Raw genomic sequence first — 115,343 nt, forward strand, 5'->3', positions numbered from 1 at the left:
TTTATTTTGATGTGAACCTGCTTGTCCAGAACGAACAGTAAGTGTAGCGTTAAGAAGTAAAACCCCTTGCTTACTCCAATGTAATAAGTCGCCATGAAGTGGGGGAGCTGAATTAGTGTCATTCTCTAATTCTTTAAAAATATTTCTTAGTGATGGAGGAAATGAAATTCCCTCGTTCACAGCGAAGGCTAATCCATTAGCTTGGTGAGAACCATGATAAGGGTCTTGACCAATAATAACGACCTTTACTCGATTTGGAGCTGTTAAATTTAAAGCTCGGAAAATATTTTTACGTTCTGGATACACAATGTTTTGATCGTATTCAGTTGCGATAAAGGAAGACAAGTGTTTGAAATAAGACTTGTCAAATTCCTGAGCTAATGATTTTTGCCATTCTTGATTTAGTAAATGCTTCATACCAATACATTTAATGATTGCGGTTGAATGCGTACTTGATTGTTTTCCTGTATTTCTTCTTGAGGTTCACCGTCCAAGTGACACATTAATGTTTTTAATTGAATGTTAACTTCTTTAAATCGTTCAATGCTAACTTTTTTAGACCAATGCAATTTTCCAATAATAGATAGCACAAACAATGGTAAAAGTGTAAATATATGAGCTGATTTTATAACAATAAGTTCAAACTTACCGTCATTCACTTTAGCGTTGGGTGCAATTGTAAATCCATTTCCAAATTGAGAAGTATTAGCAATACAGCAAAGTAAAATGTTTTCTGTTGATTTACGTTGATTTATTTGGATATTTACCCCCTTAAAATATCTAATTTCTTTCAGAACTAATCGAACATAGCTCATTAAACCTCTATTGTGATACTGATCAAATTTTTCGGCAATTAACGCATCAAAACCAAATCCCGCAACACCAATAAAAGGCTGATTATTTAATAAAACCGTATCTATTTTTTTAACATTGAAATCATTAATCCTTTTGATGGCATGTTTTAAATTTAAAGGTAGTTTTAAATGTCTTGCAACTCCATTTCCAGATCCTGTGGCTAAAATGGCTAAAGCTGTTTTTTTATGAATGAGCGCTTTTCCTGCTTCATGAACAGAACCATCTCCACCAACTACACATACAACATCAATGTTTTTTTCTGCAGCTTGCGCACTAAGTTCCTCTGCATGACCTTTATGTTGGGTAAAAACAATTTCGTACTCAAAAAGTGATTGGTTGATATACTTTGCAATCAAATCGGGTAAAATGTTTTTTTTACCCACACCCGATATCGGATTGATAATAAAAAGTATATGTTTTTTCATGGAAGCCTCATTGTATTATGAATTAAATCGTGGTTATATCGTTGTATTATACCTTTTAACTCTTGTTCCATATCATCCTTTAATTGGGGGAAATAAGCAAGTGAATCATGATACATCAGCGTATCAGATTTATAATTATATAGACCTGTAGCTTCGTCTTTAACAAAATTCAACATATAATCACCTTTAAAGAATAAATGTGAATTTTCAATATAATTAACTGCAAATGGTTCATTATTTGAGAAATAGGAATTTCCAAACGAATATACAGGTTTATTATATCCAATTAAGTCTAAAACTGTTGGCATTATATCTATGTGGTTAAATAATTGATTTGCTGTCTTGGCCTGTAATTCTCCTTGAGGATCATAAAAAGCAATAGGAATTTGATACATACCAATTCTTTGCATATAACGCATAGAAGTTCCTGCTGGTGTGTGATCGGCACAAATAACAAATACAGTATTATCATACCAAGGCTCTTCTTTTGCAGCCTCAAAAAATAACTGTAAACTCATATCAGCATAAGCTATTGATTGTGCCATGGGATGTTCACCTTTTGGTAGCACTGATCGATGTTCCTCAGGGACAAAATATGGATGATGCGAGGATAAGGTGAATAAACCTGCCATGAAAGGTTCTTTTAAATCTTTGGTAATGGATTTGGCTGTCCATGGCATAAAATATTCATCTAAAACTCCCCAGGTTGCATCTGTGTGTTTTTCGTTATTATATTCTTTTCGTCCTATATACTGATCGAAGCCTAAATGTGCTGTAAATACATCAAATTTCATTGAGCCATTGGTTGCACCATGATAGAATGCCGAGCTATACCCAACTTCTCCAAGTAACTTAGGTAAGGCCTCAATAGAATTTGTTCCATAAGGTGAAGAAATATAGGGATTGTCCAAAAGGCTTGGAATGCTTGCAAAAATTGCAGGAACAGCTTCAATAGATTTTTTTCCATTCGCAAAAGCATTTTCAAAATATAAAGATTGATCTAACAATGAATCTAAAAAAGGAGTGTAAGGCTGTCCTGTTTTTTTTCCGATCCATTCATTTCCAAAACTTTCCATAATAATCACCATTACGTTAAGATTTTCTCGTAATTGATGTTTTTGTGAGCCCTTGTGTATTGGAGTATAAATTTTGTCGCTATTATCTGGGAAAAAATTTGCTTCTACCAATGATGCTTTTCCAATTGTTTTAATAATGCTTAAAGGAGTATTGGAAACCAATGAAGAATTTTGAGGTGAAGTGAGCTGTGAGGCAGTAAGCATATCTGCTGGTCGATAACCTAGACCGCCTCTTCCTAGTATAAATAATAGTCCAGCCATTATCACAAAGTTTGCTATATTAATAGGGTACCTCACTGACGTGCATGGTTTTACATTCGTTTTATTGTACAGAACGTGGCTGATAAATAGAAGAATTAAAAACAAGATAATTAACCACCAAAAATCTATGATAAAGGTCGTTAGAAGTTGGTTTATGTCATTACCAGTCGAGACTAAAGTAAAGAGATCTGCGGTACTTCGTTTACTGGTAAATTTGAAATATTCAACATCTATTAAATTAAAAGCTATAATTGTAGCATTGGTAATATGAAAGATAATTTTCAGGATTAATTGGTAAACTTTATGAGCAACAAAAGGAAAGGGGAGAAGAGATAAGGCATAAAATGGAATAAAATATATGCCAATTGTAATAATATCCATCCATATCCCAGCTATAAAGTCAGTAAACCCAACAAATTTAAAAGCTTCCGCATTGGCTATGTAAAAAATTATCCGTGTCAAGCTTAGCATTAATAAAGTAATGGCTAAACGCTTAATTAAGACTATATTTTTCTGAAGTAATGCGGAATACATCGTTATTTTTCGTTTTTTTACCCTTGATAAGATTCCCGAAAATAACAATTTTATTAGCGTCTCTACGCTTTTTAATTAAAAAATAAAGTAAAGGTTTTAGAAACGCTTAATTTTTTGAAAAATTACAGATGCTCCCGCAAATAATTTTCTAAATAAATCAAAATATAGGGTGATAATCAGTAAAACAGACATCATCCAGATTACTAAAATATTAGCGTAAAACGTAGGTATGTAGATTCCGAAAAGATTTTTTCCAGGTGCATAAAAATGGGTTTCAAAAAAGCTATCTCCTCTTGGAACTTTGTAAATAGGATCAGCTTTTTGAATAATTTGATTGTTAACGTATATAACTTTGTCTAAATTGTTTCTATTGGTTGCTAAATCTGATAATGATTCATTGAAGTAGTTGGTTCGTAGATGTTGATATTTTTCAACTCCAATCTGATTGATTCTTTTTGTTCGCCCTTCCATGGCCTCGTTTACTTCAGACATGTAAATATTTTTCAAAATTTTAAAGTAATCAGTCATATTCTTGCTAATCTCTTCATTCCACTCATCATTCTTTAGTGCATCCACACACCCAGAACAAGTGAAATCTAAACTTGGATCATAGAGTTTTTCTTCTTTTTGAATTTCATTAATTAATACCTTTTTGGCCTTTTCAACTTTATCTGAATTCGGTTTCTCATGATAGTTATTAATTAAAACACTTTGTTGATTCCTTAATTCTGGCAGCCAATAATCTCTCTTCCACGAAGCCTCACTCTTTTTTTGATCGATGGTATAAAAAGGAGCTTCATATTTATTCTTCTTATATTGAACTACTGCTAATCCTTCATAAGCCCAACGAGAGGCCATAATATTCCCAATCCAAGGTACACTATTTTCTTTGGATATGGTGGGATGTAACTTATCAAATTGTACAATTACACCACTAAAAAGTAATTGAGGTATAATCATAATGGGAATTAAAATGTAAATTACTTTTGCAGAATTGAAAGTAGAAGAAATATTTAGACCTAAAATATTGGCAAAACAAGAAGTGGAAAATAATATGAGCCAGTACTCAAGCCACATTCCTTTTATTTCGAGTATGTAATTCCCAATGAGAACAAACATTGCTGTTTGGAATGCGGAAATAATAAACATAATTGAAATTTTAGAAAAGATGTAACTCGCACGTGATAAGTTGAGGAATGATTCTCTTTTTAATATCTTTTGGTCTTTTATAATTTCTTCTGCGGCAACTGTTAAACCTAAGAATAAAGCAACAACAACTGCTATAAAAAGAAATTGAGGTAAATTCTCACTGTTTTCAAAGGTATAAGTAGAGTTAGAGTTGGTTGAACCGAAATATTTTACAAAAAATCCGAGAATTAATGCAAGAACAGGTGCCTCAATGGTGTTGAGTAAAACATATTGTTGATTGGTTAGCTTGGATAAAATATCTCTTTTAAAATAGACACTAAATTGCTTAAGTTTATTGGGTATTTTATTAAAAACATTCGGTTTTCCGATAACCCTGTCTGTTTCGTGTTCAATTCTAGCTTGAATATATCGACTATTCCATTCTTCAGGTGTAATCTTACGTTTAGCTGTTAGGTTTCCAAATTCGTCAACAACTTTAGCTTCTATTATGTTGAAAATTTGTTCTGGATTAACATTTCCACAGGTTGGACACTCTCTTTCATCACTATTGGCGTGTTCAATTTCTGTTTTAAAATATACAATACTATCCACAGAGTCACCATAAAATATTGGATATCCACCTTGGTCTAATATCATCAAACGATCAAACATTTTGAAAATATCAGATGAAGGTTGATGAATAACCACAAAGATTAGCTTTCCTTTTAGGGCTAATTCTTTTAGTAAATCCATTATGTTTTCTGAATCTCTTGAACTTAACCCGGAGGTGGGTTCATCAACAAATAAAACGGAAGGTTCACGAATGAGCTCTAAAGCAATATTCAATCTTTTTCTCTGTCCACCTGAAATCGTTTTCTCCAATGGACTTCCCACTTTTAAAGATTGAACCTCATAGAGTCCAATTGACTTTAACAAGGCGATTACTTTTTTAGTAATTTGTTGCTTGTTGAGTGTAGAAAAGCATAGCTGTGCATTGAAATAGAGATTTTCAAAAACTGTTAGTTCTTCAATTAACAAATCATCTTGAGATATAAAACCTATAATTCCTTCAATCTCACTTTTTTCTTTGTGTATGTCTATTCCATTTATTTTTACACTTCCAGAGTAGGGGGAAAGATTTCCATTTAAAACATTAAGCAAGGTAGACTTTCCTGCTCCAGATCCTCCCATAATTCCAACTAATGCTCCGTTGTTTTCAGAGAAATTTACATCATGTAAACCAATTTTATTGTTGGGAAAACGATATTCAACATGTTCGCACTCAAATAATAAATGTTCTTGATTGCCATCATCAAGAAAACGAGTGATGATATCTGAATAGTAAATCGGATTTGATTTTTCCGTTCTAATAGACGATCCAGGATTGAAAACTTGTTGTCGTGATCGGGATATGATTTGACCATTCAAAAAGATTTGTGAGTCACCTACATATTTTAAAAAATAAAGATTTACACTGTCGACTTTTATAAATGCAATTATACCTTCTACATCTTTTCGCTCAACTTGCTTTGCTTTATTAAGGTCGCTATTACTTTCTGGCGTTATATAAAGAATATTTGGATGGTCTTGAATATTGTTCGAATTTAAATCAATAAAATCGAACAATAGATCGTATTCCTCTTTGCTAACATTAAAAGATTCACCAACAGTGTTAACAAATTCAATCTCTTGACTTTCGACATTATCATTCGATTGTATAAACTCAATTATACGTACAAGAACAATAATTTTTTGCTTTTGCGTTAGTTCCTGATTGATTTCAGAGCAAATGCGAAGAATTTTCACAGAGTTTACAGAAGTTCGTTTTTTAACTCCATTTTTTCTCCGCTTAATTCCGTGATGCGTATTCAAATACTCATCAAAGATCTTTAAATATTCCTCTACGAGACTAGCATTTAATTCTTGACCCAAAAAGTTTTTAACCACTTTTCGTCCTCGCGAACTCGTGATCACTTCAACCTCTTCTAAATCAACGACCTCATCAACTCTTGCAATAATAGCAAAAAGCTGCATAAGCGCCCGTAGAATTTTTTCACTCATGTCTCAAAAGTAGTAGTAAATTATTATTTCAAAAACCCAATCATCATGACTATGCAACCAGTTATCTTTTTGTTAGTATCCAATTCAGTTTGCACTTTAACAGGCACTGTAGACTCAATTTTAAAATCCCAATAGGGGTTGTTTAAATGATCTTTGTTGGTAAATAAAATATTATCTTCCATATCGCGAATCGTAAATATTGCGTAATCATCTTTTGTCCCTGCTGAAGCAGCTATTCTGTATACTGTATTACCATAAAGCGTAGTGTTAAACTCAGCTCTCTCATTATCTAAAAATGCGGTGTAAACCTGTCCATCTGAAACAAAAGCTCTACCATCATCAGAATTAACAATGTAGTTTTCTGTTACTCTATAGATAGAGTCACAATCTTGTGCTTGTAGGTTGAATGTCCATATAATTGACAAGAATAATCCAAAAATAATTCCCTTTTTCATTGTTCTAAACGTTTAATTTGATTTTAATGACTTATTAAATTGCCTATGATGCGATTTCTCCTCTAACAGCAGCAATTTTTTCAATAATTTTATTTGCTAACTCTTCAGATATCTCAATGTTCATTTTACTTTTAATAGTAGTTAACTTCAGAGATTTATCTGTTTCTGGTTCTACATACTCATAAGAGGTTTTAATCTCCATAAACAATTCTTTCAAATCATTAAAATGAGTCAAATATTTATCATTTTCTCCATTTGCATTATATTTCTCTAATAATTCAATAATGGTTTCTAATGATTGTTTTTGTTCACCAATACGAGAAAGCAATTCATCGTTTTTACTTTCTTTATATAATTGTGTAGCAAAATACATGCTTTCAAGCCATCCACCAGTAAGAATTAAAGCAGAGGAATTCTTTTGATTATTCTCCTTTAAAAAATTATCGGCTTTTCTGAATCCATCTGTTAAAATAACCAACATACTATCTTCATCATTGCTATTACTTTCAAATCGATTGATGAATGATTTATCAAAAGCTCCAGCAATTCCAATTTTGTTTGCTAAATCTTCAACGACGCTCAAGTAATTAAGAGACTTTGCACTTTGGTCATAAAGTGTTACATATCCTAAATCAGCACCATAAATCCCTAAATTAATTGATTGATCTGTCAGTGAACTGTGATTTTGAGCACTATCTAGGTCGTTCAATAATGATTCGTTAAAAGGTATAGATAATGACTGAATCAATAATGCTGTTTGTATTGGTGATGGTACAGAAAACAGTTTGCCGTCGAAAGTAGTGTTGAAAGATCGATTCGGATCCAACAACGTTTTATCAACTTTTTTCTCTCCTTCCTTATTCACCTCGACCTCATTGTTCCCTTCTTTACAACTACTTAACAGTATGAGAGAGGATAAAATTCCACTAAAAATTATAAATCTTCCTTTATTCATTATATGTAATTAATTATTGCTCAGGCTAAAATACTAAAATAAGATGGTCAAAGCTGAAAAAAATCATTTTTTCCTCATTTTTTTTTAAAACATTCAAATTGTGATAGCTTTGTGAGCAATCAATTTTATTTGAAATTTTAGACATTATGTACAAACGTCCACGTAGAAATAGAAAATCTTCAGCTATCAGAAATATGGTTGAAGAAAACTTTATCGGTATTCAGCATCTCATATACCCACTATTTGTAACGCAAAAAGAAAATGAAGAATCAGCTATTAAATCTATGCCTGGTATCAAAAGATGGGGGAGTCAATCGGTTTTAAAAGAAGTTGAAAGCTGTATTGCTTTAGGGATTAGTAATTTTGTTCTCTTTCCTGTTATTCCGGAAGACAAAAAGTCTAAAAAGGGTGAATATAGCTATGCCGATGATAATTTTTATTTACACGTTGCTAAGGAATTAAAAAAAGAGTTCCCTGATATCAATCTCATGAGTGATGTAGCGCTTGATCCATACAGTACTGATGGACATGATGGAATTGTTGAAAATGGAATTATTCTTAATGATGAGACGCTTCCGGTTTTATCTAAAATGAGTTTGGCTCAAGCACAAGCAGGCTTCGATATAATTGGACCTTCTGATATGATGGATGGCCGAGTGGAAGCAATCAGACAGATCTTAGACAAAAATAATTATACCCAAACCAGTATAATGTCATACAGCGCTAAATATGCAAGTGCATTTTATGGACCTTTTAGAGACGCACTCGATTCCGCACCTAAAGCAGGAGATAAAAAAACGTATCAAATGAATCCCGCTAATAAAAAAGAAGCTTTAATAGAGGCTGAGCTAGACATTGAAGAGGGAGCAGATTTCCTAATGGTAAAACCAGCATTGTCGTATTTGGATGTTATTCAGACTTTAAATGATAACTTTAACTTACCCATCACAGCTTACAATGTGTCAGGGGAGTACGCTATGGTTAAATCTGCAGCTTTACAAGGTTGGTTAGATTATGAATCGACAATGCATGAAGTTCTTTTAAGTATGAGAAGGGCAGGTGCAAGTTCTATACTTACTTATTTTGCAAAAGATTATGCCCAAGTTTTAAAGAAATAAAAAGCTATTTATCAATAACTATTTATATTTACCTAAACTTTATAGGCTGAATTTTGTATTGATTATATAAAAAAATATTCATGAAACTATTAAAACCTCTTATTGTCTTACTGCCATTTTTTTGTGTTCTAAATATTAATGCCCAAAAAGTAACGATTAGTGGAAATATAACTGACAGCGCCAACGGTGAAGATCTTTTTGGCGCTGCTGTTGTTGTTGCTGATATGGAAAACACAGGAGCAAGAACGAATGTTTACGGTTTTTATTCCCTAACCATTCCAGCAGGTCAACATACACTCATCTATCGTTCTTCTGGATATGAGAATAAAACGTTTGAATTAAATTTATCTAAAGATACTTTGATCAACCTTGAACTTACTTTAACTAAAGAAGTACAAGAAATTGAAGAGGTAGAAATAACTTCCAAGCGAACCAACAATAATATTACCTCTGCTCAAATGGAGGTTACCCGGTTAGACCCTCAATCCATTAAAACTATTCCTATCTTGTTTGGTGAACAAGATGTGATGAAAACCTTACAGTTAACACCAGGAATTAAAGGTGGAGGCGAAGGAAGTGCTGGTTTTTATGTGCGTGGTGGTGGTGCAGATCAAAACCTTATTTTATTAGATGAATCTACTGTTTATAACGCCTCTCATTTATTAGGTTTCTTTTCCGTTTTTAATTCAGATGCAATTAAGGATGTTGCATTGTATAAGTCAGGTATTCCTGCTGAGTATGGAGGTAGAGCTTCCTCGGTAATGGATGTAAGAATGAGGGATGGAAATAACAAAAAGTTTGGAGCTTCTGGTGGTATAGGACTTATTTCATCTCGTTTAACCGTTGAAGGTCCAATTGTGAAAGACAAAGGTTCTTTTATTGTATCGGGAAGAAGAAGTTATGCTGATTTATTTTTAGTCTTTGCTGAAGATGAAACTTTAAATAATACGACACTTTTCTTTTATGATTTAAATGCTAAAGCTAATTATAAAATTAACGATAGAAATAGAGTTTACCTTTCTGGTTATTTCGGAAGAGATAAGTTTTCATTGGATGATCAGTTTGGATTTGATTGGGGAAATGCAACAGGAACATTACGGTGGAATCATTTGTTTAATGATAAGCTGTTTGTGAATACCTCCCTTATTTATAGTGCATTTGATTATCGATTTAAAGTGAGTGATGGAAACAATGGTTTTGGAATATTATCACAGATTAGAGATGTTAATCTTAAACAAGATTATAACTATTACTTGAATAATAACAATAGTTTAAAGTTTGGATTTAATGCCATTCACCATACTTTTGAACCCGGAAAACTAGAAGCAGAAGGTGATTTTGGATTTAACGAAATTGATTTAGATAATAAGTATGCAATTGAAATAGGTGCTTATGTACAAAACGAACAAAAAATTGGAGATCGTTGGGCGTTAATGTATGGTTTACGATACTCTGGATTCAATTACATGGGGGAAGGAACTGCTTATGATTTTGATGAAGCTGGTAATGTTCTGAGTACAGAAGCTTACGAATCATGGGAGTCTATTGCTTACTACCAAGGATTTGAACCTCGTTTTTCTGCCAGTTTTATCATCAATGAAAGAAATTCAATAAAAGCAGGATACAACAGAATATTTCAATACATTCATCAGCTATCTAATACTACAACAAGCAGTCCTACTGATGTTTGGGTACCAACATCTAACAATGTAAAACCTCAGATTGGAGATCAAGTTGCGGTGGGATATTACAGAAATTTTAAAAATGATGAATATCAAGTTTCAGTTGAAACATATTATAAATGGTTACAAAATCAAATCGATTACCGACCAAATGCAAATTTACTTTTGAATGGCGAAATTGAGAAGGAATTAGTCTATGGTAAAGGAAGATCTTTTGGGGTTGAGTTTCAGATAAAGAAAACTAAGGGAGATTTTACAGGATGGTTTAATTATACCTTATCACGTGCTTTACGAACTTTTGAAGACATAGATAATGGAGCAGAGTTTTCAGCAAGGCAAGATAGAATTCATGATTTGAATCTCGTGTTGACCTATAATATCAATAAACAATTTGTGGTGAGTACAAGTTTTGTTTATTATACTGGCGATGCTGTTACTTTCCCTAGTTCAATTTATGAAATGGATGGTTATGAAGTGCCTTATGTAGGGAAAAGAAACGGAAACCGTTTTCCTGATTACCATCGTTTAGATCTTGGTTTAACTTATTATATGAAGGAAAGGAAACATTTTGAGCATAACATAAGTTTTTCTATTTACAACGTTTACAATAGGGAAAACGCTTTTTCTGTGAGATTTACAGATAGCTTTGAAGGTAACACGACAGGACAAACACAAGCAGTTCAAACGGCTTTGTTTAAATTAATTCCGTCCATTACTTATAATTTTAAAATTAAATAAAATGAGAAAATTAATTTTTGGGTTAATGGTTTTCCATATCATCTTTTTTACTGCTTGTCAGAAAGTTGTTGATTTACCCGTTACGGATGCTGAACCACAGTTGGTAATTAATGCAAAATACGACGCAATAAAAGAAGAAGTGTGGGTTAAACTCTCAAAGTCTGTTGGTGTATTTTCAACTAGTGACTTTCCTGAAATTACAGGAGCTTCAATTACTATAACGGATGTAAATGGCACAATTACTCCTTTGGTTGATCAAGGAGATGGTACTTATTTATTAGAAAATTACACTCCTATTTATGATAGCGAATATCAGCTTAAAGTCTCAGTTGAAGGAGAGGTCTATGAAGCATCTGATGAACTTCAAAACGTGGTTGCCTTAGATTCGTTAGTTCCTGAATTTCAGGAACAATCTGCTTTTTTCGAATCTGGATATGTAGTTTTTATGCACATTGCAGATCCTGCGGGATCTAATTTTTATCGTGTGATTAGAAAAATCAATGGTGAATACCGCAATAAATCAAATGATCAGTTTCTCTTTGATGATAGTTTTACTGATGGAAATGAACAAAGAGTGCCAATTTTTTCAGAATTTTATCAGGTTGATGACACTGTTCAGGTTGAATTAATCTCTTACAGTGAAAAATCATTTACCTATTTCGACGAATTAGGTGCTATTGCTAACGGCGCTTCATCTTCTGCTGCACCTGCTAATCCAACTTCCTATTGGTCAAATGATTGTTTGGGACATTTTTCTGCCTTCGGCTATGATACCAAAACAATTGTGATTGAAGAATAAAAAAATAGTTTTGTTGATAACTATTAAACAATACTTAATACTATTTTAATGTTAAATGAATTACTTCACTTAATTTTGTAAAAAAAAACAAAAAGTTATGAAGAAATTTTATTTAATGATGCTGTTGTTCATTTCAACAACAGTAATGGGGCAAGCTCCAATAATTACCATGATCATGGATGGTGATTGTTCCGGAGGAAACCCAAAGGTAGTTGAGTTATACGCTCAAGGAACAGTTGACTTTTCAAATTTCAGCTTAGAAAAAAGCTCTAATGGAGGTGCATGGGGAAGCACATTAGATTTATCTCCTTTGGGAACAGTAACTAACGAATTTGTGTACATTCATGCAACTGACCCAACTTTTGCAACTGAGTTTCCAAACGTGACAACAAACATTCTCGCTTCTGGATCCCAAGCGGTTTCATTTAATGGAGATGATGCAATTCGTATTATTGCGACGATTCCAGGAACTGTAGTTGACCAATACGGAGCGGATAATACTGATGGTACAGGAGAACCATGGGAATACAAAGATGGATATGCAAAACGTATTGACAATACAACTCCTTCGGGAGGTTATGTAGTTGGAGATTGGGATTATTTCAACGGAGGATTAAATGGATTAGGTTTGTGTCAAGGTGGTTCAGATTCTTTTGAAACTATTTCAAATGCAGGATCTTATTCTTTAACATCTTCACCTACTTTAAATGCATCTCAAAACCCTGTAACAGGTTTTTTACAATTTACAGGAACTCCATCTCCTGAGCAATCAGTTGATATTTCAGGAATGAATTTAACTGCTGATGCTAATGTTACAGTAAATTCAGGAGATTATGAAATTTCCCTTACTTCAGGTGGAACTTTTGGTGCATCAGTGACGATCCCACAAAGCTCAGGAGTAATTGTACCTACTCCTGTTTATATTCGTTTGAACGGAACAGTAGCAGCTAATCCATCAAATGGAGATCTTTTAGTAACTTCTGCAGGAGCGACTGATTTAACAGTGAATTTGGAAGGTGAAATTTCAGCACCTTCGCCAACCATTACGGCTTCAGAAACAAGTATTTCAGGTTTTTCTCATTTTGTGGGGACACCATCAGATGCTGATTCAGTTAATGTAGAAGGTTTCAATCTGACAGGTGATATAACAGTTACTGCGCCAACTAGCTTTGAAGTAGCGACAGCATTGGCGGGTCCTTACAGCACTACAGTTACTTTAACAAATGTTTCAGGTACTGTTGCTTCTACTAAAGTTTATGTTCGTTTGGATGGTCCTACTTATAACTTGTCTCAATCTGGTAATTTAGTATTATCTACACCGTCAGCTACAGATGTCAATGTTGCATTGTCAGGAGAAACTTTAGATTATCTTACATCAACAATTGGTGCCGTTACAGGCGTAGATGCCAATGGTGTTGGGACATCTATCGGAGACTTTGTAGAAATTACAGGTGTTGTTCATTGTGGTAACTTTAGAAGTTCAGGTTATGAAGTAACTGTAATTGATGGTAGTGGTGATGGAATTACAATGTTCAATTTTGATAATGTAGATGGTTACACAGCAGCTGAAGGTGATGAATTAACGATCGAAGGAGAAGTTAAACAGTACAACGGGTTAATGCAGATTGAACCAGCTTCTATAACTGTGTCTTCTACTGGAAATACATTGCAAACAGCACTTGTGTCTACAGTTCTAGACGAGTCTATTGAAAATAAATACATTAAACTAGAAAATTTAACGTTACCCAACGGAGAAACAAGTTGGCCAAGTAATGGTAATATTGATGTTTTTGATGGAACAAATACTTATGCGGTAAGAGTCCCAAGTGCTTCTCCAATTGCAGGAACTACAACACCAATTGGACCATTCCATTTAACAGGTGTTGGGAAACAATACGACAACAATAGTCCATACGATTCTGGATATCAGTTATTCCCATGTGGAGTTGAAGATTTGTGTAACATTGATATCACTACAACATTGGTGGATGAAACCATTACAGCAAACCAAACAGGTGTTAATTACCAGTGGATTGACTGTGCTGATAACTCTTTCATAGTAGGTGAAACAAATGCTTCATTTACAGCAACTGAAACAGGTGATTATGCAGTGATTTTAACTGACGGACTTTGTGTTGACACATCAGCTTGCGTAAGTGTTTCAATTGTTGGATTGGGACAGGAAGATTTTTCAGGTGTTTCTGTTTATCCAAATCCAGTTAATGATCAGCTGAAGGTTACTAATCAAAACGGAAATATTGATTCAATAGAAATCGTTGCTGTAACAGGAAAAATTGTTTATAATTCAACAATTGCTTCAGATAATTACATTATAAACACTTCAAATTATAATGCAGGTGTTTATTTCGTTAATGTTCGTACAGAAAACAGTACAAAAACATATAAGATTATCAAATAATCTACATTCAAATTAATTTTAAAAGCCTCGACATAAAGTCGGGGCTTTTTTTTATCTATTATCTTTAATAAAACAGATATAGTTTCTATTTTTGAAAAACATGAAAAATAAATTTGAAGTTAGAGTTTTAGGTTCAGGAACATCACAAGGTGTGCCTGTTATTGGATGTAATTGTGAGGTTTGTCGTTCCAATAATCAAAAAGATAAGCGTTTAAGAAGTTCAATATTATTTTCATGGAACAACCAAAATTATGTTATTGATTCAGGTCCTGACTTCAGGCAGCAAATGTTGCGCGAAGACATAACCAGTTTAAGAGCTGTAATTTATACTCATGAACATAAAGACCATGTTGCTGGAATGGATGATGTGCGTGCTTTTAATTTCATAGAAAAAAGAGATATGGAGTTATTCTGCACAGAAGCCGTAGCGACCACGCTAAGGCGAGAGTTTCATTATGCATTTGGCGAAAACTTATATCCAGGTGTGCCGAGAGTAAAAATAAATTTAATAGATAACGCACCTTTTCAGTTACCAGACGGCCCCATTATTACACCCATTTTAGGATATCATTATAAAATGCCTGTTTTTGGATATCGAATAGGAGACTTTGCATATATGACAGACGTAAAAACCATTCCTATTGATGAATTGCGCAAGTTAGAGGGCGTAAAAACTTTAATCCTAGATTGTTTACGAGAAGAGCCTCATATTTCACATCTCAATTTAGAGGAAGCTCTGGATATCATTAATTATCTAAAACCAGATAAAACATATTTAACCCACATATCTCATTTTTTTGGAACTCATGAAGGTATATCAAAAAAATTACCAAATTCTGTTCGTCCTGCGTACGATGGATTAAGAATAGTAATAAGTTAATTGAGTTTCTTTTTGATTGATAGTAACATAATTAACAATTCGCCGTTAAAAAATTTTGCTGTTTTTTATTGAAAAGTCAAAAGACTTGTTAACTTTATCGAAAATATTAAAAATATAATTATGAAAAGAATTATTTTAACAGGATGTCTAGCAGTATCTGCTTTATTTGCAAGTAATGTTAATGCACAAACGTATGCAGAGGTTGAAAAAGCAACAGATGCTACTCCATTTTCAATTGAGACAGTTGTTACAACTGGACAAACAGGAATTAACTGGAATGCTCCAGCATTACGAGGGCGCTATTTTGTTAACGATAACATTGCAGTTCGTTTACAATTAGGTTTAGGTGATGGTTCTGGTAACCCAATGACTGAAAAAAATCGTTATTATGAATTCAATGACGGTACGAAAGGAGGGGAAGGACTCGAAACGATCAAGAGAAGTGCTTTAAATATCCAAATAGGAGGTGAATATCACTTCTTAGGAACGCAAAAATTAGACCCTTACGCATCTTTTGGTGTGAATATTAGTAATGGTAGCCAAAAAACAACTTGGGATAAATTCGATGGATCTACTTATAACGTAGCCTATGAAAGTGTGCAAGAAGGTGGTTACTTTGGAATTGGTGCGCAATTAGGACTAGGTATGGATTTCTACTTTGTAGAAAATGTATACTTAGGCGTTGAATTAGGAGTTGGAATACATTCATTTACACATGATGATAGTGTAGGAGAAACAACAGTTACAATGGGAGGTACTCAAACTACAATGGTTTCAGAAACAGCAGGTTTCAAAGAGTCATTTCTTTCAAACTTTGCATCTTTTCGTCTAGGTTGGAGATTCTAAGCTCGTAATTTTAGATTAATTATTAAGAGGCTGTTATTTTTAACAGCCTCTTTTTTTAATTTTGACGAAAAATATTTGAAATGAAAATTATACCATTTTTAATTTTAGGACTTTTACTTTTTTCAACAGCTTGCAAAAAGAAATTAAGTTCTGAAGAACAATTAAAAGCCGATATTGAAATTATAAAAGATTATTGCAAAGAAAATAATCTTGAGGCAACTGAAACAAAATCTGGTCTTCATTATATTATCGAAGAACAAGGCAATGGAAACCATCCTTTTGCTAATGATAATGTTAGGGTTAGATATAAAGGATACACTACTGATAATAAGGTTTTTGATGAAAGTGATTCAGAAGGAATAACATTCAATCTTCAAAATGTAATTAAAGGATGGACAGAAGGCATACCTAAATTTAAAGAAGGCGGAAAAGGTGTTTTATTGATTCCCTCGAAACTGGCTTATGGCGAGAAAGGAAATTCGTCAATTCCACCAAATACAGTACTTATATTTGATGTAGAACTGTTAACAATTGTTGAATAATTTGAATTTTACTTCATTTGTGTTTATATTGAAAACAAAAAAAGTACAATGAATTATACACCAGAATTATACGAACAAAAATTAGTTGAGTTTTTTGAACGACATGATGAATCTCAAAAGCATTTAGCACCCAAAATTGCGACAAAATTTCCAAAACGTCAAGAGGAGGTTTTTAAACACCTGACAGCAGTTTATGCCGAAAAAGAAGGGAATTTAGATGCTGTAATCAATGAGGAAAGTATAATGGCCGTTCCGCCAAGTCCACACACAGGTGTTGGATAAAAGTGCATTACATAATGTGGAACTTAGGTAGGAGTTAAGCTTCTACCTTTTTTTATTTTCTTTTTTCTAATGAAAAGATACCAAACGTACAAAACCATTGAAGGAAGATTTAGTTTTCGCATACGCATGCAGATAAAAATTGTATCTTAGCAATATGTTTGATGAAGAAAATAATGATGATTGGTTAAATTCAGATTTGAATAAACAATTAGCAGATTTCGAGAGAATGTATTCAACCAAAGAATACACCTTTTTAGATTCAAGTGAAGTTGAATATATTTTAGACCACTTGATGATTACCAATCAATTAAAAAAAGCAAAATGGGCAGCAGAACAGGCCCTTACCCATTTCCCGAATAACGGTTCACTTATAGCGCGCTACGCTCAAATCCTTTCATTTTCAGGTAATATTAACGCAGCGCTTAAACTATTGGTTAATTTAGAACGGTTAGAATCAAATAATATCGATGTTCTTTTATCGATTGCTACTTGTTACAGTCAGTTAAAAGATAACGAACTAGCCATAAAATACTTTGAAAAAGCATTCCAAGCTTCTACGGGTGAAGAGAAGTCTGATATTGCTATTGATTTAGCAATGGAATATGAAAATAAGGATGATTATAACGCGGCCATCAATGTGCTAAAAAAAGCCATAAATACGGGTAAGATTAATGATTTATTGATCTATGAATTAGCACATTGTTATGAAAAGATAAATGATTACGAAAATGCTACAAAGTGTTTTATTGACTATATTGATGAAGAACCATACTCCTATACGACTTGGTATAATTTGGGGAATATCTACGCCAAAATTAATGACGTAGAAAAAGCAATATGGGCGTATGAGTATGCTATTTTAATAAATGATGAATTTATTCCTGCAATATACAACCTTGCCAATGCACATTTAGATGCCAACAATATTGAAGAAGCAGTCAATCATTACAAAAAATGTTTAACCCTTGATAAAGATGATCCTATGGTTTATTGTTCTCTTGGTGAATGTTACGAAGAACTAGAGTCATTTGAAAAAGCCTACCAAATGTATGATAAAAGTACTTCATTACTTCCAAATCTTTCTGATGCTTGGCTGGGAAAAGGAATAATGAGTGATTTAATGGGATTTAAAAAACGTGCTATTGAGGAAATAAGAGTAGCGCTCAATTTATCCAACGATAAAGCAGATGGATGGTGTGCCTTGGGAAATGCTTATGAACATGATGATCAGGAAGAAGAAGCACTCAAGGCTTATGAAAAAGCAATTGAGCTGGCACCAAATGATAAGGAAATTATTATAGATTATCTGTCATTTTTAGCAGGGATTGAGATAAACATGGTTTTTAAGGCAATTGAAGAAAACCCCACATTGGCTGAAAGTTTGATTGCGAAAGTAGTGCTTAGTTACTGTCATTGGATGATTGGAAATCAATCGGAATCTATGATGTTTTTTAACGAAGTACTCGAAAATGATGCTAATTTAGCAAAAAGTTTATTTTTGCATTTTCCAGAAATGAACAAAGTATCATATTTTATTGATCGTTTAGAAGAATTTGAAGAAAATACAGATAATGAAGAATTTTGAATTACCATATATACCTGAACGTCCAGAAAAGCCACGTCAAAAAGGCTTAACGATGATGATGGACAAAGGATTAAGTTTACAACAAACAGAAGATTTTATAGAAGCTAATGGCGGCTTGACGGATGTAGTGAAATTTGGATTTGGGACTGCATTTGTAACGAATCAATTGAAAGAAAAAATTCAGTTGTATAAAAAACATAACATCAGACCTTATTTCGGCGGAACTCTTTTTGAAGCATTCTACGCGAGAGGTATGTTTGAGGATTACTTAAAGCTAATAGATCAATATGATTTAGATTTAGCAGAAATTTCTGATGGTTCAATTATTATACCGCACGATGAGAAATGTGAATTAATTCATCAAATGTCCAAAAAAACTACGGTACTATCTGAGGTTGGTTCAAAGGATTCTGGTATTATTATTTCTCCTAATAAGTGGATACGCATGATGAGCTCTGAGTTAGAAGCTGGATCATGGAAGGTTATTGCAGAGGGAAGAGAGAGTGGAAATGTTGGTGTTTTTAGACCAAACGGAACTGCACATACTTTTTTGATTAATAAAATCATTGCTAAAATTGATCCAAATGATATTTTATGGGAGGCACCAAAGAAGAATCAACAAGTGTGGTTTATTAAGCTATTTGGAGCAAACGTTAATTTAGGAAATATCGCTCCTAATGAAGTAATCCCACTAGAATGCTTAAGAATTGGTTTACGTGGTGACACATTTTTTGAAAATTTACCTGAAGATTTTGCTGAGCGCTTAAAACAAGTGGAATCAGATGAAGAAATAGACGAGGAAGAATAAAAATAAATAACATGGATAATAGTGATTCTCTGCAGCTTTTAAAAACTATAGAAGGACATAGTGGAGCTATTTATGACATTATTCATGCGGAAGGATTCTTGTTTTCAGCCAGTGCTGATCGTTTTGTAGCGCAATGGAACCCCTCCACAGGTGAACAAACTAACTTTGCTGTTCAACTCGAACGTGCATCTTACAATGTTGCATACGCTCCTGAAGATCAATTATTGGTGATTGGGACTAACAATGGTGGTATTCATGTGGTTGATATTAAAAGTCGGGAAGAAAAAAGGCTGCTCAGTCAACATAAATTTGCTGTTTTCTCATTAACTTATTGTCCACATAAAGAAATATTTTACTCAGGAGATAAGGAAGGATATTTATGCGTTTGGAAATCAAAAACTTTTGAATTACTGATTACACTTCCTTTTAATTGTGGAAAAATACGAGACATATCTATAAGCGAAAAGGGAGAATTTATCGCAATTTGTGGACAGGATGGTATTATTAGAATTTTAGAAACTGAATTTTTCAATGTAATCCATGAATTTAAGGCACATAAAGATGGTGTAAATTGTGCGATTTTCAATGAAGAAATTCTCTATACTGGAGGAAAGGATGCGCATATAAAAAAATGGAATTGGAGAAAGGAAGAACTTTTGTTAAATATTCCCGCCCATAACTACGCTGTTTATGACCTAGCTCTTTTGAATAATAAAGAGGTGCTAATTTCTGTAAGTTTCGATAAAAGCATTAAAGTTTGGAATGCAAATGATATTTCAATCAAAGAAAGAGTCGAGTTTAAAAATAAAGGACATCGACATACCGTAAATCGAATTGCCAAAATTGATGATCATAAATTTGCTACAGTTAGCGATGATAGAAAAATCAAAATTTGGTCTTTAATTAATTAGACTTAATGTTTATTCGGTAATTAGTACGCTAAAAATCAATACTATTTTATTGACAAGACCCTTTGGAAAACAACTAGAAATAAGTTTTGTGTTTGCGCATCAGGATGACAAACTCAGAAAAAAAGGGGGGAATGGGTGGATATTTAGATTTTTATTCAATCGGAATAACGAACTCAGCAACTAAATTCGTTATCCCGATTAGATTATTCAGTAGTTAAATCAATTATTCTGCATGTTTTTTAAACTTTTCATACAAATCGATTATAATTTCCCTACACCTTCACGAATCATCTCAGGTTGGTCTCCTGTACAATCAATTACAGTTGAAGCTTCTAGTTTACCAGGCCCGCCATCAATAATCGTATTTACTTTGTCGTCAAATTGTTCATATATTTTGTAAGGATCAATAAAATATTCGAGCATATCATCTTCTGTATTATGAAGCGAGGTCGTTACCAAAGGATTGCCCAAAGCCTCTACTATTTCCAAAACAATATTATTATCAGGTATTTTAATACCCAATTCTGTTCTGGAAGTATCAAAGAGTTTTGTGACTTCATTTGAAGCATTTAAAATATAGGTAAAAGGTCCTGGTAAGGTTCGTTTCATTACTTTAAAGGTAGGTTGTGGAAGATGTTTAACATATTCAGAAACCTGGCTTAAGTTTTTACAAATAATAGAAAATTTAGTTTGTTTTAATTTTTTCCCTTTGAATTTAGCTAACTTTTCAAGCGCTTTTTTATTTTTTAAATCACATCCAATTGCATAAACCGAATCCGTCGGATAAATAATAATTTCACCATTCTTTAAGGCTTTTACAACGTCTTCAATTAATCTTGAATCGATATTTTTTTCATTGATTTCTATTAACATATTTCAAGGTTTTAGAATTACTATTTGGTGTATTAAATTAGTCAAAATTATTGGTTAAAGTCCGTGCAAATTGATAAAAAAAGTAAATTATGCAATAAGGAACTTTAACCTAAAGGGTTTTAATCAAATAATTTTAGTTAGCGTTCAACTTTAAAATTGATTTCTACAGAATAAAAAGTTGTGAAGATTATTTTTAATAATGTCTAAGTCGAATTGTAGTAGCAACATTAGGAGAATTTACCTTTATTTTAGCTTCATTAAAAGAGGGCGGACCAAAAGCTCCCATAACGTTTTGACTCATTCCAACAGCTTCTTGCGGAATTCCAAATAAATTAGTTTCCAGCTTTCCATTATTATTTTCATCATGAATTACACTTATGGCATAATTTCCATATGGAACATCTTCAAGAGTGAATTGAGCTGATTGATTTTTTATTTTAGAAGATAGGAGGTAAGCGGCTTTTTCTGATTCATCAGGAAAACCATTATTATCTTTGAAAATGCTAAGTAGAACCTTTCCATCATTGTTTTTGAATTCTGTTATATTAATTGTAAAGTTTGATTTGGAGCTTTCTTGAGTAAAGGTAATAAATGAAATATTTAAAAAGCATAAAGTAACAAACACGGATAGAAAGACCGAAATTAATGATGGTTGAGAATTTACAGTATTTTTAGTTTTGTGCATTGTTTATTTTTAAGATAACTCTAAAACAGATTTATCAAGATATTGTTCTATCGTCACCTTAATTAATACCGTGTTGAAAATACAACTGCACGTTTGGATAAAAGTTTGGAGTTGTAAATTTCGACTTATAAATTTATTAACCTTGTGGTTTAAATACCTTTCAAGTCTTGATATAAAATGAAAGCATTACCAAAAAAAAAAATCGCTAAAGAAGAACTTTAGCGATTTAATTTATTTATTTCGAAAAACTATTTCTTTTTATTTTTCAGTTTTTCTTGTTGTGCTTTTTGCATTTCCTCTAGACGTTCTTGAAATTTAGATTTACCTTTCTTTTTATCGCCTTTCTTACTTGCGTCTTGCTTCTTCGCCATTTTAGCCTTCAGTTTCTCTTCATTAACGAAAACATTTTTAATTAAAATCATCGTTAGAATAGACATTAATGTGGATATAAAGTAATAGTAACTCAATCCAGAAGCATAATTGTTGAAGAAGAAAATCATCATAATAGGTAAAAAGTACATGATAATTTTCATGTTAGGCATTCCTGGTTGCGATGGTTGCTGCATATTACTACTGTTCAAAATTGTGTAGAACAAAGTTGTAGTTGCCATTAATAGCGTAAACAAACTTACGTGTGCACCATAAAATGGAATGTTAAAACTTAAATCTAAAATAGAATCGTAACTCGATAAGTCTTCAGCCCATAAAAAACCTTCTTGACGCAATGTAAAAGTACTCGGGAAAAACCTAAATACAGCAAATAGAATTGGCATTTGAATAAGCATAGGAATACACCCAGCTAATGGACTTGCACCAGATTCGCGATAAAGCGTCATCATTTCCATTTGCTTTTTCATCGCATCGTCTTTTTCTGGATACTTCTTGTTGATTTCCTCAACTTCCGGTTTTAGAATTCTCATTTTAGCAGATGAAGCATACATTTTCCATTGAATAGGAGTGAGTACCAACTTAACAATAACAGTTAACAACAAAATGGCAATTCCTAAGTTCATACCGAACCCTGCTAACCAAACAAAAAGTGGCTGAATAGCATAGATATTAATCCATCTAAACAATCCCCAACCGTAATTAATAATATCTTCAGTTCCATTTGCGTAAGATTCTAACAAGTCATAGTCATTTGGACCAAAAAACCAATTTATTTCAGCGCTACCGTTAGCTGTATTGGTCATGCCCAAATTAATGGTAGATGTATATGCTTTTATATGTGTAGAATCCTTTTTGGATCCTTCTTCGTAATTAGAAATTTCAAAATGCGTTCCCTCTTTCTTAAAACTTTGTTTGGGCATCATAATAGAGGAGAAGTAACTTTGTTTAAAAGCAACCCAGTCAACATCGGTTTTTGCCGCAAATTCATCATCAGAAAATTCAGATAAATAATCGTATGATCCATTTTTTTCCTTAAAGAAAACTGTAGATATTCTTCTTTGCTCAGATAATAAACGCTCTGTTTTTAAAAGCTCAACATGCCAATCTAAATAAACCTCGTTTGGATTTACCTCAGATTCAAAGCCGTTCATTTTCACTTCATAGTTGATGTGATATTGCTCTGGAGTTATGGTATAGATTTGTTCAATTGATTTTCCTTCTCCAAAACGAGCAATCATTGAAACATAATTTTCTGTTTGTTTTAATACTTCAAAAGCAATGTTAGAGGTATGGATTTCCCTTCCATCAATTTTGAATTTCAAGCCATTAGAGGCGATCTCTTCATCAAATAATTGAAGTGGAGTTATTTCTCCAGTTTCTTCATTTTTTCTAAAATCATCATAATCTTGATGCTCTTTAAGAAACACAGACTTTACACCTCCACCTTTATTGGTTAAAATCACATTTAACTTCTCATTCTCAAGATTAACTGTTTGTTCTTTAACCGATGATGCTTTTTGAATCCCTTCTTTCTTTACAACAGCGCGATTATTTTCCACTGAATTTACAGTATCTTTTTGATCGACAACATTTCCCAAGCTGTCCATTACTTGATTGTCCTCGTTATCTAACAAAGATTCTGGAGCTATCTCATCAGCATTGTTTGCAGTTTCTTCAGCAGCTTTTTTATTTTCTTCTGTCAATTGCTCTTGCTGAGCCATTCGCTCTTTTAACTCTTCTTCAGAAGGTTGATTGTAAAAGGTAAATAAAGCTAAAATAACACCTATTAAACCTAAACCTATTAATGTATTCTTATCCATTTCTTAAATTTTCTACTATTTATTCTTGTTTTCTATTATTGCTTTTACAAATCTTGTAAAAAGTGGGTGCGGATTATCAACTGTACTTTTATATTCAGGATGAAATTGAACTCCCACAAACCAAGGGTGGTCAATAACTTCAACAACCTCAACCAGTCCAGTGTCAGGATTGTATCCTGTTGCTTTCATTCCATTTTTTTCAAAATCATCTAAATAAGCATTATTGAATTCAAAACGATGACGATGGCGTTCTTTGATGACCTCGGTATTATAAGCCTCGTATATTTTTGTATTGGATTTTAATTCACATTTATATTGTCCTAACCTCATTGTACCGCCCAAATCTGAAACAGACTTTTGCTCTTCCATTAAACTAATTACAGGTCGCTTTGATTCAGGTGAAATTTCTGCTGTATGGGCATCATCCCATTCTAAAACATTGCGAGCAAACTCAATTACTGCACATTGCATTCCCAAACAAATTCCTAAAAAAGGAACTTTTTGTTCTCGCGCATAACGCACTGCATTTATTTTTCCGGTAATTCCTCGTGAACCAAAACCAGGTGCAACTAAAATTCCATCTAAATGAGATAAATGTTCTTTTGCATTTTCTGAGTTGATTTTCTCAGAGTGAATCCATTCTATATTTACTTTACATAAATTGGCTGTCCCTCCATGTATAAATGCTTCATTAATTGATTTGTAAGCGTCCTTAAGTTCAACATACTTTCCAACTAATCCAATGGTAACTTCTGTTGTTGGATTCTTAAGGTTATTAAGAAAATTGATCCATGAAGTTAAGTCAGGTTTTGATTTTCTGGAGAGTCCTATTTGTTTTAATACAATTTCGTCGAGTTCTTCCTTTTGCATTTTTAAGGGTACATCATAAATTGTATCTGCATCCATAGCTTCAATTACAGCTTCAGGAATAACGTTACAAAAACGTGCTATTTTCTTCCTTAAATCTAAGTCTAACTCATGTTCTGTTCGACAAACTAATACATCTGGCTGCACACCTAATTCTAACAACTGTTTTACTGCATGCTGTGTAGGTTTAGTTTTTAATTCTCCAGCGGCTTGTAAATAGGGTACAAGTGTTAAGTGAATAACCATGCAATCATCTGCAAATTCCCACCGCATTTGACGAAGTGCTTCTACATAAGGTAACGATTCAATATCTCCAACTGTTCCTCCAATCTCTGTAATGATAATATCGTAATCGCCATTTTTTCCTAAGCTTTGAATATTTTCTTTGATTTCGTTAGTGATATGAGGTATAACCTGAACGGTTTTCCCTAAATATACACCCTGCCGCTCTTTATTAATAACAGATTGATAAATTCTACCTGTAGTTACATTATTAGCTTGTGAAGTAGTTACATTTAAAAAACGCTCGTAATGACCTAGGTCTAAATCTGTTTCAGCACCATCATCGGTTACATAGCACTCTCCATGTTCATAAGGATTAAGCGTTCCCGGATCTATATTAATATATGGATCTAGTTTTTGAATGGTTGTTGAATAACCGCGTGCTTGTAATAATTTAGCCAAAGAAGCGGCTATGATTCCTTTTCCTAATGAGGAAGCAACCCCACCAGTTACAAAGATATATTTCGTTGAATTCGACATTTTAGTTTTGATTTGTAACTACGGGGGGCAAAGATACAACAATACTTAGGAGTAGAATCTTTTCTGAAATAAATTTTCTGGAAATTTTCAATTAAGATATAAGACTCGTCGAAAGAAATACTGAATGCATAGATTATTGAAATAAGTGATTTGAAAATTTAAGTTGTCATGAAAAAGATTAGGGCGATGTTTTCGTATACTGTGAGAATTAACGAAAAAACCCACTTTTAGGTAAAAAAAGTGGGGTAAGCTACTTGAATCGCACCGCTACAACCTCTTACCCTTGCTACGTTCCCGTCCTGGGGGATTCAGAGGGAGCTGGTCGTACAAGACTTACCCCAGCGCAAAAGTACGAATTAGATTTAATTTAACAAGCCCTATCTTAAAAAAAAAAATTATTTTTCAACTTCTAAACCTGCAATAACTTTATTAACATCTTTAGTATCATCGAAGTAGCTCAAAAGCTTGTGTAAAACACGATCTACAACAGCGTCCGGACAAGAAGCTCCAGAGGTGAGGACAATATCAACAGTGCTTTTCTTAGGCAGATAATTCTCGGATTCTTTGACTGTTTTTTCATGAATATCAAAATGCGAAACTGTGGTGTCGTTGAGTAAGTCATTTTCCGTATTAATAAAATAGGTAGGATATTGGTCTTCCAGCAATTCAACTAAATGTGTTGTATTCGAACTGTTGTAACCACCAACAACCACGGCTAAATCTGCGTTTGCTTTCATTAGTCCGTAAGTTGAATTCTGATTATCATTGGTTGCATAACATAAAGTATCACGTGTGTCTGCAAAATGAGATTTAATATTCTCTTCTCCGTATTTTTTTGTCATGGCTTTTTTAACGTAATCAGCTATTTCTTGTGTTTCCGTTGCCAACATTGTTGTTTGATTAACCACTCCAAGTTTTTGAAGGTCTTTCTTTACATCAAATCCTTCTGTATAGCGGTCTTTAAAATAAGTATAAAAAGAATCCTCTGGTTCATTACCCAAAACAATATCCATTAAAAATGCGGTATCCTCAATGTCCTTAACGATAACTGATGGAGCATTTGAAGCACTATGAGAAAACGTCGCACGGGTTTCTTCGTGTTTGTGTTTTCCGTGTATAATAATGCTGTGTTCTTTTTCTCCTAGTTTTTTAGATCTATTCCATACCTTTTCCACAAATGGACAAGTGGTATTATAAGATTGAATATCAACACCAATATTTTCTAATTTAGAAATGGTTTCGATAGGCGCTCCAAAAGCAGGTACAATAACGACGTCGCTGGGTTTTAATTTGCTAAAAGGTATTAATTCATTACCTTCTGTATCTTGTAAGAACTGAATACCATTATCTAATAAATCGGCATTTACATTTGGATTATGAATCATTTGACTCAATAGAAAAATGCGTTTTCCGCGGTTCTCTACAATAGCTTTGTAGGATATTTCAATTGCATTTTCAACACCATAACAAAACCCAAAATGTCGTGCGATGTAGAAACGAACAGGACCAAAGTCTAAAACGGTTGGAGAAAAATCTTTTTTTCTAGGGTCCAATACCTTTCGTATATTTTTTACTTTAGATATAATCGGGGAGCGGTAAAACTCAGGAATATCAAATTGCTTCATAATTTTCTAAACTCTATTAACGCATCAAAGATAGTGTATATTTAATGAAACACCATGTAAATATGCTTGTCATTACTTTGTTAAATATGAAGGTGTTTTTTTTAACTTAAATTGGGATGGATACTTGTGTTTATAGCAGCAGTTATTGTGAATAACAACTATTGAATTAAAAGTTAAGATGATATAGCATAAACAACTTGTAGTCAATCTATATGATTATTTTTGTTAAACTTATTGGTTAATATATATTATAGTGCAAAAACTGTACAATTATATTATCGGTGTCATTATTAAAAACAAGGTTAAATTGCTTGGGCGTTTCGAGTATTTTCGCATAATTCTTTTATGGGTCGAATTCCTACGCGTGTCAAGCCCCATTTATTAGGGTATTGTTTTAATAAATAAGCAATTTTAGTTTTGTTCTTTTTTACTGCGTCAGTTATAGCAGGGGGAGTTACTGGAGGATCCATCATTGCAGCGATATTTTTGCCATTCAACGCTTTACCGTTGCTTTTAACCTTTTCAGCAGCGCTTTCATAACGATCGAGCAATACAGATGTTTTTTGACGTGTATCGATAGATGGTTTTACGCTTACAGGTGTAATTGATTCCTGATTTAATTGAATATGTTCAGCGTTAACACGAATTTGCTGTTCAGAAAGATTAAGGTTATAAGCCAGGTAAATAGCATTATGCACTGTATTTTCAATCTCTATAATCGTCAAGCGCTCTTTGGCCAATTTATATATTACAGTTTCATCAAAAATAAATTCCTTGCCAAGTTCTTTTTCAAGTTTAGTTTTGAATTCCCCAACTATATTTCCAATAGCTGAACTATAAAGCAATTCAGTGGACCTGAGGTTTTCTTTTAATTCTTTGACTTTTTCTGCTTGCTGTTTATTAATGCGTTCAATTTGTTTAAGCAACTTCATTTCATCGTAAGCCCGTTTATATTCTGCTGATAAAATTGAAATTAAAACATGGCTTAAAATATGTTTTTCTTGTGCGTTAATTCCTTTGAATTCAGTGTTTAAACTTTTTAAAAATACATTAGGAGGGAATTCAATGACAAGTATGTCCTTTTTCTGGTCTACTGGAGAGGTGAAAAATAATTTAAGAACATTTAAACGATCTTCGTCTGCTAAGCTCAATTGATTCAAGTTCTGATTACTTGTAGAAAAAAGATCTGTTGTTGATGTCCATTCGCTGGTTACATTTGTTAATCTTAGTTGTTGTCCCTGAACTTTTAAGTAATCTCTTAACGGGTGAACATCATTTGAAGTGTATAATTCGCTATCGTACCCCATCCATAAAGCATTTGTTTCAGTAACACCAGGTAAATAGTGAGTGATTCGTTCCAACAAATAGGGAATGGGGTGATATGTTCCTGCGAGCCTCATTTTAACAAAAATAGAAAAACTTAACTTAATTCAATACTTAATCGTCAACTTAATTTACTAAATCAACTTAATTAAGTTTAATCCTACTACTTAATCTAAGTTTACTACTTAATAAACAAAAAGGTTACGTTAATCCTGATGATATTTGTAAAAAAGAAAAGATATGCAGATTACAATTTCACAAGAACAACACATTTTATTAAACGATTTAAAAAAAGAATTACTTAATATTAAGCAAAAATCAATCAGGTTAAGCTTTAAGCTATTATTCGAAATTAAATCCTTGCTCTGGCAATTTTTAATCAGTTATAAAGAGTATTCTTTAGCTAATATTAGGCAACGAGGATTAGCGGAGGTTTTAATGACAAGAGCATTGAGATTTTTCGGGTTAGAGGAGGAGCAGGATAAAACTAAAGCTAAGATTATACAACAGAAGTCTAATAAAAAGAACACTAAATTAAGTTTTCGTAAGCTTATAAGATTGATATTAACACCTTTATATTGGATAATTCTGGGATTGAAATTTATGTCAGGCGCACGAAAGTCTCAAAACAAAGTCCATAAATTTAAAAATGTATACAAAGAATAAACTACTGAAATATTGTTAGTTATAATTGCTTCAGTCAATAATAGGTTGAGGTAAAATTGAGAATTGTCAATTTAAATGTAACCATTTGAATCAATGGGCGTAAGTATGTTTTGAATATAATTTTTTTGAAGATGAAAAATAGATATGTAATCGCATTTAATCGTGGAATATTTAGAGACAAGCCTCTTCATAATAATAATGATGAGGAAATTTCTGAGGAAATGTACACGCCACAAGCATACGCCAAATTGATGGATGTTGTGCGTAAATTTCCGAAACATAAAATTAATCGTGATGATTTATTTACTTGTGGATTCATAAAAAATTAAATTGATCTTTTTATTCATTCTTCTCATTGTCTGAGATTACAATAACATTTGATCATTAGATAATGAATAATGCTTACACTGTATCAAGTATTTATTTCTGTGTGAATTGAATATAAATATGGATCACAAGACATTCAATAATCACGAGCCTATCTTCAGATGAACTTTTTTACTTAGTTGGTAATAATAGAAACTTCTAGCATGTGTCAATTTTTTCAATAGAAAACTTGTTCTACAGATCTAATCCAATACTTTATTCATGAAGATTTACCACGTACAGCAGAATTATTGGCGTTCATATCGATTCAACTATTAATCTTAATCCAGATTAATGTTGAATACACCCAAATTATATTTTTTTGTCAAACTAGATTTGGACTCATGGTTGGCCTTTCTTGACTATAGATTTACATTATCATTTAAGCAGGCAATTGTACATAGTATCTAATTCTAACAAAAAAACAACAGGATAAGATAGAGTAGTGGTATTTTTTTGAAAAAGGTTTTATTCTTATGTTTCTCATTACGTTATATGAATAAACTATATCTATGCTTGTTAGCCATACTGACTTTTATGAATAATAAAATATTAAGAAGTAAAAGACTTTATACACATGAGATATACTTATGTGGATTGTTGAATTTTATACTAATCTATATTTACGTTAAGCCGTTTACAATTGTTTATTTTTTCGAATTACTCCATTATCTAATCTTGTAATACATTTACATTTGTATAAATCTACACATCAAAATAGTATACATAAGTCAATTCAGATTAAAATTATTTAGTTACATTTGTATACGACAACATATAAAATAAAACTTATGTCTATTAACGAACGTTTACAAATGGTAATTAAAATGAATGACATGACCAATGCAGCATTTGCAGACAAGATAGGAGTGCAGCGATCAAGCATCTCCCATGTCCTCGCTGGTCGAAATAAACCAAGTGTTGACTTTATACAGAAAATACTGAAAAACTTTCCAAAGGTTGATCCAGGATGGTTGATAACGGGAGAACGTGTAGGTAAAACAAGTCAAGAACAAAATGCTAACGTAGATAAAGACCTAGTAGAATCTTTTTCCTCTAGCGACAAAGATTTAGACGGGCAGATAGTTGGTGAGCCTAGCGAGCTTAAGTCACAAACATTCGAAGACAAGGTTTCTGATGAAGGACCTTTAATTTATGGAGGTAAAATCATTGGGAAAGCTTGTAAAAACAACAATTCAGATCAGGAAGATAGAAAAATAGATCAAATAATTGTTTTTTATAATGACGGAACATACGAAACGTTATCGAGTTAAATAAACGAATAGTGACGCCAGTCAAAGATGTCTAATTAGATATTAATTAATAACACCAGATCCTAAAAGTTCATCATTATCATTATAAAATGCACAAAACTGACCAGGAGTAATACCTCGCTGTAACTCATCGAATAGGACGTAGGTTTGTTTGTCTTTAACAAGTACTTTAGCGTCTTGTAAAGATTGTCGATACCTTATTCTGGCCTTTACCTTTATAGGTTTATTTGGAGCGAACTGATTGTTTAAGTTGGCATATTTAATCGATTCATTATCTATACTTAAGGCGATTTTATTCAAACCTAAATGAGAATCAAGCTGACCACTAAAGACTAAATTATTTTCAGTATCAATTTGTAAAACAAAAGAAGGATTAGGTCTTCCACCAATTTGAAGTCCTTTACGTTGTCCGACTGTATAAAAGTGAGCGCCTTGATGTTCTGCAACTGGGGTTCCATCTTCTTCTTTAAAATTAAATGGAGCGATCAATGTTTCGATGTTCTCAAAGTTACGAGGTGTTTCATGATACTTAATAAGAGATGGTAAATCATTTGGAATTTCGATCACTTTACCTTTTTGAACACTTAGCTTTTGTTGTAAAAAAGTTGGTAAACTCACTTTTCCAATAAAACAGAGTCCTTGCGAATCTTTTTTATCTGCAGTTATTAAACCTTGCTCTTTTGCTATTCTTCTGACTTCTTCCTTTTGAAGATTACCAACCGGGAAAAGGGCTTTTTCAAGCTGGTTTTGTTCCAGTTGACATAGGAAATATGATTGGTCTTTGTTTCGGTCCAAGCCAGCGAGAAGACTCACCGATCCATCCTCATTATCTTTTCTTCGACAGTAATGACCAGTTGCAACAAAATCAGCCCCAAGCGCCAAAGCGTGCTTTAAAAAAACATCAAATTTAATTTCTCGATTACACAAAACATCTGGATTAGGGGTGCGACCATTAGCGTATTCATCAAACATATACTCAACAATGCGGTCACGATATTCCTCACTCAGATCAATAACTTGAAAAGGAATTCCTAACTTGTCGGCCACGAGAAGGGCATCGTTTGAGTCATCAATCCAAGGGCACTCATCTGAAAGCGTTACAGACTCGTCATGCCAATTTTTCATGAATAAACCAATTACTTCATAACCTTCTTCTTTTAAAAGATAGGCAGCAACACTCGAATCAACACCTCCAGAAAGTCCTACAACAACTCTTTTCATATCCTACATTAATTAGCCGACAAATTTAGTTCTATTTTAGTGCTTATCAAAATAATAATCTATTTACAAATGTGTATTAACGGAAATCTTAAAAACATATATGAAGTTACATTTGTAAGTAGTGCTGGGTTTTGTATTTTTATTAAAGTCTTCTCTTAATTACAAATGTAAATAACGTTATTTACCTTTAAATTTTCTATATTTACCTTTATGTATAAATATCTATGTGTTTTTATTTTTTTGGGACTTAATTTTTTAGTTCAGTCACAGTGTGAACAAGTTTACATAAAAGGAAAGGTGATTGATTCTTTAAATCAGCCTGGTTTTTACAACCTTATGGTGATCAACTTAACAACACAACAAGGAGTTTTTGGTCAGGCAAGTGGTGGATTCGCCGTTTACGCACGACCAGGAGATAGAATTGCATTTTCTGTTAAAGGTTATCGCAAAAAATATATTGAAGTTCCTGAACAAAATGAAAAGGAGTGTCATTTTGATACATTGATTTATATCACTAAAGATGTGCAGGAATTCGAGGCTGTGACTGTATATCCTATAAAATCTTTAGAGCAAATAAAAGAAGAACGAGAATCTCTAAGTATGCGAGAAACAAGAACTGTTACGGGAGTAAATGTGTTTGACAGTCCGATAACTGCTCTTTATGAACGATTCAGTAAAAAAGCACAATCAAAAAGGTTAGTAGCTCAAATGGAATATAGAGATAATAAAAACATGATTGTAAAAGAATTGTTGCGGGCTTATGTTTCCTATGATGTTGTTTACCTAGAAGAAGAACAGTTTACTGCTTTTATTAACTTTTTAAATATTGATGAAAGCTTCTTAAAAACTGCTTCTGACTATGATTTAATTATGTATATTCAAGACAAGCTTGAACACTATAAATCACTTCACCCAGAATTGTTTAATTTGAAGTAATTGACAATCAAATTAAATCTTAAATCACCTATTCTTTATTTCTTTTTCTTCTTGGTCGCATGACTCTGCGTTCGCTAGTTTTAACTTCCTTAACCCTCTTAGGTTCCCTTGGAGCACGAGGGGCACTTGCTTTGCGACCTTCTTTAACTTTGTTCATGTTTTGCGGACGCTTGTCTTTAGGGGTTGCCAATTTAACGTCCAAAACTCTTCCATTAACCTCCATTCCGTTTAAGGCTCCAATTGCAGCATTTGCTTGAGAAAGATCTTCCATCTCTACATACCCATATCCTTTAGACTTTTTGGTTTTGTTGTCATATACAACATGTGAATAAGATACTTCTCCGAATTGTGAAAAGGTGGCTTTTAAGTCTTCTGAGGTAATGCCAAAATCTAGGTTGGCGATAAAAATATTTGTCATAGTTTAATTATGTCGTCTCCAATTAGTGCAAATTTAATGTATAGATTTGGAATCTCACAATTTTAGGTGAATTATGAGTGAAATTTTAACAACAATTAATTTTCATTAGAAATACCGGTAAAAAAACGTGTCAAATAGATTCCATTTGTTTGGTTAGATTCCATCTGTAAATTGTTTTTATTCAATTTAAACAATGGTTTTTTGAAAAGAAATAATGCTAAAACGAGTTTTTGTTACCAAGGTAATTATCTTTGTTGAAGATTATGAAAAAAATAGAGGAAATAGTTTCGCCAAACTTCAAGAATGAAATTCATAAGGCGGTTATCAATATTAGATATACCTCTAACTATATTGGACTTTTATACAATAACCAACTCAATAAATTTGATTTAACCTTAGCTCAATTTAATATTTTAAGAATATTGAGGGGCTCTGATGAGAAATTAAGTATTAAGACCATCAAAAATCGAATGCTCGAGGTTTCTCCCAACACCACGCGTTTAATAGATAAATTAATTGCTAAAAATTGTGTTGAGCGTATCCGATCAGAAAAAGATAGAAGGATTGTCTATATTTCAATTACAGAAGATGGATTGGCGATTTTAAAAGAGTTAGATAAACAATTTGAAGAAGCTTATTTTGACCAGAATCTCACCAAAGAAGAGGCGCAAACACTGAATTACTTACTTGATAAGTTCAGAAATGAATAAACTTTTTCGGTCATGATTTGTTTTGAAATGTTAGTATTCGGTTAATTTTATGGTTGTTCTTTTTGAATATCTATTTTTGTGCTTTAAACTTATATTGTATGCGATTTATCATTTTATTTATTGCTTTATTTTTTTCACTTTATACTCAGGCTCAAGGTCAGTTATCTTTAAAAATTGTGGATGAAAATAAAAGTGCAATTGAATATGCAAATTTTCGTTTGTTTTCTGTTGTGGACTCTTCTGTTGTTGCAGGTGAATATTCCAATAGTAAGGGTAAGGTAATAATAAGTGATATTCCATTCGGTAAGTATTACGGTAAGATAACCTTTTTTGATTTTAAAGATAAAATTGTAAACGAAATTGTTTTTTCATCTGATCAAAAAAAAACAACTTAGGAGAGATAGAGTTGGTGAAAATTAAAAGTCAAAATCTCGAAGAGGTAGTAATTAGAGGTGAGTCGAGTCTTATGGAAACAAGTATTGACAAAAGAACCTATAATGTTGAAGAGGACATGACTGCCGTGGGAGGTGGTTTAACGGAAGTATTAAATAATATTCCTTCGGTTGAGGTCGATAATGACGGTAACGTTTCATTGAGAGGAAGTGGAAGCGTGACCATCCTAATCGACGGTCGACAAAGTGCGTTATCCAGTGGAGATGGAGCTTTAGACGGTATTCCTGCTAGCGCGATTGAACGCATTGAGTTGGTTACAAATCCTTCTGCTAAGTATAATCCTGAAGGGACAGCTGGAATAATTAACATCGTACTTAAAAAGAAAAAATTAAGAGGAATTAATACAAATGTCCAGCTTTCTGCAGCAAGTGAAAACCTTTTTAGTGGATCTTTAGGATTTAATATTAGAAATGAGAAGTTTAATTTTTACGTTAATTATTCATATCGCCACAGAGAAGGTTTCAGGAATAACTTTAATGAAAGAACTTCTTTTTATGATAATACCACTGAATTTCTTAAACAAGGCCGATTAGGAACTGATTTTCGTGAATCACATACGGGTAAAGTAGGTAGTGACTTTTTTATTAGCGAGAATCAAGTTTTAGGAATTTCTGTTTCTGGTACAAATACCGATAGAATTAGAAGAGGAAAACAAGAAAATGAACGCTACATTGATGATAATTTAACACAAATGTGGGACAGAAAAGTATATGACCCAAGAAATAGGAAATCTATCGATATTAATGCAAATTACAAACTTGATTTTAACGATAAAAAAGGAAATATCATTATCGCTGCGACGCAATCCATAGGGGATGAGGATGCTATCGGTGAATTTGAGGAGTTTTATCTTAATCCTAATGGTACAACGCCGAGTAATCCGTATCGTTTTCAGAATCAAATTCGTTCTGATTTCAGAAGTAAGTTTACATTCTCTGCAGATTTAGAACGCAGCATAAATGATAAAATGAAATATGATGCTGGGCTGCAAGCTATCATTAATCGACAAAATGAATCGAACTTTTTAGAATATTACGACACGCTAACAGGTCAAGTAGTGCCAGATCCTAATGTAAATAATGAGTTGGTTTTCAATGAGAATATTCTCTCTGCTTATGGAATTTTTGGACATCAAGTGTCAGAAAAATTCAAGTATCAAGCGGGTGTTAGATTAGAACAAGCTTTAACAGAGCCAAAGCTGCTGACTACAAACGAATCATTTGAAAACAATTATTTTAGTTTTTTCCCATCACTTCATTTGACCTATGGTAATGATAAACAGGGATCTTTCTTTGGTAGTTATAGCCGAAGAATCAATCGCCCTTCTACTTGGTCATTAAATCCATTCCCTGTTTATAGCGACCCTCTAAATTTAAGAAAAGGAAATCCGGAAATTCAACCTGAATACATAAATTCTTATGAACTTGGGTATGAAAAAATATGGAAATCTGCAAGTATAACTGGTACTGTGTATTTTAAAGAGACTGTTAATCGTATTCAACGTATCCGTCAGTTTTTTGATGACGGGGTAAGTGTTACCACCTTTGCAAATGTAGATGAAAGTTATGATTACGGAGTTGAAGTTGTTTCAACATATTCACCATTTTCTTGGTGGAAAAATATGCTTGCATTAAATGCCTATGAAAGTCGACTTTCTGCAAATATTGATGGGACAAGATTAAGCAATAAGGGGGTAAGTTGGGACGTAAAATTAAACTCGACATTCTCCTTCTTTGATAACACAACAGCTATTCAAATAAATGCACAATATATTGCTCCTCGATATACCGTTCAAGGATATTACCAAAGAAACCCGGGTATTGATATTGGTTTTACACGTACTTTACTTGATAAGAAGATGGTTCTCGGTGTGCGTGTTTCAGATGTGTTTAATCAAAAAGGATTCTATTTTGAGATCAACGATGGCGATGTAATCCAAGAAACCGATTATAAATGGACAACAAGAAGACTTTATCTAACACTTTCATATAAATTTGGTAATTTAACAACAAAAAACAAAGAATTGAGAGAGAAAATTAAAGACGCAGAGATTCCTAATTAAAAAAGATACCTTTATGATACAAGCTTTTAATTTGAAGAAGTAATATATTTCGCGCCTTCTTTTTTTTACATATCGTTTTATTCTTATATTTTTGTAAAAAATCATTAGAATGGGTATAAAAATTGGTGTTTTAAGAGAGGGGAAAGTTCCTCCAGATCAAAGAGTTCCGTTGTCTCCTGAACAATGTGTTCGCGTAATGGAAGAATATCCAAACGTTGAACTTGTTGTTCAGAGTAGTAAAATACGTGCTTTTAAAGATCAAGAATACGCCAATTTAGGAATTAAAATCGTTGAAGACCTTACAGATTGCGATATCATTTTTGGTGTTAAAGAGGTTAATATAGAGGATTTAATCCCTAATAAACAGTTTTTCTTTTTCTCACATACGTTTAAAGAACAACCCTACAATCGCGATTTATTGCAAGCAATTTTAGATCGCAAAATACAATTAACAGATTACGAAGTTTTAACCGATAAATTTGATAAACGTATTATTGGTTTTGGACGTTATGCTGGAATAGTTGGATGTTATAATGGATTTTTAACCTATGGTTTAAAACACAATTTATATGAATTAAAACCAGCTCACCGTTGCAAGGATAGAAAAGAAATGGAGAGCGAACTTTCAAAGGTTCAACTTCCTAATGATACTAAAATTGTGTTGACAGGTTTTGGTAGAGTTGGACATGGAGCACTAGAAATCATCAATCAATTGCCTATTACTGAAGTGAGTCCGGAGGAGTTTTTAAACGATTCTTTTGATACGCCAGTTTTTACACATCTCACCACTTCAGATTATGTTGCCCGTGATGATGGAAAAGATATAGATATTCATGCCTTTTATGAGGATGGTTCAGGTCATCATTCAACTTTTCCCCGTTTTTTGAAAAAATGTGATTTATACATTGCTTGTCACTATTGGGAGCAAGGTTCTCCTTATTTATTTACGAGAGAGGATTTAAAGGATAAAGAGGTGAGAACTTCAGTTGTAGCTGATATTTCATGCGATATAGATGGTCCGGTGGCTTCAACAATACGTCCAAGCACGATTGCCAATCCAATTTATGGATACGACCCAATTCGTGAAGAAGAGGTTGATTTTAAACAAGAAAACGCTATTGCAGTAATGGCTGTTGATAATTTGCCTTGTGAACTGCCTTTAGATGCATCTATTGACTTTGGAAACGAGTTAATAAAACATGTTCTACCTGCATTATTTGGTGAAGACCCTGATAAGGTTATAGCTAGGGGTTCAGAAACAACAAAAGAAGGCGAACTATCTGAATATTTTGAATATCTTACAGATTATTTAGAGGGTAAAGAAGCCCTCGATTCAGTTTAGTCAATAATTGCTCATTATGAACGGTTTCTACAGTGATATTCCCGTTTGGTCGCTTCTTATTTGGGGAGCTTTTGTAGTTTTGTTTTCTTTTATTTTCTATCGTAGAAAATCATGGGTGAAAGAGATTTCTAAATTTAATAGGGGGATTTTAATTGCCCTCAGAAGTTTAGGGTTATTTTTAATCGGTTTACTATTGCTGGGTTTATTAATAAAAGGTACGAGTACAGATGTTGACAAACCACTAATTATAACTTTGCTCGATGATTCAGAATCAATGCTTAACTATAGCGATAGTGCTAAGGTTAAAGAGAAGACTTTGAATTTTAAAAACGATCTCATTTCACAGTTTAAAGAAAAGTACAACTCTTTATTCTTTACTTTAGATAGTCAACTCGAAAATACTGATTCTATAAGTTTTAAGGGTAGTAAAACAAATTTAAGTAAAGGACTCAATTCTATTTATAATAATTATTACGGACGAAATATTGGTGCCCTTATTGTGCTTTCTGATGGTAATTTTAATGACGGAACTTCCCCTTTAATTTTTGCAGACCAATTTAAAAATACTCCTATTTATTCGCTTTCTGTTGGTGATACTATACAAAAAGTTGATCATCTCGTTAAGAATATAAATACAAATGAAATAGCTTTTTTAGGTAATCAATTTCCTGTAGAGGTCGTTATAGAAGGGAACCTTACGCAAGAAAAAACATTTAAAATTCAATTATTCAAAAATGATAAGCAAATTTTAGAAACACAATTAAAACACGAAGATGATGTTTATAGCTTGATAAAAGAAGAGTTTATTTTGGATGCAGATCAAATTGGGATGCACGAATATACAGTCCGAATAGCGTCTTTATCGAATGAGTATAATTTGGAGAATAATACTTATTCATTTTATGTTGAAGTATTAGACGACAGAAACAAGATTCTATTGGTGGGAGAGTCTTTAAATCCTGATATTGGTGCCATTCGGAGTGCATTAATTACCGAAAAAAACTTGGAAGTTAAAACGGCAACGATTGATGAACTTCCTGAAGATTTACAGGCGTTTGACTTAGTTATTTGGCATAATCCAGGAGTTGCGCGTAAAAATCAAGAGTTTAATAAAATTGCAGCTTTAAAGGTACCCAAATGGATGATTCTAAGTCCGCAAACTAAAAGTGGTTCTTTTTCAAAATTAAATTTGAAGGCAAGTATCAAAACTACAGGACAAAAAGATGATGTTGGTGCACGAATAAATACTAACTTTTCCCTTTTTAATTTATCCGAAAAGACTCAAAAGCTAATCAGTACTTTTCCTCCACTTCAAGCTCATTATGGGACTGTTAAATATGGTAATAATTCAAATATCTTAGCTTTTCAACAAGTAGGAAGTGTTACTAAAACAGATCCGCTAATGTATTTTGATAAGCATCAAGGGGTGAAATTTGGGGTCACCTTTGCTGGTGGATTATGGAGTTGGAGATTAGCAGATTATCAAATAAATAAAGTTCATGACCATTTTGATGAACTTGTTCGTAAAACTGTTCAGTATTTGGTCTTAAAGGAAAATACATCTCGATTACGTATTAGTTTACCTACAATTGCTTCGAGTGATCAAGATTTTTTGTTAAACGCTTCGTTTTATAATGAGAGTTATGAACCAATAACAGGACCAAATATCAGTTTATCACTTACTCATCCAAATGGTGACGATTTTGAATATGCTTTTCTGGGGTCAGGTGATGGGTATCAACTGAATTTAGGTCGGTTAACAGCTGGAAAGTACAAATGGAAAGCCGAAGCAACTTATGATGGTCGTACATTTGAAAAAGAAGGAACTTTCGCTATAAAATCATTGTCAATAGAAAAACGTGCAACAAAGTCTAATCATCAATTAATGCGACAATTGGCAGAAAATAGTGATGGGAATTTTGCCAAATTAATGGATTATCAAAAGGTGTTGGATGAAATTGATCAGCGCAAGGACATCGTTCCTGTTGCGTATGAATCGAGTACTTATCACAAATTGATTGATTATGTGTGGCTTTTGCTAATCATCGTTGGACTGTTCACCACTGAATGGACTTTTAGAAGGTATCTTGGAGGATATTAAGTAATGATGAATGATGAATTTTGGTGGGTTTTAATTCCTTATCCTAGAATCTCTCCCTCTCCCTGGAATCTCTCCCTAGAATCTCTCTCTATTTTTAAGTGCTTCCACCGCTTCTTCAATTCCACCAATGGTCAATGGGAACATTCTGTTTTTCATTATCTTTTGAATCATGCCGATGGATTGCGTGTATTTCCATTCGTTTTTATCAACGGGATTGAGCCAGGCAAAGTAGGGGAAGTGTTCAATCATGCGTTGTAGCCAAACTTGACCTGCTTCGTCGTTGTAATGTTCAACGCTTCCCATACGCGAAACAATTTCGTAGGGCGACATTGAAGCGTCTCCAACAAAAATCACACGGTAATCTTCATTAAATGTATTGAAAATCGTTTCTGTAGGTGTCTTTTCTTCCCAGCGGCGTTCATTGTTTTTCCACACATTTTCGTATAAACAGTTGTGGAAATAGTAAAACTCTAAATGCTTGAATTCATACTTCGCTGCTGAAAAGAGTTGAGAGCACAATTCAATATGATCGTCCATAGAACCACCGATATCAAAGAGCAGCAAGACTTTTACAACATTCTTTTTCGAAGGAACCATTTCCACTTCTAGCATTCCGCTGTTTTTAGCCGTACTTTTTATGGTTTTGTCTAAATCTATTTCTTCTGTTCGACCTTCCCGACTCAAAATGCGTAGCTTGCGAAGTGCCATTTTTATGTTTCTGGTTTCGAGTTCTTCATCCTGACTTAAATCTTTGAAATTACGCTTGTCCCACACTTTTATCGCGCTTCTGTGTCGGCTTTTGTCTTGACCAATGCGTATTCCCTCAGGATTATAACCATAAGCACCGAAAGGAGAAGTTCCTCCCGTTCCTATCCATTTGTTTCCGCCTTGGTGACGCTCTTTTTGCTCTTTTAACAATTCGGCCATTCTGTCGAGTAAACTTTCTAAATCGCCTTGACTTTTAATCTTTTCCAATTCTTCTTTTGAGAATAAGCGCTCGCCATTCTTTCGTAGCCATTCATCTGGAATATTGAGAATGTCAGATGACTGAATCTGCTCAATTCCTTTAAAATAAGCGCCAAAAACCTGATCATAAAGATCTAAATGTTCTTCACGTTTCACCAAAACAGTGCGTGACAGAAAATAGAAATCATCGATATTATATTCTGCGATATTTGCATCTAAAGCAGCTAAAAGATCAAGATATTCACGCAAAGTAACGGGAATTCCTTTTTCGCGAAGCAATAAGAAAAAATCTAAAAACATGAATTGTATATTTTATCTAATCAAGGCTTTGTCGTGCTCATTCTTAAGTAAAGCTCCAAGATATGGAGTGCCGCTATTTCCTGCCATAACTTCATCGAGTTCTTGCGCATTGATTTTTCCAACCATCAAAAGCTTAATCCAATCGATTAACTCACTTGTCGAAGGTTTTTTCTTTAAGTTACGCTGATTTCGGATCGCATAAAACAATTGCATTGCTTTTTCAACTAATTCATCTTCTAAATTAGGATAATGCACCGCCACGATTTCTTTTAAAATTTCTCTATCAGGAAAAGAAATGTAGTGGAAGAAGCAACGACGCAGAAAAGCATCGGGTAATTCCTTTTCATTGTTTGATGTGATGATAATGATTGGACGGTGTTTAGCGACAATTTCCTGACCCGTTTCATAACAGAAAAACTGCATTTTATCGAGTTCTAATAATAAGTCATTCGGAAATTCAATGTCTGCCTTGTCAATTTCATCAATTAACAAAATTACACGCTCATCCGCTTCAAAAGCTTGCCATAACTTTCCTTTATTGATATAATTTGCAATGTCATTCACCTTTTCGTCACCCAGTTGTGAATCACGCAAACGTGAAACAGCATCATATTCATACAAACCTTGCTGTGCAGTAGTTGTAGACTTAACATGCCAAGTATATAGCGGTTTATCTAAAGCTTTTGCAATTTCATGTGCCAACAAAGTTTTTCCCGTTCCAGGTTCTCCTTTAATTAACAAAGGTTTCTCTAATGTTATGGCAGCATTCACAGCTACTTTAAGATCATTTGAAGCGATATAATTCGAAGTTCCTTGAAATTTGTTCATTGTTCTAATTGAATTTGAATGCAAAAATAAGAAATGTTTGTTGGAATAGGGTTGAAGGTAGTGTTTATCATTGATTCGGTTTTAAAGATAGACACCGAAACATTTATGTATTTGATTTTTAGTAGTTCGAGATAATAATCATGCTAGCACTAGGTTTTTATATGTTTTTTTTTAAGTTTGTTTGTTATTCAATTTATTCAATTATGAAACGATTTTTATTTTTATCTTCCGCTATTGCTTTGACATTAATTTCCTGTAAAAAAGAATACACTTGTTCATGTGTACAGACCGTAACAACGTCTGCTTATGAACAGTATGGAACTTATCATCCTCAAGCCACAACGGCAAACACTTTTAGCAATACGATAAAAGCCAAACAAGATGAAGTGGAATCGAAGTGTAAAAAAGGTGAAAATTTAAACATTCAAACGTATGGCACCGGCGAGGCTCAGCGTACTGTAACAGAAACAGTAACCTGTGAGGTGTTATAAAACTTGTATAAGATATGTTCGGAATGTTTATTCCTTAAAAAACACCGACATTAAGTGTAACTATCAAGTGATTAATGAACTACCGAAATCTTTATTCTATCTACTTTAAAAGTTAAGTTATCTCCATCTTGATTTTCGAATTGTATTTCTCCAGATAAAGGTTGTTGTATGTTTTTGGGAATTTCTCTAATATTGTTTCTGTAAAGTAATTCGTTTTTACCTCCAAATGTATCGCTGTCGAATTTCGTGTACTTAATTCCGTTAATTTCAAAGGAGGTCAACCTCCAATTATTATCAAGGTTACCTGAATTTAAACGTAAACTAACGATTGCATACATGTACTTTCTAGGGGTTTGAGAAGGCATTCGATTATCAATTACTTCAATATTAAAGACATAATTTTCTTTCATTTTTTCAGATTCAATGGATGTTTTTTCTGAGCCCTCAACAACAGTGGATTTAGAATTACTGCACGAACATAAAATAGATGCGATCAAAAGAATTAAATATATTGTTTTCATGATTTCACTTTTACAGAAATTTCCATATCAAAAGTAGCAACCACCTCACCATCCGTGTTTTTGGCCTCAACTTTTACCCATTTGTTTACTCTTTCTTTGGTTTCCATGGCTTCGTCAAAAACTTGTTTTACGAGCTGACCTTCATCAGAGTTAAAATAAACATCTGTGGTTGCGCGTTTCACAAACTCAGCTTTAACGGCCTTAAAGGCAAATGAAACTTTTACACCCGATTCTTCGGCAAAATAAAAAGCATGTAAACCAGCGGCTATATCTGCTCCAACAGCCAAACTCCCGAAATACATGGATTTTAAATGATTTTTTGTCCTTCTCTTTAATTTGATGCGAACTTGCGAACAATTTTCGTCCAATAACATGAGTTTTGGTCGAACATAAGCAATCATGGGAATCTTAAAAACACCCATCATCCAAAGGAGTCGACGCATTTTTTTGAGTGAAATTTTACTTTTCTTCATGGTATTCTCTTACAAGTTGATCTATTATGTCTTTAATGGGTCGAATTGATTTTACATTTTCAATGGAAGGACCAGCGCACCAAAGCGTTTTGTATGTTGCACTAAATGCCGCTTTTTGTAAGGATTTCATTCCCCGCATAAAGGTAAATGCCTTAAACCATTTTTTTAGCTTTCTATTTTTATTGAGTAAACGTTCTAACCAATTTTGCTTAGTTCCAATTTTCTCCACATAAGGCGTTTTGATCACTGTGCAAGGCGTTCCCGAAAGCTTGGAGGTCATTACAATGTCATTTTCACCATAATCTACACACGCTTGCTTGTATTCTTCACTCACATCAGCTTCTTCAGTAGCAATGAATAAAGAACCCACCGAACACCCATCGGCGCCAAGCTCCAAGGCTTCTTTTAATTCGTATCCGTTTCCAACACCACCTGCCGAAATAACGGGAATTGAACAGTTTTTCTTTAACTCAGGAACTAAATCTTTAATGGAAATATTTCCGGCATGTCCACCAGCTTCTTTGTTTACCGCAATAATTGCATCAGCGCCTAAAGATTCTACTTTTTTGGCGTATTTTAAATTCGTCACATCACAAAAAACTTTTATTCCCGCTTTATGGGCTTCTTTTATGGTTTCTCCTGGCGAACCTAAACTTGTGATGATATAGTCTACTTTTTCCTCACAAATAATGGCCAATTGTTCCTTGTATGTGAAATTACTTTTATTGACAATGAGATTGATTCCAAAAGGACCATCAACAGCCGATTTAACTTCTTGAATCGCTGTTCTCAATTCTTCAGTCGTTCTATAATTCATTGCGGGAATCGCTCCTGTTGCTCCGGCTTTGATTCCTGCAATGATCATTTTTGTATTGGAAACCAAAAACATAGGAGCGATTATGATAGGGTAGCGGATGTTTAGAATCTGACTAAGTTCCGCATTAATTCTTTCTTGTGTCATGAAGCTAAATTAATCAAATTATTTATGTATGCATAGTAAAAGCTGTATAAATTTTAATTCCACAAATCAATTATTCCTGATACACCTACATATAGATTGTGGTTACTCGGTGAATCTTTTAATTCAAAAACTTGTTTTTTCGCCGAAAGTATTCTTCCTTCTACACGAATCATAAAAATTTCTCCTAAATGACAATCAACATTTAAGGAACCTCCAAAACTTTCTAACCCGTCAATATTCTGAAGTTGCGCGACACTATTGCTAGGATCTAAATAATATTCTCCACGAATTGTAGCAGACCAATTTTTATGAAATTGATACCTAAAAATACCCGCAATACCAACCCAGCTTCCTAAATCATTATTGTTTTCAACCAATTGATCTACTCCAAAATCAATTCCACCTATAATACCAATTTTATCTTTTTCATATTTCGCATAAAAGTTATGAAAAATACGGTATTCTTTTCTTGTTAGTAAGGGAACCGCTCCAGGTAGCTTAACTCTCCCCAAAAAAGAGCTACTATTAATAAGCCAATTTTCATTCGGTTTGTATTTAACCGTGTGTCCAAAGGAAGGATAACCATGTACCATTTGTTGCCACCCATTGGAAAATAAGAATTCAAATTCCCATTTGTTATTTTGAGTGAGATAGGATAGTTTAGCCGCATTCAGGTAAAATGGAGAGCTTTCAGCCAGCAAAGTTCGGGTCAGCGTATAACAATTGGCGCTCATCGCACTTTCAAACCCAAGGTTAGATTCCATAATCCCTACATCTAGCCAAAACTCATGTTTTTTGAGTAATTTTACACCTAAATTAGCCTCGTAGATATGATTGAAGACCTTCGGTTCACCAGATAAATTTTCTTGAGCATAAGAACCCAAAATAAATGAAAGATTACTTCTTATTCGTTTTCCTGAATAGTTTAATCCAATCATTCCTGTGTTTAATGAGAACTGATTATGGTCGGTAAAATTATAAAAAACAGCTGGTCTCTTTTGATTTTCTGGTTTTCCAAAATCATAACCGTAGTATGCTTCAAAATAAGCTTTTAGTTGTAGTTCTGAAGTAATCGATACATTTCTTTTTTCTTGACTAATAAGTTTATTAGCAAATAATAACAATACAATAATTAAAGTAGTGGTATAAGTGTTTTTTAACATGAAAAAGTTCTTTAAATAATTCATATAAATTTAGTATCTTCGTAAAGATTACAAAAATAACTTGGCTTTTAAAAGCTATTAACTATTCATCGTGAATAACCTTATAGCTGAATGCTAAATTACTAAGAAATAGATATTATATTTGTTAGGACACTCAAAAATCGCTTAAAAAATTATGGCTCAAGAGAATAATTATACAGAAGACAATATTCGTTCACTCGATTGGAAAGAGCATATTCGCTTACGTCCAGGAATGTACATCGGGAAACTCGGAGATGGTGCTTCTGCTGATGATGGAATTTATATTCTCATGAAAGAGGTCATTGATAACTGTATCGATGAATTCGTTATGGGAAATGGAAAGCGAATTGATATTAAAGCTAAAGACGGAAAAGTCTCTATTCGTGATTATGGTCGTGGGATTCCGCTTGGAAAAGTAGTAGATGTAGTTTCTAAAATCAACACGGGTGGAAAATATGACTCTAAGGCTTTTAAAAAGTCGGTAGGATTGAATGGAGTAGGTACAAAAGCGGTGAATGCTTTGAGTAGCTATTTTATGGTTTATGCAGTGCGAGACGGTGAAAAGAAAAGTGCTACTTTTGAACGTGGTGTACTAGTTGACGATCCGAAAATTGAAAAAACTGAGGAACGAAACGGTACTTATGTTGAGTTTTATCCCGACGAAGAAATATTTAAAAAATTCGCATTTAAAGTTCCCTATATCGAGAAGATGATATGGAATTATTGTTATTTGAATAGGGGATTGGCCATCTATTTTAATGGAGAGAAATATCAATCTAAAAATGGATTGAAAGACCTTTTGGAAAACAACCAAGATGGAGATCCATTGTATCCAATTATTCACTTAGAAGGCGATGATATTGAAGTTGCTTTTACGCATGGAAGAACTTACGGAGAAGATTATTATTCTTTCGTGAATGGTCAGCACACTACACAAGGAGGTACGCACCACAGTGCTTTTAGAGAATCTGTAGCACGTGTGATTAAAGATTTTTACAATAAAAATTACGAAGCTTCTGATATTCGTCAGTCTATCGTAGCTGCGGTTTCTGTTAAAGTAATGGAACCAATTTTTGAATCTCAAACCAAAACAAAACTTGGTTCTCAAGAGGTTGAACAAGGTGGGAAATCAATGCGTGCTTTTATCAATGATTTTCTAAAAACAAAGCTTGATAATTATTTACATAAAAATGTAGAAACGGCAGAAATTCTAGAAAAGAAGATTAAACAATCTGAAAAGGAAAGAAAAGAACTATCTGGAATTCGTAAAATTGCGCGTGATAGAGCTAAAAAGGCTAGTTTACACAATAAAAAATTGCGTGATTGTCGTGTGCACCTTACTGACTTAAAGAATGACCGACGCGATGAAACAACCTTATTCATTACCGAGGGAGATTCAGCTTCTGGTTCAATTACAAAATCGAGAGATGTAAATACGCAAGCTGTTTTTAGTTTACGTGGTAAACCTTTGAATACGCATGGATTGACCAAAAAGGTAGTCTATGAAAATGAGGAGTTTAACCTGATTCAAGCTGCTTTGGATATCGAGGATGATATGGATGATTTGCGTTACAACAAGATTGTCATTGCAACAGATGCCGATGTTGATGGAATGCACATTCGTATGTTATTATTGACCTTCTTTTTGCGTTTCTTCCCAGATTTAGTGAAAAGAAATCACGTGTATGTGCTGCAAACACCACTTTTCCGCGTGCGTAATAAAAAGAAAACGCGTTACTGTTATTCAGAGGAAGAAAGAAAAGAAGCCTTGGAAGAACTGGGTAAAACAGCAGAAATTACTCGATTTAAAGGATTGGGTGAGATTTCTCCAGATGAGTTTAAATATTTCATTGGTGAAGACATCCGTTTAGAACCTGTAATGCTAAGTAAAGGCGCCTCAATCGAAGAAGTACTTTCTTTCTACATGGGGAAAAACACACCGTCTCGACAAGAATTTATCATTGATAATTTACGTGTAGAGAAAGACATCGGTGAAGAGGTTAAAAAAGATAAAGAAGAAATAGAAAAAGCATCTTAAAAATATGGCAGAAGACAATACTCCTGAGGAAGAAGAAAACAACAACATTCCTGATAATGATGCTGAAAATGATGATCACAAAGACGTCAACGGCAAAAAGAAAGTGGATGAAAATATCATTTCACTAGATGGACTTTATGAAAATTGGTTTCTTGATTACGCCTCGTATGTAATTTTGGAACGTGCTGTTCCTGGATTAAATGATGGATTAAAACCCGTTCAGCGAAGAATTTTGCACTCCATGAGAGAAATGGAGGATGGAAGATATAATAAGGTAGCCAACATCATCGGTAACACCATGAAGTTTCACCCGCACGGAGATGCTTCTATTGGAGATGCTTTGGTGCAACTCGGACAAAAAGAGTTACTTATTGATATGCAAGGTAACTGGGGAAACACACTCACCGGCGATGGTGCAGCTGCTCCACGTTATATTGAGGCACGTTTATCTAAATTTGCGCTTCACGTTGCGTTTAATGCGAAAACCACAAAATGGCTGACCAGTTACGACGGAAGAAATAAGGAACCAGAGGATTTACCCATGAAGTTCCCGCTTTTATTAGCGCAAGGAGCAGAGGGAATTGCTGTTGGATTGGCTTGTAAAATCCTTCCACACAACTTTATCGAGTTAATTGATAATTCAATCAATCATTTACGTGGTAAAAAAGTGGAAATTCTACCAGACTTTTTAACTGGGGGAATGGCTGACTTCACCAACTACAATGACGGATTGCGTGGAGGAAAAGTTCGAGTAAGAGCAAAAATAAATAAGGTTGACAATAAAACCTTAAGCATAACAGAAATTCCTTTTGGTACGACAACAACTTCCTTAATCGACTCTATTCTTAGGGCCAACGATAAAGGAAAGATTAAAATCAAGAGGATTGATGACAATACAGCTGCTGAAGCGGAAATTTTAATTCATCTGGCGAGCAATGTTTCTCCCGATAAATTAATTGATGCTTTATATGCTTTTACTGATTGTGAAGTTTCTATTTCGCCAAACTCTACGGTAATTGACGATGAAACGCCACGTTTCTTAGGAATGAGCGAAATCCTTCGTCGCAATACTGATAAAACGGTCGGATTACTTAAAAAAGAACTGGAAATTCGCAAAGGAGAGCTGGAGGAACAATGGCATTTTAGTTCATTGGAGAAAATCTTTATCGAGAACAAAGTCTACAGTTTAATTGAAGAGGAAGAAACCTGGGAAGGTGTAATTTCTGCAATTGATAATGGTTTAAAACCGCATATTAAACATCTTAAAAGAGAAGTTACGCGCGATGACATTATTCGTTTAACGGAAATTAAAATTAAACGAATTTCTAAGTTCGATAAATTCAAAGCAGATGAAATAATCAAACGCATTGAAGAAGAATTGGCGGAAGTCATTCACAACATTGAAAATATTATCGATTTTGCTGTTGAGTACTTTAAGGATTTAAAAAAGAGATTCGGAAAAGGAAAAGAACGTAAAACAGAAATTCGTGTTTTTGATAATATTAATGCTTCCAAGGTAATTATTGCCAATGAAAAGCTTTATGTAGATTATAAAGAAGGATTTATTGGATACAAACTAAGAAAGGCTGAATATGTTCAAGATTGTTCTGAAATTGATGATGTAATCGTTTTTTTCAAAACAGGAAAAATGATGGTAACCAAAATTGCCGATAAAAAGTTTGTGGGTAAAGGAATTGTTCATGCTGCAATCTGGAAACGGGGCGATAAACGTACGATTTATCACTTTATTTATAAAGATGGCAAAACTGGACATACATTCATGAAGCGTTTCTTTGTGAAATCAATTACGAGAGACAAAGAATATGATTTAACGACAGGTAAAAAAGGATCAAAACTACTTTATTTTGCGGCTCATCCAAACGGAGAGCGTGAAGTAGTAAGCATTACGCTTAAAGCAAGAACACATCTTAAAAAGCTGAAATTTGATCTGGATTTAGGAGAGCAACTGATTAAAAGTCGCTCGGCTAAAGGAAATATCGTGAGTAAAGAAGATGTTTCTAAAATCGTTCAAAAAGAAGTCGGAGGTTCGACATTGGCTGCTCGTAAGATTTGGTATGATGAGATTGTTGGACGTTTAAATGATGATCAAAGAGGAACTTTCTTAGGTCGATTTAGAGGTGATGATAAGATTCTTACCTTATATAAAAACGGAGAATATCGTTTATCAAGTTTCGATTTAACAACGCATTTCGATGATGATATGTTCCATATTGAAAAGTGGAATCCAGAGCATGCGATTTCCGCTGTTTATTATGATGGAGAAAAAGAAATTCACTACGCAAAGAGATTTGTATGTGAAGTAACCACGGACAGAAGAGTTCCATTTATTCCAGAAACAGAAGGAACTGAGTTGGATGTAGCTACTACAGCTTATGAGCCAGAGGTAAGAATTATTTATAACAAACTACTCAAAGCAACAAAGCATCTACCTGATAGAATCGTAAGGATTGATGAATTCATCGATGTTAAGGGAATGAAGTCTATTGGAAATCAGTTGGAAAAGTTGCGTGTCAAGGAAATCGAGCTGACTCATCCAGTAAAAGGAGAAACGCCTTGGCCAGACGATGAGGAAGTCAACGAGGAAGAAGAAAATGAAAATGACAACTCCGATTCTCAAGGTAACAAGGGAAAGGATGATAACAACAAGGACAATGGAAGTGATGCTTCTGATGAATCGAATGATTCGGGAGATGACGATCCAGATGGCGAAGGGCCTAAAAAAGATGGACCAAAGTCGGGGAGTGGTGCTAGTAAAAAGGTAGATAAGAAAGAAACTAGCGATGCAAAAGAAGCAGACGATAAAAAGTCAGCTCCAAAATCGGAACATAAAAAGGAAGACGATGATAAACCAAAGCCAAAACCAAGAAAACGAAGTTTATCGCGACGACCAGTTAAAGATAAACCCGCAAAAACAGTAGAATGGGATTTGTTTAGTCAATCCGATTCCGATTAGAATGAATATAGATGTAAAAAAAGGTAATCAGAAAAGGTTACCTTTTTTTATTTAACAAAACTAAATGAAATATTCTAGAAAAAAACATTAAAAATCTACTGATTACCTAACTTTTAAAATGAAAAATAATAGTTATTGTGGTTCTTCATTTAGATAAGAAGCAACCTTAAGAAATGGAGTTACGTTATAGTAATAACACAAAAAAAAAACACTATATTATGAAAAATTTACTAGCAATATTTTTATTATTTACAATAACAGCACAAATCAATGCCCAACATTTCATCGATACTTATATTCATATTAAACCAGATTATTACGGTGGAATAGGGGAGTTATTAATCATGGATTGTCACGATCCTTTAGCAACAGTATCCAGAACTGTGACCTTTGAAGGCAATCCATTACCAGGAATGCAAGCAACTGGAATAATTGCCTCAGGCCCTAAAACCCTTCATTATCAAGCTAACGATGGAACAAACACATACGAGTTTGTAGCAGAAATAGACTTTAATGGTTTAAATCCAACAATTTCCTATACAACAAGTCCAACGATTGAACCTATGTCGGTAATTGAGAAATATAAGTCAGCATCTCCAGCTTGTGATGGTGAGATTGAACTAATTATTTCTGGAGGTAATGCTCCAATTTCAACCAAATGGTTTGACGAAAATGGGAGTGAAGTAGTATCAAATGCCAACCAACTACAATTCAGTGGATTATGCGCAAACACTTATGGATATAGTTTTGGAGATGCATCAACATTCACATGCTTAGGAGCAGGAAATGGTTTTAGTAATCCATTTAATGTTACCATCGATTTATTAGATTGTATAGTTCAAACAACGGATGTTAGTTGTGTTGGCACTTGCGATGGCTCTGCTGAATTAATTACAGTTGGAGGTCTTGGTATTATGAATTCATTTATAACCCATCAAAACGGAAATAATCACCCTCTTCAATTAACCAATGAATGTTCAGGAAATGTGCATGGTGAATTTATGGATTTCACAGGAGCAATAGCCCAATGCATGAATGACATAGGATCACCTGATTTAATCAATTTCACCTTAAATACCACTGATTTAACAGGTCCAGGAAGTAATGATGGAACAGCAGAGGTAAGTGTAACGCAAGGAGCTGCGCCAATTACTTATGAATGGACAGGACCAAATAGTTACAATTCAACGGGTACAAATCAAGTAAATGGATTAGAAGATGGAGCTTATGACTTAACAATGACTTACAACAACGGCCAGTGTGATACCACAACAAGTTTTCAAATTTATGATGCTTTGCAAATTATTATTTCTTCGGTAGAACCACATACTGTGAATCCACCAAACGGGGCTGTATATTTTTCAATTGCTGGAGGCAAAGAGCCTTATGACACAATTTTAGATGACGGGCAAAACCAAATAAGTGGAGGTCCATTCACAGGATTAAGCTTTGGACAATATACACTAATCGTTAATGATGCCAACGGAAATAGCGTTGATTCAACCTTTATGATTAACACATTTGTTTCCGTGAATAAAGAAGCTTTAAATGAATTTACCATTTATCCAAACCCAGCGACTAATAATATTAGTATTAAAGGTGATTATTTGATTTCAGCAACATTTTATGATCTAAATGGTCGTATTGTTTTAACGACTAATTTAAACGAAAATCAAACACAATCGATTAATGTTTCTAATTTAGAGGCTGGAATTTACACGGTAAGTCTGCGTTCAGAGAAAGGGGAACACATGGAAAAGGTGATAATTAAATAGTAAGTTATATTTCATAATAACAATAACAAAAAAGTGCTGTCGATAATAGACAGCACTTTTTATTTAACAACTCTATTTAACATAATATTAATTATAAGACAAAAGTAGTAAATCACGTATAGCTTGCTATTTAATATAAAATCAGATATAATGACTTTAGTCTTATATCGTTAGCGATTTTATGTTAAAGTGATTTACGTGTTAAAAAGAGAGATTCTTTTCCTTACAAAAATAGAATTCATGCATATATTACACGTATAGCTTGCTATTTAATATAAAATCAGATATAACGACTTTAGTCTTATATCGTTAGCGATTTTATGTTAAAGTGATTTACGGTGTTAAAAAGAGAGAGATTATTTTCCTTACAAAAATAGAATTCATGCATATATTACACGTATAGCTTGCTATTTAATATAAAATCAGATATAATGACTTTAGTCTTATATCGTTAGCGATTTTATGTTAAGTGATTTACGGTGTTAAAAAGAGAGAGATTATTTTCCTTACAAAAATAGAATTCATGCATATATTACACGTATAGCTTGCTATTTAATATAAAATCAGGTATAACGACTTTAGTCTTATATCGTTAGCGTTTTTATGTTAAAGTGATTTACGGTGTTAAAAAGAGAGAGATTATTTTCCTTACAAAATAGAATTCATGCATATATTACACGTATAGCTTGCTATTTAATATAAAATCAGATATAATGACTTTAGTCTTATATCGTTAGCGATTTTATGTTAAAGTGATTTGGGACTTATATTTGATCCGTTGTGGTCATAAAAACAAAATTCTAGGTTGAGACTTAAAATAACATTACCTACATCATTCTTTTGACCATAATTTACAACGATTCTGACATAGTCCGTTTTATTTCGATAATAAACCTATAAAAATAGATTACAGACTTTTATTGTCTGTATTTTTGCACAAAATTTATATATAATGAAGCGTATTAATCAATACAAAAAGCTTTTCAATATCGACGCTGACATTGAATTGAGTCACCTTAAAAAAACGTACCGAACGCTTGTTAAACTTTGGCATCCAGATAAATTCATTGAAGAAAATGAAAAATCTAAGGAAGCTGAGTTGATGAGTAGAGAAATTACACAAGGTTATGAATTTCTGGTAAGTATAGCGCCTGAAACGGCAAAGAAAAACTTGGATCAGTATAATGAAATGTTAAATAATTGTCCAATAGTTGATTACCAATGGTCGAAACAAGTGTTAGAAGTTGACTTTTCAAATGGAGCAACTTATGAATATTTTGGTGTTTCTAGAAAACTCTACCTTAAGTTTCTTAATGCAGATAATCAACATAGATTTGGAAAAAGAAACATCTTTAATAAAAATTTGTACCGAAAATCAAAGTCAGCTGCACTTGCAGTTTAAAATAGCTCCACTACTCTACTGTTCATATTAAAATGAAAAAAAAACCGTCTCATATATTTAATCTTATCGATCAAATAGCTGAGACGGTTTAACTTTTTTAAGTAAAAGAACTACGCTAATTCTACGTTAACTGCATCCATTCCTTTACGGCCACGTACAACATCGTAAGTTACTTTGTCGTTCTCTTGAATTTCAAAATTCACATTATTAATATGGAAGAAATATTTTTCTCCATTGTTATTGTCATTAATAAATCCAAATCCTTTGCTGGTGTCATAAAAAGCTACTGTTCCAATATTCACATCTGGTTCTCCAGAATCTTCTTTTGGCGGAACACCAATTACAATATCTTCAGCCTCAATCTCCTCTGGCTCTCGCTCTTGATCCTCTGGTGGCTTATCTGTTAGATTCCCGTAAGCATCAACATAAGCAATCATATCATCCAAGCTTCCGCCTTGATTATTCTCTTCCTGCCTCTGTTCTTTTTTAAGCTGTTTTTCTTTTTTCTTTTTTGCTTTTTTCTTTTCTTTCTCTCGTTTACTAAACGATTCTTGTGATCTACCCATTTATATTTTTAAAGAATTTTTGTGCTTTGGGTTATTCAAAGCGAATTAATTGTTTTCCTTTTCGGGAATTTGGTATAACCAATCCAATATCAACAAAATTAAGCAAATATTAGCTAAAAACACAAAGATTAACAAGTATTAGTTTTCAATCCATTGTATTATTGCTTCGTCTTGCGGATTTGTTTTTGAATAATATACTGATTCAAGCTTACCTTCTTCATTAACTAAATACTTCTGAAAGTTCCATTTCACATTGCTATCGCTATGTCCATTTAACTCTTTTCGTGTAAGAAATTGATAAAGTGGAATCTGTTTCTCGCCCTTTACGCTTACTTTAGACATCATTGGAAATGTTACGCCATAATTCTTTTCGCAAAAAGTAGCTATTTCTTGGTCTGTTCCGGGTTCTTGTTTCATAAAATCGTTGGATGGAAAACCTAAAATAACAAACCCCTTGTCTTTATAGGTCTCATATAAATTTTGCAAGTCTTCATATTGCGGAGTGAAACCACATTTTGACGCTGTGTTAACAATCATTATTTTTTTACCCCGAAACTTTGATAAACTTATGGATTTACCATCAATGGTTTCTACTTCATATTTATAAATATCTTGAGCATGCACGAATGAAAACAGGAATAATCCTATCAAAGTTATAAATGTATTTTTAATCATTTTAAAGTTTTTAAAAGTTGGAGAAAGAACAACAGAAGATGAAAATTGTTTAAAGATATGAAATTTCAATTGTGGTCGCTCCTTTTCCATAATCTTTGAAATCTGCATCATAATAATCTACATTTTCTTGATTATTTAAAAAATAACGTACCTCCGATTTTAAAACTCCTTGTCCTACTCCGTGAATTACTATTAGTTTTCGTATATTTTTGTCACAAGCCTTTCGAAAAAACCTCTTAAACTCAAGCATTTGACGATTTAATAATTCTCCATTAGAGTATCCACGTTCGGTGTCCATAAATGCATGTGTGTGTAAGTCAATTTCCCAAAAATTTCTATCTTCAAAAACCTCACCTAAATTTTTCTGATGATTAGCTGTTTCTTCAGCAATATCTTGAATATCAAAATCTTCTTGTAAAATATTACTTTGATCTCCATGAATCTTTGCCAAATCTGTTTCAATAAATTCACGATCAAAGCCTTCATCTTCAACAATTACAATTTGTTGGTTTTTATAAGCCTTTACTGTCCCACCTCCTACTTCATTTAAGAAGCTAACTTTTTCACCTATTTTGAAACGCATGAATTATTGTGTTAAAATCAATTGAAAATAGCGCATAAAAAGAAATAAAGATTCCTCCTGCCCACAGAATCATCATAAAAATTTTAAAAAATACGGAGGCATCTTTTGTCGTTGGAGGAAATAAAACACCATCCACCTGTTTTGCAACTATTTGATTGTATTTTTCTTCTTCATTATGAACCTCTATTTCTTTTAAAATGGGTGTAAACTCGATAATTATTTGTTTGATCTTCGAATAAGTTTTATTAGATAAGTCATCATAATTCGTTTCATAAAAGATTTCATCATCTTTCATTTCCTTTCGAATTAAATAAAGCTTGTGTTTATTTTTGATTCTAAATCCTAGTAACAACCCTAAAATTATTAATATCCAAGAATTGAAGTAAAGACCTAGTCCTGCAATAGCAAGTGAAGATAAGGCAGTAAAAATTAATTGGGTGAGTTCATAGTTATTGAAAAATAGTATACGCATCAACTGACCACCATCTAAGGGGTCTATTGGAATTAAATTCATGACATTTAAGGCGATTAGTAATACGCCAATTTGAATTGAAACAGCTGTAGGTTCGATCCAGCCAAACATAATTAAAGAGGCACCTAGTAAAATTCCGGGTAATGGACCTGCAATGACCATTAAGGCACTTTCAATTTGAGAATACCTTTCTTTTCTTCCCGAAACCATAGCCCCCATAAAAGGGATGAAAAGCATATTCAACTCCTCATATTTAAAGAGCTTCATCATTAAAAAATGTCCTAATTCATGAAACAATAAGACTCCCAACAATACAGCAATGAGGTAGTAATCATCGAGAATAAAAGAGAAAGTAATAGCAAAAATAACCATTGATAAAATCGTTATTGAAATATGTCCATTACTTTTTCGCTTAAGTAAAACTGGTTTTTGTGGGTATTGTGATTCAAATTCTTCCATCTCTTCAACAAAAATAACTTAATTCTACTTTATACACAAATTATATATTATTTTCGTCCATCTATGATTCAAGCAAAAAACATATCCAAGGCCTATGATAAGGTTGAAGTACTCAAGGGAATCGACCTCACAGTTAAAGAAAGTGAGTTAATTTCGATAGTAGGTGCTTCAGGAGCTGGAAAAACAACATTTCTTCAAATATTAGGTACATTAGAACGCCCGGACAGCGGCGAGTATCACGTAGATAACAAGCAACCTTTTAACTTGTCTCAAAAACAACTGGCACAATTTCGAAATGAGTCGATTGGATTTGTTTTTCAATTTCATCAATTATTACCTGAATTTTCTGCCATTGAGAATGCAATTTTACCTGCATTAATTCGAGGTGATCATAAACATACAGCAGAAAAAAGAGCGAAAGAGCTTTTCTCTTTTCTTAATCTTAAAAATAGAGACCACCATAAACCTTCGGCACTTTCTGGAGGAGAGCAACAAAGAGTTGCCGTTGCTCGAGCTTTAATGAATAATCCAAAAATGATTTTAGCGGATGAACCTTCTGGTAATCTCGACACCAAAAATTCAGAAGAATTGCATCAATTGTTTTTTAATTTACGAGAAAATTTTGGCCAAACATTTATTATCGTCACGCACAATACGCAACTTGCAGATATTTCTGATCGCAAATTAGAAATGGCTGACGGAAAGTTCTTATAAAATGGAAATTAAAGAGATAGAAGCCTTACTTAATGTAAAGGTTAATCAGTTTAATACGAAAGATTTCATAAAAGACGACCCGATACTTTTACCCCATCGCTTTCAACGTAAACAAGATATCGAAATCATAGGGTTTATCGTAGCCTTAATTGCTTGGGGAAAAAGAAAAATGATTATTGATAACGGAAATAAACTCATTCAAATCATGGGGAATGCTCCATTTGAATACGTTCAAGCCTATACAACTGGAATGCTCGACGATAAAAAATTTGTGCATAGAACGTTTAATACGATAGATCTTGATTTTATAATTCGCGCTTTACAAAAGTGTTACCGCAAACACGACTCCTTGGAGGCTTGGTTTTCATTAAAAAATAATGAAAAGGGAATAAAACAAAGGATTATTAACTTTCGAACTGCATTTATGGAAGTTGAACATGAAAAAAGAAGTGAAAAGCACATAGCCAATCCTGAAAAAGGCTCCGCTGCGAAAAGAATCAACATGTTCTTACGTTGGATGGTTAGAAAAGATGAGCAAGGTGTAGATTTTGGGATTTGGAAAAATATTGACATGAGCGAACTATATGTTCCATTGGATGTGCATACGGGAAATGTTGCTCGTAAATTGGGACTAATCACCAGGAAACAAAATGATTGGAGAGCTTTGGAAGAAATGATGCTCAGACTTCAAAAAATGAATGTGGAAGATCCTTGTAAATACGATTTTGCTCTTTTTGGACTTGGTGTTAGCGGTGAATTGGAAGAAAAATGAGGTTATGGCAATTACAATAGGTTCTTTAATTATTACCCTATCCGCTTTAATGGCAATAATTTTTCGTCAAAAGAATAAAAAATTAATGTTTGCAATTTTCAAACCGCTGACAACTATTTTAATCATTGGTTTGGCATTTTATATCCAAAACAATACGAATGAAGATTATTCTTATTACATGATCTTAGCCTTGGTCTTTGCGCTAATGGGTGATATTTTCCTTCTTGACAAAAAATTTTTTATTTATGGTCTCACTTCTTTTTTAATAGCACATATCATTTTTATTATTGGCTTTGTTACCTTATACGGACTAAGCTCTCCAATTTTACCGCTTTTAGGACTTTTAGTAATAGGGCTTTTATTTTTCAATTACATGCGTAAATCATTAGGAAATTTAGTTATTCCAGTGGTTGTTTATATCCTAGCTATCTTATTTATGAATTGGCAAGCCATCGGTCTACTGTATCATAATCAATCTTTAGTTTTTATTTTTTTAGGTATAGGCTCTCTATTGTTTACTTTTTCTGATGCAATTTTAGCGATAGATATGTTTAAAAAACCAATACAATATGCTGAAATTCTTATTCTTTCATCTTATTGGTCTGCTATATTTATATTTACTTTGGCTGGTAACTTTATTGCTATTTAAATAGGTAAAACTCTTAAAAATCTATTAAGTTTGACCGAAATAGATTTAACATATGAACATTACAATTTTTATTATCATTTGTGTACTGACCTTATCAATATTAGCTCCTTTCATTGCCATCTATGCGGTATCATTTATTAAAATGAAAAAGTATAAAACCCACATCAAGATACATAAATGGTTGTTTTGGGTTTGTATCGCTGCACTGCTTGTACTTGAGATACAAATCCGCGTAGCTGGCGGCTCTGGAAGTTTAGTGGAAGGCAGCGAATATATGGGAACGACAGCTTTTAAAGTGCTTTTAATTGCTCACATTATTGGTGCGGTGCTGACCTATATTCTTTGGGGAATCACGATTTTCTTGTCCAATAAAAAATGGAAAAAACGCAAAACTTTGCCTGGAGGTTTTTCAATCACCCATAAAAGAATGGGCATAATTGTAATTATTGGTTTGTTTTATATTGCTATTACTGCCTTTTTTGTGAGTTTATTTGCTTTCTTTTTGTGAAATGAATAGCTTTAGGTTATGACTAATCAAATACTTATTCTTCTTTATTTATTTGCATTTTGTAACTTCTTCTCTATTGGTCAAATCCATATCTCTGGTCATATCACCAACGCTCCGGATAGTGGGCGCTTTAGAATTGTATTCTACAATAATCATTTTGAATTTAAAGAGTTAACTGCGGTGGATCTACCATTGAATAATAAAGGAAAATATTCTGCTCGTTTTGAATGGGAAAAACCGCAGGAGGCAACCTTGAATGTCGGTGATGAATATTCAGATCTCTTTCTTTCTCCTGGTGATAGTCTACACATAACAGCAAATTACGAGGACTTTGATGCTACACTTCAATACAAGGGCAAAGGAGAAGAAAACAACAACTATTTAGCTGCGCAAATTCAACATTTTTTTGACAAGCGCGCATATCGACATTCCAAAAATCAAGACCCTTTTGAATATTTAGCATATGTGGATAGCATTAAAAATGCCAATATCGATTTTTATTACTCCTTTGATACGACTTTATTAACCCCTGGATTCAAACTTCATATGCAGCATTATCTTAATTACCGTTTTATTGATCCACGCTGGATGTTTAAAGTTGATTTCAGTCAATTTGATGAGAATGGAAATCCGTTTTACAAAAAACTTCCTGCAAAATACTATCAATTTATTTGGGAACTCGATTTGAATGATCAAAAAGCTTTTGATGACTCCCGCTACTCAAATGCTTTACAGCGTTATATATACGAAGCAATGCAAAAGGAAGACCTGCTTGATTCATTAAATTTAAATGAAGATCTCCCTTTTTATGCCAAAAGATATTACTTCATTAAATCGGCCTTTAGTGGTAAAATTTTAGATTTTCAATTGACCAAATTCATGCACCATTACATCCCGACTAAATACGAGAACAAGCACTGGGTTGCTTTGATGAAAGACTATAAAAGCACCTGTCAAAATCAAGATTATCTTGCTTTTATAGACAATAAGTTTAAACGTATAAAGCAACTTACCTATGGCAAAAAAGCTCCTGATTTTTTATTAGAAAGCCTCGATGGAGATACGGTTTCTTTGACTTCATTTAAAGGTAAAGTTGTTTTTATAGATTTTTGGGCTACTTGGTGTTCCCCCTGTATTAGCGCAATACCTAAAATGGAAGTCTTAGTTGAACAATTTAAACATGAAAAAGAAATAATTATCCTTTTCATTAATGTGGAGGATTCAAAATCCAAATGGAAGAAATATCTAGAAGAAAATGAAATCAAAGGTCTTCATTTGTATGCCAACAAACAAAAGTCGAAGGAATTATTTGAGAAATTTAGCTTTAGTGGAATTCCACATTACGTTTTAATCGGTAAAGATGGCAAAATCATTGATGCGAATGTTGAATTTAACGGCGCTTTGAAGAAAAGAATAAAGGCATTATATAGCAATTAAGTTACATCCGCATCCTGATAACCATTTATTTAACGCTTATTTAGAATAAGCATAATGATTTTTCCTTAAATTTATCTGTAATATTAAAAAATCCGAAAATGAAGAAGTTTATTGTAATAACCTTGTTGATTCTGATCACTTTGACAGTTGCAGTTTTGACCTTTATTATAGGAGCCATAAAAATGATTGTTGGTGGAATAGCATTAGGTGTCTTGGTGGTTTTACTGCTAATCGTTTGGTTGGTTTGGAAAATTAATGATTAAAAACTATAGAAATGGCAAAAGAACACGGAAAACAAATCAAAAATGACGAACAATACGAAGCTTTAAGAGATGAAGGCATGAGTAAAGAAAAAGCAGCTCGCATAGCCAACACTGAAAATGCAGGTGAAAAAGGCGGGAGAGCAACTAAATATGAAAACCGTACCAAAGAAGAGTTAGTAGAAAAAGCTAAAGAAATAGGGATTTCTGGTTATTCAAAAATGAACAAAGACGAACTTATAGATGCTTTGAGAGAAGACTAATTAAATGTGATCTTTGTTACGAATAAAATCATCAACTTCATTTATTTTTGAATTCTATAAAATATCATGAAAGAAAGAATTCTCAAAAATTGGTCATTTATTAGGATTGCCTATCTCCTACTCGGTTTATTAATTGTCATTCAGTCTGTAATGGCTCATGAATGGCTTCTGGTTGCTTTTGGTGGATATTTTGTCGCTATGGGTCTCTTTGCTTTTGGGTGTGCATCTGGGAATTGTAATGGTGGAAATTGTGATGTTGATTAAGGTTTAATGACTTTATCAAAAATTAACACTTGTTCGGATTATCTGTTCGTAAAACACTTGATATCTCTCTATTGTTTTAATATATTATTGGTAAATTATTTAATAACAAGGAGCAGCACGTTCCAAAAAATAACATAAATGATAAACAAATATAAAATCAATTTTTTTACACCACTTAGTTTAATTTTTCTTTTCAGTCTAACAGTCATCGGAAATGCCAAGGCGCAATTGCCAACCCCAATTGATGGGGTTATCGAACACAATGATAAAGAACGTCCATGTCTATTCGTTGCTAATTTAGATCCAGAACCTAAACCGCTTAAAAAAGCATGGAAATCATATTTAAAAGATAATTATGACTTTAAAATTAAAGGGATTGGTTTTTTAAGCAATAAGGATTTACTCTATGCAGAGGATGTTGTTATTGAAAAAGTCTCATCTAAACGCATGAACTTTTACACTTATATTGTTGAAGATGAAGTTGGTTCTCATATGAAGGTATTCGGTTCTTTTGGCTATGATATATATATCGATAAAAATGAAACTCCAGAAGAATACCGAGTGATGAGAAAAATGTTTTCTGATTTTTTAGATGAATATCTGACCGAATATTATCAAGGTGAATTAAAGGATACCGAAAAAAGGGTTAAGAAGTTAAGCAAGGAAGTAGAAGGCTTACAAAGTGATATCGAAGATAATAACGCGGATGTTAAAGATCTAAACGAGGATATAGAAGATGCTAAAAAAGAAATCGAGGATTTAAATAAAGATACTTCTGAAAAGGAAAAAGAACTAGAATCGGCAAGTTCCAAATTGGAAAACAGACAAGAAAAATTGAAACGTGTAAAAAGTAAACTAAAAAAGTAAAAAAGTAAAAAAAACTATGTTTATTTCAATCTAATAAGAACCATTGAAGTTAATCTCAGTCTTTCTTGAAATCAGGAGGGACTGAGATTTTTTTGTAATAGATAAACATTCATTTCATCATTTTCTACTGGCCTAATTCAAACTCTTGCTGATGCGAGATCACAATAGCAAACTAAACCTACAATGCTACTCCCACTCCAATCTTCTCCAATAAATACATATTGTGCTCCACCACCAACACATCATTTTCTTCACTCAATTCTTCTAACAAGGGAAACAGCAAATCAATATCTTTGTAATGCAATCCTGTACTCGGTTCGTCGAGAATAAATAATTCGTTTTTTGGATTTTCTTTGAGCCAGTTTAAAATCAATAAACGCTGTTTTTCTCCTGACGACAAGGATTGAACTGGCTGCGCTAATTGTAAATGCTGTAAGCCAACCTTATGAAGTTGCTCCAAAACTTCTTTGCTCTTTTTACCAATTTTATAGGCTGACAACCAAATACTCAATGCTTCAATCGACAGAGACAATACATCCGCAATTGATTTTCCGTCAATTTTATGTATTAAAATTTCCGATTGATAACGTTGTCCTTCACACATTTCACATACTTCTATGGCGTTGGAAGTAATGTCTAAACTCGTTTCTAAGGTTCCTTTTCCTTTACAATTCGGACATTGACTGCTTTTCGTTTTATAGGAAAAGTCTTTCGGTTTTAATGCTGTTTCTTTCCCAAATAGTTTTGTGAGTTCTTTCAGTAAACCTAAATAATCAATCAACAATGTGCTTTCGTAAGTGCGCAATGGCTTGATCTCAAAGTAATGGGCGTTTTCGTATTTTTTTGGAAAATCAATGGAAGCGCAATGCACCGGATTTCCACTTTTAACGCTTGGAATCAATATTTCCTTGACTAAAGTTGTTTTTCCTACACCCGATTTCCCTGTTAAAGCAGTGATTCCTCCAATGGGAATAGATAAATTACGTTTTTGTAATGAATATCTAGAAATGTCTGTGAATTCAATCTTTTGCTGACTCGATTTTAATTGGAAATCGCTTGTCTCTTCTTTAAAAAACGGATGACAATCGGCTTGTTGTATTAGTTCTTTTGGATTTCCTTCAAAAGTCACCTCTCCTCCATTTCTTCCTGCTTTTGGGCCTAACTCAACCAAGTATTCTGCTGCCATTAGAATTTCTTTGTTGTGTTCAATCACAATCACAGTATTTCCTTTGGCGATTAATTCCTGCAATATTTGAATTAAATCGGGAATATTGTCGTTGGATAGTCCCGCTGAAGGTTCGTCGAGTAAATAGGTAATGCCTTTAAGTGGACTATTAAGTTGCTGAATCAATTCTACCCGCTGATTTTCACCGCCAGAAAGTGTTGCTGCTTTTCGATTCAATTGCAAATGATTAATGTGTAATTGCTTTGCACGTTGTGTTGTTGCCGCTACCTTGCCTTGAATGCGTTGTTTTAATTTCTGATCAATTTCTACCGATGTCGATTTATTCAACCATTTTTCCATCTCTACAAAATCCATTGATTTGATGTCATCAATAGATTTTCCATCGACTAGAATCGATAAACGTTCGGGTAAAAGTCCGCTGCCATCGCATTCTTCACACTTTTCATAAGTCAATAATGCACGCAGATTTTTAATGTTTTTATTTTTTCGTGTTTTATAATATTCCACTTTCAAATAATTAAACACTCCTTTCCAAGGCATTTTTAAATCCTGTGTTCCTGTACGTGTCTTAGTTTGGTACCTCCAAGTTGTACTCCACTCCTTCTCTCCTGTTCCATTGAAAATCAAATCCTTTTGTTGGGAATTCATTTCAGAAAACGAGGTATTTAAATCAAACCCATTTTCTTTCCCAACTTCAGCGAGAATAGCCATGTATTGACTTCCAGCGTGTCCGTAATACGATAACGCTTTGTTGTGTTCAAAAACTCCTTCAGAGATGCTTAAAGCTGCATCTTTAACCAAAAGATTTTCTGTGGGCAATAACTCTTCTCCAACTCCTTCACAAATTGGACATCTTCCCAATTCATGTGCATTAGAAAAATGACTTGCAGAAAGTTCTTCGCCTTCGTACATTGCTTTTCGAGAAAATACAAAACGCAAGATTTTATCCATTCCCGTTTGCTTAGCGATGTCTGTTCGTAATGAATAACTCTTCTGTTTACGAGTTACGCAGATTGTTGGCGTTAACCCAGTGATATTATCTACTTCAAATTGAAAGTTTACGCCTACTCTTGACTGTTGGTAACTTGAAAATTGCTTTGACATTTCTTGCAGACCATAACCATGCAAAGTATCAATGACCAAAGAAGATTTTCCTGCGCCAGAAATCCCAGTTACTGCAGAAAACTGATTTTTGGGAAATGACAAATTCAAATCTTTTAAATGATGCGTCTTTGCTCCTGTAATTTCAATTTGATTTCTTTGTTGTTGCGGTTCTTGAACGAGATTTTCAGTAGTAACCACCTTTTCATTGTCCAACAAAGCATCGGCGTTTTGTTGAAACAATTCATGATTTTCAAAACAAACAATTCCCGCAGTATTTTCTTTTAATTGATGCAGGGCGTCAACTAATTGTTGCGCGTTTTGATAATGTAATCCAATGCTGGGTTCTTCCAATAATAAAACAGCATTTTTGGTTGGTTTAGCAAAGTGTTTGGTCAATTTTATTCGTTGTGCTTCACCACCCGACAAAGTATTGGAAGGCTGTCCTAATTTGATGTAACCTAAACCTAATTGCATCATCAAAGCCAATATTTTTGTGATTTTCTTTTCAGAAGCAAAAAACTCGTGTGCTTCGCGAATGCTTAAATCATAAATGGCAGCAATGTTTTTACCCTTCCACTCGACTTGTAAAACTTCAGGTTTAAAGCGCTGACCATTACACGTCGGACAAACTTGATTGACATTGCCCATTACGCTCATCGACAAAATGATAACGCCTGCACCTTCGCAAGCTGGACAACGACCTGTTTTATTGTTAAATGAAAATACACCTTTCTTTAGTTCTCGTTCTTTTGCCATTGGAGTTTTGGCCAATAAATCCCGAATTTTATCTGCTAATCCCACATAAGTTGAAGGATTACTCCGCGGAGTTTTCCCAATGGCTTGGTCGGTAACCGTAATATTTTTCAATTCATTTTGATGACAAAAATCCTCAATCTGATGAACAAGTTGTTCTGTTTTTTTGGTGATTACTGTTAACTTTTGCGGTACAATTGAAAAATTATTTTCTTTTAACTTATTAGGTTTAAAAACTTTATTTACAGTCTTTTGACTTAAAGCATCTAAAGTTGGACTTTCAATATTTTTAGCTTGTAAAAAGTCGGAAAGTTTTCCATTGAATATAACTTCTCCTCCATCAATTCCAGCTTTTGGACCTAACTCCACAATCCAATCGGCACTTTGGATAAACTCCAAATCATGTTCTACCACCATCACTGTATTTCCACGTCGAATTAGTCGCTGTAAAATGTGCAATAAATAAGCCTGATAATTAGCCGATAAACCAATAGAAGGTTCATCAAAAACATAAAGGATTCCTTGCAAATTACAATTCACCTGATTAATCAACTTGATGCGCTGTGCATCGCCCGATGAAATAGAAGTACTTGGAGAGTTGAGGTGATAGTCACCCATTCCTAAGCGGATCAAATCGTACAACTGTGTCTGCAATTGCTCAACCAAAGCCATTTCTCCTGTGGAAAAGCTTTTATCTTCCAAAGCAGCATACATTTCCTCCAAGGAAAGCGTCATCCATTCATCAAAATTTCGGCCTTGCCATTGAAACTTTAAATGCTCTGCTTTGATGCGTGCCCCTTTACAGCTGGGACATAAGCGGGAACTTACAAACTTTAGAATATTGGGGTTTCTATCGGTTTTAAGAATATAACTCATAATGGGCAAAACACCTTTGTAATAGCCTTCTTCTCGAGGTTTTGCTTTTAGTCCTTGCCAGCGCAACCGCGATTCAATGCTGTGTTTTCCATAATAAACTTTCGTGCGTTCACTTCCGTTTAAAACTACATTTTTTTGTTCCTCCGTGAGATCTTTCCATGGAATATCTACATTAAAATCGTGCGTTTTACAGAGTTTATTCAATTCTTCGACAGTAACTTGCGAATAAACGATATATCCATTCGGCAAAGTAGTTACGATTGCTCCTTCTCGTAAAGTCTTATGCTCATCGCCAATCAATTTGTCTAAATCAATATATTCCTCCTCCCCGATTCCATTGCAAACCTCACAAGCGCCTTTGGGATGATTAAAAGAAAATAAAGATTTACTCATTTTTTCCTCTCCAGCATACCGAGCAAATAAGATCCTAAAAATGGAACTCAATTCAGAAAGCGTCCCAAAAGTAGTATTCACCGATTGAAAGCGCTTGGTTTGTTCTACTTTTATGACCGGCGGCAAATCGTTAATTTCATCGACTTCAGCCGTAGGAATAGATTGCGAATTCTGTTGATAAGCCGGCAAACTCTCTAAAAAATATCGGTATCCTTCATTTCCAATTACATCCATCGCCAAAGAAGATTTCCCCGATCCCGAAAGTCCAGTCACTACAATTAATTGATGTTCAGGAAGCGATAAATCAATATGCTTTAAATTATTCTGATAAGCGTTTTGAATTTTCATGAAGGAAATATTGTTTGAGCTTTAAAGATAAAAAGAATGAGGTGTTGAGCAAGGTAGTGATCTATTCAAAGAATTACATATACAACTTATTCTGAAAGCAAATTTTTACAATATCCAAAATCCCAAGGAAACAAACGTTTTATTTCATTATTTAGATGATTCATTGTATAGTTTATTCTATTTTTGTCAGGATTGCAAAAAACGAATTAAAATTGGGAATTGTACAACGACAAAGTTTAAAAAACTCCATTGTAAACTATCTTGGAATTGGTATAGGCGGTTTAAGTACAATGTTTATTTATCCTTTAGACTGGGATTTATATGGAGAAATACAATTTATTTTATCGACCTCTATTTTACTTAGTTCTTTGTTTGCCATGGGCAGTCACACTCTTGTCAATAAATACTTCCCCTATTTCAAAGCAAACAAAATTAAAGGTTTTCTTTCTTTGCTCTTTATTTACAGTTCCGTCAATATTTTAATTGTTTCTATATTACTTTTTTTATTTAAAGAACCCTTCACAACTGCGATTTCCCTGGGAGGTTTTGATGTAAATAAAATTGAGCGTAATTTATTTGTCATTTTCCCTCTTGGAATCTTATTTGTTTATTTTGCAATTCTTCGAGCGCAAAGCTTTAACTATGCACGAATAGTTGTTCCTGATGTTATTTCTAATTTCAGTTTAAAATTACTTATTCCCATATTGGTAATATTAAGTTATTTTTCAATCATTAACGATCAACAAGTTGGTTGGATTCTAATCATATACAATTTTTTAATTATAGTTTTACTTCTTAAATACATTCATTCGTTAGGCGGACTAGATTTTAAATGGAATGTTATAAAAAAGGTAGCGTTTGGAAAACATGTAGAAATGATCCGTTATATGATATACGGTGCAATGAATCATGTAGGAAATATTTTAGTTTACAAGATAGATATTGTAATGATTGGTCTTTTACTTTCAACAACTAAAGTTGGTTACTACAGTATATTTCTTTTTCTCTCGGTTGTTATTGAAGTTCCAACAAAGGCCATTTTTCAGATTACGGGTCCCATAATCTCAAAATCATTTGAAACAAATCAACTTTTAGAGATTCGTAAGCTATACAAAAATTCATCCATCAATCTTTATTTAATAGGGGTAGTATTATTTTCTATTATTTGGTTAAACATCAATACGTTTTTTACAATTATGACCAATGGAGAAGATTTGATTATTTACAAAACAGTTTTTTTATTACTGGCTTTTACTAAGTTGGTTGACATGGTAACGAGTATTAATTTTCATATCATTTCCTATTCCAAATATTTTAGAGCAAATACACTCTTCATTGCTATTTTAGCGGTATCAAATATTCTTTTTAATTACTATTTAATCAATAAATACGATATTATTGGCGCTGCTTTAGCAACAGGCATATCCATGCTTTTATTTAATTTAATGAAAACAATCTTTGTCTTTATTCAGTTTAAAATGCATCCGTTTCGAAAAGAATTATTGCTTTTAACATTGTTTTTAATTGGCGCTACTTTACTACCAATTTTATTTGAAGGTATATTCAATTCAATATTTTTCTCTTTAATAATTTCTATAGGATTTGTAATACTGTTGATTTTTGTCGCCTTTAAACTTAATATTTCACTAGAATTAAATAATTTTATTAAAAAATACCGCGATAAGCTAATAAATAAAAAATAAAATGAAGATTCAAAGGATTGTTATTGTTGGAAATTCTGTTGCACTTCGTAATCGGCCACATAATAATTTAACGAGTAAAAATTATGGTCAACTCATTGAAGAAAGTTTAAATAAAGATTCAAAAAACAAAATTACTCTAGTTAAAAATCTTGCTTTTACACGTGCTACAATGTATGATTTACATAAAGTTTATCCTGAAATCATAAATAGTTACGGAGATATATATATTATCAACATAGGCACTTCAGATGCACCAAACAGAGAAATGCCACGTTGGTTTGCCGACTATTTATTTTCAAACAAACGTAATTTAGTAATAAAAGTTTTAAAAGGTTTCCATTACTACTTTATTAGACCCAACCGTTCATTCTTCGTTAAATTAAGAGGGAAAAGACCTTGGACTTCTCCAAAAGTATTTCGAGAAGAATATAAAAAGCTTATCTATCAAATACAACACAACACAAATGGTAAAGTAATATGTTTATCAATTAATTTGCCAAATGATCGTGTTGAAAAAGAAGTTCCTGGAAGTACAAGAAATTACATTAAATACAATCAAATTATAAAAGAAGTTTGTACTGAAAAGGAGGCACTTTTAATACCCATTGAAGACTTGAAACCAGATGTCCACTACCCTGATGGAACCCATTTTTCAGAAGAAGGAAATAAAGAAGTGGCAAATCGAATACTTCAAACAATTACAAATAATCAATTAATGAAGTAATACGCATGACAGAAACACAAAACAAAGTAATAGGTGTACTAGGGGGATATGGACCTTATGCAACAGCTGATTTTTATCGATTAATTTTAGACGCTACTCCGGCTGAGAAAGATTGGGATCATCCACATGTAGTTATTGATTCGAATCCAAAAATTCCAAGTCGAGCAAGAGCTTTTTTATATAATGAAGAATCACCGTTGAAGTATATGATTGAAGGAGTAAAACGATTAAAAAATGCAGGTGCTCATTTTTTTGTTTGTCCGTGTAACTCTGCGCATTATTTCATAAAGAAAGCCATAGACAAATTTGATCTTCCTTTTTTAGACATGACAGAAGTTGTTGTTAAAAAAGTTGTTGAATCAGGTAAAAAGAAAATAGGTGTCATTGGTTCGGAAGTAACAGTTGAAGGAAAGGTTTATGATCATATTTTAGCTAAAAATAAAATAGAAACAGTTCATGTAAATGATTTATCCAAGGTTAGAAAAATCATCGAACATGGTAAACATAACAAAGATCTAGAAGAAGGAAAAACTTTGCTGAGGGAGCTTATTGAAGAATTGAAAAACAAAGGAGCTGAAGGAATTATTTATGCATGTACAGAATTACCAATTGTTTTACCATCAGAAGAAGTAGATTTTCTTATTTTTGATACCAGTAAAATTTTAGCGCAAAGCGCAACCTATTATTAAATAATAATTAACAGTAATTAAATGTCAAATAGCGAGAAATATTGGGAGAGAATGTCTAAAAATATTAGAGATCAATCACAAACTTATAATAAGCATTCAGACATCTCGTCCAAAGATGCTTCTTTTGTAAAAAAATATCTTTCAAAAACGGATAACATTCTTGATATTGGCAGTGGTTCTGGTGCTGTTACAAATAAATTACTTGAACATGTTAATCATGTTACCGCAGTTGAAACTTTCAGAGGTTTAAGTGAATTTATCAACAAAGGAGAAAATATTATTGTAATTAATGCAAAAATTGAAGGATTTTATATTCACAAACAATTTGATGCAGTTATTTCAACCGGGGTGTTACAGTTCTTTAAAAAAATTGATGCCGAGGATATTTATACCAATATATACGAAATGGTCAAACCTGGAGGTCTTTTTATCATGCGATTACACTGCGGATTAAAAGAAACCGTTGTCATCAACCATTCTAAAGAATTAGACCAAGAGTACTTTGCTGAATTCAGACAAGTAGATGAGGAGAAAAAATTATTAGAACAAATTGGTTTTTCAGAGGTTCAAATAATTGATGAAGCTCCAGAGGAATTGAATGTGTACGACAACACCCGCCACTTTATGTTTGTTTGCAAAAAATAATTATTATGAAAACTGCATTTTGTTTTGACCTAGATGGAACAGTAACCAAACAAGAGATTTTACCTTTAATATCGAAAGAGGTTGAATTACATGAGGAAATAAGTTTACTCACACAACTTACACTTGATGGTTTAATAGCATTTCAAACATCTTTTAAATTAAGAGTTAAATTGCTTTCAACAATTCCAATAAGTAAAGTAGCAGAAGTTGTCGACAAGGTTATTCTCGATGAAAACATAGTGAAATTTATTCACGAGAATAAAGAAAATTGTTTTATCGTCACTGGAAATCTTGATGTTTGGGTCAAAAATATTATAGAAACAAAACTTCAATGTAAGTTCTACTCTTCTGTCGCTGAATTTCAAGGTGACCAATTAACAGGCATTACTAAAGTCTTAGATAAAGCACATGCGATTAAAGAAATACGTAAAGATTATGATCGAATTATAGCCATTGGAGATAGTATGAACGATTGTAGCATGTTTCAAAAAGCAGATATTGGAATAGCTTATGGAGGAACCCATAATCCGGTGAATTCACTTGTTAAACTATCCAACTTTGTTACATTTGATGCTCAATCATTGACTAGAACTTTACAAAACTATAAATAATGAAAATTAAAAATGCAGTGATCTGCGCCGCTGGATTAGGAAGTAGATTAGGTCTTGACACCCCAAAGTGTTTAGTGAAATTAGGAAAACATCGCCTTATTTATTATCTGCTAGATATATTAAAAGATGTAGAAAATGTTAGAATCGTTGTTGGATTTAAAGAAGAAGAGGTAATTGCATATGTCAAAAATATCCGAGAAGATGTTGTATTCGTAAGGAATCCAGATTATAGCACTACTTCAAACTCTTATAGTCTTTACTTAGGTTCTCATGATTTGGATGAACCATTTATTAGTATAGATGGAGATATGATTATTGATCATGATAATTTTAAAAATTTTGTTGATGCAATAGATGTAAATGAAGACTTAATTGCTGTCACAAAAGCTAAAACCGAAGACGCTGTTTTTGCAAAAGTCAATGAAACTAATTTTATTACAGAATTTAGTAGAAAACCAATCAGTAAATATGAGTGGTCGGGCGTTGCTTATTTTGCCAACTTTAAAGTTAGTAAAAATGGAAAGTATGTGTATCAAGAAATTGAACCAAACCTACCTGTAAAAGCAGTAGAAATGGAATGTTGGGAAATTGATACACCGGGTGACTTGGATTTAGTGATGAATGAAGTTTCTCATATATTTTAAGAAAAGAAGATGAATATTGAAGCTATTCAAAAATCCCAAAGCGCTCTCTTGTCGATGGCTATTGATATTGATAAGCTTTGTAGGAAACACGGTATAACCTACTGGATCGATGGAGGTACAACGTTAGGAGCTGTAAGGAATGGTGGTTTTATACCCTGGGATGATGACTTAGATTTTTGTTTTCTTGTTGATGATTTTCATCGATTAAGGAAAGCCATCAAAAAAGAATTGATTCCTAACAATCCAAAATATATTTTATACAATGACCACCGCCCATTTCCTCATTATTCGGAATATCTTGCAGATACTAGTATAGTTAAGAATAACTTTTATCCTGTAAAAATTGATTTACTAAAAGTCAAAGCCATTCCGAACACCCCGGAGGCCATACAGAAAGATAAAGATTGGGTAAATATGCTTTCTTTTCTATTTAATAAGATAGATGAATTAAAGGTTAAAGATCAAAACTTCATTCAAAAACACCTTTATTCAGGTAGTTTTCTATTTCGCAGAGAACGTTTTAATGAACAATTTATTAAATACATTGATAGCCTCAATGAAGTAAATGAGCATAAGCTATTCTGCTATCCTTACAACGATATGTATGTTGCAAAAACACGTGAATATTACACTTATGACGATATTTTCCCTGTTCAAGAAATTGAGTTTGAAGGAATAAAATTTTATGCGCCAAATAATACAAAGTCATATCTTACAAAACTGTACGGTAAAAACTATATGAGTCCCCCGCCAATTGAAAAACAAGTTTCTTTATCAAAATCACTTGGTAAATCACCATTTCCAAGGTGGTTGAGTAAATTTAATATTTGGCTCCTCTACTATTTAAAAGCGATTAAGAATAGCTTTACAATTATTGGGAAAATAAAAAGAAAAGTAACTAAGAAATAAGTCATAACATTTCAATTGCTTCTTTAACTATAGATCTCAGATCTTCAGAAAGCAACATAGATTCCTTTTCGATTGAAACATCCGTTTTGTAAAGCGACATTTCAACTGCCACGTGTGCTTTCATCGTCTTCAACGAAAATAATAAAGATTGCATTGCATATTTTCCTCTTGGCTCTTGCGGTGTAAAAGTAATTGGTAAAACAGGTTTGTGCTCAAATTCACCAGAATGTGTGCACCACTCTAACATGTTCTTGAGAACAGCAGGAATGTTATGGGTATATTCTGGTGTTGAAATAATGACAGCATCAGCTTCTGTAAGAAGATTTTTGAATTCTTTTACGGGTGATGGCACACCTTTGTCAAGTTTTTCTGGGGTAAATAACGGAAAATCGGCCAAATCATTAAAGTAGATAAAGTCGTGCTGATCTTCAAACATCTCCCCTATTGCGGAAAGTAACAATAAATTTGAACTCTTTTTACGGGCTGATCCCGAAATCATTAATATTTTCATTTTATTCTTTTTGAAGACTTGATCGAATGTAAAACGAATGAGGTAATTCACAAAATTTAAGCATGAAATTCTTCTTAGTTAAGTCTTTTTTGATCTACAAAGACATAAAATGCTATTAATTCTGCTCTCTACATTTTAAAACAATGTAATGAAATTAAAAAACTTTGTAAAGTGAAAATTGAAATCCATTTTGAGCATAAAGTTTCAAACGTAATTGAATTAAATCTCAAAAAAGTTCATAGCTTTACATTTCGTAATTATAGTAGATATGAAGCTTACAAATCACATTTATAAAGGTGCAAATGAACGAGAATCATTAATTGATTTTCAAGAACCCGAGGGTTTCGATTATAAGAATATAATCATTTTTGTTCATGGTTATAAAGGTTATAAAGATTGGGGAGCTTGGAATCTTGTGCAAGACTATTTTGTTAAAGGCGGATATGCATTCTGTAAATTTAATATGAGTCATAATGGAGGAACAACAGATGAGCCTATCGATTTCCCTGATTTAGATGCATTTTCACGGAATCGATACACCTATGAATTAACTGACTTAGAAAGCGTACTTGCATGGATTGAAGAAAAAATTGATATTTCCGATAAAAATATTCATTTGATTGGTCATAGTCGTGGTGGTGGAATTTCTTTACTGAAAGGTAATGACCCAAGAATTAAGTCAATAGTTACCTGGGCCAGTATTTCGGATATTGGTAGCCGATTTCCTCAAGGAGAAACTTTAGAAAAATGGAAAGAGAATGGTTCATATACCATCGAAAATGCGCGAACCAAACAAAAAATGCCTCATCAATACATCATGTACGAGGATTTTATAAAAAATAAGGATGTATTGAATATTGAATCAAAGGCAAAAGAGCTAAAGAAACCAGTGTTACACATTCACGGTGATAATGACGATTCAGTTTCTATTACGGAGTCAGAATCTTTAAGCGTTTGGACAGAAGGGAAACTGATTGTTATTAATGAGGCAAATCATACCTTTGGCACCTATCAACCATTCGAGGCGAAGGAAATGCCTAATAAATTACATGAAGCCTGTGTTTTATCCCTTCAATTTTTTGAAAAGCTTTAAACTTATATTATTGATTTTAATGCTTATCGGTTACTTTTCCCGATAAATAGTGATCCAAAAATCAACAAGAAGGAAGTTTTTGTGTTTTTGCATCAGGATGATCGACTCCCCCTCAATATTAGCAGTCATCCTGACCTGGTTGTCTTTTGCTAAAACTACCGTATTTGTTAAAGATTAAAGTAGTATTTCTAATCTATATTGCAATTCAAGTTGTTAAAATGCTAAACGAAATTTTAAGAAACATTACCGAATATTTCTATAAAAGTTCATTAGATTATTTTAACTTTGGTAATTATACCATTGAAAATAAAAAAACAAAAATGAAATTCACTTATTACATTATTTTAGGATTAATTTTCTTCTCGGCATGTATCAATAAAGAATCCGAAGTTAAAACGAAACAAGATGAGACCAAGGAAAAGATTTCAGAGCAAGATAATACTATAACCACGACTAGTAATCCCAAAATCACACATCAATGGATTTTAATTAGCCGTACCAACACAGAAAAAGATAAAACTGTAATGTTTAATACAACTGCTCCATCTATTATTACGCAATTTGAGGAAAACGGTTTTTTTAGCACTTTTGATTATATTGAAATTGAAAATGATGATAATACATCTCAAAAACTAGAACCGAGATCTTCTGGTCAGTGGGAGATTCATAACGATAACGAGTTAGTTATGCGTCACAATTTAAGCGATTCAGCTATTAACAATTCATACATTATATTAGAATTAAATGATGAGAATTTAATAATTAAAAATAGCGAAAAAGATATGATTGACACTTATAAAAAAAGAAATTAATTATTATCTAAATGCTTGATCAAATACGACAACAAATAAGTAGATTATCAGCATTTCAAAAGTTTATACTTAGAATCGCTTACCCTATTTTTCTGTATGTTTTATTTTACTTTGTTTTGCATCGTTCATTTGATTTGCCAATTCAAAATATTCAACTATTTTTTGTGTTATTTTGGGCACTCATAGAATGGCAAATCTTTTTAAAGAAACCGAAAGTATAAATTAGCATGTTATTGATTAATGCATCTTTTGAAAAATCTAAAGGTCATTTCACCAGTATTTTTCTAAAATCATCTATCTTTAAAAAGTAGGTTCCTGAAGGAAGACTATCTGTTAACAATTTTACTTTGTGGGGAGTCAGTTGGATCCCTTGAATCTTTATTAATGCGCCATATACATTAAATAGTTGAACAGATTTGACATCCAACTCTTTTGTACTTTCTACAGTGAAGTTATGTTTAAAAGGATTAGGATAAACCGTAATCTTTCCTTTTTCTTTAAAAGATTCATCAACCATTAAAGGACCATTATCACTTATTAAAAAGTTATCAAATGCTGCATTTACAATATTATTTTCACTATAGTAATTTGAAGTCTGCACAAACAATTGCATAGTTGATGAAGGAGTTATAAAGTCTTCAATTCTTTTTGAAACCCTTAACCACCGTCCTATCGTATTTTCATCATAACCTATTTTATCAATTTCAACAAAATCTGATCCGTTAGAAATACCAATTCTAAGGGTGTCATTGAAAGGAATATGTCCATGATAATCAAAAAACCACCGGTCATAGTTCAAATAGGGTTCAGTATAATTTAAAAGATCAAAAATAGGAGAAATAAGCACCACATCTCCTCCCATTACACTATTATCAGCACTATTTCCAGTAATAAAAGCGTGATTTCCACAATCAAATGGACTATCACTTATCGGAACAGAAGGGAATGTAGAGTCTTGTACTGTATAAGGAATTCCTCTTTCCCAAGCGCCTTGATCCGCTGATGATGTTGTAGACCAACCAAAATCAAAAGAAAAATCGTCAGAATAACCATTATTTAATTGCATAATTACTTCATTTGAGGTTGGTGACAAAACAGTAGTTATGCATTTGGATTGATATCCCCATTTCCCAGTATGAATTGTAAAAGTATCGCTATAGCTTAATTGTTGATTCACTTCACCTAAACCATTCGTAAATAAATTAAATACTTGATCTTGATGTTTTATTTTAACCTGCGCATTCAGAATTGGGATGCTGTCTTCATCAACTACCTTTATCTTTACAGGGTATTGTGACAAAGGAACTAAATCAACATCATGCTGAATAAGGTTACCTGCAATAAGATTTATATTGATGTCCTGGGTTTCGTATCCGTATTTTTCATAACGTACTTGGTAGCTACCTGAAAAGGCTGTTCCTGTTTTATACGTGCCATCCGTTTTTGTTGACTCGATGGAAGGTGTATTTAATATTTTAACGGTAACACCTTGTATAGTATTGCTTGTTGAAGCGTTTGAAACTGTTCCAACTAATTTTGCAGCTGCTCCATAGTTTTCTTTAAGAATAAATAAACCATGTTCAATATCAGTAACGAGAATATGACCTGAATTAAAATAAGGATAAACACCCCAATTACCTGTTGTAAATTTTGCAGTTCCTGGATAGGTATCAAATCGCGCCACTTCTATCATGTTCTCTGGATCTGAGACATCGTGCACCACTACTCCATCAGCGTAATATGAAGTGATCAAATAATCACCTTTTACATGCGTATTGTGTGGAACAACCCCCGAATTAGGACTAGATTGTGTTCTATCTACCTCAAAAATATTCGTTGGATCTGAAATGTCGTACGCTGTTAAAAAACCACCACTGACTTCATCTGTTGTAAAAGCGTACTCTTGATTGTTAGTGCACCAAATGTTGTGACTAAAACTCGAAGGTGTACCTTGCATTCCTAAAACTACAGGATTACTTTTATCTGTCATATCAACAACCGTAAAAAAACCATCATTAATATGAGCGGCATAAAGTGTATCGTTTTCGACATATCCATCATGAATATACCAATTATCATAAACACCAACTTCTACGGGACTCATAGGATCAGTAAAAAGATCTAGTATAATTGCTCCTCCGTTACCATAGTTAGAACCAAAGATATATCCATACCCCATTTCGTCGATAAAAATGTTGTGTGCTGTTTCCCACGGTCTACTATCTCCAAAATAATTTACAGATTGGGTAATCGTTCCATTGGGTAAAGGCGACAAATCAAGAATTAACAATCCATCTTCAGCCTCTGTGGTTATATAAACGTAATCGCCAAAGGTTTTAATGTCACGCCAAACACTCTCGGATGCAGAATGCCAGTAAACTTCTATGGGATTGGAAGGATTTGAGATATCGACAATACTCACCCCTTTTGCAGCGCCTACAATGGCATATTCATTTCCTAATTCATCGGTATATCCCCAAACATCATTTAATTGTGTATTGTGTAGCGAATTATAATCAAGGTGCGAAATAGAATCAATATGATGGTTTTGAGCGATTGTAGTTATAAAAGAAAAAAGGATCATACACCCTGTTAGTACTTTACACATATAATTATTTTTCGAAACTGAAATACTTTATCTTATGTGAAATTACATTATTTTTTTGAATTCGCTAAATCCTATAAACTCAACATTTTTGTATTTATCATTTAATGTTTCAAAGTGAGATTTAGCTGTATTTGTTTTAACAGCAGGATGAACCACTATAATGTTAAAGGAATTAAGTTGGCTATTCAATAAATCAATAATAAAAATTTTCTTTTTCAAACTCGATTCGTTTAGATTAAAATCAACACCGAGTACAACTTTTTGCCGCTTAGATTGAACCAAATCTAGCTTAACATCTAATTGTATTTCTTCGTTTATTTCATGAATAGGAACTTGTTTTTGCCACTCACTGAAACGATTAGAGGTATAAAAAGCTTTCCATTTAAGATGGAAATGTGTTTTTTTTCTTTTGTTAGGCTTTTTTGATGCACCTAAAAAAGAAGTTGATAAGACCTTAAAAAAATCAGCGTTTAACCATTCATTAATTGTTGTTGGTTCACTATAAACAATTGCGTTTTTTGTTTTCTTTGATAATTCTTCAATTTGGTCTTTAGAAAACACAGGATCAAATAATCGTAAACCTGTTGCGTTTGTTCGGTGCTTATTGACTTTTTCTGATAATGCCTTAAAATGTCTTTTAACAGAAAGAAAAGTATTGGGATGCAGTATTTTTTTTAATAAATCGAGGCGTGATTTGGAGAAATATATAAATGGGCCTTCTCCTCCTCCAGCTAAAATTCCAACGCTAATCATTTCATCTGTTAAGGCGTTTGTTTTGTAATATATTATAGTGTAAAACGATTCCATGATTAAAGTTTTAAGATGTAATTTTCAATTTCAGCTTTTGCAAAAGTTTTAAAATCAGTATCAAAACATTTTTTTAATTCATTCCAAGATGCATTGCGTATGTTTGGATATAAACTCACTTGATACTTTAAATCTGTATATAAATTCTCGTGATGAAGCTCTTCAAATTCAGCAATTATCTGTGGTAAATCAAAACGAAAATATCGAAATAATCTTTTAAACTCACCTTTATTTATACCTAAATCATTAGCATTTTTAGGCTTAAAAAACAAACCTTTATCTTTTTCAATAATTGGATAGGCATCAATTATGAAACGGTCTTTCTTCCCGGGTAAAACCATTTTTTTAGTAGAAGAAAATACAGGAAAATACAAGTTGATTAAAAACATTTTAAAAAGATCTTTGGGATTGAGTAAGCGATTGTACTTTCGCTTATCTGTCCACAAGCAATCCATCCATTCATCCACTTCTAATAGGCCTTCAGGCTGTTTTGCACAAAGATAATTTACGTCTTTAAGTTTAAAAACGCCCACTGGTAACTTTTCAATTTTAAAATGCTTATAGAGCGTTTCATAAATACCTAGTGTTAATAAAAATGTTTGATTTAATGGCTGAACAAAAACAAAACGTTCCATTTCTGATGTCAACAGTACAGAAGGAGCTCCTAGTATACTATTTGAAATGGTAAGTGGTTTTAATTCTTGCATTATTTTGCGGTTTTAGTCAGCATCGGCACAAAACTAAAATCACCAAAGGTTTCAGTTTTCCATTCTTCCTCGTTGATTTTAGTTAGTCGTGTCATAATTTGTTTGTCGCCTTCTCCAATAGGAATAACAAGCCTTCCTCCTACTTTTAATTGATTTTTCAAATCCTCTGGAATAAAAGGAGCGCCACAAGTAACTAAAATGGAATCATAAGGTGCATAAGAGGCTTTTCCTTTGTATCCATCGCCAAAGAAAAGATTAGGAACATATCCAAGTTGCGCAATTTTTGATTTAGCACTTATGTACAAATTGCGTTGTCTTTCAATAGAAACGACGCGTGCACCTAAAGCACATAAAATGGCAGTTTGAAACCCACTTCCTGTTCCTATTTCTAGAATGCGTTGACCTTTATTCAAATTCAATAATTGCGTTTGAAAAGCAACCGTGTACGGATGACTTATGGTTTGTCCTTCGCCAATTTGAAACGCCATATTCGAATAAGCTTGATTCGTAAATGAAGAATCTAAGAAAAAATGACGTGGCACTTGATCGAAAGCATCTAAAACATCAATTGCTGAAATGCCCATTGCTCTCAATTCCTCAATCAACTTACGTCTCATTCCCTTGTGCCTGTATGTATCTATCATAAAACAAAAATAAATAATCTTACTTTATAAACATCTCTAAGCAGCATTACTTTTCGGTAAATGAATGTTAGTAATTCTTTGAATGGGATTTCAATTTCTTTCGTATTTTTGTGGAAAGGAGATGTTTTGGGGATACCACTTATCATTGTGTATATATTACTTTTGCTAGGGTTCAGTTATTGGCTCAACAAAAAGTATATTCCTGAACTCAGCAATTTAAGTTTACCCGTTCTCTTTCTCTGTAAATTTTGTTTTGCATTATTCTTTCTTTATGTATACACATACCATTATGGAGGTGGCGAACTCACTGCCGATGCAGGTATGTTTTTTCGAGAGAGCAAATTGCTATATGAAGTTTTTAATGAATCTCCACATGCTTTTTTTCAATTTCTATTTGGATTGAATAATGACATAGATTTCATAAATCAGTATTTACAAGAAACAACGCATTGGAATGGTGGTGACCGGTTTTTACCTAATGATTCTAGACATGTAATTCGCGTAAATGCGTTAATTCATTTTATTTCTACTGGCCAGGTGGTGATCCATTTTTTAATTTTAAGCTTCTTTTCTTTTTTAGGTGGATTTGACCTGTTTCAATGGTTGAAAAAAAAATCAACGATACCTCCACTAGGATTACTTGTTATGCTAACTCTTGCTCCTAGTCTTGCATTTTGGGGAAGTAGTATTATCAAAGAACCTTTAATGATTCTTGGAACGTGTATCTTAATTCGAGGAGTTTTTGATGAAATTTCAATCAAAAATAGAGTGTGGAGGATAGTTTTAGGTTTAATACTAACCTTTGCTTTTAAACCTTATGTGGTCATTTGCTTATTGATGGCTCTCATTTATTATTATTTATTGAGTCCGTTTTTTAAACGGCAATGGCTGGCAATGCTGTTTTTTGCAGGCCTTGGAATTGGAACTTTAATAGTGACTAATTATTCAGATAAAATGGCGTATGTCATTGCAAATCAACAAGAGGATTTTATAAATCTCCGTGATGGTGGCTTGTATCTTTATGGCGATAATGATCATATTTACTATATATATTACGCACATCGCAAGTATTTTAGTTTTGAAAATGATTCAGCGACTCTAAAAGAACCAGTTGATGCATTTTACATGGAAAAAAATGAGAATTTTAAACGCTATCCAATCAAACTAATTGATGTTGGAAAAAGTTATCCAGTTTATCTTTCACTAGCAGAAACAGGAAGTAGTGTGGATGTTACCTTAATTGAGGATAGTTTTGGACAGTTACTTTTAAATATTCCTGAAGCCTTGTTTAATTCCTTTTTACAACCCATTCCAAACAAAAAAAGTACTTGGTTACAGTTCTCTGCTTTTTTTGAGAATATCTTGTATCTCATAATGGCTGTTTTTACATTTTTCATCTTTCCTCGGAATAGTTCAAAAAAGGAAAATAGAATAATTGCTTCAATGAGTTTGTTTGCACTTTTTATCGCTATGATTGTTGGCTGGACAACACCAGTTTCTGGTGCCATTGTTCGATATATTGTTCCTGCACACATAGGAATACTTATTATTTTCGCATTAAAGTTAGACTTTAAGAAACTTAAAGTATTTACCTGTACCAGAAAGAAGTAAAAAAAGGTCAAATTATAAAGTAATGGTAAACACGGTACCTTGATCTAATTTAGAATCTACAATAATTTTCCCCTTATGCATATTAATAATATTCAACGTGGCCGTCATTCCAAGGCCTAATCCATTCCTTCGATTTGTAAAAAAAGGATCAAATAAATTATTCATTGTTTCCTCATCCATACCCTTTCCATTATCTGAAATGCGAATGCTTGGACGTCCATTTTCTGTTTTTAAATCTATTTTCAAAATAGGTTCACGCCTTTCATCCATTGCTTCTATGGCATTAATAATGATATTAATAAAAGCTATTTTTACTTGCATTGGTCATCATTTGAAGATGTTCAGTAAATACAGATGTTTCAAAAGGTTTTGCCAATAAACCCACAGCTCCTAATTCAACAGCTCTTTGTTTTTCTTTGCAATGACTAAATGCTGAGATGATTAAAATTTTAATTTTCGGATTGACTTTAAAAAGAACCGGTATAAGATCAAACCCTTCACCATCGTGTAAATTCAAATCTAACAAAACATAATCAGGAACCAAAGATTCAAGAACCGATTTGACTTGCATCAACGAGGTTGCTGTATATATCTCTAAATCAAAGTGACGATCGATAATAGAGCAATATAAGTCTCTAATATCTTTTTCATCATCTACGATAAGGATTTTGGAACGCTGCATAATTTCTTTTAAACTTTAATCTAGCAACACCTTTTAGCATACTTAGTTCAAAAATAGGAGAATTTTTAGGCTTCACGTGATGAATTTGTCAAAATTATTACAATTCACAAACACAAGAACGCAAGCTGCTCAGTTCTTAACTCTAAAATCGATAGTTAGGCAATCCAAGGATTAGCGTTTAACAATGTTTACTTTGCATAACGCAAAACGTAAACAGAAAAAAATTGGCTGTAAAATGTTAAGAGAAGTAATTTAATTCAAAATGTTGCGGATCAAAACGTTTTTTAAGTAATGGTAAAATATTTTCTCCACCATTTTTTGTTTGATATACTGCTATTCGATTTATCCCCTCCAAATCTAGCGATAACCGTTTAGTTGTAGGTAAAAAGTCTATTACTTTTACAGTAAGATTTTGGTGTGTAGAGAAACAAATTTTTATCCAATTGATGACCTTTTTCTTTGCTTTATCTTTTCTTATTTCCTTTAAATTGTTAATCAACGGTTTAAAGTTAGCCGAAACTTCCTTTAACTGAACAATAACTATAAGCGGTTCTTTTATTTTACTAAAAGCACACAATTTATGTTGAAATTCAGGTTTCAAGTCCTCTTCTTGTATGTATACCAAATTTGCTTTCACTTTTGCAAACCTCAACATTATGATAGGATTTAAGAATGATAAAAACCTTTTAAGCAAATGATTAAAATCAGTATTCTAAGAAAATCATACAAAAAGCAATTCTATTTATGAGAAATCTGTCTTGACCTCGAAAATAGTGATTGTTTTTTCACGCATCTTTATGAATTAATGATTTGATTTCGTTCACTTGTTTTTGTATTCCTTTTACAGATTTAATAAGATCATTTTCAGAGATGGTAACTTCAGGTAAATCGTGTGAAATGTAATTAACAAACTTCCACACCTCTATTATCTCGTTTACATCCAATAAATAAGGTTCATACAAAGGATTAGTAGATGAAAGCTGGATAACATTTTCTTTACCAGGGATTTTATTTACAATTTTAAAAACGATGCCTTCCTCCTTGGTTACTAAAATGTATGGATGATTATTCTTTAGGTTCACCCAGTTTTGAACATATTCAGCAACAACATAAGAACCCGGTGATACAGGAGGCATACTATCACCAGAAATTGGAAAAGAACGATATTTTTTATCTTTCTTCAAAAAAGGCAATTGAAAAGTTGGTAAAACTTTAATATAATCTGGATCAGCATAACCTAAAGTATAACCTGCACTTGCTTTTTGAGGAATCATTTCGATTGTTTCTTCATTTTTTTCTGAAACCATTGCCGTTAAAACCCTTAGTTTTCTCCCCTTAATATCGGCATATACACCTTTCTCTATGGCTTCCCAATCACTGCTACTCAACTCCTCTAAGTTCCGGTTCAATAAATCATCTGTTGGAATACGGTAGAATTTACTCATTTTTACCAAATTTTCAATTCCGGGTTCTGCTACTCCATTCTCATAACCAGAATATGATGAACGCGTTAGATTAAGTTTATTCGCAACGTCTTCTTGGGACATTTTTCGATACTTTCTTAGTAATTTTAAATTGGTTGCTAAAAATATTTCCATAGGAACAGTTGTATTTGATTAATTTTTAATCAAAAATAAGAAGATATTTTCAACAAATAAAATTATACATATATTTTTTAGACAAAAAAAAGAAAATAAAAAACCTCTTCAAACTAATGAAGAGGTTTCTTGGGTGGAAGATCGGTCTCGAACCGACGACCTCCTGAACCACAATCAGGCGCTCTAACCAACTGAGCTACAACCACCATTTTACTTGAACTATAATTACTGAATTGACCTGTAATTTTCAATTAAATCTAAATCAATTCCGTTCAAATCGGTTGCAAATATAATGAAAATAAAGTAAACTGAATTCATCTTTGTCAAAAAAAAGATACTATCCTAGACAATTATTTTCTAAGCACTGTATATCAATCGATTATATTTGGTTTAAAATTGGCATTACTTTAACACCTATACTATTATACACAATGATGTTAATAACCTAATCATATTCCTCTAATTTACTTCAAGACAAGCTGTATATTTGTAAAAAAAGAAAATGATTAAAATAGGTTTAATAGGAACAGGACATTTGGGAAAAATTCATTTACGATTAATCAAAGAATTAAATATGGTCTTTGAGCTAGTTGGTATTTATGATAAGAATCCAGATCAAGCAGCTGAAATCAGTAAAGATTTTGAATGTAAAGCTTTTGGCTCTGCTGAAGCGTTAATTGATGCAGTTGATTGTGTTGATATTGTTACACCTACTACATCACATTTCGAAATGGCAGCAATGGCGATTAAACGCTCCACACATGTTTTTATTGAAAAGCCCGTTACGCAAACAACAGAGGAAGCAAAAGCACTACTTTCACTTGCTGAAGAGGCTAAAGTAAAGGTTCAAGTAGGACATGTAGAACGTTTTAACCCAGCGTTTAGAGCAGCTATCCCTTATTTCAATCAGCCTATGTTTATTGAAACGCACCGATTAGCTCAATTTAACCCCCGCGGTACGGATGTTCCTGTAATATTAGACTTAATGATTCATGATTTGGATGTAATTTTAAGCGTAGTAAAGTCTGGTGTAAGGAAAATATCAGCTTCAGGAGTTGCCGTAGTTTCCGACACTCCTGATATTGCTAATGCACGTATTGAATTTGACAACGGCTGTGTGGCTAATCTAACTTCCTCTCGAATTTCACTAAAAAATATGCGTAAATCCAGATTCTTTCAGAAAGATGCTTACATAAGTGTCGATTTTTTAGAGAAAGAAATGGAGGTTGTTCAAATGGAGACCTTAAATGAAAAACCAGGTCCTTATGATATGGTAATGGAAATGGGTGATGATAAACCAGCAAAAAAAATCATATTTGACAAACCTGAATTGGAAGAAGTGAATGCAATTAAGGAAGAATTGAGAACTTTTGCTTCTGCAATTAAAAATGACACGGTTCCAATTGTATCACTAGAAGACGGATTATTGGCACTTAGTGTAGCTGAACAAATCGTCGAGAAGCTCAAAATGAATGGATCTTCTCTATAAAGTAATAATCTAATTTTTTTACGTTTTCTTTCTAAACTATTTCCAATGCGGTACTTTTTTCTACTTACAATATTGTTACCCCTTTTATTTTCCTGTGCTAAAAAACAACCAGAAGTCGCTTGGTTAAAAATTGACAAATGGGACCTTGTGAAAAATCAAGATGCTATGAATGATCAAGGAGAGCTATCTCATGATATAAGTCAAGTTTTCTTAAACATGGACGGCAAAAGTTTAGGTACTTATGAACTACCGGCTAAAATACCTATCATAGGTGATGGTGCACACGATTTTGTTCTCATTCCTGGGGTAATTGTTAATGGAATAAGGGGTACTAAAAAACGTTATCCTTTTATGGAACAATATAAATCAGTGATAACACTCAAGAAAAACGATACTGTTTCAATAGTTCCTGAAACGAGGTATTTTAAAGAGATCAATTTTCTAATTGAAGATTTTGAAAGTCCAAGTATGCAGTTAGATGTTTCTTCTGAATCTCTTGCTACTATTGGTAGAAACAATGACCCATCTATTTTAAAGTGGGGAAATCGATATGGAGAAGTAATACTTAATGATAGTGATTCATTAATTTCTTTTACAACAGACTTTAACACGGTCCTTCCAAAGTTAGGTACAGATGTATTTTTAGAATTTGATTACATGAATACGAACTCAATGTTAATCGGAACTTATTCATACGGAAATGGCAACGTTTATTACGACCCTTATCTTCAAATAAACCCACAGTCTGCAGGAGATGCTGTATGGAAACATGTTTATGTAGATTTAAAAGAAAATATATCCTATCGTCAAACAACTCCCATTAATGAAGCTCAATTTACTATGGTTCTTGATGACCTTGGAACTTCTAAATATGTATATATCGACAACATTAAATTAGTCTATCCATAATTTACCTATGAATCAAAAATACTTTAAGACACTTTTTATTGTTCTTGATTCCATTGCTGCGTGTATTGCTTGGGCACTGTTTTTTATTTTCAGAAAAACGTATATAGAACATCTTCCATTCGAGGTTTCCAATCGCTTCTATATTGGATTATTGATTGTTCCATTATTCTGGTTAGCCATTTATTACTTTGTGGGAACATACAATAATTTAAGACGTGTTTATTTCATGCGAACTTTATCGCAGTCTCTTCGTGCATTTTTATTAGGCACGTTAAGTATTTTCTTTTTTTTGATTCTAGACGACGAAATCGCCATTCACACAGATTATTACAAGTTAATTTTATTTCTGTTTCTCACGCACTCTGTTTTAACACTAGTTCCACGACTACTCCTCACCTACCTCAATGTCAAACAGATATCTTCAAGAAAAGCTGGCTTTAGAACCTTGCTAATTGGTGGTAGTGAAAAAGCCATATCTATTTATAAGGAAGTGAATGAATTACCCAAAGGAACAGGCTCTATATTTGTTGGGTTTGTAAACTTAAATGGTATAGACAACGAGTTATCTAATGAACTTCCTCATTTGGGAAATACGAAGGATCTAGAGCAAATTATTGATCAACATGATATAGAAGAAGTCATTATTGCACTTGACTCTTCAGAACAAGAAAAACTGAAGAAAATTATTAATCGAATTCAAGGAAGAGATATAACGATTAAAATTTCAGCAAATACCTACGACTTGATAAGTGGAAGCGTAAAAACGACCAATATTTTTGGCGCAATCCTCATAGAGGTTGATGATGTACTTATGCCTCACTGGCAATTTGTTACCAAACGATTGATAGACATATTCGCTTCAAGTTTTGCGATAATTTTATTACTTCCTGTTTATATAATTCTTGCTATTTTGGTTAAGTCTTCCTCCAAAGGCCCTGTGTTTTTCGTTCAAGAACGTATTGGAAAAAATGGTATTCCTTTTAATATTATTAAATTCAGAACGATGGTCGTTAATGCTGAACTGGGAGGACCTCAACTTTCTTCAAGTGAAGATAAAAGAATTACAAGTATTGGAAAATTTATGAGAAAGGTGCGCTTGGATGAGATCCCGCAGTTTTGGAATGTAATACGTGGCGATATGTCATTAGTAGGGCCTCGTCCAGAAAGACAATACTTTATTGATAAAATAGCAGAAAGAGAACCGCAATTTTTACAACTAACTAAAGTCAAGCCGGGAATAACTTCTTGGGGACAAGTAAAGTTTGGATATGCCGAAAACGTGGATGAAATGCTACAACGTATGAAATACGATTTGCTTTACTTAAAAAATATGTCATTGGCTATTGATTTCAAAATTTTACTATACACCATTATTATCGTTTTAAAAGGTAGCGGCAAATAAAATCTAGTTAAAAGTAAATTTCAGTCAACATTTTTTATTTAATTCTTCGGAATTTTGCAGATCCCTCCCCCCCTTTATTGAGTACAAAAGCAAAGCAGTTAATTATTCGGGTTTAATTGTCTAAAGTTTCTTTTCAATTCTGTTAAAATATTGGCAGTTTAATTTTATCTTTGTCAGCAATGAAAACGCAAGTAATTCTCAACGAAAGGCAGTTTGATTTAACACTTCAAAGGTTATGCAGACAATTAATTGAAAATCATAACGATTTCTCTGACACCATTTTAATCGGATTACAGCCCAGAGGGCTAAGCGTACTTAATCGCATAAAAACATTAACCGAAAGTATTTTAGGTCACCCCATTCAATGTGGGAGTTTAGACATTACATTTCACAGAGATGATTTTAGAAGAAGAGCTACTCCTTTAATTCCAAGCGTTACAAATATTGATTTTTCATTAGAAAATAAAAATGTTGTGCTTTTAGATGATGTGCTCTATACAGGAAGAACGATAAGAGCGGGATTAGATGCTATGTTGGCCTACGGAAGACCAAACAAAGTGGAGCTACTTACTTTTATAGATCGTAGATTTAAACGACACTTGCCCATCCAAGCAGATTATGTAGGTAAAACAGTTGATTCTCTTGTTTCAGAACGTGTTTCTGTTGAATGGAAAGAGATTGAAGGAACAGATAAAGTGATATTATATACCCCAGAAAATGATGGATAATTTAAGCGTTGAACATTTAAACGGCATTGAAGATCTAAGTCCACGAGACATCCAAATTATTTTTGAAACTGCTGATCGATTCAAAGAAGTTATCAATAGACCCATAAAAAAAGTCCCTTCATTAAGAGATATCACTATTGCAAATGTATTTTTTGAAAATTCTACGCGTACAAAGCTCTCGTTTGAATTGGCAGAAAAAAGACTCAGCGCTGATGTGGTTAATTTCAGTGCTGGAAGTAGTTCTGTAAAAAAAGGAGAAACATTAGTTGATACTGTTAACAATATTCTCTCAATGAAAGTTGATATGGTTGTTATGCGACATCCCAATCCTGGAGCTGCTAAATTTCTTTCAGAAAGAGTGGATGCTCGCGTTATTAATGCAGGTGATGGAACACACGAACACCCAACCCAAGCTTTGCTTGATAGTTATTCAATTCGTGAAAAACTTGGCACTGTAGAGGGTAAAAAAGTTGTTATTGTAGGTGATATTCTCCATTCTCGTGTGGCCTTATCAAATATATATGCTTTACAGAAGCAAGGAGCTGAAGTCATGGTATGTGGACCATCAACATTAATCCCGAAATACATTCATGAACTAGGTGTTAAAGTCGAAAATAATTTAAAAAAAGCCTTAGAATGGTGTGATGTTGCCAATATGTTACGTATTCAGCTTGAGCGTCAAGATATACAATATTTCCCATCACTACGAGAATACACTATGCTTTATGGTCTCGATAAGGAATTGCTGAATAGTTTGAGTAAAGAAATTATAGTAATGCATCCTGGACCGATTAACAGAGGTGTTGAAATAACAAGTGATGTTGCTGATAGTAAACAATCTATCATTCTTAATCAAGTTGAGAATGGCGTAGCAATTCGCATGGCTGTAATATACCTTTTAGCTGCAAAGGTAGAACGTTAATATATTTTATTAAATTTGGGGAAACGAAGCATAAATATGAATTTGAAAATCACACATCAAAGTAATTACGCCATTATTGCGACTACAGATGAAAAGTTAAACAGCTTAAACGCACCTGCGCTTAAGGAGGAGGTTATTTCCTTAAACAAAAGTAACGTTAGTAATTTGATTTTAGATTTAAGTCAAACTTCATATTGTGACTCTTCAGGTTTAAGTGCGATCTTAGTGGCTAATCGATTATGTAAAAACTCCAATGGAAAGTGTGTCCTTTTTGGGTTACAGCCCAATGTTAAAAAAATGATTGAAATTGCACAACTCCATCGTGTTTTAGCCATATCTAAATCCTTAGATGAAGCTGTAAATATGATTGATTAATGAGTTTTAAAGTTACCATTCTCGGAACTGGAGCTGCTGTACCTACATTAAGTAGAGGAACTACTTCTCAAATGATCAACTGTCAGCAACGATCTATTCTGATAGATTGTGGAGAAGCTACTCAGATCCAAATGCGTAAATTCAAAGTTAAATTTCAAAATGTTCAACTCATCTTAATCTCCCATTTACATGGTGATCATGTTTTTGGATTGCCCGGTTTAATAAGTACAATGCAACTATTAGGTCGAAAAAAAGCACTCACAATTATAGGTCCTAAGGGAATTAAAGCATTTCTTCTTACTCAATTTAAAATCGTAGGACTTTACAATGGTTTTCCAATTCATTTTTCTGAATTAGACGAAAAACAAGAGGGGATAATTTTTGAAGATAAATGTCTAAAAATATCTACTTTTCCGTTAAAACATCGCATACCAACTCATGGATATAGAATTGATGAAAAACCTGGAAAAAGAAGATTAAACAAACAAGCTTTTGACCAAACAGGAGTGAGCAATTCCTACATTGAAAAACTTCTTTCTGGCGCAGATATTAAAGATAATTCGGGAGTTATTGTTAAATCTGAAGATGTAACCTACCCGCATAAACCAACGAAGTCTTATGCATTTTGTTCGGACACCGCTTATCACCTTCCAATTATAAACCACATTAAAAATATTGATTTGCTTTATCACGAAGCAACATTTATAGATAAGGAAGGCGACCGAGCAGTTGAGACTTATCACTCCACAGCTAAACAAGCCGCAGCAATAGCGTTAAAAGCAAAGGCTAAAAGATTGATATTAGGTCATTTTTCTGCCAGATATAAAAATATGGAAACACATTTGGAGGAAGCACAAACAATCTTTGATTCTGTATTTATACCATCAGATGGAGAGGTTTTTAATATTTAGTTTTTCAAACATACTCCGTCGATTGATTTACTCAATAATTTCGAACAATTCTTTAGCTTTTTTACGTGAAAATGCATTAAAATGCCACCACTCTGTTTGAATCACCCAAAAACCACCTGCACGCATAACTTGACGAAGTAACTTTCTGTTTTGTACTTGAACTTCTGTCAAGGCTCCAGATTTTAAAAATCGATCTTCATGTCTGGGATAGGCAATTTTACGCAGATCATCATATCCTGCCCCCATATCTAAAGGATTTTTTGAAAACTTATTTGCAATCGTTAGATCAACCGCACAACCATAATTATGAATGCTGCCATTTGCTGGATTACTCACAAATTTAACGCGCTCCGAAAAAGGAATTGTATCTAGGGCATCCCACATGGCTTGTTGAACAGAACGAGGTCGTGTTCCATCAAAAACCAATAATGTTAAAGTTGGATCTATTTCCTGTAGGGCTTTTTGTGCTTTAGATAGTCGCTCTGCAACAACTTTTTGAAGATATACTTTTGGGTAATTTTTATACAAAACCTGTCCCATAAAATTGTCTTTCGTAGCATACTTAACATCAATATGAATGGTAGAATCGATTTTTTGAATATCAACCAATCCAGCTGCAATCATTTTCTGTTCTAATTTACTCGGCTTTTTATTAATTGTTACCTCCTCTTCGATTCTACTTGTATCTTCTAGTTTTTCCTTTTCCCAAATTTGGTGTTGCTTTGCTGCTAAGCTATCTTTAGATTTTTCATTTTGAATAATTGTTTGACTCCCCTCAGATTGACAAGCGAAGAGAAAGGTTGAAATGCAGAATAGAAAATAAATTGACCTCATAAATTTTTAATTTGATATACACTTACAAAATTAAAGTTATTAACAACTTAGAAAAATAGTTGCAAGAAAGAAATAAAAGCAAAATATTTGTAAATTAGTGATTAAACACGATAAAATGAAAGAGAAGCAAGATTTCAACACAAGACAGGAAGTTGATTCTACCGTAGTTAAAGCAGGGAAGCGGACCTATTTTTTTGATATAAAAGCAACCAAAAACAATGATTTATATCTGACGATAACAGAAAGTAAAAAATCGTTCAATGAAGGTAAGCCCACATTTCAAAAACATAAGATTTTTCTTTACAAAGAGGATTTTGAAAAGTTTAGGTCAGCTTTTGATACATCAATGGAAAAAATTGAAACACTTAAACAGGAAGCAAAATATCAAGAAAACAACGATGTTTTAACTGATGATGTATCTGGTTATTCCTCAGTAGATTTTGAGGATTTAGATTAAAGTCCCTCAAATATTTCTTAAAATCTATTACTTTTATTTATCATTTCGATACATGGAATAAATTTTATTCCGTATCTTGTTCAATCATTTGTACTATTATTAAAACTTAATAAAATATGGGGAAGATAATTGCGATTGCAAATCAGAAAGGCGGGGTTGGAAAAACAACTACAGCTGTTAATTTAGGAGGTAGTTTTGGTGTGTTAGAACATAAAACGCTGATTGTAGATGCAGACCCACAAGCAAACGCTACATCGGGTGTTGGATTTGATCCTTCACAGACAAAGAATATTTATGACTGCTTAATTAATGATGTTCATCCTTCGGAAGTTATCTTAACGACAGAAAACCCTAATTTAGATATTTTACCATCTCACATTGATTTAGTGGGGGCAGAATTAGAGATGATTAACATGCCAGGTCGTGAGGGATTGATGAAAAAGGTGTTAGATAAAATCAAAGATAAATACGATTTTATTTTAATAGACTGTTCTCCTTCGTTAGGATTGATTACCGTTAACGCGCTTACTGCTGCTAATTCTGTAATTGTTCCAGTTCAATCAGAGTATTATTCATTAGAAGGTCTGGGAAAACTTTTGAATACAATAAAGATTATTCAAGGTAGACTCAATACTGATTTAGACATAGAGGGTATTCTTATCACTTTATATGACACAAGGTTAAGACTTGCTAATCACGTTGTTGAGGAATTAAAAACACATTTCCAAGATTTAGTTTTTGATACAGTCATTCATCGAAATACGAACTTAGCGGAAGCTCCTTCACATGGTTCAACGATCATTATGCACGATGCTACGAGTAAGGGAGCGATCAACTATCTTAACCTAGCACGTGAAATTATTCAACGTCACGAAGCAAATAAATTAAAAGAAGAAAACAATAAAATTTCATTAGAAGATGAGCTCTAATTCTAAAAAACGTCCGGCACTTGGAAAAGGATTAAGTGCATTATTGGAAAGTTCTCAAACAGATATCACGTCAGATGATTTATCTGATGCGTCGGTATTGGGCTCTGTGGCTCTTTTACCTATAAGTGCAATAGAAGCCAACCCTTTTAATCCACGAACAAGATTTGAGGAAGATGCTTTGCAAGAATTAACTGATTCCATTGCTACGCATGGTATTATTCAGCCTATTACCGTAAGGAAATTAGGTAGAAACAAATACCAACTTATTTCGGGTGAAAGAAGATTTAAGGCCTCACAAAAAGCTGGTTTGAAGGAAATCCCAGCATATATAAGAGTTGCAAATGATCAAACGATGCTAGAAATGGCTCTAGTAGAGAACATACAACGTCAAGATCTTAATGCAATAGAAGTCGCACTGTCCTATCACCGTTTAATTCAAGAGTGTAATTTAACCCAAGAAAAGTTAGCACAACAAATATCTAAAAGCAGAACCTCAATCACTAATCATTTAAGATTATTAAAATTACCCGCTAAAATACAATTGGCCGTTCGAGAAAATGAAATATCAATGGGTCATGCACGTGCTTTAGTAGGAATTGATGATGGTGATTTTCAAATTTCTCTTTTTGATCGTGTTATTGAGGAAAAACTTTCAGTTCGTGATTTAGAACAATTGATAAGAGACGATAAAAATCCCGCTGAAGAAAAACAACCGAATAAAAAGGAAGAAAAACCAGTGGTTACGGAACAACAATCAGATTTTACTCAAGAATTTTCGGATAAAGTAGCCGCAAAGGTGCAAATCAAAAAGCAACCCACAGGAAATGGAAAGTTAATTATTAATTTTAATTCTGAGGTGGATTTGAATCGAATCATAGAAATTCTGAATGATTAAATCCATGCGATTTTACATGATATTCATATTGCTGTTTAGTAGTTATGTCTGTGCACAAAATACAGGAGATTCCTTAGCGATAATTGAAAACAATTTAGTTGAAACGAAGGTTAAAGATACTACGCACTCACCTCAAAAAGCAGCATTATTGTCACTTGTTCCTGGAGCTGGTCAAATTTATAATCATATAGCTATGCCGAAGGGCAAAAAAAAAGCTTTTTGGAAAGTTCCACTAATTTATGCTGGTCTCGGAGCCACTGGATATTTTGCGATTCAAAATCATATAGAACAAAAAGCACTTAAAGAAGAATATGAATTCCGTGCAAAAAATGAAGTTCCTAATTTACAGAAATATGCACAATATGATCAACAGGGAGTCTTAACATTATTTGAAAACACAAGACGTTCAAGAGATTTGATGATTTTTGCTTTTATAGCAGTTTACGGTCTTAATGTTTTAGATGCTCATGTAGAAGCACATTTTGTTGAGTTTGATGTTTCAGATGATTTAACTTTTAATATTAAACCACGCATGCATGATTTTAGAACGCCAGGAATTGCATTAAGCTTTAATTTTCGTTAATAATCAATTACAGTATGAAAGAGATACTTAAATTTACACCATTATAAAATTGTTCAGATCATGAAGATTATACTTGTGGGTTATGGAAAAATGGGCAAAGAGATTGAACGCATCGCACTTGAACGCGGACATGAAATTGTGGGAAAAGCAACTGCTCATAGTCCATTGTGTGATGAATTGATTTCAGACATAGATGTAGCCATTGATTTTTCTACACCAGACAGTGTTATCTCTAATATTAATTTTTTATTATCCAGAAATATCCCTTCAGTTATTGGAACAACTGGATGGCATGACGCCTACAAAGCCATTGAAAATAAAGTGAAAAACACTAATGGGGCATTAGTTCATGCATCAAATTTTAGTGTAGGCGTTAATCTATTTTTTAAACTCAATGAGCAACTTGCACGTTTAATGCAACCCTACACAGATTACAAAGCAGAAATTTCTGAAATACATCATACTGAAAAAAAGGACGCACCGAGTGGAACGGCAATTACTTTAGCTAAAGGAATTATTGAAAACAACACTACGTATACGGATTGGATTTGTCCGCAAAGTGAAAAACTATCACAAAGAGAATCAAACGACCCTCATCCGTTACCTATTGAAGCGATTCGAAAAGCGGATGTAAAAGGAACACATACCCTCACCTACTCTTCAACAATAGATACAATTTCCATTAAGCATGAAGCGCATAACCGCAAGGGTTTTGCCTTAGGCGCAGTCATTGCTGCAGAATGGATCAAAAATAAAAAAGGAATATTTACCATGAAAGACGTGCTTGATCTTTCATAAAATTTTAACAAAATGTCTGCATTATATTTTTACTTATTTTTCTTGTTTTATCCGTACATCGCGATGTGGTGGAAGAGCTTTCCAAAAGCAGGACGTAAATCTTGGGAAGCATTTATACCGGGTTACAACTATGCAATTGCTTCAAAAATAGCAGGTCAACAAGCGTGGTGGGCACTATTGATGATTATACCAGGAATTCATATCATCATGTGGATGATTTTTAACGTAAGTTATATTCGTAAACACGGATTTTTCTCCTTATGGGATACGTTACAAGGGATTTTCTTTCCATTTATCATTATGTCGAAAATCGCAAACGATGAAAACATAAAACCTGAGTTTACAACCGATTGGGAAAATCAAAAAGACATTGAAAGAAGAAAAAATGGAGACCATTTGGTTTTATTTTTGACACTACCAATCATTGGACACCTAGTAGCTCTTACACTCGGAGCCCTTCAAAAGAAAAAGAAAGGAAGAAAAACCATAATTAAAGAATGGGGTGATAGTATTCTATTTGCTTTAATTGCTGCCAGTGCAATCAGAACCTATGTTTTTGAGCCATTTCAAATTCCAACAGGATCAATGGAGAAAACATTATTAGTGGGAGATTTTTTAGTTGTGAACAAAGTTGCTTATGGTTCTAAAGTTCCTGTAACTCCACTATCTTTCCCTTTAGTTCATAATACAATACCTTGGATAAATGTTAAATCTTATACACAAATAGAAAAATTAGAATATACACGTCTTCCAGGTTGGACTGATGTTCAAAATTATGATGTTGTGGTATTTAACTATCCTTCTGGAGATACCGCTGTTTATGACCCAAGAATGCCAAATGGACTTATGGGACACGATTATCATGGAATCGTGAATAGCGAAGCCCGAAGACTATTTGAAGAATCGATAGATCGTAATAAAATACCTAACAGTAATGCACTTCTTCAAGAGCGAAGAAAAAAACTGTCCACCCAATATAATGGACAAGTATTGGATAGTGTTATGCAATTAGAAGCTCAAAAGTTAGACCGCAATTTACAGAAAAAGATAGAAGGAATTTACGGTGAGTTTATTGACAATATTGATTTTTGGAAGAATAAAGCTCGACATGAAATTGCAGTCAACAAACGCACTTTTTCAAATGGAGAAGGAAGAATGATTGATCATTATGGAGTAGTCTATCGACCAGTGGATAAGCGTGAAAACTACATTAAACGCTGTATCGGAATTGCAGGAGATTCTATAGAAATAAGAGATGCGCAAGTTTATGTAAATGGAAAAAAAGCGCCTATTTTTGAATATCAAAACCTACAATTCAGAGTTAAAAACATCAATATACCATCGCCTCGCGTTATGAAAGCTAAATATGGTTTAGAAATCAATCGAGATTATTATAATAATGGTCAAGTTATGAACTTGACAGCATCTGAATTAGATATGCTAAAAAAAGATTATCCTGACGCAATATTTGAATTGGTTAATCCACAACGAAAAAATGTAAAACAACAATCCGCATCAGAAAAAGTAAATAACTTAAATTATTATCCAAAATCATTTAATCACAACAATACTGTAGCCAATTTTGAATCTTTTTGGGTGCCAAAAAAAGGCGTAACAATTGAATTAACACCGCACAACGTTGCATGGTATGAACGTGTAATTACTGCTTATGAATTACATGATTTTGAAGAAAAAGACGGTGCGTATTACATTGATGGTAAAAAAACATCTACATACACCTTTGAAATGAATTACTACTGGATGATGGGAGACAATCGATATAATTCTGCTGATTCAAGAGTCTGGGGGTTTGTTCCCGAAGATCACATTGTGGGTAAAGCATCAATGGTTTGGTATTCCAAAGATCCGAATGGAGGAGTTAGATGGAATCGTTTATTTACAGGGATAAAATAATGTTTTATTCAACCAATTACTTTGGGACTATCCCCTACTTTCAATCTATAGCTCGGCAAACTGCAATAACTATAGACATTCATGAGCACTATAAAAAACAATCATGGAGAAGTAGAACGCAAATTTTAGAAAGCAACGGGCCCATGTACCTCAGCGTTCCTGTTATTCGTCCTAATGGTAGTCAATCTTTGGTTTCTGAAATTGAAGTTTCAACCGATCCTGGTTGGAGAAAAGACCATTGGAAAGCAATTGAAAGTAGTTATAAGCATGCACCATATTTTTTTTATTACGGTCCACAGCTAAAAAACCTCATAGAGCAAAAAGAAAAATTTTTATATACGTTTAACCATGAAATACTGAAACAACTATTAATTTGGTTAGACCTTGATGTTGAAGTTTCATTTTCAAATCAATACATACAACCTGAAAATCGTGAAGATCCTAGGATAAAACTAGATCAAAAAACTTATGCGATCGAACAAAAACGGTATATTCAGGTATTTTCAGATAAGCTTCCCTTCTCTCCTAACCTTTCCATTATTGATTTGTTATTGAATCAAGGTCCATTGGCTAGAAATTATCTTATTCCACGATAAAGAATTTTGGTTTTTCTTTTAATTATGGTATAGATAAAACGAGACATTTACACATAACCCTATAATATTAACTTTGTTGTGATGCATTGAGTTTGCCAAATCAGCTAACGCCACGAATATCCAAAAATATATATTTAATATTGTCTTGATAAGGTGGATTTATCAAGCATTTATTTCAAAATCAAAGATAATACTACTAAAAATATTTTTATGTGAAGAATAAGCATATTTAATTGAATTGATACACTTTTTCAGCATCGACATAACCATTTGTAAATCAAATTAATATACTCAAGCTTTATATATAAATAATATTAAAAATAAAATTTTAACATTTTTTTTAATTTACACGCTTGTTTATCAAAGATATTTAAGTACCTTTACACTGATTTAGGTGGTTAGGTTAGGTTGATTAGCGAGAGGGAAAGGACGCCTGTTCATTCCCTCTCGCGTTTTTATACACATATATTAAGTTTCCATCCACCAATACATTCAAATATAAGATCAAGACTAATTATTGGGGATTAGGTATAAATATTAATCTATCTAAATATAAAATATTCCACATTTCGAACTCCACTAAACTGTGATCTAAAGGCTTTAATTTTATCATTAAAAGACTCAACAGCTGCTTTTGCACTTCTGTATCCAAAGTAGTTTACAATTGTTGTGTAATTTAACTGAAAAGTATTCACTATCGTATTAAAACTCTTAAACCTGACTTTCTACACCTTCATACCAGTGAGCTAGCTTGGTCAGTACTATGCCTTTTTCGGTGTTATAGTTATAAATCAACCTTAATTATTGACTTAAGTAGTAAACAGCTTTTTACCAGAAACACCAAAGAAATCACCAATGGTGTTACAGTCAATTACTTTAGTATTGATTAATTTCTTTTAAAAAAGACGGAATTACTCAGTCATTCTCTTTCCCTTAGTAACCACATTCCAATCACGTTGAATTATCTCACCACTATTCGTATCAGTCCATCTAAGGTGTTTACATGAAGAAAAACGAACTTTCTCTTAGAGAGAAAATCTTGTATGATAATTTCTTTGTGAAACCCTTTGGATACTCTAATGACCGATCAGAAAACTCTTGAGGTTGTGTTTTCTTTTTCTCAAAATAAGGCTCTAATATTTTCAGAGTTTTGCTCAGATTTATCTAAATCAAAGTGCTCAACAATCATCTCAGGTAAAATCAACTTTAATAAATCAATATAGTTTTCCATTAGGGGAATTTTACGGTAAAAAAATAAAATTTATTTTAATCCCTCCCCAACTTTTGAGACTGATCCGGTTTTCCATTACATTTGATGCTATATAACAAAAAAAGCCTCCCACCGAGAGTTCGGGGGAGGCTTTTAGTGATCCCGCTGGGGCTCGAACCCAGGACCACCTCCTTAAAAGGGAGGTGCTCTACCAACTGAGCTACGGAATCGAATTTAGTTTTAAATTCATAAAATGCGCATAAAGAGTCTTTCAACTTCTTAAGACATGTTTTGTATATTTCAATGTGATCCCGCTGGGGCTCGAACCCAGGACCACCTCCTTAAAAGGGAGGTGCTCTACCAACTGAGCTACGGAATCGAATTTAGTTTTAAATTCATAAAATGCGCATAAAGAGTCTTTCAACTTCTTAAGACATGTTTTGTATATTTCAATGTGATCCCGCTGGGGCTCGAACCCAGGACCACCTCCTTAAAAGGGAGGTGCTCTACCAACTGAGCTACGGAATCATTCGCTAACAATCTAAAAAAACCGTTGTTTTTGTGTGTGATTGCGGGTGCAAATATAGCGTCATAATTTAGATTGACAAGGGGTAAACACATTTTTTTAATATTTTTTTTTGTAAAATTTTAAAGTGATTAGTTTTAAAGTGATTACAAAACTGTTTTTTTTAATATTTGGTTTAACTAAGACAGTAGTGTCTATAACTCGCTTGTGTTTATATTGATCAAACATTCTTTAATAAAATTTACTTTTATTTAATTATTTACACATTAGAAAACTGCTTAATTCTATTTTTTCAAAGTAATCTTAAAATTCTATGATAAAATAGATAATTTTGGAAACATGGACGCAAAAAATATATTCTTCATTGGTTTTATGGGGGCAGGAAAAACAACCTTAGCCAAAAAACTAGCTAACAGATTAAATCGTGAATTTATAGATACAGACAAAGAAATAGAAAAGACATGGAATATGTCTATACCTCAGATTTTTTCGGAACACGGAGAATTATTTTTTAGAACGCAAGAATCTTTATTGTTAAATCAATTAATCAAGAAGAAACAAAACAGTATCATTTCTGTGGGAGGTGGTTTACCCTGCCACAACAACAATATGAAGCTAATGAATGATAATGGTCTTACATTTTATTTGAAGCGACCTACAAAAGAGTTGTTTCAAAGATTAAGAAATGTAAAGCAATCTAGGCCCTTAATTCAAGCATTAAGTGATAGTGAATTATCAGCGTTTATTGAAGATAAGATCAAAGAAAGAAGTGTATTTTACGAAGGAGCAAAAGTTATTTTAACGCGCGAACAACAAAACGTTAAATCATTAGCAGAACTATTATCCAAACTATAGAAGACTTGAAGTAAGCCATTCAACAGCTTCATCACGTGATTTAAAAAGTTTTGTATTTGTGGTTCTTTCATGCTTTAACATATGCCCCATTAAAAGCTGCATAGGTAAACTAGTGACAACGATTGCCGTTTTATTAACCTCCTTATTATGCTCAAAAAAATATTCAAAAGCTTCTTCTGTTGGAAAAGTGAAGCTTCCAGTAGCGTCCATTAGAACTTTGTACGGTTTACCATTACTGTTATTTATGAAAAAATCAAATTGTTGACGCGTCTCCTCTAAATCATATACAGATGTCGTATCTTTTAAAGTAAATAAAAAAAATCCACGCTCATCTTTTATAATGTGCGCTACTGGACTGTCAAATTCAACCTTGTTTTTCATCACTTTTTTTATCTCATGCAGCTCAAATATATATTTAATAATTGAAACAACAACATGTTTATTAAATCATTTATAGATTTATCCTAAATATTTCAAAAAACAGCCTTTTGAACGAATGGTTGTTTTATTAAGCTAAAACACCACTTTCACCATGGTGAATGCCGTGTTTAATTTTTCTTACCAAAACAGGAGAATGGTTTAATAAAACAAAACGGTTCCTAAATTGAATTACTTTAGATTGACAACTTTATCAAATCTAATCTATCAATTCAGGAACCGTTTAACTAATTTTCCTTTCGTAGATTTCTAGTCACCTATCTTATTTGTCCATCTCCAAAAACATAATATTTGTTTGTTGTCAATTGTTTTAAACCTAATGGTCCTCTATGATGAAGTTTATCTGTACTTATTGCCAATTCTGCACCAACTCCCATGGCTCCACCATCAGTAAAACGTGATGAAGCATTTTGATATACTGCAGCACTATCAATTTGTTCCATGAAAGTCATCGCTTCATTTCTATCCTCAGTCATAATTATACAAGAGTGTTTTCCTGAGTTTTCATTAATAAGCTGAATTGCATTATCCATTGAATCCACAGTTCCTATAAGAATTTTCATTGCCAAAAACTCTTCTTTCCACACATCTTTACTTTCAATTTTGTTTTTTCCAGTGAGTACTTTTTGGGTTGCCTCATCAACAATAATTTCTACCCCTTCTTTTTCAAGTGTCTTTTCTAAATCTTTTAATTTAGCGTCGTATGATGGAATATTTTTATCAATTAAGACATTATCTAATGCATTACATGCAGATGTTTTATCTGTTTTCGCATTGAGTAGGACTTTCATCGTTTTGTCCCAATCAGCTTGTGGTGATACATACATAAAATTGTTACCACGACCTGAGATGAGTACAGCACATTTGGCGTGTTGTTTTACAAAATCAATAAGCCGTTCTCCACCTCTTGGTACAATTAAGTCAAGCTTTTCGGTTGGATTTCTTAGGAATTCTTGCGTTTCATCCCTGTTCATTTCCAACATTTTAATCCAATTTTCATCTAAATTATTTTCAGCTAATGCTTCATGCCAGCATTTAACAAGAACTTTGTTGGAATTGTAGGCCTCTCGCCCACCCTTTAAAAGTATTTTATTATTTGCTTTAAAAGCTAAAACAGCAGCTTCAATAGTAACATCTGGTCGTGATTCATAAATAATCATAATCGTCCCAAATGGATCAGTTTTATTAATTATTTCTAATCCATTTTTCAATTTTATATCAGAGATTTTTCTACCTACAGGGTCTTCTTGACCTTTAACCTCTTTGATCGCTTGAATCATTCCGTCGATCTTCTCATCATTTACAACTAATCGGTCATAAAGTGCTTGATCATCTCTTTCAAATGCATCTAAATCTTTTTTATTTTCTGCTAATATTTCTGATCTTTTACTATCAATAATATCCATCATTGATTGTAAAACTTGATTTTTCTTGTCTGATTTTAAGAATTTCATATTTGTTGTATTTTTTATTGTAAAAATTTGTTTTGAAGATAAATTTATTCTTGGGTGAACTTGGTTCCTACCTTTTTACCATTGACTATATCAATAATAATATCTTCTTCCTTCCCATTTGCTATGAATGTCGGTATTTCTTTTTTGGCAGTCGATTTCGCTATCTTTAATTTAGACTCCATGCCTCCACGACCTTCACCTTCACCTTTTTCATTTTCTTGAACGTATTGCTCAACGTTTTCATCTCCTTTAACTTGATGTAACAATTCAGAATCGTTTGCTTCAGGATGTCCTGTATAAAGTCCGTCAATGTCTGTTAACATGATCATCATATCCGCATCAACAAGCTCTGCAACTAGACTTGCCAATTCGTCATTATCGGAAAACATTGACATTGTTAGAGAAACTGCATCATCTTCGTTGGCAATTGGAACAATTCCCTCGTACAATAAAGCTTCATAACAATTAATCATATTATCACGATACTCACCCGGAGCAAAATCACGTTTTGTCGCCAAAACCTGAGCACAACGCATCCCAAAATCATGAAACATTGAGTAATAATGTCTCATTAAACGTGGTTGTCCCACCGATGAAAAAACTTGTCTTCTGGTAGTAGGATCTACAGCCGAACAGTCCCCTAACACTTCTTTACCTGCAATTGCAGATCCTGATGATACTAGGATGGTAATGATATCTCTCTCGTATAGGTAGGCTATTTGGCGAACTAAATTTTTTAGTATTGGACCAACAATTCTATTGTTTTTGTTGGTCATTACATTCGTTCCTACTTTAATAACTACTCTTTTCTTGAATTTTTGCAAAACTTAATTTGTATTGGTTAATATATTGTTTATTTGATATTCTATTTTTATTCTGGATCCTTCCCTAATTCGACAGCTCTATTAAATGCTGCATAAGCCGCATCTTTTATTAACTCCTTCACATTGTTATCCTCCATCGAATCTAAAGCTGCTTGCGTTGTTCCTCCTTTAGAAGCAACTCTATCCATCCATTTTTGTGGTGAAATATTCGATTCATTAAATAATTTAACCGCCCCTTCAAATGTTGCACTTACTAAAACTTTAGAATCATTATCTGAAAAGCCCATTTTTTTGCAGCTTCCAGCATTGAATTCATAAAATAAAAAACGTAAGCAGGTCCACTACCTGATATCCCTGTTGATTTATCAATAAATTTCTCTGTTTCTACATGAATAGACTCGCCTGTCGTATCTAATAAATTTCGAACCATTAACAGTTCTACCCTAGATACAGCTTCTGACTCCGTAAATGAAGTAACGCCTAATCCAACTTTTGCAGGTAAATTTGGCATTGTTCGTACAACTTTTGGAACACCTAAATGATCTTTTATAAAGTCGATTGTTACTCCAGCCATTAAAGACACAAAAACTTGTTGGTCACTTACCATGCTTTTCATTTTTTCAAATAATTCGACACAGTGATAAGGTTTAACGGCAATAAATATAATATCGGCCGATGGAAGACAATCTTCTAATTTATCGAACACTTCAAATTCAGGATTTTCTCTTAATTTCTCTTGCGTCTCAGGGCTTAAATCTTGAATCATCAACTTTCTTCTGTTCAATAATGGAGATTTTGACATCCCTTCTGAGTAGGTCAACCCCATGTTTCCACCTCCTATTACTAGTACTTTCATTAATTTATTTTTTATTAAGTTTAATTAATAATATGCAACAACTGTTCTAAACTTATTTTACATATAAAATAGTTTATATATTGTAAATCTCCTTACATTTTTAACAAGCAAAAACCTGTTTAACAGATCAATACGTAAAATTGACATTCTATCATGTTATTCTGTCAGGACTTGCAATCTACCAAGCAAAAGATAATAAATTTTATGGCTTTACCTCACGGTTTTGTAATAAATTATAGTTGGAATGGATACCAATTCAATAAAACACAATATAATTTAGCAAAAACAGCAAGCTTTATTTCATTTTTGATTAACGCTTTAGCGCTCATAATAATATGCTTAAAAGATAATTTATAAGCCTTGTAATATACACCGTTTCATCACTTAAATTGCTAGGTAAATGATAATGCTGAAATAGAGTTTTGTATATTTGGCATATGCAAAGATTTTTAATCATACAAACTGCATTTTTAGGCGATGTGATTTTGGCTACTCCTGTTATATCTGAATTAAAAAGAATATATCCGGAAGCTATGATTGATATTGTAGTTCGAAAAGGAAATGAATCTTTGTTGAACAACAATCCAATGATAGGAAACGTATTTGTTTGGAATAAAACAAAAGGCAAATACAAAAGTTTATTTGAAACCATAAAATCGATTCGTAAACAAACTTATACGGAGGTTTTTACTTTACAACGATTTACCAATGCTGGTTTAATGACATTTTTTGCAAAGTCAAAACGAAAAATAGGATTTGATAAAAATGCATTTTCACGCATGTATACGAAAACTGTTCCTCATTCATTATTAGATGGATCACATGAAGTAGAACGAAATTTAAGGCTTATTGAACATCACCAAGCACATCCATTAATTAGACCTTCCCTATTTCCTTCATTTTCTGACTTTAAAGCGGTCTCAAAATATAAAGGTAAAACCTATTTTTGTCTAGCTCCTGCTTCTGTATGGGAGACAAAAAAACTTCCGTTTCATCAATGGATTAAATTAATTAAGATTCTATTGAATGAGGACAGCAAGGTATATCTTTTAGGCGGTCCAAATGATTTTGATTTATGTAAATCTTTACAAAACGAATTCAATGGAAATGTAATCAATTTGGCTGGTAAGCTTAGTTTATTACAAAGTGCTGCTTTGATGAAAGATGCAAAAATGAATTATGTAAATGATTCTGGTCCACTTCATATCGCATCCGCTATGAATGCTCCTACCCGAGCTTTTTTTGCTCAACTGTTCCAAGTTTTGGTTTTGGTCCGCTCGCTGAAGATTCTAAGGTAATTGAAATATCGAAATCTCTCTCTTGTCGCCCATGCGGCTTTCATGGTAAAAAAGCGTGTCCTTTGGGTCATTTTGAATGCGGAAACTTAATAGAAATAACAGAAAATACTATTTCATAAAAAAAGGCGACAATTCGTCGCCTTTTAATTTAATTATTAAAAAAGTTTATTCGTTAACCACTTGTACAAAACCATGCTTTTGAATTGAAGCACCTTTTAGCGTTTCAAAATTCAGCTTATAAAAGAACGTACCATCACTTACTGGATTGCCTGCTTTATTTTTTCCATCCCATACAAAGTTAGGATCATCAAAAGTTTGAATTACATTCCCCCATCTATTTAAAATGACAATTTCAAAATCCGTTATTGTTTCAAAAGCAGAAAGGTATGTGATATAAAACCCATCATTTACATTATCTCCATTTGGTGTTACAATGTTAGGAATCTCTAATACAACATCTGGAAATTCAACAAGAATAGTTTGCGTAAATGTATTTGAACATCCATTTGCATCTGTTCCCGTATGCACAACATCATAAGAACCAGCTTCTAAGAAAGAATTATAAAGCGTATCATTTAAAGCATTGCTTGTATTTCCATCTGCAAAGTCCCAAAAATTATCTACTAAATTAGAGGCATCTTGGTAGAAAGTAACGTCAAGAACAGGTTCTCCAATCATTGGATTAGCCGTAAATGATACATCTGGAGCAGGATTAATATTGACTGTTTGTGTTATTTCGCCATTACATTCAACATTTACACCGTCTACAATTAAGGTTACATCATAATTTCCAGAACCATCAAAAGTGTAGGTAGCATCAGTAGAGTAAATAGTATCTGGATCGTTTTCAAAAATCCATCGAGAATTTTCAAAATTCCCTAGAGATTCATTTGTAAAAGTTACTTCCTCCCCTTCACAAGGATTATCAAAATCAAATAATGCATAAGGAGAAGGCTCAACAAAAATATTTATAGTAGTATCATCGACACATCCATAGATTGTTTCAACAGAAAGTGAAACATCATAAAAACCAACACCAGAAAACTCAAAACTTGGATTTTCCTCTGTTGATGTTGCTCCTTGATTATCAAAGTTCCAATACCAAGAATCCACATCAAAACCAGGCGGAAGTTCCGTTGAATCTATAAAGTTCGTAGGTACACCTTGACATAAAGGATCAGCAACAAAATTAGCATTTGGAATAGGATGCATTCCAAAATCTATTGTGTCACTTGCCGTACAACCAGGATAAGTTCCATCTACAATATCAACATAATATATACCTGTCGTAACATTTTCTATTGTATTGTCTGTATCTCCATTGTTCCACAAGAAATCATACGTTCCACTTCCTCCTACAGGGTTTGATACAAGATTTGTGTCTCGAATACCGCAAAAAGAAGTGTCATTTGGTAAATTAGGATCAATAACACCAAACATATCAATTTCAGCATAACAAGTATCTGAAACTCCATCGGTAAAAATCACATTATAGTTTTGAACATTTTGAGTAATACATTCGTTTCTGGTATCAGTATCGGTTATTCCGTCAACGTCCCAATCATAGTAATAGGTGTTACAAAGGTTTCCGAGCACTGTAACATTATCAATTCCCCAATGATCGTTATAAGTATCTGTAGCCTCTGGTTGCGACCAACGAAACATAGTAGATGTAGTTTGAGCGGCTGGGGGTATTGTAAAACAATAATTATCCCAAGTATAATAGGGACCAGATTTATTATTTGTTGGCTCAAAATAAAAAATATTTACCCAAGTTGATCCGCCATCTATAGAATAATCCAAATGAACACCTTCATCTGTTTCATCGGGGTCTTCACAATCGCTTGTACTGTTATCATCTCCAGCAAAATCCAAGTCAAAACAAATATCTCCTCCACATGTCATATCATAAGCTGTAGTTATAAGGGTACGTGGAAAAACTACATCACCAAACCAAGCAGCGGGTGTACCGTCGAGAGTTGGTCCACATGGATTAGAAAACAATACGCTCGCCGTTGAAGACCATCCAGGACCAATGGTTCCGTTGTTAAAGTCTTCATACAGTAAGGTGTCTTGGGCTACACCTACTGCAACCAAATCAACACAATCTCCACAATCAACAGAGTCTGAGACTGTTTCAATGGTTACTGAACATTGGGAGTATGACCAATAGGAAAATGTTAATAATAAAAATGTTAATAATAATCTCATAATATAAAGTTTAGTAGTTTATTGATATTGATTCTAATGTTTGCATAGTTTCCGAAGCTTTTTTACCGCTCTTTCCCACTAAAAACTGTTTGAATAAAACTAATTTCCGCAATTCTTTATAATCACCTTTAAGGGTTTGACCTGGAGCCAAGGTAATAGACTGGTCTTGGTCACGAGATGCAGTATTTTTTATTGCACCTTGATTGATCCGAAAATTGAACACAGGAGTAAAAGTTAGTTGTTCATCTGAAGTGTTTGTGATTTCCAAGGCATAATACTCATTAAATCTGTCGTTTACTTCATCAGCATATTTCTCGACCGTCACTTTATAAGTTAACTTATCATCTGATCCTGAATAAATTGCTTCTTGAGCTTTTAATCCTGTAAAAAACAAGGATAGTAGCAAAATACATAATAGTTTTTTCATTGTGTTTAGTTTAATTAATTTTTATAAATAAAATAAAAATTTGAATTTTTTATTAAAAAGATAATAACCTTTCTTAAAAAAGACGACTACAAATAAAAGAAAGTTGCATTAGTCCAAAAAAAAAAACAGGATAATCAACTACTCAATTAAAATAAGAACCTTACTTTCTAATCAAAGGTCGTATTAAACCCTCTAAGCCATTGACTTTAATTTCATACATCAATTGCATTTGACTGCCCAATTTTCCTTTTGGGAATCCTTTTGATCGGTACCATACGTAGTAAGTTTCTGGGATTTCAACCAGAAAACGCCCTTTGAATTTTCCAAAGGGCATTTTCATATTGGCTAAATCTATTAATTCTTGCTGATTTCCTATCATCGTAAGGATTCAATTATTTTTTCGGTGTTTCTTTTAGGATTTCAAGAAGAAAATCCCAAAACTTTTGCACTGAACTAATTTGAACTTTTTCGTCAGGTGAATGTGGATGACGAATATTTGGTCCGAATGAAATCATGTCTACTCCAGGTAGGTGAGTTCCTAAAATACCACATTCTAATCCAGCGTGACATGCCATTACATTAGGCTTTTTGTTGAAACGTTTTTCATACATTTCTCGCATTGTTTTTAGAATCGCAGAATCTGGATTTGGCTCCCATCCAGGATAATCTCCCGTTTGTTCCACATCTGCACCTAATAAATCGAATACAGAACGAATGGTTCTCGCGATATCCGCTTTTGTAGATTCAACACTACTTCTTTGAAGTGACTTACTTTCAAAAACACCGTCTTTAATGATTACCTGTGCAAGAGAACTTGATGTTTCTACGAGATTATCGAAATTTAAACTCATTTTAAAAACACCGTTATGTACAGCGTTTATTGCACGTAACATTGCGTTTTTATCATGTTGCGCCACCATTTTTGAAGGTGTATCTACTGTGGAACATAGGATTTCGATTCCCGTTTCAACAGGAGTATATTCACTAATAAAAGTAGATTCACATTCTTTGAGATAAGCTTCAAAATCATTCTCTTTTGCTGTAGGAACAGAGATAAAGGCCACAGCTTCTCTAGGAATAGCATTTCTTAATCCACCTCCTTCAATTTCGTGTAAGTATAAATCACCGCCGAATTCAATTAAGAAACGTCCCATCAATTTATTGGCATTGGCTCTACCAGAATCAATATCCATTCCTGAATGTCCACCTTTTAATCCTTTAATTTCGATCTTAAATGAACTTACATCTGATGCTGTTTCAACTTGTTCATATTCATATCGTGTGTTGGTGTCAATTCCACCTGCACATCCAATGCTTATTTCTTCATCATCTTCTGTATCAAGATTCAATAAAATTGTTCCTTCATAAAAAGAAGGGTCTAATTCTTTTGCTCCTGTCATTCCAGTTTCCTCATCTACGGTAAACATCGCTTCTAAAGCTGGATGCGGAATGTCAGAACTAGCCAAAAGTCCCATGATAGAAGAAACTCCGATACCGTTGTCTGCTCCTAAAGTTGTTCCTTTTGCTTTTACCCAATCTCCATCAACAAACATTTTTATTCCCTCTTTATCAAAGTCGAAATCAGTATCGTTGTTTTTTTGATGCACCATATCCACATGAGATTGCAGAATTACCGTTTGTCGATCCTCCATTCCAGCAGTGGCCGGTTTTTTAATAATGATATTACCTATTTTATCTGTTGCGGTTTCAAGGCCTAAGCTTTTTCCAAAGTCAACCATGAATTGAATCACGCGTTCTTCTTTCTTACTTGGTCTAGGAACTTCATTTAAATTCGCAAAGTTCTCCCAAATCGCTTTTGGTTCTAATGCTCTTACTTCGTTTGACATAATTTTTTTTGTATTTTATTTTCTAGTCAGTTAATATGATGATTTCGAGAAATAAAGTTATTTACTTTTAAACTTTAACTCTTGCCCCCTCATTCTAATCCACTGTTAATTTTCTGTATTTTAATCGCTTTGGAGTTTGATCACCCAGTCTTTTCTTTTTGTTTTCTTCGTATTCGGAGAAGCTTCCTTCAAAAGAATATACTTTAGAGTCTCCTTCGAATGCGAGTATATGAGTACAAATTCTATCCAAGAACCATCTGTCGTGAGAAATAACAACCACACAACCTGCGAAATTCATTATTCCTTCTTCTAATGCTCTTAGTGTGTTGATATCTATATCGTTAGTTGGCTCATCTAAAAGTAATACATTCGCTTCTGTTTTAAGCGTCATGGCAAGATGTAAACGGTTTCGTTCACCTCCTGAAAGAACGCCTACTTTTTTGTTTTGGTCTGAACCTGAAAAAGCAAACTTTGATAAATACGCTCTGGCATTGATTTTTTGCCCTCCTATTTCAATCAATTCAGCACCATCTGAAACAACGTCATAAATAGATTTTTCAGGATCTAAATCTGCATGCGCTTGATCAACATAACCGATTTCAACAGTTTCTCCAACCTTAAACTCTCCAGAATCAGGTTGTAGTTCATCCATTATCATTTTGAATATGGTTGTTTTTCCGGCTCCGTTTGGACCAACAATACCTACAATTCCGTTGGGAGGCAAACTAAAATTAAGATCATCATAAAGCAGTTTATCACCAAAAGATTTGGCCACATTTATTGCATCAATAACGTTATTTCCTAAACGTGGACCATTTGGAATAGGAATTTCAAGTTTTTGTTCTTTTTGCTTTGAATCCTCAGCCATTAATCTGTCGTAGTTACTCAAACGTGCTTTGTTTTTGGCATGTCGACCTTTCGGATTCATTCTAACCCATTCTAGCTCGCTGTCAAGCATTTTCTTTCTCTTCGACTCCGTTTTTTCCTCTTGAGCAAGACGTTTAGACTTTTGATCCAACCAAGAAGAGTAATTCCCCTTCCATGGAATACCTTCACCACGGTCTAATTCAAGAATCCATCCTGCTACGTTGTCTAGGAAGTAACGGTCGTGAGTTACCGCAATTACAGTTCCTTTATATTGTTGTAAATGCTGCTCTAACCAATGAATTGACTCAGCATCCAAGTGGTTAGTTGGCTCATCCAACAATAAGATATCGGGTTTCTGTAATAATAATCGTGTTAAAGCAACTCTACGGCGTTCACCACCTGACAAATGCTCAACAGATTGATCGTCTGGCGGACATCTTAAAGCATCCATTGCTCTATCTAGTTGTGCATCCAATTCCCATGCATCTACTGCATCGATTTGGTCTTGTACTTGGCCTTGTCTTGTAATGAGTTTTTCCATTTTATCTGGATCATTCATTACTTCTTCGTCCATGAAAGAATTGTTGATTTCCTCATATTCTTTAAGGATATCTACAGTTTCTTGAACACCTTCCATTACGATTTCTTTTACCGTTTTCGTCGGGTCAAGCTCTGGTTCCTGAGGTAAATAACCAACAGTATATCCATCAGAAATTGACAAATCTCCAATAAAAGATTTATCTAATCCAGCAATGATTTTCATTACTGTAGATTTACCAGATCCATTTAATCCGATAATTCCAATTTTAGCACCGTAATAAAAAGACAGTGAAATATCTTTTATAATTTGTTTTCCTGCTGGAGTAGATTTACTCACTCCCATCATGGAAAATATAACTTTTTTATCGTCTGACATATTGAAAATTTAGTGTCCCAAATGTAAGGAATTTAATTGATAATGGAAGGGTGATGATTAACAATTCCCCTCAGTTCTATGAGTGCGGTGGATTCTTCCTAAAAGGATAAAGAAAGCAAATGCTCAGATACGATGTTTATAAGCTTTGTGCTTAATTATTTTCTTCTGGCTGACTAATTACTTTTGTTTCCAAACAGCCTAATACTTGGTCAAATCCTTCTAAATCATCAGAAAGCACAACGAGCACATCGTTAGGTTCTATAATTGTTGAGCCATCGGGGGTGATAAAATGTTCGTTTCTTTTAATTAACGCGATGACAGCAGATTTAGGTAAACCTAGTTTTACCACCTTATTTCCAATTGCAATACAGTTTTCTGTAACATGCACTTCTTGCATAATTGCTTTTGGTGAGTTGGTAATGAACCTGTCGTACTCTGTTACAATTTTCTGTCCATCGGTTTTTACTACTTTTAACCATTTAGCGAATATTCCTAAGGTTGTACCTTGCAACAAAACAGAAGTTACAGAAAAAAAGAAAACGATGTTAAACATCATATTTGCTTTATCGATTCCTGCAATTAAAGGATAGGTTGCAAATACGATAGGTACAGCACCACGAAGTCCAACCCATGAAATATAAAACCTTCGTTTCATCTTCATTTTGAAAGGAATCAAACTGATGAAAACAGCTAAAGGACGAGCAATAAAAATAAGGAAAAGTGAAATTAATAGTCCTATCCCCATGAAAGGCATTACTTGTGACGGAAACACTAATAATCCGAGCGTTAAGAACAAGATAATTTGCATTAACCACGCCAAACCATCATACATTTTAAGAATGGTCTTTTTGTGAATTAAATCTTGATTTCCAAGATAAACCGCACAAATGTAAATCGCTAAGAAACCATTTCCACCTAGTGAATCCGTTGCTGAAAAGGTAATGAACATTAAGGCGATTACCAAGACAGGATAAAGTCCTTCAAAGCCTAGTTTAATGTTGTTGATCAAATACTTACTTATTCTTCCAAAAGCAAAACCTGCAATTGCACCCAAGGACATTTGCAGCAGAAACATGGGGATAATAGAAACAAAACTTTGGTCTTGGTTAATAACTAAAGTCAAAAATGAAATGACCAAAACATAGGCCATTGGGTCGTTACTTCCACTTTCTAACTCTAAAGTTGGACGTAAGTTTGTTTTTAGTGCAATATCTTTCGATCTTAAAATAGAAAAAACTGCTGCGGCATCAGTTGAGGAAACAATAGAACCTAAAAGTAAACTCTCGTAAATGGTGAAATCTGTTAACCAAAAAACAAATAGTCCGAGTGACATTGCAGTAAGGAAAACGCCAAGAGTTGAAAGTGCTATTCCTTCTTTAAGAATTGGTTTTACTGTTTTCCAATTGGTATCTAATCCACCCGAAAATAAAATAAAGTTGAGTGAAACAATTCCTATAAACTGAGCAATTTGCGGATCGTTGAACTTAATTCCTGCTATTCCGTCAGAACCTGCCATCATTCCAATTGTGAGAAAAAGAAGCAAGGTAGGCACACCAAAACGAGAAGAAGTTTTACCTATAATAATACTTATAAATAAAAGCAAAGAACCAATTAACAGAATATTTTCAATGGTTAAAATCATGTGATAAATATTGAATACTAAATGTTATATATAATTCGCAAATACAAGTTGCACTTTACAACTCAATATCCTTAGATTTTTCAAGAATGTCCCATGTATGATCTGCAAGCAATTGGACAGTAGCTACAAATTCAAAACGTTTTTTTGATCTTCCCCACTGGTCAGGAGCAATTAAAGAAAGAAGATACGTTTTATTCTCTTTTTGATACAAATGATAAATATGATTAATCAAAGGCTCAAATCGCATTTCGGCATTATAAATTTTTTCAGAAATAACTTTTCTATCTTGTAATCCCTTTGCTTGTTCTGCCAATAGATTCATTTGATCGTAAAGCTGCTTGAGTTGCATATCCGTTTGGTGTTCCATGGCATTTAGAGCCCTTCCCTTTAATCTTCCTTCGTCTTCTGGTTTCACCAGAGCGCTTCCCTGTGTATGCGGATACGGCAAGTTATGCGGATTTTCCGTAATATGATCTGGATCAATTGGATTAATAAAATCTTCGTTATTATTTTTCTTGTCTTTTTTATTTTCAGACATATCGTTTATTAATTTATCAAATATGAATTCATTGAAAAATTCTTTTCAACACCTATAACACGAATATAAAGAATTGGTTTAATTCAATGTCAACTTTTTCCTATTTGTTTTTATTGGCTTTAAAGATTCAAGAAGTTTTCTATTTTTGTAATTAAAGAAATATAAAATGGCGAACAATTTATTAAAAGGAAAACGAGGAATTATTTTTGGTGCATTGAATGACAAGTCAATCGCATGGAAGGTAGCCGAACTTGCACACGCTGAAGGAGCAAAATTTGTTTTAACGAATGCTCCTATTGCAATGCGCATGGGGCAAATACAAGAATTAGCAGATAAAACAAACAGTGAAATTATTCCGGCTGATGCTACAAGTGACGAAGACATCTCTAATTTAATCGATCAATCGATGGAAATTCTTGGAGGAAAAATTGATTTTGTACTTCATTCAATTGGAATGTCACCAAATGTTAGAAAAGGCAAACATTATACTGACTTAAATTATAAGTTTTATAGTCAAAGTTTAGATATCTCAGCAACGTCTTTACATAAAATTCTATCTATTTCAATGAAAAAAGATGCAATTAGTGAATGGGGATCTGTTTTAGCATTAACGTATATTGCAGCTCAACGAATTTTCCCAGATTATAACGATATGGCTGATGCAAAATCATTACTTGAATCTATTTCTCGAAGTTTTGGTTACCATTATGGAATTAAAAATAAAGTGCGTATCAATACGATATCGCAATCCCCTACTCCAACAACAGCTGGAGAAGGAATCAAAGGTTTTGATGAATTTGTTTCTTTTAGTGACAAAATGAGTCCGTTAGGAAATGCCAGTGCTGAGGCTTGTGCAGATTATTGTGTTACCATGTTTTCAGATTACACAAAATACGTTACCATGCAAAACCTCTTCCACGATGGTGGATTTAGTTCTACAGGAGTAACACAAGAAGTAATTGATAAGTTTACTGAAGAATAACATTATTGAATAGGAGGATTTACTTTCCTCCTATTTTTATTAACCATATAAGCTATGTAATCAACTGTATAAAACTTGCACCGAAATCGTATTGATCACTTACTTTTAGTTATTTACAATAAAATTAAATACCCAAAAAAAATAGATTTACGTAAAATTAAGTGTTAATAATATAATTAAATTATTATTTTTGAAAATAGTGAAGACAAGCCTCACTTTAAAAACAGGGCGTATCCGAAAAGCCACATGAGTAGGGAAATTTAAAAACATACTATTTATTATGGAAAGTTTAGCACAAATTATTGGAATTTTACTTTATTTAGGCATCATTGTTTTGATGATTGCATCATTATGGACAATCTATTCAAAAGCTGGAAAGCCTGGTTGGGCAGCAAT

General features: G+C 33.2%; 108 protein-coding genes, 4 tRNA genes, 1 other RNA gene and 1 pseudogene (2 of these 114 running past the window's edge). 62 read left to right on the forward strand and 52 right to left on the reverse strand.

Features of this window, described 5'->3' with window-relative positions:
* The 6 genes from CW751_RS03750 to CW751_RS03775 form a co-directional block, all read right to left on the reverse strand.
* Nucleotides 1-417, reverse strand: the 5' portion of a protein-coding gene (locus CW751_RS03750) for a uracil-DNA glycosylase (RefSeq protein ID WP_101333665.1). 249 nt of this gene lie to the left of the window's left edge; the window shows 417 of its 666 coding nt (coding positions 1-417); its start codon is at nucleotides 415-417; its stop codon lies beyond the left edge, outside the window.
* Complete coding sequence (locus tag CW751_RS03755; RefSeq protein WP_101333666.1) at nucleotides 414-1,280, reverse strand: diacylglycerol/lipid kinase family protein; 867 nt, start codon at nucleotides 1,278-1,280, stop codon at nucleotides 414-416. The genes CW751_RS03750 and CW751_RS03755 overlap by 4 nt, the downstream gene beginning before the upstream one ends.
* On the reverse strand, nucleotides 1,277-2,617 hold the full coding sequence (locus CW751_RS03760; protein WP_205677777.1) for an LTA synthase family protein: 1,341 nt from the start codon (nucleotides 2,615-2,617) through the stop codon (nucleotides 1,277-1,279). Before CW751_RS03760 ends, CW751_RS03755 begins: the two co-directional genes overlap by 4 nt.
* Nucleotides 2,618-3,247: 630 nt before the next feature.
* Nucleotides 3,248-6,340, reverse strand: a complete 3,093-nt coding sequence (locus CW751_RS03765) for an ATP-binding cassette domain-containing protein (RefSeq protein ID WP_101333668.1) — start codon at nucleotides 6,338-6,340, stop codon at nucleotides 3,248-3,250.
* Nucleotides 6,341-6,363: 23 nt separating this feature from the next.
* Entirely contained in the window at nucleotides 6,364-6,795 is a 432-nt protein-coding gene (locus CW751_RS03770) for a hypothetical protein (RefSeq protein WP_101333669.1), read from the reverse strand.
* A 43-nt stretch (nucleotides 6,796-6,838) separates the two neighbouring features.
* Nucleotides 6,839-7,750, reverse strand: coding sequence for a hypothetical protein (locus tag CW751_RS03775; RefSeq protein ID WP_101333670.1), 912 nt, complete (start codon nucleotides 7,748-7,750; stop codon nucleotides 6,839-6,841).
* A 146-nt stretch (nucleotides 7,751-7,896) separates the two neighbouring features.
* Here CW751_RS03775 and hemB point away from each other — a divergent pair, with 146 nt between their 5' ends.
* From hemB to CW751_RS03830, 11 genes are all read left to right on the forward strand, one after another.
* A complete protein-coding gene (gene hemB, locus CW751_RS03780) occupies nucleotides 7,897-8,868 on the forward strand; it encodes a porphobilinogen synthase (protein ID WP_101333671.1) in 972 nt (323 codons plus the stop codon).
* A gap of 80 nt (nucleotides 8,869-8,948) precedes the next feature.
* Nucleotides 8,949-11,288 (forward strand): TonB-dependent receptor, encoded by a 2,340-nt coding sequence (locus CW751_RS03785; protein WP_101333672.1) that lies wholly within the window; start codon nucleotides 8,949-8,951, stop codon nucleotides 11,286-11,288.
* A gap of 1 nt (nucleotide 11,289) precedes the next feature.
* Nucleotides 11,290-12,087, forward strand: a complete 798-nt coding sequence (locus CW751_RS03790) for a DUF4249 domain-containing protein (protein WP_101333673.1) — start codon at nucleotides 11,290-11,292, stop codon at nucleotides 12,085-12,087.
* 97 nt (nucleotides 12,088-12,184) lie between these two features.
* Nucleotides 12,185-14,506, forward strand: coding sequence for a T9SS type A sorting domain-containing protein (locus CW751_RS03795; RefSeq protein ID WP_101333674.1), 2,322 nt, complete (start codon nucleotides 12,185-12,187; stop codon nucleotides 14,504-14,506).
* Nucleotides 14,507-14,606: 100 nt separating this feature from the next.
* A complete protein-coding gene (locus CW751_RS03800) occupies nucleotides 14,607-15,386 on the forward strand; it encodes an MBL fold metallo-hydrolase (protein WP_101333675.1) in 780 nt (259 codons plus the stop codon).
* 120 nt (nucleotides 15,387-15,506) lie between these two features.
* On the forward strand, nucleotides 15,507-16,232 hold the full coding sequence (locus tag CW751_RS03805) for a hypothetical protein (RefSeq protein ID WP_101333676.1): 726 nt from the start codon (nucleotides 15,507-15,509) through the stop codon (nucleotides 16,230-16,232).
* An 80-nt stretch (nucleotides 16,233-16,312) separates the two neighbouring features.
* Entirely contained in the window at nucleotides 16,313-16,774 is a 462-nt protein-coding gene (locus CW751_RS03810) for an FKBP-type peptidyl-prolyl cis-trans isomerase (protein WP_101333677.1), read from the forward strand.
* 48 nt (nucleotides 16,775-16,822) lie between these two features.
* Nucleotides 16,823-17,056 (forward strand): hypothetical protein, encoded by a 234-nt coding sequence (locus CW751_RS03815; RefSeq protein ID WP_101333678.1) that lies wholly within the window; start codon nucleotides 16,823-16,825, stop codon nucleotides 17,054-17,056.
* A 154-nt stretch (nucleotides 17,057-17,210) separates the two neighbouring features.
* Entirely contained in the window at nucleotides 17,211-18,641 is a 1,431-nt protein-coding gene (locus CW751_RS03820; protein WP_101333679.1) for a tetratricopeptide repeat protein, read from the forward strand.
* Nucleotides 18,628-19,449, forward strand: coding sequence for a phosphosulfolactate synthase (locus tag CW751_RS03825; RefSeq protein WP_101333680.1), 822 nt, complete (start codon nucleotides 18,628-18,630; stop codon nucleotides 19,447-19,449). Before CW751_RS03820 ends, CW751_RS03825 begins: the two co-directional genes overlap by 14 nt.
* Nucleotides 19,450-19,460: 11 nt before the next feature.
* Nucleotides 19,461-20,360, forward strand: a complete 900-nt coding sequence (locus CW751_RS03830) for a WD40 repeat domain-containing protein (RefSeq protein ID WP_101333681.1) — start codon at nucleotides 19,461-19,463, stop codon at nucleotides 20,358-20,360.
* A 261-nt stretch (nucleotides 20,361-20,621) separates the two neighbouring features.
* Here CW751_RS03830 and CW751_RS03835 read toward each other — a convergent pair whose 3' ends face one another.
* From CW751_RS03835 to CW751_RS03865, 7 genes are all read right to left on the reverse strand, one after another.
* Nucleotides 20,622-21,233, reverse strand: coding sequence for an L-threonylcarbamoyladenylate synthase (locus tag CW751_RS03835; RefSeq protein WP_101333682.1), 612 nt, complete (start codon nucleotides 21,231-21,233; stop codon nucleotides 20,622-20,624).
* Between the two features lie 193 nt (nucleotides 21,234-21,426).
* Complete coding sequence (locus CW751_RS03840; protein ID WP_101333683.1) at nucleotides 21,427-21,918, reverse strand: DUF2141 domain-containing protein; 492 nt, start codon at nucleotides 21,916-21,918, stop codon at nucleotides 21,427-21,429.
* A 248-nt stretch (nucleotides 21,919-22,166) separates the two neighbouring features.
* The gene (gene yidC / locus CW751_RS03845; RefSeq protein ID WP_101333684.1) at nucleotides 22,167-24,128 is read right to left on the reverse strand and encodes a membrane protein insertase YidC; all 1,962 of its coding nucleotides are present in this window, start codon (nucleotides 24,126-24,128) and stop codon (nucleotides 22,167-22,169) included.
* A 15-nt stretch (nucleotides 24,129-24,143) separates the two neighbouring features.
* Nucleotides 24,144-25,757, reverse strand: coding sequence for a CTP synthase (locus tag CW751_RS03850; RefSeq protein ID WP_101333685.1), 1,614 nt, complete (start codon nucleotides 25,755-25,757; stop codon nucleotides 24,144-24,146).
* A gap of 246 nt (nucleotides 25,758-26,003) precedes the next feature.
* Nucleotides 26,004-26,096, reverse strand: an RNA gene (gene ffs / locus CW751_RS03855) — signal recognition particle sRNA small type.
* A gap of 56 nt (nucleotides 26,097-26,152) precedes the next feature.
* On the reverse strand, nucleotides 26,153-27,382 hold the full coding sequence (locus tag CW751_RS03860) for a 4-hydroxy-3-methylbut-2-enyl diphosphate reductase (protein ID WP_101333686.1): 1,230 nt from the start codon (nucleotides 27,380-27,382) through the stop codon (nucleotides 26,153-26,155).
* 302 nt (nucleotides 27,383-27,684) lie between these two features.
* Nucleotides 27,685-28,782 carry a hypothetical protein gene (locus CW751_RS03865; protein WP_101333687.1) on the reverse strand — a complete coding sequence of 366 codons (1,098 nt, stop codon included), beginning with the start codon at nucleotides 28,780-28,782 and terminating at the stop codon, nucleotides 27,685-27,687.
* A 163-nt stretch (nucleotides 28,783-28,945) separates the two neighbouring features.
* On the opposite strand from CW751_RS03865, the gene CW751_RS03870 reads away from it, so the two are divergent.
* From CW751_RS03870 to CW751_RS03880, 3 genes are all read left to right on the forward strand, one after another.
* The gene (locus tag CW751_RS03870; protein WP_101333688.1) at nucleotides 28,946-29,371 is read left to right on the forward strand and encodes a hypothetical protein; all 426 of its coding nucleotides are present in this window, start codon (nucleotides 28,946-28,948) and stop codon (nucleotides 29,369-29,371) included.
* Nucleotides 29,372-29,502: 131 nt separating this feature from the next.
* Nucleotides 29,503-29,700 (forward strand): hypothetical protein, encoded by a 198-nt coding sequence (locus CW751_RS03875; protein ID WP_101333689.1) that lies wholly within the window; start codon nucleotides 29,503-29,505, stop codon nucleotides 29,698-29,700.
* An 828-nt stretch (nucleotides 29,701-30,528) separates the two neighbouring features.
* A complete protein-coding gene (locus CW751_RS03880) occupies nucleotides 30,529-31,011 on the forward strand; it encodes a helix-turn-helix domain-containing protein (RefSeq protein ID WP_101333690.1) in 483 nt (160 codons plus the stop codon).
* 42 nt (nucleotides 31,012-31,053) lie between these two features.
* On the opposite strand, the gene mnmA is transcribed toward CW751_RS03880, so the two are convergent.
* Entirely contained in the window at nucleotides 31,054-32,232 is a 1,179-nt protein-coding gene (gene mnmA / locus CW751_RS03885; RefSeq protein ID WP_101333691.1) for a tRNA 2-thiouridine(34) synthase MnmA, read from the reverse strand.
* Nucleotides 32,233-32,442: 210 nt separating this feature from the next.
* Here mnmA and CW751_RS03890 point away from each other — a divergent pair, with 210 nt between their 5' ends.
* Nucleotides 32,443-33,168, forward strand: a complete 726-nt coding sequence (locus tag CW751_RS03890) for a hypothetical protein (RefSeq protein WP_101333692.1) — start codon at nucleotides 32,443-32,445, stop codon at nucleotides 33,166-33,168.
* A gap of 28 nt (nucleotides 33,169-33,196) precedes the next feature.
* Here the strand turns inward: CW751_RS03890 and CW751_RS03895 are convergent, their stop codons facing one another.
* Nucleotides 33,197-33,586: an RNA recognition motif domain-containing protein gene (locus CW751_RS03895; RefSeq protein WP_101333693.1), complete on the reverse strand. Its 390-nt coding sequence runs from the start codon at nucleotides 33,584-33,586 to the stop codon at nucleotides 33,197-33,199.
* 263 nt (nucleotides 33,587-33,849) lie between these two features.
* On the opposite strand from CW751_RS03895, the gene CW751_RS03900 reads away from it, so the two are divergent.
* The 5 genes from CW751_RS03900 to CW751_RS03920 all read left to right on the forward strand — a co-directional run bounded on the left by CW751_RS03900 (nucleotide 33,850) and on the right by CW751_RS03920 (nucleotide 40,254).
* The gene (locus CW751_RS03900) at nucleotides 33,850-34,296 is read left to right on the forward strand and encodes a MarR family winged helix-turn-helix transcriptional regulator (RefSeq protein ID WP_101333694.1); all 447 of its coding nucleotides are present in this window, start codon (nucleotides 33,850-33,852) and stop codon (nucleotides 34,294-34,296) included.
* A 98-nt stretch (nucleotides 34,297-34,394) separates the two neighbouring features.
* Nucleotides 34,395-34,691: a hypothetical protein gene (locus tag CW751_RS03905; protein ID WP_101333695.1), complete on the forward strand. Its 297-nt coding sequence runs from the start codon at nucleotides 34,395-34,397 to the stop codon at nucleotides 34,689-34,691.
* Between the two features lie 14 nt (nucleotides 34,692-34,705).
* A complete protein-coding gene (locus CW751_RS03910) occupies nucleotides 34,706-36,811 on the forward strand; it encodes a TonB-dependent receptor domain-containing protein (protein ID WP_133122117.1) in 2,106 nt (701 codons plus the stop codon).
* A gap of 109 nt (nucleotides 36,812-36,920) precedes the next feature.
* The gene (locus CW751_RS03915; protein WP_317045788.1) at nucleotides 36,921-38,153 is read left to right on the forward strand and encodes an NAD(P)-dependent oxidoreductase; all 1,233 of its coding nucleotides are present in this window, start codon (nucleotides 36,921-36,923) and stop codon (nucleotides 38,151-38,153) included.
* 16 nt (nucleotides 38,154-38,169) lie between these two features.
* Entirely contained in the window at nucleotides 38,170-40,254 is a 2,085-nt protein-coding gene (locus CW751_RS03920) for a vWA domain-containing protein (protein WP_101333697.1), read from the forward strand.
* Between the two features lie 75 nt (nucleotides 40,255-40,329).
* Here CW751_RS03920 and CW751_RS03925 read toward each other — a convergent pair whose 3' ends face one another.
* Both CW751_RS03925 and CW751_RS03930 read right to left on the reverse strand, forming a co-directional pair.
* Entirely contained in the window at nucleotides 40,330-41,520 is a 1,191-nt protein-coding gene (locus CW751_RS03925; protein ID WP_101333698.1) for a vWA domain-containing protein, read from the reverse strand.
* 12 nt (nucleotides 41,521-41,532) lie between these two features.
* Nucleotides 41,533-42,348 (reverse strand): AAA family ATPase, encoded by an 816-nt coding sequence (locus tag CW751_RS03930; protein ID WP_101333699.1) that lies wholly within the window; start codon nucleotides 42,346-42,348, stop codon nucleotides 41,533-41,535.
* Nucleotides 42,349-42,551: 203 nt separating this feature from the next.
* On the opposite strand from CW751_RS03930, the gene CW751_RS03935 reads away from it, so the two are divergent.
* Entirely contained in the window at nucleotides 42,552-42,839 is a 288-nt protein-coding gene (locus CW751_RS03935; RefSeq protein ID WP_133122118.1) for a hypothetical protein, read from the forward strand.
* A gap of 71 nt (nucleotides 42,840-42,910) precedes the next feature.
* Here the strand turns inward: CW751_RS03935 and CW751_RS03940 are convergent, their stop codons facing one another.
* From CW751_RS03940 to CW751_RS03955, 4 genes are read right to left on the reverse strand one after another with little or no spacing between them, the layout of a single operon-like run.
* Nucleotides 42,911-43,360: a hypothetical protein gene (locus tag CW751_RS03940; protein ID WP_101333701.1), complete on the reverse strand. Its 450-nt coding sequence runs from the start codon at nucleotides 43,358-43,360 to the stop codon at nucleotides 42,911-42,913.
* The gene (locus tag CW751_RS03945) at nucleotides 43,357-43,803 is read right to left on the reverse strand and encodes a DUF4442 domain-containing protein (protein WP_165779210.1); all 447 of its coding nucleotides are present in this window, start codon (nucleotides 43,801-43,803) and stop codon (nucleotides 43,357-43,359) included. Before CW751_RS03945 ends, CW751_RS03940 begins: the two co-directional genes overlap by 4 nt.
* 16 nt (nucleotides 43,804-43,819) lie before the next feature.
* Nucleotides 43,820-44,794, reverse strand: a complete 975-nt coding sequence (locus CW751_RS03950) for an NAD(P)H-dependent flavin oxidoreductase (protein WP_101333703.1) — start codon at nucleotides 44,792-44,794, stop codon at nucleotides 43,820-43,822.
* A 53-nt stretch (nucleotides 44,795-44,847) separates the two neighbouring features.
* Complete coding sequence (locus tag CW751_RS03955) at nucleotides 44,848-45,957, reverse strand: outer membrane beta-barrel protein (protein ID WP_165779211.1); 1,110 nt, start codon at nucleotides 45,955-45,957, stop codon at nucleotides 44,848-44,850.
* 175 nt (nucleotides 45,958-46,132) lie between these two features.
* Between CW751_RS03955 and CW751_RS03960 the strand changes: the two genes are divergently transcribed.
* The 4 genes from CW751_RS03960 to CW751_RS03975 all read left to right on the forward strand — a co-directional run bounded on the left by CW751_RS03960 (nucleotide 46,133) and on the right by CW751_RS03975 (nucleotide 54,167).
* A complete protein-coding gene (locus CW751_RS03960; RefSeq protein WP_101333705.1) occupies nucleotides 46,133-48,016 on the forward strand; it encodes a DNA topoisomerase IV subunit B in 1,884 nt (627 codons plus the stop codon).
* Nucleotides 48,017-48,020: 4 nt separating this feature from the next.
* Entirely contained in the window at nucleotides 48,021-50,990 is a 2,970-nt protein-coding gene (locus CW751_RS03965; RefSeq protein ID WP_101333706.1) for a DNA gyrase/topoisomerase IV subunit A, read from the forward strand.
* 218 nt (nucleotides 50,991-51,208) lie between these two features.
* Nucleotides 51,209-52,765 (forward strand): T9SS type A sorting domain-containing protein, encoded by a 1,557-nt coding sequence (locus CW751_RS03970; RefSeq protein WP_165779212.1) that lies wholly within the window; start codon nucleotides 51,209-51,211, stop codon nucleotides 52,763-52,765.
* A gap of 952 nt (nucleotides 52,766-53,717) precedes the next feature.
* The gene (locus CW751_RS03975; protein ID WP_101333708.1) at nucleotides 53,718-54,167 is read left to right on the forward strand and encodes a KTSC domain-containing protein; all 450 of its coding nucleotides are present in this window, start codon (nucleotides 53,718-53,720) and stop codon (nucleotides 54,165-54,167) included.
* Between the two features lie 110 nt (nucleotides 54,168-54,277).
* On the opposite strand, the gene CW751_RS03980 is transcribed toward CW751_RS03975, so the two are convergent.
* The 4 genes from CW751_RS03980 to CW751_RS03995 form a co-directional block, all read right to left on the reverse strand.
* Nucleotides 54,278-54,733, reverse strand: a complete 456-nt coding sequence (locus CW751_RS03980; protein WP_101333709.1) for a cold-shock protein — start codon at nucleotides 54,731-54,733, stop codon at nucleotides 54,278-54,280.
* Between the two features lie 138 nt (nucleotides 54,734-54,871).
* Nucleotides 54,872-55,408, reverse strand: a complete 537-nt coding sequence (locus CW751_RS03985) for a glutathione peroxidase (protein ID WP_101333769.1) — start codon at nucleotides 55,406-55,408, stop codon at nucleotides 54,872-54,874.
* Nucleotides 55,409-55,457: 49 nt separating this feature from the next.
* Nucleotides 55,458-55,991 carry a Smr/MutS family protein gene (locus tag CW751_RS03990; protein ID WP_101333710.1) on the reverse strand — a complete coding sequence of 178 codons (534 nt, stop codon included), beginning with the start codon at nucleotides 55,989-55,991 and terminating at the stop codon, nucleotides 55,458-55,460.
* Nucleotides 55,972-56,922 (reverse strand): site-2 protease family protein, encoded by a 951-nt coding sequence (locus tag CW751_RS03995; RefSeq protein WP_101333711.1) that lies wholly within the window; start codon nucleotides 56,920-56,922, stop codon nucleotides 55,972-55,974. Before CW751_RS03995 ends, CW751_RS03990 begins: the two co-directional genes overlap by 20 nt.
* Nucleotides 56,923-56,985: 63 nt before the next feature.
* Between CW751_RS03995 and CW751_RS04000 the strand changes: the two genes are divergently transcribed.
* From CW751_RS04000 to CW751_RS04035, 9 genes are all read left to right on the forward strand, one after another.
* A complete protein-coding gene (locus CW751_RS04000) occupies nucleotides 56,986-57,636 on the forward strand; it encodes an ABC transporter ATP-binding protein (protein WP_101333712.1) in 651 nt (216 codons plus the stop codon).
* 1 nt (nucleotide 57,637) lies between these two features.
* Nucleotides 57,638-58,408, forward strand: coding sequence for a TIGR02757 family protein (locus tag CW751_RS04005; RefSeq protein WP_101333713.1), 771 nt, complete (start codon nucleotides 57,638-57,640; stop codon nucleotides 58,406-58,408).
* Nucleotides 58,409-58,412: 4 nt separating this feature from the next.
* A complete protein-coding gene (locus CW751_RS04010; protein WP_165779213.1) occupies nucleotides 58,413-59,057 on the forward strand; it encodes a lysoplasmalogenase in 645 nt (214 codons plus the stop codon).
* 52 nt (nucleotides 59,058-59,109) lie between these two features.
* Nucleotides 59,110-59,565, forward strand: a complete 456-nt coding sequence (locus tag CW751_RS04015) for a DUF420 domain-containing protein (RefSeq protein ID WP_101333715.1) — start codon at nucleotides 59,110-59,112, stop codon at nucleotides 59,563-59,565.
* Between the two features lie 18 nt (nucleotides 59,566-59,583).
* A complete protein-coding gene (locus tag CW751_RS04020) occupies nucleotides 59,584-61,002 on the forward strand; it encodes a TlpA family protein disulfide reductase (protein WP_101333716.1) in 1,419 nt (472 codons plus the stop codon).
* 98 nt (nucleotides 61,003-61,100) lie between these two features.
* A complete protein-coding gene (locus tag CW751_RS15355; RefSeq protein ID WP_165779214.1) occupies nucleotides 61,101-61,265 on the forward strand; it encodes a hypothetical protein in 165 nt (54 codons plus the stop codon).
* 11 nt (nucleotides 61,266-61,276) lie between these two features.
* The gene (locus tag CW751_RS04025; protein ID WP_101333717.1) at nucleotides 61,277-61,525 is read left to right on the forward strand and encodes a DUF7218 family protein; all 249 of its coding nucleotides are present in this window, start codon (nucleotides 61,277-61,279) and stop codon (nucleotides 61,523-61,525) included.
* Between the two features lie 66 nt (nucleotides 61,526-61,591).
* Complete coding sequence (locus CW751_RS04030) at nucleotides 61,592-61,789, forward strand: hypothetical protein (RefSeq protein ID WP_101333718.1); 198 nt, start codon at nucleotides 61,592-61,594, stop codon at nucleotides 61,787-61,789.
* A gap of 138 nt (nucleotides 61,790-61,927) precedes the next feature.
* A complete protein-coding gene (locus CW751_RS04035; protein ID WP_101333719.1) occupies nucleotides 61,928-62,656 on the forward strand; it encodes a coiled-coil domain-containing protein in 729 nt (242 codons plus the stop codon).
* Between the two features lie 178 nt (nucleotides 62,657-62,834).
* Here the strand turns inward: CW751_RS04035 and CW751_RS04040 are convergent, their stop codons facing one another.
* Entirely contained in the window at nucleotides 62,835-67,316 is a 4,482-nt protein-coding gene (locus CW751_RS04040) for an ATP-binding cassette domain-containing protein (protein ID WP_101333720.1), read from the reverse strand.
* 212 nt (nucleotides 67,317-67,528) lie between these two features.
* Between CW751_RS04040 and CW751_RS04045 the strand changes: the two genes are divergently transcribed.
* From CW751_RS04045 to CW751_RS04075, 7 genes are read left to right on the forward strand one after another with little or no spacing between them, the layout of a single operon-like run.
* Nucleotides 67,529-69,019, forward strand: coding sequence for a lipopolysaccharide biosynthesis protein (locus CW751_RS04045; RefSeq protein ID WP_165779215.1), 1,491 nt, complete (start codon nucleotides 67,529-67,531; stop codon nucleotides 69,017-69,019).
* A 1-nt stretch (nucleotide 69,020) separates the two neighbouring features.
* On the forward strand, nucleotides 69,021-69,743 hold the full coding sequence (locus CW751_RS04050) for an SGNH/GDSL hydrolase family protein (RefSeq protein WP_101333722.1): 723 nt from the start codon (nucleotides 69,021-69,023) through the stop codon (nucleotides 69,741-69,743).
* A gap of 5 nt (nucleotides 69,744-69,748) precedes the next feature.
* The gene (locus CW751_RS04055) at nucleotides 69,749-70,432 is read left to right on the forward strand and encodes a cysteate racemase (protein WP_101333723.1); all 684 of its coding nucleotides are present in this window, start codon (nucleotides 69,749-69,751) and stop codon (nucleotides 70,430-70,432) included.
* Nucleotides 70,433-70,453: 21 nt separating this feature from the next.
* A complete protein-coding gene (locus CW751_RS04060; RefSeq protein ID WP_101333724.1) occupies nucleotides 70,454-71,077 on the forward strand; it encodes a class I SAM-dependent methyltransferase in 624 nt (207 codons plus the stop codon).
* A gap of 5 nt (nucleotides 71,078-71,082) precedes the next feature.
* On the forward strand, nucleotides 71,083-71,688 hold the full coding sequence (locus tag CW751_RS04065) for an HAD family hydrolase (RefSeq protein ID WP_101333725.1): 606 nt from the start codon (nucleotides 71,083-71,085) through the stop codon (nucleotides 71,686-71,688).
* The gene (locus CW751_RS04070; RefSeq protein ID WP_101333726.1) at nucleotides 71,688-72,332 is read left to right on the forward strand and encodes a phosphocholine cytidylyltransferase family protein; all 645 of its coding nucleotides are present in this window, start codon (nucleotides 71,688-71,690) and stop codon (nucleotides 72,330-72,332) included. Before CW751_RS04065 ends, CW751_RS04070 begins: the two co-directional genes overlap by 1 nt.
* A gap of 9 nt (nucleotides 72,333-72,341) precedes the next feature.
* On the forward strand, nucleotides 72,342-73,241 hold the full coding sequence (locus CW751_RS04075; RefSeq protein WP_101333727.1) for a LicD family protein: 900 nt from the start codon (nucleotides 72,342-72,344) through the stop codon (nucleotides 73,239-73,241).
* 1 nt (nucleotide 73,242) lies between these two features.
* Here the strand turns inward: CW751_RS04075 and CW751_RS04080 are convergent, their stop codons facing one another.
* Nucleotides 73,243-73,752 (reverse strand): NADPH-dependent FMN reductase, encoded by a 510-nt coding sequence (locus tag CW751_RS04080; protein ID WP_101333728.1) that lies wholly within the window; start codon nucleotides 73,750-73,752, stop codon nucleotides 73,243-73,245.
* Nucleotides 73,753-74,020: 268 nt separating this feature from the next.
* Between CW751_RS04080 and CW751_RS04085 the strand changes: the two genes are divergently transcribed.
* Nucleotides 74,021-74,845 carry an alpha/beta hydrolase family protein gene (locus CW751_RS04085; RefSeq protein ID WP_101333729.1) on the forward strand — a complete coding sequence of 275 codons (825 nt, stop codon included), beginning with the start codon at nucleotides 74,021-74,023 and terminating at the stop codon, nucleotides 74,843-74,845.
* A gap of 164 nt (nucleotides 74,846-75,009) precedes the next feature.
* The gene (locus CW751_RS04090) at nucleotides 75,010-75,657 is read left to right on the forward strand and encodes a hypothetical protein (RefSeq protein ID WP_101333730.1); all 648 of its coding nucleotides are present in this window, start codon (nucleotides 75,010-75,012) and stop codon (nucleotides 75,655-75,657) included.
* Between the two features lie 265 nt (nucleotides 75,658-75,922).
* Here the strand turns inward: CW751_RS04090 and CW751_RS04095 are convergent, their stop codons facing one another.
* From CW751_RS04095 to CW751_RS04110, 4 genes are read right to left on the reverse strand one after another with little or no spacing between them, the layout of a single operon-like run.
* Nucleotides 75,923-78,265, reverse strand: a complete 2,343-nt coding sequence (locus tag CW751_RS04095; protein WP_101333731.1) for a choice-of-anchor B family protein — start codon at nucleotides 78,263-78,265, stop codon at nucleotides 75,923-75,925.
* Between the two features lie 42 nt (nucleotides 78,266-78,307).
* Entirely contained in the window at nucleotides 78,308-79,072 is a 765-nt protein-coding gene (locus CW751_RS04100; RefSeq protein ID WP_101333732.1) for a hypothetical protein, read from the reverse strand.
* A gap of 2 nt (nucleotides 79,073-79,074) precedes the next feature.
* Entirely contained in the window at nucleotides 79,075-79,779 is a 705-nt protein-coding gene (locus CW751_RS04105) for a hypothetical protein (RefSeq protein ID WP_101333733.1), read from the reverse strand.
* Nucleotides 79,779-80,423 carry a protein-L-isoaspartate(D-aspartate) O-methyltransferase gene (locus CW751_RS04110; protein WP_101333734.1) on the reverse strand — a complete coding sequence of 215 codons (645 nt, stop codon included), beginning with the start codon at nucleotides 80,421-80,423 and terminating at the stop codon, nucleotides 79,779-79,781. The genes CW751_RS04105 and CW751_RS04110 overlap by 1 nt, the downstream gene beginning before the upstream one ends.
* A 60-nt stretch (nucleotides 80,424-80,483) precedes the next feature.
* Here CW751_RS04110 and CW751_RS04115 point away from each other — a divergent pair, with 60 nt between their 5' ends.
* Entirely contained in the window at nucleotides 80,484-82,034 is a 1,551-nt protein-coding gene (locus CW751_RS04115) for a hypothetical protein (RefSeq protein ID WP_101333735.1), read from the forward strand.
* A gap of 12 nt (nucleotides 82,035-82,046) precedes the next feature.
* Here the strand turns inward: CW751_RS04115 and CW751_RS04120 are convergent, their stop codons facing one another.
* From CW751_RS04120 to CW751_RS04140, 5 genes are all read right to left on the reverse strand, one after another.
* Nucleotides 82,047-82,355, reverse strand: coding sequence for an ATP-binding protein (locus tag CW751_RS04120; protein WP_101333736.1), 309 nt, complete (start codon nucleotides 82,353-82,355; stop codon nucleotides 82,047-82,049).
* Nucleotides 82,330-82,716, reverse strand: coding sequence for a response regulator (locus CW751_RS04125; RefSeq protein WP_101333737.1), 387 nt, complete (start codon nucleotides 82,714-82,716; stop codon nucleotides 82,330-82,332). The genes CW751_RS04120 and CW751_RS04125 overlap by 26 nt, the downstream gene beginning before the upstream one ends.
* Nucleotides 82,717-82,954: 238 nt before the next feature.
* Nucleotides 82,955-83,371, reverse strand: a complete 417-nt coding sequence (locus CW751_RS04130) for a hypothetical protein (protein ID WP_101333738.1) — start codon at nucleotides 83,369-83,371, stop codon at nucleotides 82,955-82,957.
* Nucleotides 83,372-83,501: 130 nt separating this feature from the next.
* Nucleotides 83,502-84,314: an XRE family transcriptional regulator gene (locus CW751_RS04135; RefSeq protein ID WP_101333739.1), complete on the reverse strand. Its 813-nt coding sequence runs from the start codon at nucleotides 84,312-84,314 to the stop codon at nucleotides 83,502-83,504.
* 131 nt (nucleotides 84,315-84,445) lie between these two features.
* Nucleotides 84,446-84,521: transfer RNA gene (locus tag CW751_RS04140), tRNA-His, on the reverse strand.
* Between the two features lie 295 nt (nucleotides 84,522-84,816).
* On the opposite strand from CW751_RS04140, the gene CW751_RS04145 reads away from it, so the two are divergent.
* From CW751_RS04145 to CW751_RS04175, 7 genes are all read left to right on the forward strand, one after another.
* Entirely contained in the window at nucleotides 84,817-85,803 is a 987-nt protein-coding gene (locus tag CW751_RS04145) for a Gfo/Idh/MocA family protein (protein ID WP_101333740.1), read from the forward strand.
* A gap of 147 nt (nucleotides 85,804-85,950) precedes the next feature.
* Nucleotides 85,951-86,712 (forward strand): hypothetical protein, encoded by a 762-nt coding sequence (locus CW751_RS04150; RefSeq protein ID WP_133122119.1) that lies wholly within the window; start codon nucleotides 85,951-85,953, stop codon nucleotides 86,710-86,712.
* 7 nt (nucleotides 86,713-86,719) lie between these two features.
* The gene (locus tag CW751_RS04155) at nucleotides 86,720-88,114 is read left to right on the forward strand and encodes a sugar transferase (protein WP_101333742.1); all 1,395 of its coding nucleotides are present in this window, start codon (nucleotides 86,720-86,722) and stop codon (nucleotides 88,112-88,114) included.
* A gap of 179 nt (nucleotides 88,115-88,293) precedes the next feature.
* Nucleotides 88,294-88,842 (forward strand): bifunctional pyr operon transcriptional regulator/uracil phosphoribosyltransferase PyrR, encoded by a 549-nt coding sequence (gene pyrR, locus CW751_RS04160; protein WP_101333743.1) that lies wholly within the window; start codon nucleotides 88,294-88,296, stop codon nucleotides 88,840-88,842.
* Nucleotides 88,835-89,764 carry an aspartate carbamoyltransferase catalytic subunit gene (locus CW751_RS04165; protein ID WP_101333770.1) on the forward strand — a complete coding sequence of 310 codons (930 nt, stop codon included), beginning with the start codon at nucleotides 88,835-88,837 and terminating at the stop codon, nucleotides 89,762-89,764. The genes pyrR and CW751_RS04165 overlap by 8 nt, the downstream gene beginning before the upstream one ends.
* A 36-nt stretch (nucleotides 89,765-89,800) precedes the next feature.
* On the forward strand, nucleotides 89,801-90,139 hold the full coding sequence (locus tag CW751_RS04170; protein ID WP_101333744.1) for an STAS domain-containing protein: 339 nt from the start codon (nucleotides 89,801-89,803) through the stop codon (nucleotides 90,137-90,139).
* Nucleotides 90,139-91,050, forward strand: coding sequence for a ribonuclease Z (locus CW751_RS04175; RefSeq protein ID WP_101333745.1), 912 nt, complete (start codon nucleotides 90,139-90,141; stop codon nucleotides 91,048-91,050). The genes CW751_RS04170 and CW751_RS04175 overlap by 1 nt, the downstream gene beginning before the upstream one ends.
* A gap of 27 nt (nucleotides 91,051-91,077) precedes the next feature.
* Here CW751_RS04175 and CW751_RS04180 read toward each other — a convergent pair whose 3' ends face one another.
* Entirely contained in the window at nucleotides 91,078-91,884 is an 807-nt protein-coding gene (locus CW751_RS04180) for a M15 family metallopeptidase (protein WP_205677778.1), read from the reverse strand.
* 115 nt (nucleotides 91,885-91,999) lie between these two features.
* On the opposite strand from CW751_RS04180, the gene CW751_RS04185 reads away from it, so the two are divergent.
* The 7 genes from CW751_RS04185 (at nucleotide 92,000) to CW751_RS04215 (ending at nucleotide 98,056) form a co-directional block, all read left to right on the forward strand.
* Complete coding sequence (locus CW751_RS04185) at nucleotides 92,000-92,341, forward strand: DUF3276 family protein (RefSeq protein WP_101333746.1); 342 nt, start codon at nucleotides 92,000-92,002, stop codon at nucleotides 92,339-92,341.
* Between the two features lie 116 nt (nucleotides 92,342-92,457).
* Nucleotides 92,458-93,270 carry a ParA family protein gene (locus CW751_RS04190; protein WP_101333747.1) on the forward strand — a complete coding sequence of 271 codons (813 nt, stop codon included), beginning with the start codon at nucleotides 92,458-92,460 and terminating at the stop codon, nucleotides 93,268-93,270.
* A complete protein-coding gene (locus CW751_RS04195; protein WP_101333748.1) occupies nucleotides 93,260-94,165 on the forward strand; it encodes a ParB/RepB/Spo0J family partition protein in 906 nt (301 codons plus the stop codon). Before CW751_RS04190 ends, CW751_RS04195 begins: the two co-directional genes overlap by 11 nt.
* Before the next feature lie 16 nt (nucleotides 94,166-94,181).
* Nucleotides 94,182-94,748, forward strand: a complete 567-nt coding sequence (locus CW751_RS04200) for a DUF5683 domain-containing protein (protein WP_133122120.1) — start codon at nucleotides 94,182-94,184, stop codon at nucleotides 94,746-94,748.
* A 60-nt stretch (nucleotides 94,749-94,808) separates the two neighbouring features.
* Nucleotides 94,809-95,546 carry a 4-hydroxy-tetrahydrodipicolinate reductase gene (gene dapB / locus CW751_RS04205; RefSeq protein ID WP_101333750.1) on the forward strand — a complete coding sequence of 246 codons (738 nt, stop codon included), beginning with the start codon at nucleotides 94,809-94,811 and terminating at the stop codon, nucleotides 95,544-95,546.
* Between the two features lie 12 nt (nucleotides 95,547-95,558).
* Nucleotides 95,559-97,460 (forward strand): signal peptidase I, encoded by a 1,902-nt coding sequence (gene lepB / locus CW751_RS04210; RefSeq protein ID WP_101333751.1) that lies wholly within the window; start codon nucleotides 95,559-95,561, stop codon nucleotides 97,458-97,460.
* The gene (locus CW751_RS04215) at nucleotides 97,460-98,056 is read left to right on the forward strand and encodes a WbqC family protein (RefSeq protein WP_165779216.1); all 597 of its coding nucleotides are present in this window, start codon (nucleotides 97,460-97,462) and stop codon (nucleotides 98,054-98,056) included. Before lepB ends, CW751_RS04215 begins: the two co-directional genes overlap by 1 nt.
* Nucleotides 98,057-98,598: 542 nt before the next feature.
* On the opposite strand, the gene CW751_RS04220 is transcribed toward CW751_RS04215, so the two are convergent.
* From CW751_RS04220 to CW751_RS04235, 4 genes are all read right to left on the reverse strand, one after another.
* On the reverse strand, nucleotides 98,599-98,751 hold the full coding sequence (locus CW751_RS04220) for a transposase (RefSeq protein ID WP_240612526.1): 153 nt from the start codon (nucleotides 98,749-98,751) through the stop codon (nucleotides 98,599-98,601).
* A gap of 672 nt (nucleotides 98,752-99,423) precedes the next feature.
* Nucleotides 99,424-99,496, reverse strand: a tRNA-Lys gene (locus CW751_RS04225).
* 76 nt (nucleotides 99,497-99,572) lie between these two features.
* Nucleotides 99,573-99,645: transfer RNA gene (locus CW751_RS04230), tRNA-Lys, on the reverse strand.
* Between the two features lie 76 nt (nucleotides 99,646-99,721).
* Nucleotides 99,722-99,794 (reverse strand) — tRNA-Lys (locus CW751_RS04235).
* Between the two features lie 337 nt (nucleotides 99,795-100,131).
* Here CW751_RS04235 and CW751_RS04240 point away from each other — a divergent pair.
* Nucleotides 100,132-100,647: a shikimate kinase gene (locus CW751_RS04240; protein WP_101333752.1), complete on the forward strand. Its 516-nt coding sequence runs from the start codon at nucleotides 100,132-100,134 to the stop codon at nucleotides 100,645-100,647.
* Here the strand turns inward: CW751_RS04240 and CW751_RS04245 are convergent.
* The 4 genes and pseudogenes from CW751_RS04245 to proC all read right to left on the reverse strand — a co-directional run bounded on the left by CW751_RS04245 (nucleotide 100,642) and on the right by proC (nucleotide 104,219).
* Nucleotides 100,642-101,028, reverse strand: coding sequence for a SpoIIAA family protein (locus tag CW751_RS04245; RefSeq protein WP_101333753.1), 387 nt, complete (start codon nucleotides 101,026-101,028; stop codon nucleotides 100,642-100,644). The genes CW751_RS04240 and CW751_RS04245 overlap by 6 nt on opposite strands.
* A gap of 314 nt (nucleotides 101,029-101,342) precedes the next feature.
* Complete coding sequence (locus tag CW751_RS04250) at nucleotides 101,343-102,539, reverse strand: glutamate-5-semialdehyde dehydrogenase (RefSeq protein ID WP_101333754.1); 1,197 nt, start codon at nucleotides 102,537-102,539, stop codon at nucleotides 101,343-101,345.
* A 44-nt stretch (nucleotides 102,540-102,583) separates the two neighbouring features.
* Nucleotides 102,584-103,363: a glutamate 5-kinase gene (proB, locus tag CW751_RS04255; protein WP_101333755.1), complete on the reverse strand. Its 780-nt coding sequence runs from the start codon at nucleotides 103,361-103,363 to the stop codon at nucleotides 102,584-102,586.
* Nucleotides 103,364-103,410: 47 nt separating this feature from the next.
* Nucleotides 103,411-104,219, reverse strand: a pseudogene (proC, locus tag CW751_RS04260) (pyrroline-5-carboxylate reductase).
* 437 nt (nucleotides 104,220-104,656) lie between these two features.
* Between proC and CW751_RS04265 the strand changes: the two are divergent.
* A complete protein-coding gene (locus CW751_RS04265) occupies nucleotides 104,657-105,517 on the forward strand; it encodes a glycosyltransferase family 9 protein (RefSeq protein ID WP_240612527.1) in 861 nt (286 codons plus the stop codon).
* Between the two features lie 165 nt (nucleotides 105,518-105,682).
* Here the strand turns inward: CW751_RS04265 and CW751_RS04270 are convergent, their stop codons facing one another.
* From CW751_RS04270 to CW751_RS04300, 7 genes are all read right to left on the reverse strand, one after another.
* Nucleotides 105,683-107,728 (reverse strand): T9SS type B sorting domain-containing protein, encoded by a 2,046-nt coding sequence (locus tag CW751_RS04270; protein ID WP_101333756.1) that lies wholly within the window; start codon nucleotides 107,726-107,728, stop codon nucleotides 105,683-105,685.
* Between the two features lie 10 nt (nucleotides 107,729-107,738).
* Nucleotides 107,739-108,155 carry a hypothetical protein gene (locus tag CW751_RS04275; RefSeq protein WP_101333757.1) on the reverse strand — a complete coding sequence of 139 codons (417 nt, stop codon included), beginning with the start codon at nucleotides 108,153-108,155 and terminating at the stop codon, nucleotides 107,739-107,741.
* Between the two features lie 160 nt (nucleotides 108,156-108,315).
* A complete protein-coding gene (locus tag CW751_RS04280) occupies nucleotides 108,316-108,534 on the reverse strand; it encodes a DUF3820 family protein (RefSeq protein WP_101333758.1) in 219 nt (72 codons plus the stop codon).
* 13 nt (nucleotides 108,535-108,547) lie between these two features.
* Complete coding sequence (locus CW751_RS04285; protein ID WP_101333759.1) at nucleotides 108,548-110,002, reverse strand: aminoacyl-histidine dipeptidase; 1,455 nt, start codon at nucleotides 110,000-110,002, stop codon at nucleotides 108,548-108,550.
* Between the two features lie 94 nt (nucleotides 110,003-110,096).
* On the reverse strand, nucleotides 110,097-111,785 hold the full coding sequence (gene ettA / locus CW751_RS04290; RefSeq protein ID WP_101333760.1) for an energy-dependent translational throttle protein EttA: 1,689 nt from the start codon (nucleotides 111,783-111,785) through the stop codon (nucleotides 110,097-110,099).
* Between the two features lie 151 nt (nucleotides 111,786-111,936).
* On the reverse strand, nucleotides 111,937-113,427 hold the full coding sequence (locus CW751_RS04295) for a potassium/proton antiporter (RefSeq protein ID WP_101333761.1): 1,491 nt from the start codon (nucleotides 113,425-113,427) through the stop codon (nucleotides 111,937-111,939).
* Between the two features lie 55 nt (nucleotides 113,428-113,482).
* A complete protein-coding gene (locus CW751_RS04300; protein ID WP_101333762.1) occupies nucleotides 113,483-113,965 on the reverse strand; it encodes a DUF2452 domain-containing protein in 483 nt (160 codons plus the stop codon).
* Between the two features lie 166 nt (nucleotides 113,966-114,131).
* Between CW751_RS04300 and CW751_RS04305 the strand changes: the two genes are divergently transcribed.
* Nucleotides 114,132-114,947, forward strand: a complete 816-nt coding sequence (locus CW751_RS04305) for an enoyl-ACP reductase FabI (RefSeq protein WP_101333763.1) — start codon at nucleotides 114,132-114,134, stop codon at nucleotides 114,945-114,947.
* Nucleotides 114,948-115,227: 280 nt separating this feature from the next.
* A protein-coding gene (locus tag CW751_RS04310; RefSeq protein WP_101333764.1) for a DUF5684 domain-containing protein crosses the window boundary here: on the forward strand, nucleotides 115,228-115,343 show its beginning. 259 nt of this gene lie beyond the right edge of the window; 116 of the gene's 375 nt are visible here — the first part of the coding sequence; the start codon lies at nucleotides 115,228-115,230; its stop codon lies off the right edge, out of view.

This window comes from Brumimicrobium salinarum (assembly GCF_002844555.1).
Taxonomy (GTDB): domain Bacteria; phylum Bacteroidota; class Bacteroidia; order Flavobacteriales_D; family Crocinitomicaceae; genus Brumimicrobium; species Brumimicrobium salinarum.

What these genes read in the sequence shown, in the direction of transcription:
- CW751_RS03755 (WP_101333666.1), bottom strand. Translation starts at nt 1,280, where the DNA reads ATGAAAAAACATATACTTTTTATTATCAATCCGATATCGGGTGTGGGT.
- CW751_RS03760 (WP_205677777.1), bottom strand. Translation starts at nt 2,617, where the DNA reads ATGGCTGGACTATTATTTATACTAGGAAGAGGCGGTCTAGGTTATCGA.
- CW751_RS03765 (WP_101333668.1), bottom strand. Translation starts at nt 6,340, where the DNA reads ATGAGTGAAAAAATTCTACGGGCGCTTATGCAGCTTTTTGCTATTATT.
- CW751_RS03770 (WP_101333669.1), bottom strand. Translation starts at nt 6,795, where the DNA reads ATGAAAAAGGGAATTATTTTTGGATTATTCTTGTCAATTATATGGACA.
- CW751_RS03775 (WP_101333670.1), bottom strand. Translation starts at nt 7,750, where the DNA reads ATGAATAAAGGAAGATTTATAATTTTTAGTGGAATTTTATCCTCTCTC.
- hemB (WP_101333671.1), top strand. Translation starts at nt 7,897, where the DNA reads ATGTACAAACGTCCACGTAGAAATAGAAAATCTTCAGCTATCAGAAAT.
- CW751_RS03785 (WP_101333672.1), top strand. Translation starts at nt 8,949, where the DNA reads ATGAAACTATTAAAACCTCTTATTGTCTTACTGCCATTTTTTTGTGTT.
- CW751_RS03790 (WP_101333673.1), top strand. Translation starts at nt 11,290, where the DNA reads ATGAGAAAATTAATTTTTGGGTTAATGGTTTTCCATATCATCTTTTTT.
- CW751_RS03795 (WP_101333674.1), top strand. Translation starts at nt 12,185, where the DNA reads ATGAAGAAATTTTATTTAATGATGCTGTTGTTCATTTCAACAACAGTA.
- CW751_RS03800 (WP_101333675.1), top strand. Translation starts at nt 14,607, where the DNA reads ATGAAAAATAAATTTGAAGTTAGAGTTTTAGGTTCAGGAACATCACAA.
- CW751_RS03805 (WP_101333676.1), top strand. Translation starts at nt 15,507, where the DNA reads ATGAAAAGAATTATTTTAACAGGATGTCTAGCAGTATCTGCTTTATTT.
- CW751_RS03810 (WP_101333677.1), top strand. Translation starts at nt 16,313, where the DNA reads ATGAAAATTATACCATTTTTAATTTTAGGACTTTTACTTTTTTCAACA.
- CW751_RS03815 (WP_101333678.1), top strand. Translation starts at nt 16,823, where the DNA reads ATGAATTATACACCAGAATTATACGAACAAAAATTAGTTGAGTTTTTT.
- CW751_RS03820 (WP_101333679.1), top strand. Translation starts at nt 17,211, where the DNA reads ATGTTTGATGAAGAAAATAATGATGATTGGTTAAATTCAGATTTGAAT.
- CW751_RS03825 (WP_101333680.1), top strand. Translation starts at nt 18,628, where the DNA reads ATGAAGAATTTTGAATTACCATATATACCTGAACGTCCAGAAAAGCCA.
- CW751_RS03830 (WP_101333681.1), top strand. Translation starts at nt 19,461, where the DNA reads ATGGATAATAGTGATTCTCTGCAGCTTTTAAAAACTATAGAAGGACAT.
- CW751_RS03835 (WP_101333682.1), bottom strand. Translation starts at nt 21,233, where the DNA reads ATGTTAATAGAAATCAATGAAAAAAATATCGATTCAAGATTAATTGAA.
- CW751_RS03840 (WP_101333683.1), bottom strand. Translation starts at nt 21,918, where the DNA reads ATGCACAAAACTAAAAATACTGTAAATTCTCAACCATCATTAATTTCG.
- yidC (WP_101333684.1), bottom strand. Translation starts at nt 24,128, where the DNA reads ATGGATAAGAATACATTAATAGGTTTAGGTTTAATAGGTGTTATTTTA.
- CW751_RS03850 (WP_101333685.1), bottom strand. Translation starts at nt 25,757, where the DNA reads ATGTCGAATTCAACGAAATATATCTTTGTAACTGGTGGGGTTGCTTCC.
- CW751_RS03860 (WP_101333686.1), bottom strand. Translation starts at nt 27,382, where the DNA reads ATGAAGCAATTTGATATTCCTGAGTTTTACCGCTCCCCGATTATATCT.
- CW751_RS03865 (WP_101333687.1), bottom strand. Translation starts at nt 28,782, where the DNA reads ATGAGGCTCGCAGGAACATATCACCCCATTCCCTATTTGTTGGAACGA.
- CW751_RS03870 (WP_101333688.1), top strand. Translation starts at nt 28,946, where the DNA reads ATGCAGATTACAATTTCACAAGAACAACACATTTTATTAAACGATTTA.
- CW751_RS03875 (WP_101333689.1), top strand. Translation starts at nt 29,503, where the DNA reads ATGAAAAATAGATATGTAATCGCATTTAATCGTGGAATATTTAGAGAC.
- CW751_RS03880 (WP_101333690.1), top strand. Translation starts at nt 30,529, where the DNA reads ATGTCTATTAACGAACGTTTACAAATGGTAATTAAAATGAATGACATG.
- mnmA (WP_101333691.1), bottom strand. Translation starts at nt 32,232, where the DNA reads ATGAAAAGAGTTGTTGTAGGACTTTCTGGAGGTGTTGATTCGAGTGTT.
- CW751_RS03890 (WP_101333692.1), top strand. Translation starts at nt 32,443, where the DNA reads ATGTATAAATATCTATGTGTTTTTATTTTTTTGGGACTTAATTTTTTA.
- CW751_RS03895 (WP_101333693.1), bottom strand. Translation starts at nt 33,586, where the DNA reads ATGACAAATATTTTTATCGCCAACCTAGATTTTGGCATTACCTCAGAA.
- CW751_RS03900 (WP_101333694.1), top strand. Translation starts at nt 33,850, where the DNA reads ATGAAAAAAATAGAGGAAATAGTTTCGCCAAACTTCAAGAATGAAATT.
- CW751_RS03905 (WP_101333695.1), top strand. Translation starts at nt 34,395, where the DNA reads ATGCGATTTATCATTTTATTTATTGCTTTATTTTTTTCACTTTATACT.
- CW751_RS03915 (WP_317045788.1), top strand. Translation starts at nt 36,921, where the DNA reads ATGGGTATAAAAATTGGTGTTTTAAGAGAGGGGAAAGTTCCTCCAGAT.
- CW751_RS03920 (WP_101333697.1), top strand. Translation starts at nt 38,170, where the DNA reads ATGAACGGTTTCTACAGTGATATTCCCGTTTGGTCGCTTCTTATTTGG.
- CW751_RS03925 (WP_101333698.1), bottom strand. Translation starts at nt 41,520, where the DNA reads ATGTTTTTAGATTTTTTCTTATTGCTTCGCGAAAAAGGAATTCCCGTT.
- CW751_RS03930 (WP_101333699.1), bottom strand. Translation starts at nt 42,348, where the DNA reads ATGAACAAATTTCAAGGAACTTCGAATTATATCGCTTCAAATGATCTT.
- CW751_RS03935 (WP_133122118.1), top strand. Translation starts at nt 42,552, where the DNA reads ATGAAACGATTTTTATTTTTATCTTCCGCTATTGCTTTGACATTAATT.
- CW751_RS03940 (WP_101333701.1), bottom strand. Translation starts at nt 43,360, where the DNA reads ATGAAAACAATATATTTAATTCTTTTGATCGCATCTATTTTATGTTCG.
- CW751_RS03945 (WP_165779210.1), bottom strand. Translation starts at nt 43,803, where the DNA reads ATGCGTCGACTCCTTTGGATGATGGGTGTTTTTAAGATTCCCATGATT.
- CW751_RS03950 (WP_101333703.1), bottom strand. Translation starts at nt 44,794, where the DNA reads ATGACACAAGAAAGAATTAATGCGGAACTTAGTCAGATTCTAAACATC.
- CW751_RS03955 (WP_165779211.1), bottom strand. Translation starts at nt 45,957, where the DNA reads ATGTTAAAAAACACTTATACCACTACTTTAATTATTGTATTGTTATTA.
- CW751_RS03960 (WP_101333705.1), top strand. Translation starts at nt 46,133, where the DNA reads ATGGCTCAAGAGAATAATTATACAGAAGACAATATTCGTTCACTCGAT.
- CW751_RS03965 (WP_101333706.1), top strand. Translation starts at nt 48,021, where the DNA reads ATGGCAGAAGACAATACTCCTGAGGAAGAAGAAAACAACAACATTCCT.
- CW751_RS03970 (WP_165779212.1), top strand. Translation starts at nt 51,209, where the DNA reads ATGAAAAATTTACTAGCAATATTTTTATTATTTACAATAACAGCACAA.
- CW751_RS03975 (WP_101333708.1), top strand. Translation starts at nt 53,718, where the DNA reads ATGAAGCGTATTAATCAATACAAAAAGCTTTTCAATATCGACGCTGAC.
- CW751_RS03980 (WP_101333709.1), bottom strand. Translation starts at nt 54,733, where the DNA reads ATGGGTAGATCACAAGAATCGTTTAGTAAACGAGAGAAAGAAAAGAAA.
- CW751_RS03985 (WP_101333769.1), bottom strand. Translation starts at nt 55,408, where the DNA reads ATGATTAAAAATACATTTATAACTTTGATAGGATTATTCCTGTTTTCA.
- CW751_RS03990 (WP_101333710.1), bottom strand. Translation starts at nt 55,991, where the DNA reads ATGCGTTTCAAAATAGGTGAAAAAGTTAGCTTCTTAAATGAAGTAGGA.
- CW751_RS03995 (WP_101333711.1), bottom strand. Translation starts at nt 56,922, where the DNA reads ATGGAAGAATTTGAATCACAATACCCACAAAAACCAGTTTTACTTAAG.
- CW751_RS04000 (WP_101333712.1), top strand. Translation starts at nt 56,986, where the DNA reads ATGATTCAAGCAAAAAACATATCCAAGGCCTATGATAAGGTTGAAGTA.
- CW751_RS04005 (WP_101333713.1), top strand. Translation starts at nt 57,638, where the DNA reads ATGGAAATTAAAGAGATAGAAGCCTTACTTAATGTAAAGGTTAATCAG.
- CW751_RS04010 (WP_165779213.1), top strand. Translation starts at nt 58,413, where the DNA reads ATGGCAATTACAATAGGTTCTTTAATTATTACCCTATCCGCTTTAATG.
- CW751_RS04015 (WP_101333715.1), top strand. Translation starts at nt 59,110, where the DNA reads ATGAACATTACAATTTTTATTATCATTTGTGTACTGACCTTATCAATA.
- CW751_RS04020 (WP_101333716.1), top strand. Translation starts at nt 59,584, where the DNA reads ATGACTAATCAAATACTTATTCTTCTTTATTTATTTGCATTTTGTAAC.
- CW751_RS15355 (WP_165779214.1), top strand. Translation starts at nt 61,101, where the DNA reads ATGAAGAAGTTTATTGTAATAACCTTGTTGATTCTGATCACTTTGACA.
- CW751_RS04025 (WP_101333717.1), top strand. Translation starts at nt 61,277, where the DNA reads ATGGCAAAAGAACACGGAAAACAAATCAAAAATGACGAACAATACGAA.
- CW751_RS04030 (WP_101333718.1), top strand. Translation starts at nt 61,592, where the DNA reads ATGAAAGAAAGAATTCTCAAAAATTGGTCATTTATTAGGATTGCCTAT.
- CW751_RS04035 (WP_101333719.1), top strand. Translation starts at nt 61,928, where the DNA reads ATGATAAACAAATATAAAATCAATTTTTTTACACCACTTAGTTTAATT.
- CW751_RS04040 (WP_101333720.1), bottom strand. Translation starts at nt 67,316, where the DNA reads ATGAAAATTCAAAACGCTTATCAGAATAATTTAAAGCATATTGATTTA.
- CW751_RS04050 (WP_101333722.1), top strand. Translation starts at nt 69,021, where the DNA reads ATGAAGATTCAAAGGATTGTTATTGTTGGAAATTCTGTTGCACTTCGT.
- CW751_RS04055 (WP_101333723.1), top strand. Translation starts at nt 69,749, where the DNA reads ATGACAGAAACACAAAACAAAGTAATAGGTGTACTAGGGGGATATGGA.
- CW751_RS04060 (WP_101333724.1), top strand. Translation starts at nt 70,454, where the DNA reads ATGTCAAATAGCGAGAAATATTGGGAGAGAATGTCTAAAAATATTAGA.
- CW751_RS04065 (WP_101333725.1), top strand. Translation starts at nt 71,083, where the DNA reads ATGAAAACTGCATTTTGTTTTGACCTAGATGGAACAGTAACCAAACAA.
- CW751_RS04070 (WP_101333726.1), top strand. Translation starts at nt 71,688, where the DNA reads ATGAAAATTAAAAATGCAGTGATCTGCGCCGCTGGATTAGGAAGTAGA.
- CW751_RS04075 (WP_101333727.1), top strand. Translation starts at nt 72,342, where the DNA reads ATGAATATTGAAGCTATTCAAAAATCCCAAAGCGCTCTCTTGTCGATG.
- CW751_RS04080 (WP_101333728.1), bottom strand. Translation starts at nt 73,752, where the DNA reads ATGAAAATATTAATGATTTCGGGATCAGCCCGTAAAAAGAGTTCAAAT.
- CW751_RS04085 (WP_101333729.1), top strand. Translation starts at nt 74,021, where the DNA reads ATGAAGCTTACAAATCACATTTATAAAGGTGCAAATGAACGAGAATCA.
- CW751_RS04095 (WP_101333731.1), bottom strand. Translation starts at nt 78,265, where the DNA reads ATGTGTAAAGTACTAACAGGGTGTATGATCCTTTTTTCTTTTATAACT.
- CW751_RS04100 (WP_101333732.1), bottom strand. Translation starts at nt 79,072, where the DNA reads ATGGAATCGTTTTACACTATAATATATTACAAAACAAACGCCTTAACA.
- CW751_RS04105 (WP_101333733.1), bottom strand. Translation starts at nt 79,779, where the DNA reads ATGCAAGAATTAAAACCACTTACCATTTCAAATAGTATACTAGGAGCT.
- CW751_RS04110 (WP_101333734.1), bottom strand. Translation starts at nt 80,423, where the DNA reads ATGATAGATACATACAGGCACAAGGGAATGAGACGTAAGTTGATTGAG.
- CW751_RS04115 (WP_101333735.1), top strand. Translation starts at nt 80,484, where the DNA reads ATGAATGTTAGTAATTCTTTGAATGGGATTTCAATTTCTTTCGTATTT.
- CW751_RS04120 (WP_101333736.1), bottom strand. Translation starts at nt 82,355, where the DNA reads ATGCAAGTAAAAATAGCTTTTATTAATATCATTATTAATGCCATAGAA.
- CW751_RS04125 (WP_101333737.1), bottom strand. Translation starts at nt 82,716, where the DNA reads ATGCAGCGTTCCAAAATCCTTATCGTAGATGATGAAAAAGATATTAGA.
- CW751_RS04130 (WP_101333738.1), bottom strand. Translation starts at nt 83,371, where the DNA reads ATGTTGAGGTTTGCAAAAGTGAAAGCAAATTTGGTATACATACAAGAA.
- CW751_RS04135 (WP_101333739.1), bottom strand. Translation starts at nt 84,314, where the DNA reads ATGGAAATATTTTTAGCAACCAATTTAAAATTACTAAGAAAGTATCGA.
- CW751_RS04145 (WP_101333740.1), top strand. Translation starts at nt 84,817, where the DNA reads ATGATTAAAATAGGTTTAATAGGAACAGGACATTTGGGAAAAATTCAT.
- CW751_RS04155 (WP_101333742.1), top strand. Translation starts at nt 86,720, where the DNA reads ATGAATCAAAAATACTTTAAGACACTTTTTATTGTTCTTGATTCCATT.
- pyrR (WP_101333743.1), top strand. Translation starts at nt 88,294, where the DNA reads ATGAAAACGCAAGTAATTCTCAACGAAAGGCAGTTTGATTTAACACTT.
- CW751_RS04165 (WP_101333770.1), top strand. Translation starts at nt 88,835, where the DNA reads ATGGATAATTTAAGCGTTGAACATTTAAACGGCATTGAAGATCTAAGT.
- CW751_RS04170 (WP_101333744.1), top strand. Translation starts at nt 89,801, where the DNA reads ATGAATTTGAAAATCACACATCAAAGTAATTACGCCATTATTGCGACT.
- CW751_RS04175 (WP_101333745.1), top strand. Translation starts at nt 90,139, where the DNA reads ATGAGTTTTAAAGTTACCATTCTCGGAACTGGAGCTGCTGTACCTACA.
- CW751_RS04180 (WP_205677778.1), bottom strand. Translation starts at nt 91,884, where the DNA reads ATGAGGTCAATTTATTTTCTATTCTGCATTTCAACCTTTCTCTTCGCT.
- CW751_RS04185 (WP_101333746.1), top strand. Translation starts at nt 92,000, where the DNA reads ATGAAAGAGAAGCAAGATTTCAACACAAGACAGGAAGTTGATTCTACC.
- CW751_RS04190 (WP_101333747.1), top strand. Translation starts at nt 92,458, where the DNA reads ATGGGGAAGATAATTGCGATTGCAAATCAGAAAGGCGGGGTTGGAAAA.
- CW751_RS04195 (WP_101333748.1), top strand. Translation starts at nt 93,260, where the DNA reads ATGAGCTCTAATTCTAAAAAACGTCCGGCACTTGGAAAAGGATTAAGT.
- CW751_RS04200 (WP_133122120.1), top strand. Translation starts at nt 94,182, where the DNA reads ATGATATTCATATTGCTGTTTAGTAGTTATGTCTGTGCACAAAATACA.
- dapB (WP_101333750.1), top strand. Translation starts at nt 94,809, where the DNA reads ATGAAGATTATACTTGTGGGTTATGGAAAAATGGGCAAAGAGATTGAA.
- lepB (WP_101333751.1), top strand. Translation starts at nt 95,559, where the DNA reads ATGTCTGCATTATATTTTTACTTATTTTTCTTGTTTTATCCGTACATC.
- CW751_RS04215 (WP_165779216.1), top strand. Translation starts at nt 97,460, where the DNA reads ATGTTTTATTCAACCAATTACTTTGGGACTATCCCCTACTTTCAATCT.
- CW751_RS04240 (WP_101333752.1), top strand. Translation starts at nt 100,132, where the DNA reads ATGGACGCAAAAAATATATTCTTCATTGGTTTTATGGGGGCAGGAAAA.
- CW751_RS04245 (WP_101333753.1), bottom strand. Translation starts at nt 101,028, where the DNA reads ATGAAAAACAAGGTTGAATTTGACAGTCCAGTAGCGCACATTATAAAA.
- CW751_RS04250 (WP_101333754.1), bottom strand. Translation starts at nt 102,539, where the DNA reads ATGAAATTCTTAAAATCAGACAAGAAAAATCAAGTTTTACAATCAATG.
- CW751_RS04265 (WP_240612527.1), top strand. Translation starts at nt 104,657, where the DNA reads ATGCAAAGATTTTTAATCATACAAACTGCATTTTTAGGCGATGTGATT.
- CW751_RS04270 (WP_101333756.1), bottom strand. Translation starts at nt 107,728, where the DNA reads ATGAGATTATTATTAACATTTTTATTATTAACATTTTCCTATTGGTCA.
- CW751_RS04275 (WP_101333757.1), bottom strand. Translation starts at nt 108,155, where the DNA reads ATGAAAAAACTATTATGTATTTTGCTACTATCCTTGTTTTTTACAGGA.
- CW751_RS04280 (WP_101333758.1), bottom strand. Translation starts at nt 108,534, where the DNA reads ATGATAGGAAATCAGCAAGAATTAATAGATTTAGCCAATATGAAAATG.
- CW751_RS04285 (WP_101333759.1), bottom strand. Translation starts at nt 110,002, where the DNA reads ATGTCAAACGAAGTAAGAGCATTAGAACCAAAAGCGATTTGGGAGAAC.
- ettA (WP_101333760.1), bottom strand. Translation starts at nt 111,785, where the DNA reads ATGTCAGACGATAAAAAAGTTATATTTTCCATGATGGGAGTGAGTAAA.
- CW751_RS04295 (WP_101333761.1), bottom strand. Translation starts at nt 113,427, where the DNA reads ATGATTTTAACCATTGAAAATATTCTGTTAATTGGTTCTTTGCTTTTA.
- CW751_RS04300 (WP_101333762.1), bottom strand. Translation starts at nt 113,965, where the DNA reads ATGTCTGAAAATAAAAAAGACAAGAAAAATAATAACGAAGATTTTATT.
- CW751_RS04305 (WP_101333763.1), top strand. Translation starts at nt 114,132, where the DNA reads ATGGCGAACAATTTATTAAAAGGAAAACGAGGAATTATTTTTGGTGCA.